The following is an 87,182-nucleotide window of genomic DNA, read 5'->3' as shown; positions in this document are numbered from 1 at the left end:
GGCATTCACATTGCCGTCATCACTCAGTGCACTACCGACTAACGCATTACAGTCATTTTGCAGCTGAGTTTCAGCAACACCCTGTGGACAGATCGTCGCAATACTCTGTGCGACGGCCTCTCGCTGAGGATCACCATTAGCAATCCCTTTCATCGCTTCCTCAATCGGATTCAAGCCAGAATCATCATCCTGTATGGTCAGGGTTGAACTGCTGATAGCCCCCACTGACAAGCCATCACTGGGATTCGACAGGTTTAGGGTTAGGGTTTCATTCTCTTCAGCGCTGTCATCATTCGTCAGTGAAACCGTAAAGCTCTTACTACCCGACTCACCATTAGCCCAGCTTAGCGTTGTACCGGAAAAATCATAATCCTCTCCGCCAGCCGCAGAACCTCCCGTGACAGAAACGTCTACCGAAGCAGCCCCCGAAGAGCCGGTGCGATTCACTGATAGAGTCGCAGTCCCATCGCTCTCATTGACGCTTACAGCAGCCGCGTCAAACTGAACGGAACCCAGATCAATTTCATTATCCAGAATGGAGATAGTACCCGATGCTGGAGATCCGAGATCGGCTCCTTGAACATTACTGAGTTGAATCTCCAGGGTTTCATCTCCTTCGAGTTCAGAGTCATCAACCAGTGTAATAACCAGATTTTTAACACCGGATTCACCGTCAGCCCAGCTAAGTAAGGTTGTATCAGTACTGTAATCCGATCCGGCTACTGCGCTACCGGCAGTGGTAATCGAAACCTGTGCAGCTCCTTCACTGCCACCCTCACGACTAACGGAAACAGTGAAGGAACCATCACCCTCAGCAACATTATCAGGGATACTGCTGATCTGCAGAGTACTGACTTCATCATCATCGCTAATGGTCACTGTGGCTGTTGTGGGGGTTCCAAGGCTTGCTCCGGTAACGTCACTCAACTCCAAGTTGATAGTTTCACTGCCTTCGATCAGCAAATCATCAAGAACAGAAATCTCCACCGTTTTTTCACCAGACTCACCGTCTGCCCAGGAAAGCAGAGAACTCACGGATGTATAGTCGACATCAGCAGTGGCGCTACCCGCTACTGACGATACATTAACAGTAGCAGCCCCTGTACTTCCATCACTACGAGAGACCTGAATTGAAACGGTTCCAGCAGCTTCATTCACTGATGCTTCACTACTGACAAACTGTATGGTCCCGGGAACGGAATCATTGTCGACGATGGTCATAGTGACATTGCTATCAGAGATCTGGAATTCAGCAACATCAAACAGCAGCGGGATGGTTTCGTCGGCTTCCACCTGATTATCATCAACTATTCCAATAGTAATGCTCTTGGAGCCCTCTTCTCCATCAGCCCACTGTAATACTCCACTTGAGAACAGGTAATCAACACTATTTGTTGCCGTTCCTCCGCTCACAGCGGTGATAGTCAGGGATACTGTTCCAGCAGAGCCGTTAACACGACTAACCGTTAGCGTTGCATTACCAATATCTTCATTTACCGTCAATTGGCTATTTTCTACTCTTATTTCTCCTGGAGGGGCATCATTATCCTCAACAGTAATTATCGCTTGAGCAGGGCTACCGAGGGTGGCTCCCTGAGCATTGCTAAGATTGACCTCTAATCCTTCATCGGACTCACTGATACTGTCGTCAATAAGGTTCACCTGTACACTTTTTGAACCAGATTCTCCATCATTCCAAGTCAGGGTTGTACTTGTCGCTGAATAATCACTACCGTCAACTGCCGTTCCATCAGCTGTCGCAATATCAATCGAGGCTGAACCAGCATCTCCGCCGCTACGAGTCACTGTAACTGAAAACGAACCATTACCTTCATTCACAGTAAGCGACTGACTACTAAGGGCAAGAACTCCAGGTGAAGGATCAACGGCTTGAGTGGAAGTTGAAGTGGTACCACCAGTACAATCGGACTCATCAGTGTGTTCACAGAAAGCTTCGAACTCTATATTTGAAGTACCGACGGGAGCATCCCAGCTAAATCGATAAACTTCATTACTAAAAGGGGAAAGACTTTGGCAAGTAAAGAACGGGGAAGTGAATGTACAGTTCGGATTCTCACTGGCAAAGGAAGCAGTCTGGTTACTGCCATCGACATTTATAAAAATATCAACCTTAGTAACACCGTTGCCATCGGCCACTCCCTGTAGGGTATAAATTACTTTGGTTCCGGTCTCTACTGGATTAGCAGGACTCTGTGAAGGTGAAGCCGTATAAGAGAAACTAGCCTGAGCAGTACCAGCAAATGCAAATAATGCTGCAACTGCTGCAACTGCTGCAAAGAGAGAGAATAAGGACAGAAAGCGATATTGAGGAGTAACCAAACTTTCCGATAGATTTTCTGTTGATGATTCAATCTGAACTAAATTCCGTTTACGAGAAAAACGACTAACAAACGCAGCCCGCAGCCGACGAACCGCGGTGAAACTCCGTGGAAATGACATTTTATTCCCCTTCAATATTTTTCTGTAGAAATTCTATTTCAGAGAAATTTGGTGCCTGTGCCCTTCCATGAAATAGCCCACAGCGTACAGTGACTAAATATCGCAAACACTCTCCAGATAAGCAAGGAGATCTTGAAACATAGGAGATTGGAGAGCATAGTCCAAGCATCAAGGAAATCACCATCCCTAAGTATTGAACACCCAGAAAATGGCTAAAAAACACAACACACATAGGGTTTTCACCCATTTTAAAACTTTAGTGAAATTAGCATCATTATTCGAAATAGCATTAATATTGGGAGCTTGCTCGACGCCGAGCGAGTCCCTGAAGCAGCTAGCTTGGACATTAGGCAGCAACGAAGTCCTACTAACCGGAAAAAACTATCAACTTCGTAGCTACACACAGAGAGGGAACAAAGAGCGCCTGCATGTCTATTTAGAAGGTGATGGAATGCCTTGGCTAACCCCCACCCTTAAAGCCTCAGATCCTACGTCTTTGGACCCGATAATGCTAAGAATGATGATGAAGGATTCTTATTCGTCTCTCTATCTGGGTCGTCCCTGCTATAACGGAATCCAGCCTGCCAAAAGCTGCTCAAAACAACTCTGGACTCATAAGCGCTATTCAGAAGTTGTTGTCAGCAGTATGACAGCAGCCATCGAAAATTACTTAGAACACAACCCCCACTCTGGAGTTGTTCTTATTGGTCATAGTGGCGGAGGGACTTTAGCAATGCTAATCGCCATGAAGTTAAGCACCTCAAAAACGGTCCCTGTCATTGCCGTTGCCACACTCGCAGGCAACCTGGATATTGAGCTTTGGGCAAAGCATCATAACTATACACCGCTTGCTGGCTCCATGAACCCAATGACCAAACCAGCTCTTGATCCCAAAATCGCCCAGATTCACTTTGCAGGAATAAAAGATAGCAATATTCCAATATCATTAATTGAAGGTTTTGTCGAAAAACAACACCAGGCTACTCTGATCAGCATCAGTGATTTTGACCATCATTGCTGTTGGGAATCACAATGGCCAAGCCTGTTAAAAAAAATAGACCAACAGATTAAACTCCATTTAAATAACCAATAAGCGGAAGTCAGCCATTTTTTTCAAAGGTCTGATTTATCCGCTCCAAGGCCGGATGATTTGGAAAATACTTGAGTCCCTCAGTAATCAAGTCCTGTGCTTTATCCTTTTTGCCATCTTTTATTAATTGCTCTATCTGCTGCTCAAGTTTTACTGAAATTGTGCGGATACCGTTGGCAGCCTCCTGATTTCGCGGATCAATCTGCTGAACCAAATTAAACGCATAGTAAGCATTGCTTCCCATTGGAGAAACCAATCGACCAACAAGTATATGAGTCTTAGCCACTCGTAACAGGCGAGTGACTTTCTTTTCCTGCTCTGGGCTTAAAGGCTCAACTTGCTTACTGGTATCGATAATAGCGGCTGGCGGTACATACTCCCCAGTCCCCTGCTCCATCCAAAACCAACCCGACAAACCAGCCACCAGTAGCACAGCAGCACCCGCAGCCCAACGCCAAGGTACATTGGCACCAGAAGGCCGCCGACCTGGGGCGGCAAAGGATCTCAAAGCATCAACAAACGCCTCCGCGCTCTGATAGCGGTCGTCAGGCTCTTTGGCCAAAGCCTTCTTTAGTACTCGGTTGTAAAGATTAAGGACCTTGGGATCGTCTGTTTTAGGCGCAGGAGGAATCGGGTTTTGCAGACGTTCTGCCAGATTGTGGGCACTGCGCCCGGAAAATGCTTTAGTGCCGGTAACCAGTTCGTAAAGCACCAGGGCTGTGGAGTACAGATCAGACCGAGGATCGACTTCCCGCCCTAAGCACTGTTCAGGAGACATATAACGAGGACTGCCTAACACCATTCCGGCCTGAGTCAAATCAGGATTTTTTAAACGAGTCTTGCCCAGCTGTGTTGCATCAAGATCCTGTACCCGAGCAATACCAAAATCTGCTATTTTTACCCGGTCATTCTCCAGCAGGATAATATTCGCAGGTTTAATATCCCGATGAATAACCCCCAATGAGTGTGCATAACCTAAGGCTGACAATACCTGCTCAATAATCCCGATTGCCCGCTCTAGACTAAAAGACTCACCTTCCCTAATGCAGTCGTTAATCTCTCGGCCTTCAACAAACTCCATGACGAAATAAGGAGTTCCATCTACCTTCTCTTCGTCATATTCATAAATGGCAATGATATTTTGATGAGTCAGACGACCAACAGCTCGAGCTTCACGCCGAAAACGATTTCTTAATTCATTCCCTAGCGTACCTTCCAGCAGATTATTATGGATAGTCTTGATTGCAACAACACGAGCGATTAGAGGATCATAGCCTTTATAGACAACCCCCATACCCCCTTCACCCAGAATGCTGTCAATTCGATACTTGCCAAACTCACTGCGGCGATCTTCCATAAAGCTCCTCTAAATGCCTGAATAGCTATAGTCACGGATATCTAATGATATCTATGTTACTGATACCTAAGGAGCTTCTCGCATTCAAAACTGATCTGCCTGTTTGAATTCTGGCCTTGTCACAGCTGCTATTTCAAACTCCATCATCCATAACTTAGATTATAAAACCGGACGGAAGAAAAACTCTCCAGCTTCATGTCCGGCCAGGTGAATAGGAGCATACTGTGGAATTTGTGATTCGCCAAGCTGAGCCGCTTGTCCGGGAACATTATCAAGAATTTGAGAATAAAGATTAAACCCTTCCATAATTTGGTCGTTAGACTGCAGCGCCTTAATAAACGCTTTAGCGAAAACTGAGTTTTTACCTCCACCGCCATCCAGTACCGGCTGCACTCCTCCGGAAGTTAGCATAACCCTTGCTCGAGTATCCGCCATCGCCTGCATCCATTCCTTGCGGATTTCAGGAGGCAGTTCCTCCTCGACACGCGCAACGGAGGTCTGAGTCATACTACCCGCATAGCAGGAGTCAGCCACTACGATTACGTGCTTTGCTGCCATTGCATTTAGCATATCTGTAATGGAAGAACTGGATATCCAATTGGCGCTGTTATCGGTTTCTGCCTCCACCGGCAACCAATAACTACGGTTATTAGCATTATCAAGCTTTCCATGGCCGGCATAGTAGATTAATAAATTGTCATTTTCTTTCAAGGTTGTTCTAAGTTCATTCATTGCAGATAAAATCTGATAACGATCAGCATCAATCAAAAGCTTAGTGCGAAAACCATATTTTGTGCGTAAAACCCGCTCAGTATCCTTGGCATCAGTGATTGCTGTTTTCAGCGTGGAAAGGTTGGCGTAGTTGTTATTTCCAATCACCAGTGCAAAGTAGCGCCCAAGATTCAAACCACTTGTGTCAGCCACAGGGGCGACACTGGACTTGGCAACAGAGTTACCCGGTTGCGGGTTTATAATCGAGAAATTAAGCGCGACTCGACGACCAGCCTGGTCAATTGCAACAATATCCACCGGATTCTTGTCTTGCCCCAGAGGCACACTGACCCGAAATAGATTATTACCTGCGAGGTTATATTTTTTTCCATTGACGCTAAAGGAGAGCACTCCAGCCGGTGCTGTGACCTTGCCGATAACTTCACGTTCAGGCAACTTTGTCCGCAACTGTACAGTGGGTACACTCCGGGTTAACACAACAGGGGGGTCAATTATTTCAATTGAAGGCACTTCACCAAGTGCTGCTGGTTGCTCAGCCGCACCGGTCGATGCCAGAACCGGCTCCTGATCTTTAAATGATTCAATCTCCCATTTCAATTGATTGATCTGTTGCTCCTGAGCAAGGCGTTGACTTCGACTGGATTCTAATGATTCAGCCAATTGCTCAATCTCACGCTGGCTTTCTTCAAACCGTTTTTCTCCTTCCTCAGTTAACTGCTCTACACTCTTGAGATAGGCAAGATGAGCCACTTCCAGAGTGGCCTGGTTGACCAAAAGCTTTTCTTCCACAGCCTTTAGCTGGCTTTCCTTGTTATCCAGAAGAAACTGGAGCTTTGCGGTTTCCCCTAATGAAGCGTCTGCCTGTTGCTGAGCCAAGGCCTGTTGTTGCTGTATCCGCAAATTGGTTTCTGCCAATTCACGTGAAAGCTCCTTATTAATCCGCTGAAGATCGTTGAAGTCATCAATCTTTTGTTGATGCGCCAGCTGACGCTTATCCAGCTCTGCCAGCAGCCGATCAACTTTTTGCTGTTGTTCAGCTGAGCGGTTAAGACTTTTTTGTAACGCTATTTCCGCCTGAAGTTTCTCTATCTCTCGCTTAGAGTTTGTCAGCAATTCCCTGTTTTTATCCACCTCCCGTTGTGCTTCAGCCAACTGTATTTTATTCTCTTTAGCCTCTTTTCGACTGGCCTGAAGGGATCTGTTTATTTCTTCCTTGTCCTGTCGAGTCAGTTTTGATTGTGTACCCAGGCTCTTCAGCTGGTTTTTAAGGTTGGCACGTTCAGCCAACAGATTATCCAACTGCTGCTGCAACGCCTTCTCCCTGCGACTCACCCGATTATCAGTTGGTGCCGCAGCGGGGCTAGCCGCGACACTTGCACCAAGCGCCTTAACTTTTGCCAACTGTTGTCGCAGTCGTTGTTCATTACTTTGTTGCCGTTTTGCATTGGCAGCAAACTGTTTACGATTTTTATTAAGCTCGTTTTGCAACTCAGCATTTTTTTGACGATGTAGTTCCAGGTCTCTTTCCAGTGCCTGATAATCAGAACGGGGCACATAAGAAGCACTCAGAGTTGAAGCGTAAAGCAACTTGTCGTTCTTTAAGCCTGACGCCAGGCGATATAAATCCAGTGCTCGCTTTTTATCCTGCTTTACACCCAGTCCTTTTTCATAAAGATGGCCTAAATTAATCTGTGCCCGGGAATAGCCCTGTTTTGCTGCTTTACTATACCAATTAACAGCCATTTGATAATCAGCATGCTGTCCCAGCCCTTTCTCAAAAATTTGCCCAACATGAGTCTGTGCCTCAGCATTACCCTCTTGCGCCAAGGGCAACCAGATTTTAAGAGCTGTCGCATAATTCGCCCGATCGAAGGCAACATACTCACCACCACGAATTTCACAATCAGAACCGGAAGTACGAACAGCACGACGAGCTGTTAAAAATGTCAGCTGAGAACCCATTTTTCTAATTTGTCCCGGTAAGAGACAATCAACGATAAGAAAATCATCGGCATTTGCAGACACAGCTGCCAGCCTGGTGTCACCCGCAGGTAATGTTGTCGCTTCCCGACAACCGGTAAGAATAATGCTGATAAAAAGCAATATGGTTAACGGAGATAAGCGAAATCTACGGTATCCCATAGACTTTACATTTAGCAATTTAAAATCTCGCATAGACCATACTCCATATTGTCCTGAGTTCTATACTCCATCTTAGCGCAAGATGTTGCAGATTCCATCACCTAAACTTTCACTGGCAACCAATCATTTGTACTTCCTATAACGAGTTAGACTACGTATAAGCAAATTAGCAGGCACCGAGTGCAAAAACAGAGCAACAACTATTAATATCAAGAAATAATATCAAGAGACTCTTCTTCTGCCTGTAATTTAAGATACCGATAACTTCTGATGATTAGGCTTGCAATATTAATAGAACTTCTGCCAAGAGGGTCGCCACAACCTAGTTAAGGGATATATACTAGTTGTCTATCAACACTTTCTAATCAGTCTTGCCCATTGCCATTCTGGAAATAAACAGGCAAGGTCAGCTGTGACGTAGACCTTTCAATGCACATAGGATTAAAGGAATTTAGTAGTGAATTCAGCATGGATTTTGGTGGTATCGATTGTTGCGGTTCTATCCCTGACAGCTTGTGTCAGCAACGAAAGCAAACCGCAACCAGTGGCTGTTGAACCAGAACCCACTCCAGAACCTGTCATACCAAGCTATTACGCCAAACCAGGACTGAGCCCTGGTAAACGCTTCGTACTTGCCGTCGGGTACCTTGAAAAAGGAATGGCAATGGAAGCCAAGGTAGAGCTGGAAGCCTATCTGGAGGAGAAACCGAAGAGCAAGAGGGCAAAAGACTTAATTCAACAGATAGACACCCCGGTAGAAGATTATTTTCCACAATCCTTTTTTGAAGTCACATTAAAACGTGGAGAGACTCTTTCCACCCTGGCCCGGGATTATCTCGGTGACCTCTACAAGTTTTATGCTTTAGCCAAATTTAACGGTATTGCAGACTCCTCGAAACTGCAACAAGGTCAGTTGATCCGAATTCCTGAAACAAAAGAAACACGGGACTTCCAATCAAAAGCAGCACTTTCCCAAAGCAGCAAGACTGAAGAAAACAAGTCAACAGTTGAAGAAGAGTCCATTGAGATTTCAGCAGATCTCTCAGATGAACAAAAAACTGATTTAGAAGAACAAGCGCTGTCAAAACCACTTTCTGCTGACACTGCAAGCTCTAATGAGGGGATAGTCGACGACACTACCACTGAAGAAATAACCGCCGACAATGCCGAAGAGTCGACGGAGATTTCAGTCAAATCTACAGCGCCTGATGATGAAGAGGCAGTGATAGCCGCAGAACAGGAAGATACCGAAGTTGCCATGGTCAACGAGATGACTCCCGAGGAGTCACCGCAAAACAGCCGGGGCGATGCGCTGTTTAATTTCTATTCAGACCTGGAAGCGAATAACTTTTCTTCTGCAGCAGACAACCTCGACCAACTGCGTGAAATGAACGCAATGACTGCTGACACCAACGCTAAAGCTATAGACGTTTATCAGCGCGCTGCCCGGGAGCTGGAAAATAGCGATCCGACACTGGCTGCCCGATATTATTTCTCTTCTGCTGAGCTGCAAATTAAGCAAAACAATGAAGAAGAAGCTCTTCCTGCTTTAAAGCGCAGTGTCGATCTAAATCCAGCCAACAGCTCCGCCGCTGAACTCTACACTCTTCTACAGCGAGACATAGCCGATCGCTACCACCGTCAGGCATCAGTGGCATACAGACAACAAGAACTGGATAAAGCTATTTCCTTATGGCGGAGGGTATTGAAGGTAGATCCCAATCATAGCGCGGCTCAAGCCTTACTCGTCCAGGCAGAGGAACTAAAGGCAAAACTATCAAAACTACAGGAATAAAGATTAGTTAACCCAGAGGCATAACGATACCATTCGTTATGCCTTGGAATTCCAGCCCAATTTTTCAACCTTAAACTAACTGCCTTCCTTACCAATCCGCTTTAAGTTTGTCCGAATGCGGTACGCTTTCTCCAGTTCAAAACGAAGCTCAGAGGCCTCGGCATCATAGCTCAATCCCTGCTCCCAGAGTTCTATAGCATGATCCAGATCCCGATGAAGTATTGCCTTACCTTCAACATATAATTCCTGCGCCAGTTGTTTACGTGCCTGAGACTTAATTCTGGTAAGCCTTCCCAACGGATCTGGGTAGTGGCTCGCCCGCTTCAATAGCCGCAAAGCACCTCGATACTGCCCTGCGGCGTTCAAATCCTGAGATAAGTACGCAAATGAGTTTAATAACCAGACTTGCAACTTGAGGGGTATGGGGCCGTTCCAGTCTTCAGCCTCGACCTTATCAATCAGGTTCAAATAGCGCTTCTGACGATAAAGCGCATGATAACTTTCCAGATCTTTTACTTCTGCATCACCCAGATTGGTTGTTTTCTCAGCGCTTAAAGTCTCTGTTGAAGGTGATCCAGCATCGCCTCCTGATCCAACATTTTCCCTTACATTACCGCTGATCCTGGAATCGTAAACATTCTCGGAACGACTAAGCTTCACAGAGCCACCTTCAGACTCTTTGATACCCGCCTTGACTGATTTCTTTGTCCCGGAATTAATCACTCTGTTCGCTGAGGGCGAGGGTAGAGCCAGTCTAGTAGCGGTGTCTAGCGAACCTCGATTCTTTGTCAGCTGCTCATTGTTAACCTGAATACCTGAAAGCTCTCTTAGTAATTCAATAGCCTGCACATTTTGTGGATTTGCTTTTAAAACAAGCAACAACTCCCGCTGAGCTTTTTTGAATTGCTTTTTGCCTAAAGCCAGCCTTGCTCTTTTAAGCAATGGTTTAGTCTGCCTGGCAATCAGCTTATCTAGCAGCGCTATCTCCTTATCAACCATTCCTTCCCTGAAATTCATGGCAGCCAGAATTTGCCAATGCGTACGGGCCTCATATAAACGCCCGGCTTCAACATGGGCCACAGCCATCGAATGGTGGTAGGTGATAAATGCCTGAGTCGCCTGCCGCTGTCCATCGCTCGATGGAAAAGATCCACAGCCCGTCAACAGAAGCAACAAACATGCTGCCAGAAAAAACCGAATTCTCATCAGAGTTTTGTATCCACAAAAACTTGTAGCTTCTTCTTGAAACGAGGCAAATCATCATCAGAAAATATCATTGTCCGCCGCAACCGAAGAGGATCCGCAAACGCTGGATTTCCCCCCTTTTGAACGGTTACTGCTAATTTAACCTTCTCCTTGGCAAGCAGCTCGACCATCTGATTAGAGCTATCGCCGTAAGGATAGGAAAATAAATCTACAGGATGCCCTAGTTGCTCTCGTAACAGCTTTCGTGGAACTCTGATCTCCTCAGTAGCCCATGCATTAAAGTCTTCTTGATTATCAGTTACCGACTCATCAGCCATTGCGACAAATGAAGCATGACTTTTTGAATGCGATTGAATATCGATCAATCCAGATGCATGCATTTCCTTCATCTGTGACCAACTCAGCGCAGCAGAACCGCCCAAGAAGTCCGTGTAGACAAAAACAGTAGCAGGATAGCCAAATTCTTTTAATAGCGGGAAAGCCACCTTATAAACAGAACGATAACCATCATCAATGGTAAGCACTACTGATTTCGGTGGGATTTCTTCTTTCCCTTGTAGATAGGCTTCCAGCTCTGACAGCCGCAACACCTGAAACCCGTTATCTTTAAGGTACTGAAGCTGGTTTCTGAATTGATGACGAGCAAGATCAAGCCGATGCCGGGCAACCGGTTTATCAGTAAACTGGTGATAACACAGAATAGGAATGGTTCTGAACCCCTGCGAATACACAGAAGATTGGTTCATTACCTGAGTAGGAACAGCCACCAGATCTCCTCCACCAGCAGAAAGCGGAGGGTTTAACCGTTCAATACGATGCCCGTAGTCAGCACTACCTAAATAACGCTCAGCGAGACTGGAAAAATCATCTCCAGGCCTTGCCGTAACAATCTTGAACTGGCGACTACTGTACAGAAGTGTGCTTGAATCCTGCCCAGTATTGTCAGATAGCGAAAGTTTGGGCTGATACCCCGAAGCGCATGCACTAAGAAACAGACACAGGGAGACAACTCCCCCTTTCAAATTCTTCCCGTTGAGCATACGCCACCAAGAACAACAGCTCTGTTGCTCGCAGCCAGAACGCCCTTCGCCAGACCCCATCGACCTACCGCCAGGGAGCCTGTGCGTCAATTGCTTCATAACGCCTACATCTCTTTCATGAGCTTCCAACGCAAAGGAACCCTCATTTAGTGCTTGTTTTTTTACATCATAACCCTCCGTGGCTAAATTTATCTCAATCTTTGAAGTTTTCCTCTGAAACAGATGAAGCAACCGCTCCCCCAGCGTTAACGCGTCTGGCGGCAACTGAGCTCAACAGGACCGTTTTATCAGGATCCGGCGCCGGTTTTGAGCTATCAGCCATAAACCTCGTCGACTCAATCAATTGAAACTCTGGCTTGTCTGCTTCAGCAGAGGCTGTATCAGGGCTGTCAGCAGCTGAATCCTTTTCATCAGAGTATTCCTTCTCAGCACAATCTAACTCCGCACAATCCAACTCAGCATTTGCCACCTTTAACTCATTGACATTACCGCTGCAAATTTCCGTAATATCTGCATCGACTCCCTTTAACCTGACCTCCTCTAGCTTGGCCTTAATCAGCTTAGATCCTCTAGAATGCTCTTCACGGGCATGAGTATCCTTTTGCTCAGTATCCAAGCCAGAAACCTGCTGTTCCTTTTGAGAGTCATTCACTTGTAGAGAATCGTTAACTTGTTTTACGGCATCAGGTGCGACTGTGCCAGCCTGGGCTTCCCCAGCAAGATCTTCAGAATTATTATGTAAACGTTCCTGTATTTGATCTGCCATATTATTGTACATATGGAACAGCTCTCCAATTTCATCTCTGCGAGTATTGGAGATACGACGATCTACGCTACCCTCTTTGAAATCCTTCATAGCATTCTGCAGGATTCTAAGCTGCCCGGCGAACAACCGACCAATAAAAAACAGCAGCACTAAAACAGATGCAAGTATCACTAATCCGACCAGAAAAACCATACCCAAGGTAAGGCTCTTTATTTCTTCCAAAGCACTTTGTTGCAAGCCCAATCGAATGTGTCCGACTGCCGTGTCGTTAAACAGGATAGGCGTAGTAAAATTAAATACCGTGGCTCCACTTTCAAGGGTTTCCTTTGTAACCTCAAGCTGCTTCTGTCGCTGCACAACTTCGACCATTTCAGGAACCGCCAGCGGAAGTCCAATCATATTCAGATCGGTAGCCACTCGCACAATTCCCTTGTGATCAGCTACCGCCAAGGATTCAAATGTATTTCTCTCACCAGCCTCAGCAATCAGGGTTTCCAGGGTAATCCAATCTTCACCCAATACCGGAATGGAACTTTCAGTTGCAATAAACTTGGCCAGTGAAACACCAGAATCGACAGCATATTCTGTCAGAGCATCACTTTGAATACGCAGCACAGCATAAAGACTGACAGCCATGATCACACTGAGAATGGCGCTAATCATCAACGTCCATTTGACGTAAAGAGGAACATACTTGTGCTGCTCTCGTGCCCTCTGGGCCACAAGAGCTTCGGTTTCCCAGCGGAGCACATCAACCACTTCCCTGCCACTGGAAGGCCTTTTAGCAGGGTCCTTCTCTAACAAGCGCCGCAAAATATGCCTGACTCCACGAGGAACATCAGATGACAGCTTGTCGATCAGTTCCGGCGGATGACTGGTAACCTGGACAATAAGGCCGGTAATTGTGGGTGACTTAAATGCCTTCTCGCCCGTTAACAGCTCGTAAAGGATAACTCCGAGGGAAAACAGGTCTGAACGCCCGTCCAGCTGTTCACCTGCAGCCTGTTCTGGAGACATGTAACGTGGAGTCCCAAGCAGCATCCCGAACTGAGTTTTCTCTGAGTAATGATTATCCTCACAATGGGCGATACCGAAGTCTGTCAACTTGACAGTCTCCCCATCCGGGCTGAAAAGAATATTGTCAGGCTTTATATCGCGATGAACGATACCATTTTGATGTGCATACTCTAAGGCAGCAGTCAGCTGCATAAAGATATCGAGGATATGCTCAATGGTGAAGTTCCGCCCTTTACCAAGCATCTGCCCCAGAGTCTCCCCTTCCATCAGTTCCATAACGATATAGGGCCTGTCCTGATGAACACCTACATCATAGACAGTAACAATATTAGGGTGTGAGAGTATTCCGGCGGCATTCGCTTCTTTCAAAAAACGATGATAGTACTCACTATCATTACAATTCGCTTCCTGAAGAATTTTGATCGCCACGACTCGGTGAATTTTGGTGTCGTAAGCCCGATAGACATCAGCCATCGCACCTGAACCCAATAAACACTCAACCCGATAGCGACCAATATCTTTTGATGTAAAATCCATTTCTCCTTCCCTGTACCCACTCCAAGCCAGCTCTTTTATCCAAGAGACATCCAATCCCGAACCCCAAGAGCAGCGCCGTAGCTAATTGATTAATATCACCCGTTGATTAATGCTGGGTTCACTCGAAAATGGCACCTACTATAGCATTCCTCTTCACGAGGGTCCAAACCTTCGCTATAACTAATTTAGTGAACTGCTCTAAGCAGGCTATCTGCCAAAAATCCCTAAGGCTATTCCAGTCAAGCAATGAAAAACCGGATATTAACAGCCAACCGATCTTCATAGAGCATCAACAAACAGGCTTAATAAAAAAGGAAAGCTTACCCCTTACTACCTTCTTCTTTCTTCGATTCGGGATCTTCTGGAGGAACTTGCCATAAACGAGTTGCGTCATCATCATCGTCTTCAACCATCTTATCTGGTATCAGAGCTTCTCCTTTATTCGCTTGTTCATCCGAATCACTGTTCTCTGCTACTGAAGCCTCGGTTTTTTTCTGTGGCTGGTGCTGGTCTACAGCGACTTCTTCTGGAGCAGCAGCGACCTGATCCGAAACATCAATACCGGTAAACAACGCCGTCCGATCGGCATCTTCATCAGCCTCTCCACTCCAGACCTGAGTTGAGTCATCTTCTACTCTTTCAACTTCATCCGCCGATTCAGCTTCATTGGAGTTGATGGCATTGAAATGATCTGTATCGCTTTCAGGCACGGCATTCTGTCTGCTGGTCGCCTCTCCCTGCCTGCCATCTGAGCCCAGATGCAGTCGTTCCTGAATCAGATCTGCCATCCCATTGTATAGCTGGAATAGCTCCCCGATTTCGTCCTTACGGCGGCTTGAAATTCGTCGATCCAAGCTGCCTGATTTAAAATCCTGCATCGCGCGACGTAGAACCCGCAACTGTCCAACATATACACGTCCAAAAATAAACAATAGAACAACAACTGACACGACGATCACTAGACCAACCATCAATACCAATCCAGCGGTCACCTGCTTTATCTGCTCAAGCGCTGCCTGATGCAGACCAAGACTGATGCTCCCGACCTCTGTATTTTTAAATAGGATAGGAGTGCTGAAGTTGAAAACAATATCACCATCAGCCAATAACTCACTACTGACTTCCAGTTGCTGTTGCCGTCGCACTATTTGAGCAGATTCAGAGATTGGCTGTGGCTGACCAATCATCTTGGGATCAGTAGCAGCTCGAACAACACCTTCATGATCCATCACCAGAAGTGACTGGAAAGTGTTCCGTTTACTCGCGTCATTAACTAAAGACTCCAGTGTAATCCAGTCCTCTCCCAAGACAGGAATCGCACTCTCAGTGGCAATAAACTTTGCCAGAGAACTTCCTGAATCAACGGCATATTCAGTAAGGGCATCAGTCTGAAGACTCAGCACAACAGTAAGACAGAGCGCCAAAATCACTGTGATTATGGTGCCGATCATCAGTGTCCATTTGACATAGAGCGGCAGGAACTTTTGTTGCTTTCTATCCTGCTCAGCGATTAACGCCTCCAATTCCCAGTTAAGAACATCAATCACTTCTTTGCCGCTGGGAGGCCGCTTTGCAGGATCTTTTTCCAGCAAACGACTTAGAAGGTGCTTGACGCCCCGGGGAACCTCTGCGGGTAATTTATTCAACAATTCAGGTTGTTCACTGGTTATCTGTACAATTAGAGTCGCAACGGTTGGGGACTTGAAGGCTTTTTCACCTGTCAGTAATTCGTAAAGCACGACACCGAGAGAAAACAGATCAGAACGACCATCCAGACGCTCACCAGCAGCCTGTTCAGGTGACATATAACGAGGCGTGCCCAACAACATCCCAATCTGGGTTTTTTCTGCATCCTGTCCACCTTCACGATGAGCCGTACCAAAATCAGCAAGCTTCACCGCTCCACCATCAGAGCTGAACAGTATATTATCTGGCTTAATATCCCGGTGAACGATGCCATTTTGATGGGCATAATAAAGCGCGTCTGTCAGCTGACGGAAAATATCGATAATCTCACGGATGCTGAATTTCTCTCCTTTTTCCAGTCTCTTGCTTAGAGTCTCTCCTTCCACTAACTCCATAACTATATAAGGCTTGTCCTCGAAAACCCCCACATCGTAAACCGTAACAATATGTGGATGAGTGAGAATACCTGCAGCCTTGGCTTCTGTCAGAAATCGACTGTAATATTCATCATCCTGACGGTTGGCTTCCTTCAATACCTTAATCGCCACAACCCGGTGAATTTCAGTATCGTATGCCCGATAGACATCGGCCATTGCCCCTGAGCCCAATTCACCTTCTATGCGGTAGCGACCGATATCGCTCAGTTTAGAATCCATGGCCTAGTCCTAGTCATTCGGTTTATCAACGCCAAGTATCAGCGATATATTTATAGCAAGTGTACCGAAATCAGCACTTTTATCGTAACAAGATCATAAATGTAAAGCACCGGTATCAATATTAACAATCACTGGAAACTGATTTATCAAGAAATTTCTCAATACTGTTATTAAATCACTGCCAATATTAAACCACTGTCAAAACACCAACATTTAGCTCAATTTGAAGTTAATACAAGAGTTCGTATCTGTATCCGGTAAAAAACCAACACCGATGTCACCCGCCCCATCAAGCACAACCGCATCGCGATGAACAAACACTGCTGGCGATCCTTGCTTAACGATATAGGTCCCATTGGTACTCTGATCCGTAAGCATAAACTTACCATTCAAAAGCTTTATGAAAGCGTGGCGACGGGACGTCGATGCATGAATGACTCGCAGATGAACGCCAAGCTTACGCCCAATCTCACATGTGGGGTGCGTCTCATTAACCGTAAAAACCTGATCACCAAGGCTCAAAAACATTTCATTGGCCCTTGCAGGCAAGATACCATTCGCCCCCGCTGCAATAGAAAACAAAGTTGTCGAGTCCAGCTCATCAGCCCAATCCAACCGATATAATGTTATCGGCTCATCAATTCCCTTTAATCGAATAGGCTTCAATTGGATTGCCCGACTTCGGTAAACGGTCGCTAAGCGCTCTACAGTGGGCCCGGTTGTCATGATTTCTTCTGTTGCAGCTAATGCAGCAACCCGCGAAGCAATATTGACAGCACTCCCATAAAGGTCACCTTTATCGGAAATAACTGAACCGAAATGAAACCCTACCCGAATAGAAAGCTGAGAACTAATCTGTGCCTCCTGCATATCCCTGGCCGATTGAAAAGCATCATCACAACAGTTAAAACTGGCAAGCACGGCATCCCCAACTGTTCGTAATAATTTACCGCCGTTACGCTGGATAACCTGTTCCATCGACCCTAAACATTCAATAATCAGCCGATAAGCCTGATCATCCCCTACTTTTTCGTAAAGGGGCGTACTGTCACCAATATCAGCAAACAGTACGGCCAGATGTTCACTCGATTGATCGCTCATAAAAAGCGCCTCACTATGATAACGGCTGGAACGGCAAGCACGGTCATATCTCGTCAGCACGTATATTGGTCGGGTAAAAGCACGACCTAATAGCATATGATAGTAGATCCAGGTAAATAAGGGGTAAATAGAATCGCGGCGATACGGCAGTCATCAGGGAACCTTCGAATAAGTTCATTATGTTCTCAGCGACTTCGAAACAGCATTCATATCACGTACAATGCGATGCTCATTTTATTTAATTCATTAGAAAACAGACCGGATTATCCATGGCAAAGGCCGAGAAAAAACAAGGCAGTACTCTAACTCCGATGATGCAGCAATATTTCCGTATTAAAGCGGAGCATCCCAATGAGCTGGTGTTCTACCGCATGGGTGATTTTTATGAGCTGTTCTATGATGATGCAAAACAAGCTTCTGAACTGCTGGATATTTCACTGACCAGCAGAGGCCACTCGGGAGGTGAACCAATCCCGATGGCCGGGATACCCTATCACTCTGCCGATGGGTACATCGCTAAGATAGTCCGCGCCGGTCGCTCCGTCGCAATTTGCGAGCAAGTGGGTGATCCTGCAACAAGCAAGGGGCCGGTCGAGCGCAAAGTCATGCGCGTCGTTACCCCAGGCACGATTACTGACGAAGCTTTTTTAGACGAAACCAGAGATAACCTGCTGGTTGCGGTAACGACCCTGGATCAAATTTATGGTATCGCTTGCCTGGATATCAGCTGCGGACGCTTTGTGGTAACAGAAGTGAAAGGGGAGGAAGCGTTTCACAGTGAACTGGCCCGATTAAAGCCAGCAGAGCTACTGTTTAACGATGAAGAAAACCTAGAGAACTCTTTGGAGGAATATCAAGGCCTTAGACGCCAACCACCTTGGAATTTTGAACTGGACACCTCATTGCGATTGCTAACTCAGCAATTTCAGGTTCGAGATCTCAGTGGATTTGGTTGTGACCACCTGGAAATCGCCTTGAGAGCCGCAGGCTGCCTGCTTCAATATGCCAAGGAAACACAGCGCACAGCGCTTCCTCATATCAGATCCATACAGGTTGAGCGCAGAGATGACTGCGTAGCTCTGGATGCAGCAACACGCCGTAATCTGGAGCTGGATCAAAATCTAATGGGCGGCGTGGAAAATACATTAGCATCAGTGCTGGATCGTACCGCAACACCAATGGGTGGGCGACTTCTGAGGCGGTGGTTACACCGGCCGTTAAGGGATCTAACCACCATTAAGCAACGACAGTTTTCTGTTCAGTGTCTTATTGAAGACTATCGCTACGATCCATTGACTCCCTTATTGAAACAGATTGGCGATGTCGAAAGAATTCTGGCACGGGTCGCATTACGCTCTGCCCGCCCCCGGGATTTGGAACGACTCTGCAGAGCACTGACGGCGCTACCCCTTATTCAACAAGAACTGAAAGAGATTGACTCTCCTTTACTGGCTGCATTGAGTGACTCCATTAGCGATTTCCCCGATCTGCAACAACTACTTTCCAAAGCCATTATCAACAACCCGCCTGTAGTCATTCGTGACGGTGGTGTCATCGCCACTGGCTATGACAGCGAACTGGACGAGCTTAGAGCCCTCAGTGAAAACGCCGGGGACTACCTCATTGATCTGGAAAAGCGAGAACGCGAACGAACAGGAATCACAACATTAAAAGTCGGTTATAACCGGGTTCATGGCTATTATATAGAAATCAGCCGGTTACAATCAGATCAGGCACCAACTGAGTATATTCGTCGGCAAACCCTTAAAAATGCTGAACGCTTTATCACTCCCGAACTAAAGGAATTCGAAGACAAGGCTCTCAGTGCAAAAAGCCGCGCCTTAGCCAGAGAAAAAGCACTCTATGAGGCACTACTGGAAACCTTAGCCGAATCACTATACCCGTTGCAGGAATCTGCCGCAGCCCTTGCCGAACTTGATGTCTTGCACAATCTGGCTGAACGCGCAGAGCAACTGAATTACTGTGCCCCCAAACTCTCTGAAGAGTCGGGAATAGAGATTACAGGGGGGCGACACTCCGTCGTCGAACAAGTCACCGACACTCCATTTGTCGCCAATGATCTGCAAATGCACGCTGAACGCAGAATGCTGATAGTGACAGGTCCTAACATGGGTGGTAAATCCACCTACATGAGACAAACCGCATTAATAGTCCTCCTGGCACATATCGGCAGCTATATTCCAGCCAGCTCAGCCAACATAGGCTTGGTTGATCGTATTTTTACCCGTATGGGCTCCTCAGATGATCTTGCTGGCGGCCGCTCTACCTTTATGGTTGAAATGACGGAAACAGCCAACATTCTTAATAACGCAACATCTCGCAGCCTGGTGCTGATGGATGAAGTCGGCCGTGGAACAAGCACCTTTGATGGCCTTTCACTGGCTTGGGCCTGTGCAAACTACCTGGCATCAAAAACGCAAGCGTTTACTTTATTTGCTACTCACTACTTTGAACTGACCGGGCTGGCAGACAATAGCAGTGGTGTCGCTAACATACACCTCACAGCCACCGAACATAATGATCATATTATATTCATGCATAGCGTTCATGAGGGGCCTGCCAGTCAAAGCTACGGCTTGCAGGTGGCCCAACTGGCAGGCGTTCCCCAATCGGTCATCAGTGATGCTAAGCAAAAGCTTCATCAGTTGGAACAAGCGCCGATCACGACTCAATCTTCCCAACCGGATTCAGCCTATCCAATGCAGGGAGATATGTTCAGTCAACAGCCCAGCCAACTGGAAGAAGAGTTAAAGCAGGTTGACCCTGACAGCTTAACACCCCGTCAGGCCCTGGAGGCACTTTACCAATTAAAGCAGCTGCTGGACTGATAAACAGGGACTTTTATTGAGGGTTCGACCTTAACTCAGGAACCTGAAGTGAACCCTGTCTATACTAAACCCATATGAGCTGCTGGCAGTTTCAGACAAGGGGAATGTAATGGCTTTTGTAGTTACTGAGAACTGTATTAAGTGCAAATACACTGACTGTGTCGACGTCTGTCCGGTCGACTGTTTCTATGAAGGACCAAATTTTCTGGTAATTCATCCCGAGGAGTGCATTGATTGCGCTCTTTGCGAGCCGGAATGCCCGGCGGAAGCCATATTCGAGGAGGACGATGTACCTCCAGATCAAAAACAGTTTATCGCCTTGAATGCTGAGCTGGCGGCTCTGTGGCCTAATATCTCAGAAATGAAAGCGGCTCCAGAGGATGCTAAAGACTGGGATGGGAAGCCCGATAAAATTAAGCTTCTGGAGCGCTAGCAACCAAGAGCTTTATACAAAGGAGACTATAAACAAGTCTATTCGGCTTCTGGCTTTCAGAGCAATTAGATATTCAGGCAACAGTTACGGCATACTGGTCGTCTGTCGAAAATCGTTGACGCTGATATTTGTGTGCTCTGAAAGCCCTTAAGAGTCGGTTCCAGAACGGTCTTTACTCTAATAGATCAGGTCCTGACAAACCGTTATTTTCAACGATTTCCCGCAGACGCTTCAGTGCTTCAACTTGTATTTGGCGCACACGCTCACGAGTTAAACCAATCTCACGCCCGACTTCTTCCAAAGTACTCATTTCGTACCCTCTCAGACCAAAACGACGGGCAAGCACTTCACTGTATTTCTCGGGCAAGGTATCGAGCCACTCATCGAGTCGCCCAATCAAATTGGTATTTTGTAGCCAAGACTCTGGATCAGCCGCATCAGTGTCCGGAATAGTTTCCAGCAGTGACTTATCAGAATCCTGCCCCATGGGGGTATCCACCGAACTCACTCGTTCGTTAAGCCCGAGCATTCTCTTGACATTATCCACCGGCTTGTCGAGCATCTCTGCAATTTCTTCACAGGTAGGCTCATGATCCAGCTTCTGCGCTAATGCACGAGCAGCACGGAGATAAACATTAAGTTCCTTTACCACATGAATAGGTAGACGAATAGTCCGGGTCTGATTCATGATCGCCCGTTCAATCGTCTGACGAATCCACCAAGTGGCATAAGTTGAGAAGCGAAAGCCGCGCTCTGGATCAAATTTCTCGACTGCTCGAATCAACCCCAGGTTACCTTCTTCGATAAGATCCAAGAGAGTAAGACCACGATTGATATAACGACGAGCAATCTTCACTACCAAACGCAGGTTACTTTCAATCATGCGCTTACGAGATGCTTCATCCCCGCGCAACGCACGACGAGAGAAATAAACCTCTTCTTCAGCAGAGAGAAGTGGAGAGAATCCTATTTCATTGAGATAGAGTTGAGTCGCATCCAGGTGTTTTGCGTGCAATAAGTCTTCATGAACTTCGCTGCGTGCGCGATCCATAACAGCCTTATCCCGGCTACTTTCCTTAGACGAGCCTGATGCCTTACTTCTTTTAGTGCCGCTCATAATTCTCGCTTTCGATTCCAAAAGTTCGAGTGTTCCCATATGGCTGTCACTTCCAATTACCGCCCCGGGGCCTGATGTTTCTATCCACTTGCATGTGGCCTTTTTAACTTAGGCCTACGTCAGTCCGGCTGATTATGTTTTGTTATTTTCTTTTTGGTAAATAGTGCAACGGATTTACCGGCTTACCATCCTTGCGAATCTCGAAATGTAACATGCTCCGAGTCGCTCCGCTATTACCAGCTAGCGCTATTTTTTCCCCTTTGCTTACCTTATCTTTCTCTTTTACAAAGATTTTGCTGTTATGTGCGTAAGCACTTAAGTACTGCTGGTTGTGGTTAATAATTATCAGATTTCCGTAGCCTAGTAAACCACTTCCGGCATATACCACACTTCCAGTAGCCGCTGCATAGACCGGATCTCCCTTTCGGGCTGCGATGTTAAGCCCTTTATTTAGATCGCCTTTCGATTGGTAATATTGAATGATTTTCCCCTTCGCAGGCCATTGCCAGATAATCTTTTGACGATTTTGAGTGGTAGATGTTTCACTCTTTTTTGAAACAATTTTTTTAGCGGGGCTCACTGCTACCTGACTGGATGCGGAATTTTCCCGGTTAGCCGCTTGTGCAGACTTAGCAGTATTACTGGATTTTACAGAGCTGTCAGGCTTTTTCGGTTTACCCTTTGAAAGAGATTTGTTTGATGAGGTATTTTTTGAAGACACTCTATTGGATGCATTGGAGCTTGGAGCTTCAACCAAGCGAATTTTTTGTCCAGGATAAATCCGGTAGTGGCGGCCAATGCCGTTGGCACGGGCAAGCGCTTGCAGATCTTTGCCATATCTGAAAGCGATTGAATACAGCGTATCCCCCTTACGAACAATATAAGTGCCGGAAGAGCGAATCGGCTGACGAGAGGAATACTGGGCAGATTGTGAAACAGTACGCCCCAGAGAACGATCACTCACAGGGGCATAACTACCGCTGCTACAACCGGCGATAAGCAGCGCCGACAGGCAACAGTAAAGTATCGGTATTCGAAGCAGTCCAGGATAAGCATTAAGTTGCTTCCCTGGTGAACAAAATAAATATCTATCTGGACTAGACAGTCTGAACCCCGCTAACCACTTACCTTTAACAGATGACTTGCAGTAAACCGAACCCTTTCATTTATCTCTCGGTTAGCATGCGAGACAAGAAACTGTTATTTCGAATTCATCTTCAGCTCCAGAAGATATACCAGTGCAGCGCCAACCAGCATCAGTACGATGGCCAACACCAAATAAGGCTCATTTCCGGTTAACGCCTGGTAACTGGCAGGCAACACATTGTCCTGCACCAGGGGCACCTGTTCACCGTGGCGATCGATACGATACGAGCTGGTATATTTCCAAGGCCATACCTTATTCAAAGACCCGAGCATAAACCCGGTCAATAAAGCTACAGTCATGTCATGATAATTGCGAAACATCCAGGATAACAAATGGGAAAAACTGAGCAGCCCTAGCACACAGCCCGCGAAGAAAAGGCCGATGATATCCCATTCAAGCCCCTTAACAGCCCCCATAATAGGCCCGTACATTCCCATTAACAGCAGTATAAAACTTCCTGAGATACCCGGTAGAATCATTGCACAAATCGCAATAAAGCCCGCTAAAAACACTGATAAAAAGGTGATTTCTGACTGAGCAGGAGTAATGACCGTCAGCACCAGAGCCACGGCCCCCCCAAGAACCAACAGGGAGATGTTCTTAGAATCCCATTCCCTGACCTGCCCCAGCATCCATACCGCTGAGCTTAAAATAAGTCCGAAAAAAAATGCCCATAACATTTCAGGGTAGTTTTGCAGTAAATAGATAGCGACACGTGCCAGAGTAAACAAGCTACCCAAAATTCCCACGACTAATACCAGCAGGAATGTACCGTTGATATGCTTCCAAAAAGCCAGCGGCCCTTGCTTAAGCAACAGCATAAATGCAGCAGGAGTAATCATCCGTATTGATTCAATCAACTCCTCATATATACCTGTAATAAATGCTACCGTGCCCCCAGACACACCAGGAACAGCATCAGCCGCCCCCATAGCAACACCTTTTAACCACAATGAAATCCAGTCCTTTAACTGCCTCACGTCATAAAATCCCTGATTATTTACTTGATAGAACCACTTAACATGGGAACAAACTTCGCTTCTTCCAGCACACTTTGAGTATATTCGGTTTCACTCTGGCGAATAACCAATCGTAACTCCTGTGCCTTACCACCCACAGGTATGATAAGACGTCCGCCCACAGCCATCTGCTCAAATAGCTCCGGCGGAATTTCTTCAGGTGCAGCGGCACATATAATTCCATCAAACGGACCTTTTTCCGGCCATCCAAATCCACCATCAGCATGCTTGAACTGCACATTATGCATTTTAAGTCGCTTAATACGAGCCCGCGCTTTTTCTTGCAATGGCTGAATACGCTCAACACTGAAGATTTTTTTTACCAGGCAAGAAAGAACAGCAGTCTGATAGCCAGAACCGGTACCTATTTCCAGTACTCGATTCAGCTCCCCCCCATCCAACAAGGTTTCTGTCATTTTAGCAACGGTATAGGGTTGAGATATGGTCTGGTTATACCCAATAGGCAGCGCGGTGTCTTCGTAGGCCTTATGTGAGAGAGCCTCATCAATAAACAGGTGGCGAGGCATCTGCCTTATCACTTCCAGCACTCTTTGATCCTCAATGCCAGAATCGACTAATCTGTTTATCAAACGATCTCGAGTACGCCGGGAAGTCATCCCGATACCTTCTAAAGAAATAGAATTCACTCTAATCCCTCAAGCCAGGCTCCCAAATTATCGAAACCTGAATATTGTGTCATATCCGCCTGCAGAGGAGTGATTGAAACATAACCATCAGCTACAGCGTAAAAATCAGTACCAGGGCCAGCATCTTCGGGTTCTCCGGCACCCGCAATCCAAAACCGTTCTTTTCCCCTCGGATCGACAGAACTCACAGGTTGATCCGCCAGATTCCGATGTCCCAGGCGAGTAATATGAGTGCCCTTGATCTGCTCGACAGGAAGATCAGGGACATTAATGTTTAACACTGTTCGAGGTGCCAGATTAAGCTGTGAAACCTGTTGAATCAGCTGCAGGGCGATCTCCGCCGCTGATTCAAAATGCAGGCTGCCCGCCAAAGAGACCGCAATCGCCGGACGGCGAAGATAGCGCCCTTCCATTGCAGCAGCCACAGTTCCCGAATAAAGTACATCATCACCCAAATTAGCACCGTGATTGATTCCTGCGACAACCATTTCCGGCGCTGTCTCAAACAAGCCGGAAATGCCGAGATGAACACAATCAGTCGGAGTGCCATTAATACTAATGAAGCCATTACTCAGGTGCTGAGGCTCCAGGGGGCGATCCAAGGTTAGGGAATTACTGGCGCCACTGCGGTTCCTGTCCGGCGCGACGACATGAACTTCGGCTATTCTGGACAGGCTTTCAGCCAACACCGCTAAACCTTTCGCATGCACGCCATCATCATTAGATATTAAAATACTCATCTGATTTTTAAGGATCTCTCCAGCTTAACTCAAATAACGTTATTTAATCGAGCCCTGTTTAGACAGGCATGGATTCTGCTACCCTGTAGCGACAGCACTCCCTCAATACACTGGTAGCAAAACAACCGGAAGGTAGTTCAAAACTTAGCTGTAAACACCGATCATCCAACATCTCCCACTGCAAAGATGGTAACGCCAAGCGCACAGCACGGCGCTCCCGACGAAGCCCGGCCCGCTCCAGCCCCTTACACCAAGCGCTGTTGGTAGTCAGTATACCAGCTTCAAGATCCAGGCTGTCAGCTTCAACCAGAGCCCTCCCCTGTCCGTAAAGCGGTGCTGTGGGGTGCAGCTGCAAGGAATCTAATTGTTCTGTAACGATTGAAAGCTCCTCTTCCCGGGAGAGATTGGAGGTTCCTTCAATCATCAATCGATCCCCCTTCAGGTAGCGACCCAGAATACTTCGCCTGACCCGCTCGGCTACAACCTCATTAAACAAAAATGAACGGGCAGCCGACAGATAAATACCTCGACGCTGGCGGTCTTTAATTCGCACTTTCCCTGACAACAGCGCATCCGCCTGCTGCAAATTACCGCCGTCGTGGCCAAAGCGTTGCTCACCGTAGTAATTTGGAACCCCTTTAGAGCGCAGTTTCTGCAGTCGGCTCTCCAATTCACCAGACACCTCCAATTCCCTGATTTTCAGCAGAAAACGATTAGCTTTATGGATACCGCGCTTAAGCTTTCGGCTGTGTCGAGTTGTAACGAGAATATTTACCGACGGGGACTGCAACTGATTCCAGTCAGGTTCAGTATTACCAGGAAGCCAAACACTGAACCACTGAGTGGTCACAGCATTACGGTCTTTTAACCCGGCATAACCAACATCGGAAACGTTAACTCCAGCCAGACAAGCCAGTTGCTTTGTCAACCATAGGGTATTTTCCCCTTTTTTGCGGATCTTCAGGTATACATGCTCCCCGTTACCACTGGGTTCAAACCCCAGCAGCTCATCAACCTGAAAATCTTCAGGCTGTTGGCGAATCACGCCACTACAAGGAGGTTCACCATGGTATCGCGGAAAATCCAAAGAATGGTCTACAGATTGATTCATCAATTATCTTCTGGAAGCAAAAAGAATGTTTCACCTTTGCGAATCATGCCAAGCTCACTGCGAGCTCTTTCTTCAATCGCAGAAAGCCCCTGTTTCAGATCTTTCACTTCTGCCTTCAAGGCCTGATTTCGAGCATTAAGAGCTTTCAACTCAAGCTGCTGAGATTTGATCGTGCGCTCCAAGGCCCAAACGGAAGGCAGATTCCCTTCACCAAACCAGAGTCGATACTGTAGCCCCGCAAGTAAAACAACTAACAGAGCCAGCAATCCACGCATCACCTATATCCTCAAGTAACTCGCACCTAAACGATCTATATAATAGCGTTGTAACAATGATCGTTAAATGCAGGAAATCAAAACAGTGATTGTTAAAACAACGAGGGGGAGCCTTCCTTGCTCCCCCTCCATTGCTATTCTCTTACCGGACCCACATGAGGTGGCGTTCGAAGAAAGCAGTTAGCCCTGCCCCTTAATTTCAGACAAGCCCTTATATGGAGCCTTGCCTAACAACTCTTCCTCAATACGCAGCAGACGGTTGTACTTAGAGACACGATCAGAACGACACAAAGATCCTGTCTTAATCTGACCAGCCTTAGTCGCTACAGCCAAATCTGCAATAGTGGTGTCTTCAGTTTCCCCTGAACGATGGGAAATAACAGCTGTATATCCTGCATCCTGAGCCATCTTGATTGCGTCCAGAGTTTCACTCAGACTACCAATTTGATTGAATTTAATCAGAATGGAATTGGCGATACTCTTCTCAATACCTTCACCAAGAATCCTGGTATTCGTCACAAAGAGGTCATCACCAACCAATTGAACCTTGTCACCAATCTTATTGGTTAAATCAGCCCAACCATCCCAATCGCTTTCATCCATGCCATCTTCAATGGATACAATAGGATAACTGCCAGACAAAGTAGCCAGATAATCTGCAAACCCTGCAGAATCATACTGCTTGCCTTCACCTGATAAATCATATTGCCCGTCTTTATAAAATTCAGAAGCAGCGCAGTCTAGCGCCAAAGTAATATCTTTACCAAGCTGATAGCCAGCCTTGTCAATTGCTTCTTTGATAACTATCAGCGCTTCTTCATTTGAGGCCAGGTTTGGAGCAAAACCGCCCTCATCACCAACAGCTGTATTCAAACCACGACCAGATAATACCGCTTTCAGTGCGTGGAAGATTTCTGCACCAACCCGCAACGCTTCAGCAAAGTTAGGCGCACCCACGGGCTGAATCATAAACTCTTGAATATCAACATTATTATCTGCGTGCTCACCACCATTAATGATATTCATCATGGGCACGGGCATAGAATACTCACCCGCGTTACCATTTATTTCTGCAATATGAGCATATAGAGGCATACCCTTTTCAACAGCAGCAGCTTTGGCTACCGCCAGGGAAACAGCAAGAATTGCATTAGCTCCCAGGTTCGCCTTGTTATCAGTACCGTCCAGCTCAATCATAGCCTGGTCAATTCCGCGCTGATCCAATGCATCTTTTCCCAGAAGCAGATCGCGAATCTGATTGTTAACAGCACCAACGGCCTTTAACACCCCCTTACCCAAATATCGTGACGAATCGCCATCGCGCAATTCAAGCGCTTCGCGAGAACCGGTAGATGCACCAGAAGGTGCACAAGCAGTACCAAAGGCTCCAGATGCCAGAATTACGTCTGCTTCGACGGTAGGGTTTCCGCGCGAATCCAAAACCTCACGCGCTTTGATATCTACAATTTCAGCCATCTCGACAATCACTCCAAAAGTTAACACTAAAAATTCAAAATAATGTAAGGAGAACGCACTCTAACTACGTTTTAAAGAATGCAGGAGCAGCTTCCTGCTCATTCAACCCTGGATATAAAAACAGCCAGAATTACTGGCTGTTTTTTTACAAAATTACTTGCCCAATTTCTCAAGCGCGGCCTTAACAAAGCCTGAGAACAGTCCATGGCCATCCCGTGGAGTAGAGGTGAACTCCGGATGGAACTGACAAGCCACAAACCAAGGATGATCAGGAACTTCAACCACTTCCACTAAAGCGCCGTCCATTGAGCGTCCGGCAATCACCAAACCAGCCCCTTCAAGAGCTTCGAGGTAGTTATTGTTCACCTCATAACGGTGGCGATGACGCTCAAGTACCACTTCTTTCTGGTAGCAGTTAAAAGAAGTGGTATCCGGCTTCAAACGGCATTCTTGCGCACCTAAACGCATCGTTCCACCCAGGTCAGTGTCTTCATCACGAGTCTCAGTATCACCTTCTGCGGTGGTCCACTCTGTGATCAAACCGACAACCGGATGCTCCGTATCAGGCTTAAACTCGCTGCTGTTAGCCCCTTCTATCCCAGCAACATTTCTGGCATATTCAATAACAGCAACCTGCATACCCAGACAAATTCCCAGGTAGGGTACCTTATTTTCACGAGCGTACTGTGCGGTTAAGATTTTGCCCTCAACGCCCCGCTCTCCGAAACCACCAGGCACCAGAATAGCATCAACATCTTCCAGTCGAGCAGTGCCGTGGCGCTCAATGTCCTCGGAATCAATGTAACGAAGGTTAACCTTCGTTCGGTGTTGTATTCCCGCATGAGTCATCGCTTCAATAAGTGATTTGTATGCGTCCAACAGCTCCATGTATTTACCGACCATGGCGATAGTGACTTCGCGGTGAGGGTTGAGCTTGGCATCTGCAACACGATCCCACTCATCCAGCTCAGCTGGACCACACTCTAAACGGAAACGGTCGACAACAATATCATCCAGGCCTTGCTCATGAAGCATACGCGGGATTTTGTAGATAGTATCAGCATCTTCTAACGCAATAACGGCTCGCTCTTCAACGTTGGTGAACAGCGATAGCTTACGACGAGAGGAAGCCGGTATTTCATGATCAGAACGGCATACCAGGATATCGGGCTGTATACCGATGGAACGAAGCTCTTTTACTGAATGCTGGGTAGGCTTGGTTTTGGTTTCACCCGCTGTAGCAATATAGGGAACCAGCGTCAAATGCATAAACATTGCCCGGTTACCACCCAGCTCTACTTTAAGCTGACGGATCGCTTCAAGAAATGGCAGGGACTCAATATCACCAACCGTACCGCCAATTTCAACCAGTGCGATATCAGCATCACCAGCCCCTTCAATCACACGACGCTTGATTTCGTCTGTAATGTGAGGAATAACCTGGACCGTCCCCCCAAGGTAATCCCCCCGGCGTTCTTTACGCAAAACCTCTTCATAAATACGACCGGTGGTAAAGTTATTACGACTGGTCATGGTGGTGCGGATAAAACGCTCGTAGTGACCAAGATCAAGGTCAGTTTCCGCACCATCTTCGGTAACGTAGACCTCACCATGTTGGAACGGGCTCATCGTGCCTGGATCCACATTGATATAAGGATCGAGCTTAAGCATGGTGACCTTGAGCCCTCGGGCTTCAAGAATAGCGGCCAATGAAGCGGAAGCAATGCCCTTACCCAATGAGGACACAACACCGCCCGTGACGAAAATAAAGTGCGTCATTCGGAACCTGTTAGCAAGATATAAAACTGTGGCTGTACGGAGAGGCGCGAGCACCTCAGGATGGGGCTACAGGGTAGCAGAAAACGACTACCTCGACAATTAGCTTTAGCAAGGTATTTAAGATTCATTCCATCAACCAAATGAGTGCTCGGAAACCTGTAAATAATCCCATTACCTTCTTAATGATGGATACTGAAGTGGTCAGGTACACAAAAAGCAGCGTAGCGAAATAACGAATGCTTTCCAAGCGATCTGACAAAGCAGTTATGTTATAACTCAGGCTTCCATGAGAAGCCCAATGCCTCCTGATTCTGGTCGGCCTGAAACCCCTCGACAATCCAGAAACCCGCAACAGCCGCCAGAACACCATCAACAAAGATCAAGGGTATAAACGAACGCTGCCAGGGAGGAACCCCCGCCTCCTGCAGCAATTTTTTCAGCGACCGGCTACCTTGTCGCCCTGCAATGACTAGACGCTCTCCTCCTTGACGAAAGCCTATCTCAACAGATCCCAGCATTTTCAAAGGAATACCACGACCATCATCTCTCTGCGCAGATAAAGTCCCGAAAGGGAACTCAAAATCTAAACCGCTATTCAAAGCATTGTTCTGGTCACCCTTTCCTATCCGAAATCCGGTTAAATCCCAGTCAACCTTGCCTTTGGGTAGCTGCCAACGATTATCAGTCAGGTAGAGCTGTCCCTGATATCGACGGATCTGATAATGCCCCCAGCAAACCATTGGCTGTGCATCTTCACGCGCAGTAATAACCTCATCCAGAATGCGCAGGAGTTGGGGTTCTTCAGGTAATGATTCAGCTTGATCAGAAATCCAGAATCGCAACAGGTTACATTGCCGATCACGACTCAGGGATAACATGCCGTTATAGTCCAGCCCCCGGCCTGCGTGATCTGTATTAGACTTAACTGCAGAACAGCGCTGCAGATCTTCTGCCGCAAGCTGCTGATTCAAAGACTGTGCTTCTGCACAAAAGCGGACCGAGCGCCCTAATGCCTGAACCGCATGAGGCCAGCGCTGGAGAAGTTCAGGCAATACCTGATGTCGAACATAGTTCCGATCAAAATCGAGGGAGCTATTGGATGGATCTTCTATCCAATTAAGCTGATTTTGTTCTGCATATTGCTCCAATTCCCACCGGGGTAACGATAACAGCGGGCGAAACAAGCGCCCCTTACCTAACGGTCTTTGCTCAGGAATTGACGACAACCCTCGTACACCACTCCCTCTCATCAGGCGCAGTAAAATTGTTTCTGCCTGATCATCCGCATGGTGGGCTAACAGTAATCCATCACCGTCAGACATTAAGTGTTCAAACGCCTGGTAACGAGCCTGCCTTGCCTGGGCTTCCAAACTGGCGCCCTCATCAACAGCGACCTTTAAAACCTGCAGAGGTACACCAAGATTTTCACAAACAGCAGAACAATGCTCCACCCAGACCCCGGCCTCAGGCTGGAGGTTATGGTCGACATGTATAGCTGTTAAATTATGGGTTTGGTTAAGTTTCGCAGCGACAGCCAAATGCAGCAGCACGTGTGAATCAAGCCCACCACTGAAACCAAGCCACCAGCGTCTCACAACGCCTGCCTCTTTACGACAATCCGGGGTTAAAAACTCAAACAGTTGCCGATCTTGGAGGGTCATAATATCAGGGAGCTAAATCAAATAATTTGCAATAAGTGGGAGACAGAGAAGCGGAAGCATCGCCATCCGTTAAAACGATTATAGTAGCAGCTCATGCAAGCGCAGCGAAAAAGATCAAAACACCAATCAGTGCACGCAATACGGAAGCATAATTTCAGACTTGCGGTAAGTACAGGCTCCGGCATAAACCGAAGCCTGGCAATCAGTTTATCCCGTAAGACATTAAGCGCTTATAGCGCTTTTGTACCAACTCATCAATAGATAGGCTCTCCAACCGATCCAATGTTTCGAGAAGGTGCTTTTTCAGGGTACTGGCCAATAGTTCCGCGTCTCGATGTGCCCCCCCCAGTGGCTCCTGGATAATTTGGTCAACCAAACCTAACTCGTGAAGACGATCAGAGGTGATACCCATCGCCTTCGCCGCATCAGGTGCTTTATCAGAACTCTTCCATAGGATAGAGGCACAGCCTTCTGGGGAAATAACGGCATAAGTCGCGTACTGAAGCATCAGCATCTCATCACAGACACCAATGGCCAAGGCTCCACCGGAGCCTCCTTCACCAACAACAGTTGAAATAATAGGAGTTTTCAATCGCGACATAACCGCCAGATTATAGGCGATGGCTTCACTCTGCCCCCGCTCCTCTGCATCGATCCCAGGATAGGCTCCCGGTGTATCGATAAAGGTCATAATTGGCATCTTGAAACGTTCAGCCATCTCCATCAGACGCAACGCCTTGCGGTACCCCTCTGGTCGCGGCATACCAAAGTTACGCTTTACTTTCTCTCGGGTTTCACGACCCTTTTGATGCCCGATTATCATTACAGGCTTGCCCTCTAAACGGGCAATGCCACCAACAATAGCTTTATCATCTGCAAAGTGACGATCACCACTCAGTTCATCAAAGTCTTCAAAAATAAGCTCAGCGTAATCCAAAGTGTACGGCCGCTGAGGATGACGAGCGACCTGGGCAACCTGCCATGCGCTGAGATCACTGAATACCTGCTCAGTCAGAACTACATTTTTCTCTTGCAGACGCTCAATTTCATCACTGATGTTGATCTCGCTGTCTTCACCTACCAGTCGAAGTTCTTCGATCTTGGCTTCCAGTTCAGCAATGGGCTGTTCAAAATCCAGATAATTGGGGTTCATTTCTCTTCGCATCCGCGGTGTTCAGCTCGGTATATCCCGAAGCCCGGCAAAATTAATGGCGAAGTTTAACCCGTCCGGAAAAGTGTTTCCAGATAAACAACCAGTCGAAAGGTGCAATGCAGTTTTGAAGAGCAGGCATAACAGCCTGACAAAGCGACAATTGGCGATCAAACTTTGTCAGGGAGCTTGATAGCTATCCATTAAAAACGGGAAAAACTTCCTTTCCCGTAAATAAGGATGGTAGTCCAGCGCTGCCTTGATATTTTGAATAGCCAGTGCCGAATCCCCCTGCTGAAGCCGGATTATGCCCCGACCTGCCATTGCAGCAAAATGACGAGGCTCCAGCTCCAGCGTTTTGGCTATATCTTCCAACGAACTCTCAAAGTCACCTCGTTGGAAATGTACGGTTGCTCGCTGGTTCCACGCCTCTGAATAGTCAGGCACGATGCTGATCACTTGATCAAGTAACGCCAATGCCCGATCAAAATTATACCAACGCCGAGCTTCAATCGCCTCCTGCAACAGTTGGTCAGCCTTACCGTTGCCAGACTGAAGCCAAAGAAGCCAAATGGCTTTTTCAATGCGAAGTGCTTCTATTTGGTCCTTGGCAAGACTCAATTGCAGAAATCGATATTCCAGTGTTTGCTGTCGAATTGATTCAGGTTCAGCAGCGTAACTGGTGGAGACTGAGCAGGACACGAACGATAACAAGCATATGGTAAGCAAGATAATGCAGTACTTCATTGTAAGACCCTCCCTCGCGCTTCGTTCAAAACAGAGCTGCGACTTCAAGCCTGCTTTGACTTCGAGGATTCTTTCAGTATAGACAAGGGTCGTACAAATTATCTTTCAGCAATGATCTGAAACCCAGTATCGGAAAACGACTGATGATCACATTATCTAGTACAGAAGCCGAACCTGCTGCTTACCATATAACCGTTGAAGACTCAGCATCAACTCATCGGAGACCAGCACCTTCCAGTCAGTCCCAAGATTGATATCAGCAACGGCATCGGTGCGTTTATACCTTATCCTGACAGGCACTCCTTCCCCACGACTGCTTTCCAGCCAGGTACTCAGATCAAACAACAACTTTCCTTGAGAATCCTCGTATCCTCCCGCTCCTATCTCAACTTCAAGACAATTGGCAAAACAGCGCCGAGCACCAACGATGTCAAAAATCCGACTGGCACGGACTTTAACCATGCCGGAATAGTCATCATGAGCGACCTCTCCTTCAACGATCAGGACAGTGTCCTTAGCGACCAACTCACGATACTGCTCGTAAATATCTCCGAACAGAGTTACTTCCATGCGTGCACTGCGATCATCAAGGGTAACAAAGGCGAGCGTATCTCCGCGTTTTGTCTTACGCAGGCGCACATCAATGACCAAGCCTGCCATTTTTTGTGTTTGCCGGGGAGCAGGTTTAAGATCAACCAGACGATTGGGAACGAACTTTCTCAGCTCCTTCTCATATTCTTCAATAGGGTGCCCCGTAACGTAGAGCCCCAACGTGTCCTTTTCACCATTAAGACGCTCCTTGTCACTCCATTCAGGAACTCCAAGATAGGCTTCGTAGACATTAGAAGTATCCTCTTCAACAGAATCGACAATACCGCCAAACAGGTCAACTATGCCGCTGTCCTGATTGCGGGCATTCTGGTCCGCAGCCTTAACAGCATCAGGAATGGCAGCCATCAGAACCGCACGGCTCTCCCCCAACCGATCCAAAGCCCCACAACGAACCAATGCTTCCAGAACTCTTTTATTGATATTTTTGACGCCAACACGGTCACAAAAATCAAACAGATCCTTAAACTCAGGTCCGTTTGCCCGCGCAGCAACAATGGCGTCGATAGGACCTTCTCCCACCCCTTTTACCGCACCCAGCCCATAAACAATTTCACCGGCATCGTTAACGGTGAACATATACTCACCATAATTAACATCCGGCAATACCAGAGGTAATTTCATGGTGCGGCATTCTTCAATAAAGATCACCACTTTATCGGTGTTCTGCATATCCGATGACATAACTGCCGCCATAAAAGGCGCTGGATAATGCCATTTCAACCATGCTGTCTGATAGGAAACCAAAGCATAGGCAGCAGAGTGGGATTTGTTAAATCCGTAACCGGCAAACTTTTCTACCAGATCAAAAATATTCCCGGCCAGGTCCGGATCAATTCCATTGCCTTTACAGCCTTCTAAAAAGCCAACCCGCTGCTTTGCCATCTCCTCGGGCTTTTTCTTACCCATGGCTCGACGCAACATATCAGCACCGCCCAGGCTGAACCCCGCCATAACCTGAGCAATTTGCATGACTTGCTCCTGATAGAGCACGACCCCATAAGTGGGCTCCAGAACCGACTGTAGCGGCATATACTCATAATCGGGATGTGGATAAGAGAGTTTGGCTCGACCATGCTTACGGTTGATAAAATCATCTACCATCCCGGATTGCAGCGGTCCAGGGCGAAACAAGGCTACCAGTGCGACAATATCCTCGAAACGGCTGGGCAGTAGCCGTTTCATAAGGTCTTTCATACCACTGGATTCCAACTGGAATACCGCCGTTGTATCTCCACGCTTGAGCATCTCGTAAACAGCAGTATCTTCGAGATAGATCGTCGTGATATCTAATAGATCTTCACCTCGCTTAGCCTGCTGTCGATGAATAGTCTTCAGCGCCCAGTCAATAATCGTAAGCGTGCGTAATCCGAGAAAGTCAAATTTAACCAGGCCAGCTGCTTCAACATCATTTTTATCAAATTGGGTAACCAGTCCATGACCGGCCTCATCACAGTACAGCGGTGCGAAGTCTGTCAGCCTGGTTGGCGCGATCACCACTCCACCGGCATGCTTACCCACCCCCCGAGTGACCCCTTCCAGCTTGTAGGCCATCTCCATAATTTCCTGAACTTCTTCACTGCCGTCAATAAATTCCCGTAACGCGGGCTCTTGCTCAACGGCCTTTTTCAGGGTTATACCAATTTCAAAAGGGATCAGCTTGGACAGTTTATCAGCCAGGCCAAAGGCTTTACCCTGCACCCTGGCCACATCTCGCACCACCGCTTTTGCAGCCATTGTGCCAAATGTAATAATCTGAGATACGGCATCTCGACCATAGGTTTCTGCAACGTAATCAATGACTTTATCACGATTATCCATACAGAAATCGATATCAAAGTCAGGCATGGATACTCGTTCAGGATTCAAGAATCGCTCAAATAGCAAGTCATATTCAAGTGGATCAAGGTCAGTGATTTTCTGACAATAGGCCACCAGAGAACCTGCACCGGATCCTCGTCCAGGCCCGACTGGAACCCCGTTGTCCTTACCCCACTGGATAAAGTCCATAACGATAAGGAAGTAACCCGGAAAACCCATCTCTATGATAATTTTCAGCTCAAAATCCAACCGCTCATCATAAGGTTTACGCTTTTCCGCATAATCCGGGTCGTTTTTGTCCAGAATAACGTCGAGCCGTTCTTCCAGGCCTTTTTTCGAAACATCGATAAAGAACTCATCCATTGTCATCCCATCTGGGATGGGATACGCAGGTAGATAATACTTACCCAGTTCAATTTCAATATTGCAGCGCTTGGCTATTTCCAGGGTGTTCGCAAGGGCTTCTGGAATGTCTTCGAAAAGCTCGACCATTTCCGCTTGGCTGCGAAAGTACTGCTGGTCGCTATAATCTTTCGGCCTTCGGGGATCAATCAGTACCCGCCCCTGATTGATACAGACCCGCGCTTCATGGGCAGCAAAATCTTCCGGATTCATAAACACAACATCATTGGTTGCCACAACCGGAATCTGCAACCTGCTCGCCAGCTCTAAGGAGCCATGCAGACATTCTTCATCATTAGCGCGGCCTGTTCGTTGAAGTTCGAGATAAAAGCGTCCAGGGAAAAGCGCCTCCCATTCTTTAAGAACCGTCTCAGCCAATTCAGGCTTATTTCCCAGCAATGCCCGACCAACTTCACCTTCCTTAGCACCCGACAGAGCAATCAGCCCGTCCGATTGACGTGCAACCCACTCCATTTTTACAACAGCCTTCTCTGGCATCATTCCCTGACCGTCCTGATAAGCGCGGGCAATCAATTCCGTCAGGTTGCGATATCCCTCGGAATTCATCACAAGCAAAGTCAGCCGAGTAGGGGCTTCGTCTATATCCTGTCGATTCTGAATCCATAAATCAGCACCGCAAATTGGCTTCAGACCAGCTCCCATAGCGGCTTGGTAGAACTTGATCAAGGCATAAAAGTTCACCTGATCTGTCAACGCAACGGCTGGCATCTGATCCTCAGCGGCGGCTTTAACCAATCCCTTTATTCGTACCAGACCATCAACAATGGAGTACTCTGAGTGGGTTTTAAGGTGCACGAACCTGGGTTCTGATGATGTTGTCATCTGTTAGACCTGTTGATACTTATGGTTCAAGAACTATTTGACCAGTAAATCATTCACTGTTGGGTCAAAGACAGAAAATCTGCGCAAAACGGATTGGTAATGCAAAGTGGTATAGAACATTACCAGCCAGGATCTTCAGAACCTTCTAACAGAGTTCTGACTGGCCCAAAGGAGCGACGATGTAAGGGTGTAGGCCCTAAGCTCCGCAGCGCTTCAAGATGCCCAGCAGTAGGATAACCTTTGTGCTGTGCCAACCCGTAGCCTGGGTACTGCAAATCAAAGTTCTGCATTTCTCGATCACGGGTCACTTTGGCTAGAATGGAAGCCGCGCTGATAGCAGCGACGCGACTATCTCCCTTAACAACAGGCTCTGAGGGGCAGCTTAGCTCTGGACAGCGGTTGCCATCAATTAAAGCAAATTCTGGTTGGACAGAAAGACCCTCAACTGCACGCTGCATCGCCAGCATCGTCGCATGTAAGATATTAAGCTGATCAATCTCACTGACCGAAGCTCTGGCAACAAAGCATGAAAGCGCTTTATCCATTATCTCATCATACAAAGCATTTCGGCGCTTCTCGGTCAGTTTCTTGGAGTCAGCTAAACCAGCAATTGGATTCTCAGGATCAAGAATGACCGCCGCGGTAACAACATCTCCGAATAAAGGCCCACGCCCGACCTCATCGACTCCTGCCAGCAGATATCCCTGATAACTACAAAACTCTTCATTCATGTTCCGATACTCATAATCTGATGGCTGCTAATTGTCCAAAAGCGATCAAGATCTATCAATTACCTGCAACAGAGCCCCAGCTAACAAGAGTTACTTTTGCTGGTAATCAGTTCAAGTACTGCTTTTGCTGCCTGCTGACTGGCATTCAACCGCATCTGCTCATGCAACTGGGTAAACCGCTGCAACAAATAGTCTCTATGCTCTTTGTCATCAAGTTGTTTTAACAAAGCCCGACCGAGAGATTCAGCAGTTGCATCATTCTGGAGCAACTCTGGAACCAGCGGCTCATCAGCAAGCAGGTTTGGCAACGAAACATAGGGGACCTTGAGCATGCGGGAAATAATTGCAAATGTCAGAGGAGCCATACGATAAGCCACGACTAACGGCTTTTTCAATAGCATACCTTCCAAAGCAGCAGTACCAGAAGCCATCAACACAGCATCACTCGCCTGCATAACCTCACGAGAACGCCCTTCAATCAACTGCACCGGAAGATCCTGGCCACTCAACAGCTCCCGTAACTGTTCAAATCGTGCTCGGTTTGCTGCCGGCAAAATAAATTTCAGTGTTGGTTTTTGTTTGAGCAACCAGCGTGCAGCATCCAGAAAAAGAGGTGTGAGCTTCTCAACTTCTCCTGCCCGGCTTCCTGGTAATAGCGCGACCCACGTTTGCTTGTCATCTAAAGCTAATGCTTTCCTGGCTGCTGGAGTATCAACTTCGACGGGCAATTCATCAGCCAGCGTATGGCCTACAAACCGAGCGTCAACCCCGTGTTTGTCATAAAACCGCTTTTCGAATGGAAGCAAGCAGAGCATCAGATCTGTAGACCTGGCAATTTTAAGGACACGCTTCTCACGCCATGCCCAGACTGAAGGACTCACATAGTGAACGGTTGGAATACCGGCATTACGAAGTTTAGCCTCCAAGGGCAAATTGAAGTCCGGGGCATCGATACCAATAAAAAGGTCTGGTGGGTTTTCCAGCCAACGCTGGCGGAGCTGCTTACGAATTGACAGCAGCTCCCTCAATCGCCCCAGCACCTCAACAAGCCCCATCACAGAAAGCCGGTCCATAGAGAACAGGCTTTCCATTCCTTCTGCCATCATCAAAGGTCCGGCAATACCTTCCAACTGGATTTTCACAGTCCCTGCTACGATAGTGTCAGAACCTTGTCGGCCATCAGGATTATGCCCAGAAGTTTCTATCTCAGAGTTTAATGCCACGGCGGTCTTGTCGATGGCAACAGAAGACAGCTGTTCCTTGAGAGCCCTTATCAACCCGGCACCAAGGATATCCCCCGATGCCTCACCGGCAACGATAGCAATACGAATCGGACGCACCGCATCAGCCTTAACCGTTGCTGCATTATTTTTCATCATAATTAACTATAAAATAACCGGGACCGTCGAACTGTTAGCACTACAGGCTATGGCTGCCGTCGAAATGTAGCCATTGCGAACTGTTAGTATTGTCAAACCATAGCAACTATCGAACCACTGCTGTCAAGCTACGGCTACTATCAAGCAATGACCAATAACAAACAGCTCTATGGCAGATATCTACCTGACCAATACGTACGTGACAAACCGGTTCATAACAAACAAGAACGGCTATCGAATGATACCGCGGTTAGAAGATTTCAGAGCATTAATCATGAGCTGAACAGCAGGCTGCTGTTGCGTCAATAACTGCAGTTGCTCAATGGCCTCGTCAACCTTAAGACCTTGACGATAGATGATCTTATAGGCTCGTTTAATTGCTTGTATACTATCGGCAGAAAAGCCGCGACGACGCAACCCTTCTGCATTTATGCCATGGGGTTTAGCAGTATTACCATTTGCCATGACGTAGTCGGGTATATCCTGTAGCAGTACCGTACCGGTCCCGCACATGACATGGCTTCCCACCTGGCAAAACTGATGGACAGCCGTAAAGCCACCAAGAATACTATGGTCACCAACCCGTACATGCCCAGCCAAAGCTACATTATTAGCCAGCACCGCATGATCACCAACAATGCAGTCATGGGCCACGTGGACATAAGCCATCAGCAAATTATCATTACCAATTTTGGTGATTCCTTTATCCTGGATTGTACCGCGATGAATGGTACAGCCCTCCCGGATAACGTTGTTATCACCAATTTCAAGCCGCGTAGGCTCACCTCTATATTTTTTATCCTGACACTCATCACCGACAGTCGCAAACTGAAAAATGCGATTGTTGCGCCCAATGTGGGTTGGTCCCTTTAACACCACATGAGAAGCAATCCGACACCCTGATTCAATAACTACATCAGGACCAATCAGCGTCCAGGGGCCGACCTCTACATCATCAGCCAATTGGGCGCTAGGGTCGATATCGGCACGACTATCAATCAAAATCAGACTTTCCTATCGGCACAAAGAATAGTAGCGGAAGCAGCTAACTCACCATCAACAGATGCTTTGCACTCAAACTTCCAGATACCACGCTTTTCAGAAACAACCCTGGCTTCCAGCTGCACTCTATCACCGGGCACGACAGGTCGCTTAAAGCGCAACTTATCAGACCCGACAAAATAATAAATTGACCCGTCCTGCGGTTTTTTATCCATGGTTTTAAAACCAAGAATACCCGCAGCCTGGGCCATTGCCTCGATAATCAGAACACCAGGCATTACCGGATGATCTGGGAAGTGACCGTCAAAAAAAGGTTCATTAATCGTGACATTTTTATAAGCAACTATTGAATCCCCCTTTTCAAGCTCAACCACACGATCCACCAATAAAAACGGGTAGCGGTGGGGTAGATATTCCCGAATTTCCTTAACATCCATCATTTAACACTGACCTTTGAGCTTTTCTGGAGCTGTTAATCTGCAGAATTTTTTGTTTTTGCCATTTCAATTGATTTCTCCAGTTTGGAGACTCGAGTCGCCAACTGGTCTAACTGTCTGAAACGTACCACGTTTCTCTTCCATTGCTGATGAGGAGAAATACCTGTACCAGAGGAATAGACACCCGGTTTTTTCAAGGATTTTGTAACCAGTCCCATAGCCGTGATATGGACATCATCCGCCATTTCGAGGTGACCCGCTACAACAACCCCACCGGCAATAGTGCACCGACGGCCAATCTTTGAGCTGCCGGCAACTCCGACACAACCAGCAAACGCCGAATCTTCGCCAATTTCAACGTTGTGAGCTATCTGAATCTGGTTATCAAGCTTCACTCCGTTACCAATTAGAGTATCGTCAAGCGCCCCTCGATCAATCGTCGTTCCGGCTCCAATTTCTACATCATCGCCGATAACCACCCGTCCCAACTGAGATATTTTGTTCCACCGGCCTTTATCGATAGCAAACCCAAAGCCATCGGAGCCAATGACCGCACTACTGTGGACCAGTACTCGCTGCCCTATCGTAACACCATGATAAACAGTTACATTGGCAGCTATCAGACTATCTTTCCCGATAAAACTTCCACAACCAATAACAGAATGCGCCCCAATGGCAACTCCTGCTTCGATCTCCACATCCGCTTCAATAACAGCAAAAGGACCAATTCGGGCAGAATCAGAAATCTTAGCCGTTGCATCGACAACAGCTGAAGAGTGAACTCCGACCGGTAGCATAGGGCGATTTTCAAACCAGCCACTGATACGGGCATAACCTAGATACGGATCATCCAGTATCAACGCATCAACGGGACACAATGCCAGATCAGTTTCAGTAACAATCACGGCTGCAGCTTTAGTTTTCTCCAGATCGGCCCGAAAGGCTGGACTGGACAGAAAAGAAATCTGATTACCCACCGCACTGCGAAGCGACTGGATGCCGCAAATTTTCTTGTCTGCATCTCCAACAAGTCGCGCGCCAAGCGTTGCCGCAATCTCGCCAAGTGTCAATTCAGTTACCATAAGGCTACTTTTTATTTAGCGCTTCAATAACCTCGGTGGTCAAATTTCTCACTGTTTTAGTATTGATGTAGGCAACCCCTTGTTTTTTCATAATCAGATCCAAATCATATTTCTCGGACAGCTCCTGAAGAACGGCATCTACTTTTGGACCTAGTTGCTGCAGAAGTTGTTTTAGCTGCTGCTGCTCGGCAAGTGCAAGGTTTTGCTGAAGCTGGTTAAAAGCCCCGCCTTTTTTCTGGACTTCAATAATCAACGATTTTCTTTCAGCTTCACTTAAAAAATCTGCTTCCTTTTTTAAACGCTCTTTCAACGCCCGGCCTTCATCCCGGATTTTCTTCAAACGTTCAAATTCAGCCTGGAACTGCTCTCTAAACTGCTGCTTTACTTCCAATACTTGTCTGGAGCCTTTAATTATTGCTTCTTCATTAATGACAGCAAGCTTCTCCGACGCGGCGAAAGCCAGTGCTGGAACCAAACAAAGTACTGCCAGCAGCGTTTTTACCAATTTCATATGTAACTCCTTTCCCTATAATTAGAACGTACGACCAAGCGCAAACTGGAAGGACTCCGTCTCATCGCCACTCTCTTCAATGATTGGCGCTGCGATAGAGAATGACAAAGGCCCGATAAAGGTAATCCAGGAAACCCCAAGCCCCACCGAAGCACGAAATTCATCCAGCTCAATACCGCTGGTACAGTTGGGGTTACTGTCAAGACAGCTCGTATCAAAGACGTTACCAACATCCAAAAAGACTAACGAGCGTAATTTACTGTCGTCTTCTACAAATGGGAACGGGAAAATCACCTCAGCCGAGCCTTCGATCAATACGTTCCCGCCCAACGGGTCCGTATCGGCATTATTTGCTCGAGGACCTAAGCTATTATTCTTGAAGCCACGCACCGAGTTAAAACCACCAGAGAAGAAATGCTTGAAGAAAGGTAGCTCAGCCGTTCCACCATAACTATCCCCATACCCAAGCTCTGCCTCAAGTTTTAATATCCAGTCATCCGTTATCGGGAAATAACGCTGCCCGCGATACCTTAACTTGTAATAGCCCAGATCACTGCCGGGAGCCGATGCTTCCAACGACAAAGACTGGGAATAACCATCTGTGGCTAAAAAGCCCTTGTTGAGATGATTGTCACTCCAAGAAGCGGTTATCGGTAAAAGATTATACTGACTGCCTTCTTCTGCAATAAAATCAGTAATTTCCGTAGGCACATCATTACCCAGATTGACTTCCAGGTTTTCATATCCAATACCAAACTTCAGTCGCTGGAAGCTGTCGATCGGATAGCCAAAGTTGACGCCACCACCAAATGCATCAGTGGAGTAATTACTGGTGTCATCTTCGTCAAAGTTTTGCTGTCGATAAAACAGGTTAAAGCCGCGACTGACGCCATCAACGGTGTAGTACGGGTCAGTGAAGCTAAAACTGTATTCGGTGTCTGTATCACTATTGTTGGCAGTGAAGGACACGTGCTTACCTGTACCAAGGAAGTTTTTCTGAGAAACCTGCACAGCGAGCAAAATACCGGAACTTTGCGAGAAACCAATACTGGCGCTCAGGTTACCTGATAGCTGTTCCACCACACTGTATTCCAGGTCGATTTGATCATCAACGCCTGGCACCGGTGTTGTTTCTACATTGACGGAGGTAAAGTATCCGAGTCTCTCAAGCTGGCTTTTGGACTTCTCAATATTTTTACTGGATGCATAGCCGCCTTCCATTTGCCACATTTCCCGCCGCAGCACCTCATCAGCACTGGTTGTATTCCCTCTGAAGTTGATTCTGCGAACATAAAGCCGACGTCCAGGATCAACGAAGAACTTCAGGTTTACGCGCTTATTTTCCTCATCAATGTCAGGGACTGGATTTACATTAGCCTGTAAGTATCCATCAGCACCCAAGTGACTGACGATTTGCTCGGTGGCATTAACCATCACTTTTCGCGAGAAAACATCTCCATTGCTCAACGGTATCAATTGATGCAATTCCTCAGGGTCAACCGCCAGGTTGCCAGCAAATTCATAATCACCGAAGTAGTAGAGATCACCCTCGCTTACATTGATGGTGATATAGACGTGCTTGCGATCCGGGGTTAGGGAAACCTGGGTCGATTCAATATTAAAGTTAATATAGCCTCGGTTCAGGTAATAGGAGCGCAGCCGCTCAAGATCACCACTGAGTTTTTCCCGTGCATAACGGTCATCCTTAAAGAAGAATGACCAGAAAGTTGGGGTTTTCAAATCAAACTGCTTCTGCAACTCTTCGTCGTCAAAGACTTCATTACCAACAATATTGATATGCTGGATGGAAGCGGCCTCGCCTTCCTTGATATTAATCGTAAGGCCCACTCGGTTCTCCGGAAGGTTTTCTACGGTTGCATCAATCCATGCCCCGTAACGCCCTTGTGCTGCATAAACACGAGCAAGATCAAGCCTGATTTGTTCAAGGGTCGCTCTTTGGAATACCTCACCTTCACGCAGACCGATACCAGCCAACCCTTCGGTTAGTGCTTCGGTCTCAATGACGTCGTTCCCCTTGATCTCGATCTTACTAAGGGCCGGGCGCTCCTGCACTCGAACAACAAGGACAGCATTGTCGTCACGAACCAGTTGGATATCGTTAAAGTAACCCGACTTAAACAATTCCCGGGCCGCATCGGCCAAACGATACTCGTCGACTTCATCACCGATTTCTACGGGAAAAGCTCGAAACACAGTACCAAGATCCAGGCGCCGAAGCCCTTCTACTCGAATATCAGAAACAGTGAAGCCTTCAGCCCAAACAGTCACAGGAAGTGCCAGTGTCAGCGGGAATAGAAGGCTGATCAATAGGTGTATCAGTCTACGTCTCATTCAGCGTTACAAATCCGTTCCAGAACAAAGTTTATAGCGTCACGCTTAAATTAGAGACGCGCTAGGTCATTATAAAAAGCCAAGAACATTAACGCCATCAAAAGCGCCATGCCGATCTTCAGCCCCACGAGTTGTGTTTTCTCAGAGACAGGCCGACCACGAATAGCCTCGATGACATAATAAAGAATATGTCCTCCATCCAACATAGGAATTGGCAATAAGTTAAGAATACCCAAGCTGATGCTTAAGTAAGCGAGAAAGTTCAAAAAACTCTCAAGTCCCGACTCTGCCGAAGCCCCCGCCACTTTAGCAATCGTTATTGGCCCACTCAAGTTTTTTACTGAAATCTCTCCTTGAATCATCTTCCCGATAGACTCAATAATCAGTACGACAAGCTGCTGTGTTTTGTTTAGAGCCGCAGGTATAGCTTCCAGAGGCGAATAACTAATTTCGCGTAACAGCCAATCAGGCCAGACAGGCGGCTCAACGCCAGCCCCGATGTAGCCGTACTCTCGACCATCACCCGCAGACTGCTTGGCAGGAGTAATATTCAGCTCGACTGGTTGCCCGTCACGAACCAGAGTTAATACAACCTGGTTTTCCGGATTCGCCTGAATCTGGGACACCAGTTCATACCAGTCATTTACCGGTTGATTATCCAGTTGCTGCACCAGATCGCCAACACGAAGCCCAGCTGCCTCAGCTCGCCCCCCTTCAACTAGCTGGCCGATAATGGCGGGGACAGGCGGCCGAAATGGTGCAATCCCCAAGCTGTAAAGCGGACCTTTTTCCTCATCCACCTTCCAGGAATTAATGACAACGCGATAGCGCTGCTCACCACCAAGATCGACTGATCGTGTCGTAATCTGTAACTGTCCTGTCTCACCAATACGTGCCGCCAGCCTTAACCCAACCTCTTCCCAGCTACGAGTCGGATATCCGTCAACCGAAACAATTTCTTCTTTCGATACCAAACCAGCTATTTCTGCCGGAGACCCCCCGGTAATGTCTCCTATAACTGGCGCAACGGTGCTGACACCGTAAATAAACAGAAACCAGTATGCCAAGACAGCAAAAGCCAGATTAACCACAGGCCCGGCAGCAACAATAGCGATTCGCTGCCAAACGGTTTTACGATTAAAAGCCTGGTCAAGCAAGGAGTCAGGAACCTCTCCCTCCCTTTCGTCCAGCATCTTTACGTAACCACCCAACGGGATAGCAGCAATCACATACTCTGTTCCCATTTTGTCACGCCAACTGAAGAGCCCCTTGCCAAAGCCAACGGAAAAACGAAGCACTTTGACACCGCAACGTCGGGCCACCCAGAAATGACCATATTCATGAATGGTAACCAAAATACCAAGCGTGACGATCGCAGCGAGAATGATCTGCAAAATACCCATCAAAAAAACCTGTGTTTAAGCCTTATATCGCTTAATGTACAACCGACTCAGCATTAAACATCTAGCGCAAGATCGCTATAGTTTTTCTGAGAACCACTCTATTGAGCCAAACCAACCAGGGAAATACCAAGAGCAAAAACGGGAGCCGCAGCAGTCAGGCTATCGATTCGATCCATTATTCCACCATGACCTGGTAGAAGCTGGCTGCTGTCTTTGATTCCGCGGTGACGTTTAACCATGCTTTCCAGCAAATCACCCAAAACTGAGGCCAGCGCCGTAACCAAACAGACAAGCAATAGCGACAATAGTGCCAAAGGTTTTAACTGCCAATAAAGACCAATCACTAATGCAATGACCAGACTGGTAACCAGCCCGCCATAGAAACCTGCCATGGTTTTTCCTGGACTGACTGCGGGAGCCAGCTTCGAACGCCCCCAGGTACGACCGGCAAAATAAGCGCCAATATCAGCTCCCCAGACCAATAGCATCAGCAGTAAAAGAAGCCCCCCCGCAGGAGCCACTGCCTTTAGGAAAACCAATGCATGCCAAGTGGGAATTAGTACCGCCACGCCCATCAGGGTCCGCTGAAGAACTCCACCCCATTGATCACTGGAGCCAGGATATCCTCTTACCCAAATGAGTCCCAGGAGCCAAAACAAACAGGCAATAAACAACAGCACGCCACTTGGTAAGGGAAACAACACCAGAACAGGCAAAAACGCCGTCAACGCCGCAGCATACAGCCAGCGCTGAATCATATCCTCAAGACCAGAAAGGTTTGCCCACTCCCAAGCCCCAAGACACATAACCAAGGCCACAAACCACTGAAAATATTCAAGAGGAAACCAAAAAACACAAATGAGTACTATTGGCGCCAATACTGATGCGGTAAGGATTCGCTTTTTAAGCATCCGAGCCCTCGCCTTGCACCTCGGACTCGACCTGTTCACTCGTTTTACCGAATCGACGCTGCCGGCCTACAAATACCTCAAAGGCAGCTTCCAATTCGTTACAATCAAAGTCAGGCCAGTATTTAGGGGTAAAATAAAATTCTGCATAAGCAAAATGCCAGAGAAGGAAGTTACTGATTCGCTGCTCGCCACCCGTACGTATGCATAAATCGACCGGAGCTTGCCCTGCCAGAGTCATATGATCTTCAAAACAGTCCACAGTAATCTGACTTGACTGGAGCGCACCATCTCTAACCTTTTCAGCCAGCTTCTGCGCTGCCTGAACAATATCCCATTGACCGCCATAATTAGCAGCAACATTCAGTGTCAGCCCCGTATTTGCGGCGGTCAAAGCCTCAGCCTCGACAATTTTTCGTTGCAACCCGTCGCTGAATCGACTCTTATCGCCAACCACTTTCAGGCGGATATTATTCTTATGGAGTTTTTTAACCTCCCGCTTGAGCGCGAGCATAAAAAGCTCCATTAAACCACGTACTTCTAATTCTGGACGTCGCCAGTTTTCACTACTGAAAGCAAATAGAGTAAGCGATTCAACACCATAACGGGCACAACCATCCACAGTTGCACGGACCGCATCCACGCCAGCCTTATGACCAGCCAGGCTAGGCAGTCTTCGCGACTTTGCCCAACGGTTGTTGCCATCCATAACGATAGCCACATGACGCGGCACCTTAGGAAAGGATTTCAGTTCGACCATATCATCCTTCGGTTCAGCCGGAGCCCAGAAGACAGCCGGGTTCAACACTAGTCATCAGTCAATTGAACCCGACAAAGCCTGGCTCAGATTTCCATCAAATCAGCTTCTTTCTTCTGTAGATGCACTTCGACTTCAGCAATACACTTGTCGGTTAACTTCTGAATGGCATCCTGACTACGACGTTCGTCATCCTCAGTAATTTCCTTTTCTTTCAGAAGCTCCTTAACATCATTATTGGCATCCCGGCGGATATTCCGAATAGCGATTCTGGCAGCTTCAGCCTCCTGACGGGCCTGACGGATGAATCCCTTACGAGTCTCTTCTGTCAATGCAGGCATCGGCACCCGAATAACAGTACCCGCTGTCGAAGGGTTCAGGCCAAGATCGGATTTCATAATCGCTTTTTCGATATCAGGCACCATAGGTCGCTCCCATGGAGTGATAGATAGGGTACGAGCATCCTCAACACTAATGTTGGCAACCTGACTCAAGGGTACATCACCACCATAATAAGAAACTCTTATGGAATCTAAAATGCTGGGGTGGGCACGACCTGTTCGAATTTTTTTAAAATTACCAACCAATGACTGTACACTCTTGAGCATTCGCTCTTCAGCATCTTCTCTTATTTCATTGATCACTGTTATCTCCTTCTGACTCACCACTATGGATCAGCGTACCTTCGTCACCGCCTCTGACGACTGTTACCAAGGCGCCAGGCTTGTTCATATTAAAGACCCGAACTGGCATATCATGGTCACGAGTAAGACACATTGCAGTCAAATCCATAACGCCAAGCTGCTTTTCAAGCACCTCATCATAACTCAGACGATCATATTTAGTCGCTGTTGGATCTTTGACTGGATCTGCTGAGTAGACACCGTCTACTTTTGTCGCTTTGAGCACCACATCCACTTCTACTTCAATTCCCCGCAGACAAGCGGCCGAGTCAGTTGTAAAGAAGGGATTTCCGGTACCTGCTGAGAAGATTACCACGTCACCTTGATTGAGGTAACGCATGGCTTGGCGACGGTCATAATCATCAACCACACCAACCATGGAAATTGCAGACATGACGCGGGTGGTAATATTACTTCGTTCCAGAGCATCACGCATCGCCAGAGCATTCATTACCGTCGCCAGCATTCCCATGTGGTCACCGGTAACTCGATCCATCCCGGCCTTACTCAAGGCCTCTCCCCGGAACAGGTTACCACCACCTATAACGATACCAACTTGAACACCAATACCGACCAGCTGGCCAATTTCTAACGCCATTCTATCCAGAACCTTCGGATCAATACCGAAGTTTTCTGAGCCCATCAGGGCCTCGCCACTAAGCTTTAACAAAATGCGCTTATAACGCGCCTTGTTTTTATCAGTCACTGATTATATCCCCGGAAAATTTTGGTTGGCAGTTTAGCATCTGACCCAGGGGGTTGCACGAGCTGACTCTGATCGATATACAGCCAACCCATGCAGAGAGAAACACTTACTTAAGTGCAGCAGCAACTTCGTCAGCGAAGTCAACCTTCTCAACTTCGATACCTTCACCCACTTCAAAGCGAACAAATGAAGCGACTTCAGCACCAGCATCTTTAACCAGCTTACCAATCTTGATTTCAGGATTTTTAACAAAGTCCTGCTCAACAAGAGAGTTTTCTGCCAAGAACTTCTTGATACGACCGCCGACCATTTTCTCTGCAATTTCAGCAGGCTTTCCAGCCATATCAGGCTGTGCAAGAATGATTTCTTTCTCTTTAACCAAAACTTCTTCTGGCATATCTTCCGGCTTGGCAACACGAGGGTTAACAGCAGCAGTATGCATAGCAACATCTTTTGCCACAGAGTTCTCACCACCAGTCAAGGCAACCAGAACAGCAATCCGATTGTTACTGTGGGTGTAGGCACCTACATTAGCGCTTTCAAGCATTTCGATGCGACGAACACCGATATTTTCACCGATCTTTTGGACCAGCGCTTGACGCCTCTCTTCCAGGTCACCTTCCATCAACGCAGCAACATCGGTTTGCTTTGCTTCAAATGCAGCGTCCAGAACAGTGTTTACAAACCCCAGGAAGCCTTCGTCACGAGCAACAAAGTCAGTCTCAGAATTAACCTCTACGATGATACCGTAGCTGTTATCGTCAGCCACTTTGGTAGCAACAACACCATCTGCAGCAGTACGACCAGCTTTTTTGGCTGCCTTCATACCACTTGATTTACGCAGATTTTCAATCGCCAGCTCAATATCACCATCAGCTTCTGCAAGTGCTTTCTTACATTCCAGCATACCCAAGCTAGTGCGCTCGCGTAGCTCTTTAACCATAGAAGCAGAGATTTTTGCCGCCATGATAAATCCTCTTAAAAATCAAAATTATACGTTTAAAAAAGGGGAGCAACGCTCCCCTTACTGAAGCCTTCAAGAGGCCAGGAGAAGCGCTTATTCAGCAGTTTCAGCCTGCTCTTCAACTTCTACAAATTCGCTCTGGTCAGCACTGCTTCCTTCCAGGCACGCATCAGCAACGGCTTTTACGTAAATCTGGATAGCGCGCAATGCGTCATCATTACCTGGAATGATGTAGTCAACACCGTCAGGGTTGCTGTTGGTATCTACGATACCAATTACAGGAATACCTAGCTTGTTAGCTTCGTTGATAGCAATACGCTCATGATCAACATCAACAACAAACAGTGCGTCAGGCAGACCGCCCATATCTTTGATACCACCAATAGAGCGCTCTAGCTTAGCCATCTCACGGGTGTTCATCAGCGCTTCTTTCTTGGTCAGCTTGTCAAAGGTACCGTCCTGAGACTGCTTTTCCAGATCACGGAATCGCTTAATAGAAGCACGAATGGTTTTGTAGTTAGTCAACATACCACCCAACCAGCGGTGGTTGACGTAAGGCATGTTAGAACGAACGCCTTCATCACGAATAACCTTGCTGGCAGCACGCTTGGTACCAACGAACAAGATTTTGTTCTTGTTGGAAGCCAGACGCTGAACCACGCCCAAAGCCTCGTTCATGGCTGGAACAGTGTGCTCAAGGTTGATGATATGAATCTTGTTACGTGCGCCGAAAATGTACTTACCCATTTTCGGATTCCAGTAACGGGTCTGATGACCGAAGTGCGCACCGGCTTTCAGCAACTCACGCATAGATACTTTAGACATATGTATTCCTTAATATCGGGTTAGGCCTCCACACACCCCATCGCTCACCCCAAAGGGGCACCCAGAGCGGATGTGACGGTGTATGTGCGACGTTAATAATTTAATTTCTCTACTTTGAAAACCGAGCTGACTTCCAAAGAGCGCGACTTTATACCACAACAAGGCGATATTTTAAAGAAGAACTGACAACAGCCGTGTGATTTCACCTGCTTTCAATCAGGATCAGCCTACCCACAGACTCTTGCCTTAAAACAGCCAAAAACAACCTCTGTTAATTCTTATATTCTACAGGGATTTTAAACACAGGGACGACTGAATTCATGCACCATCTTAGGTCACAGCTGAGGATAATTTACGCCTTCAAATCTCATTGCTTCCAACTTGCCGACAGGCGTGTACAATGGCGGTTTGTGGTTGATGCCGTTTGTGCCTGGACGTATTGTTAGCGCGAATACTGCTTTACAACTATTAATGGGGGTCTCAGGCGGCATGTTAACGGGGCTCCAAGTAATATATTAATAGTGCTTCAAGCAATAAAGCCTCAACTCCCAACTTTTAACCATTCGCTTTTATCATTAGTTCTAGCCCTATGACTGTTACTATAAAAACCCCTGAAGAAATCGAAAAAATGCGCGTTGCGGGCCGCCTGGCGGCAGAGGTGCTGGAAATGATAGAGCCTCATATCGCCGTTGGCGTAACCACTAACGAGCTTGATCAGATATGTCATGACTATATTGTCAATGAGCAACAATCCATTCCGGCACCGTTAAACTATCACGGTTTTCCAAAATCTATCTGTACATCAATCAACCATGTTGTCTGTCATGGTATTCCCAATGACAAGCCGTTAAAAAATGGCGATATCATTAATGTCGACATTACCGTTATCAAGGATGGGTATCACGGCGACACCAGCAAAATGTTCTACGTTGGCAAAACGCTCCCCCATGCGAAACGGTTAGCTGAAGTCGCTCAAGAGTGCCTCTATCTGGGTATTAAAATGGTCAAGCCCGGCGTAAGACTGGGGGATATTGGTCATGCAATCCAAAAACATGCTGAAGGTAACTACTATTCAGTTGTTAGAGAGTATTGCGGACACGGAATAGGCAAAGAATTCCACGAAGATCCCCAAGTGCTCCATTACGGAAAAAGGAACACCGGCGTCGTACTTCAGCCCGGCATGTGCTTTACCATTGAACCAATGATCAATGCAGGTAAGCGCCACACCAAACTTTCCAAACGCGATGGCTGGACGGTGGAAACCACGGACAAACGCCTGTCTGCCCAGTGGGAACACACCCTGTTGGTTACTGACGAAGGCGTTGAAGTGCTGACACTTCGCAATGAAGAAAAGGGCAAGCTCTAGGAGACCCATCTGATCGTTTCCGCCTTGTTGGAATACGGCCAACCATTGCTGATGGATGCCTTATCGCAACAACCGGCGCCTAACCACTCAATCAGTCGCGCATGTGGAGAACCTATGACCGATATCCTGAGCCATTTCAAAGCAGACAACGGCTTGTTTGATCCCACCAGTTTTGAGAAGGAACTGGAGAATTCAAGCTCGTTTCTGGCAGTATTCAAGAAAGCGCTTAAGGAAGGTCAGGAAGAGCTGGACAGACGCTTTCGCGAAGGCGTTGATATCCGTACACTGATCTACGGCCGGGCCTGGATGCTGGATCAGCTTTTACGTAGAGCCTGGCAACAATACGATTGGCCCGAGGGGGATCGCTTAAGTCTGATCGCGGTAGGAGGTTATGGACGAGGTGAACTGCACCCTCACTCTGATATCGACCTGCTAATCCTGCTAAAAGATGAAGACCCGGAAAACTTCCGGGACAGTATCGAAGGGTTCATTACCTTCCTCTGGGATATTACCCTTGATGTCGGCAGCAGCGTCCGCACCATCAGTCAATGTGTTGAAGAAGCGAGCAAAGACATCACGATTGCCACCAACCTGATCGAATCACGTACCCTGGTTGGGGACGACAATCTTCGCAATGCAATGTACGCTCAAGTCACTGAAGATGATGTCTGGTCCAGTAAAGAATTCTATAAAGCCAAGGTTGAAGAACAGCGGCAGCGTCATCACCGCACCAACGATACCGAGTACAACCTTGAGCCCAATATCAAAGATTCGGCGGGGGGTCTTCGGGATATCCAAACTGTCGGCTGGGTAGCAAAACGGCACTTCGGTGCCACCTACGTGCACGACTTGGTAGATCATGGCTTTCTTACCGACAGCGAGCTGATTGCTTTGGATAAAGGCGAACTTTATCTCTGGAGCATCCGCTATGCACTCCACATGCTCACCAACCGCTGTGAGAATCGCCTGTTGTTTGATCATCAGCGCACCTTGGCCGAGTTTTTCGGTTACCAGGACACTGACGGTGCTCTGGCTGTCGAACAGTTTATGAGCAAGTACTATCGCATTGCGATGTCCCTGGCCGAATTCAACGATATGCTGCTACAGCATTTTGAAGAAGCAATTCTGGATAACGACACATCTGAAGAAGTCAGGCCGCTGAACAACCGCTTCCAGGTGCGTGCTAACCATATTGAAATCACCAGCGATGATGTCTTCGAAAAGTCCCCCTTCGCAATGATGGAAATGTTTGTACTGCTAGCCCAGAACCCAGGACTCGAAGGGGTTCGATCTTCAACCATGCGCCTGCTGAGAATCCATCGCCACCTTATAGATGACAGCTTTCGCGAAGATATTCGCAACACTTCATTGTTTATGGAGCTACTGCGCTCTCCTGAAGGAATCACCACAGAACTCAAGCGTATGAATCGCTATGGTATTCTGGGTCGCTATCTACCGGAGTTCGGCAGAATCGTAGGACAGATGCAGCACGATTTATTTCATATATATACGGTTGATGCCCATACCCTCAAGGTAATCACCAATATGCGCCGCTTCCGTCATGGGGATCAGCAAGAGAAATTCCCGATTGCCAACCGTGTTGTCCGCAAAATCCCAAAAATGGCACTGCTTTACATCGCCGGCCTTTATCACGATATCGCCAAAGGTCGCGGCGGCGATCATTCTGCACTCGGCGGAGAAGATGCCCGCGATTTCTGCCGACGCCATCACCTGGGTAAATGGGATACCCTGCTGGTGGGCTGGCTGGTTGAGAATCACTTATTAATGTCTATGACGGCTCAACGCAAGGACATCACGGATCCGGAAGTCATTCATGAATTTGCCTTAAAGATCAGAGATATTACCCATCTGGACTACCTCTATGCATTAACGGTGGCAGATATCTGCGCCACCAACAACACCCTCTGGAATAACTGGCGGGCCTCGTTAATGCGCCAACTCTATAATCAGACCCAGCAGGTCCTGCGCCGGGGTCTCGAAAACCCCAAAAACAGAGAAGACAAAATTGAGCAGGTTCAAAAAGAAGCACTGAACATGCTTAAGCACAACGGCATCAGCGATTACAGCGCTGAATGCCTGTGGGCGACTCTGGGTGATGACTACTTCCTGCGGGAAGAAGCGGACGATATCGCCTGGCATACCGAAGCTATTCTCAATCACAGCGACAGAGAGCAGCCACTGGTTCTGGTCAAAGGAACCAGTGCACAACTACACGAAGGTGCAACCCAGATATTTATCTTCATGCGCGACCATGAAGGTCTGTTTGCAGCCTCTGTAGCGGCACTGGATCAGCTAAATCTAAGCATTCAGGATGCTCGCATCATTACCAATGACGATGGTTTCAGCTACAACACCTATATCGTACTGGACGAAAATAACCAGCCTATCGGTGATAACCCCGATTACATAATGAAGATCAAAAACACCCTGGTAGATGAGCTGGACGATCCTGCTGACTATAAGGATATCGTACAACGGCGTATGCCCAGGCAACTGAAACTGTTCGCCATGCAGACAGATGTTGTGCTCAGCACGGACCCCGAACGCAATGTGACCACCATGGAAGTTACAACTTCTGATCGCCCTGGCTTGCTGGCACGTATTGGCCAGGTATTGCTGGAATGCCAAATCCACCTGACGAAAGCCACCATTGTGAATGTCGGGGAGCGGGTTGAAGACGTATTCTTTATTTGCGACCACAACGGCCAGCCAATAACCGATCCGGCGCTGGCTGAACGACTTCAACGTCGCATTATCGAAGAGCTTGATCGGCAGATGGAAAGTGCCCTGGGGTAATACATAACCGATGCAACGGGCCCTATTTGATGCACCAGGGCCGATATCACTGGCCTCATATCGCTGAAGCCAGCTACCTGATCCATTAAGGTGAAAGACAGCGTTCGGCCAGACTTCAAAATAACAATCGAACAAACCGCAAGATTACCTGCGAGGAACACCCATGAATCCGGATTTGAACAAGTTACAACCCTATCCTTTTGAACGGCTAAACCAGTTAAAGTCCGGTATTACGCCACCTGCGGAGCTGAACCACATAGCATTGTCAATTGGTGAACCTAAACACCCGGCACCTGCTTTTGTTCGTCAGGAAATAACCGATCAATTGGACAGTTTATCGGGTTACCCCAATACCAAAGGGATTACTGAACTTCGTAGTGCAATTGCTCAATGGGCAGAAAAACGCTTCAACCTAAAAGCGGAGAGCCTCAACCCTGAAAGTAATGTTCTTCCCTGTAACGGCACCCGAGAGGCCTTGTTTGCTATAACCCAGGCCATTATCGATAGAACCGCCAAAACCCAGCCGAAGGTAATCTGCCCCAACCCTTTTTACCAGATTTACGAAGGAGCAGCCTACTTAGCCGGCGCCAAGCCCTATTTTCTCAATTGCATGGCTGACAACAATTTTTTGCCAGATTATGACTCAGTGCCTGAGCACGTATGGCAACAGTGCCAACTGCTATTTGTTTGCTCTCCGGGCAACCCTACCGGCGCTGTAACATCCCTTGAGCAATTCCAGAAGTTGATAGCGCTTGCCGATAAATATGACTTCACCATTGCTGCCGACGAATGCTATTCAGAAATATACTTTGATGAAGCCCGACCGCCTGTCGGGCTTTTAGAAGCCTGTGCAGAATTGGGGCGCCACGACTACCGTCGATGCCTGGTTTTTCATAGCCTTTCAAAGCGCTCGAATCTACCAGGGCTTCGTTCTGGATTCATCGCAGGAGATGCTGAAATTCTGTCTCGCTTCCTGCTCTATCGAACCTATCACGGCTGCGCTATGCCGCTGTATTCCCAACATGCCAGCATCAAAGCCTGGGCAGACGAAGAACATGTTGTAGCCAACCGTGATTTATACCGGGAGAAGTTTGATGCGGTGCTGCAACGCCTAAATGGAGTGCTGGAAGTAAGCCGCCCTGACGCAGGATTCTACCTCTGGGCAAAGACGCCAGTGGACGATGAAACCTTCGCCCGCGAACTCTTCGCCCAGCAGAATATTACTGTCCTGGCAGGTTCATATCTATCCAGAGAACAGCAAGGAAAAAACCCTGGGGACAATCGAATACGAATGGCATTGGTTGCCCCCCTGGAAGAATGCATTGAAGCAGCAGAGCGAATCAGCAGATTTGTCGCAACCCTCTAACAGCATGAATTTCTGAAAAGACAAAGACACTGAACCGAACAACACTGAGGCACTCACACATTATGATCACGCTATATGGTATCAATAACTGCGACACCATACGTAAAGCCCGTAAATGGCTCCAGGAAGAAGGCATCGACTACAGGTTTCACGATTATCGTAAAGATGGCCTGAACGCTGCACAATTGAATGGCTGGGCCGACGAACTGGGCTGGGAAGCACTACTGAATCGCCGTGGAACCACTTGGCGCCAGCTTCCTCAGGAACAAAAAGATGCTGTTACCCGTGACAGGGCTATCGACCTGATGCTGGCACAACCGGCAATGATCAAACGTCCACTGCTTGACTTGGGAGAGCAACGCAAACTTGGCTTTTCAGTAGCAGACTATAGCCTTCTGTTTGAAAAACAGGCAGATTAACCCCATAGTCTGATATCCATAGGATTCTAACTAAACACGAACCAGTAAAAGCACGACTTTCAGCTAATTCCAGTCCAGGGCTAAACAGCATTTTGGGCTAACGACTGTATTGAATAACAGATAAGCGTCTATCGGAGAATGATTCCATGAGTGGTAATAATTTCAGCCTCGGGCTAGGTATCGGTACAAAATCCTCCAAGGGTGACTGGTTAGAGGTGTTTTACGCAAAACCAGTTTTCGAGCCTTGCAACAGTCTGATCAAAGCACTTGCGGATGCTATTGGTTATGAAGGCGGCAACCAGGCTATAGATATCAATGCCAACCAGCTGGAGGCATTATCATCAGCTTTCTCTTCGGTTAATGCGCAAGACCAGATCGCTATCGTTGAAACACTTAAGGGTACAGAGCAACCTCTGGTTCTCTGTATTTTGCAGGATGATGACAAACCAGCTTCGACTCCTGAGGTTTACCTGAAGTTACAACTCATCTCTCAGCGTATTATCAAGCCTCATGGAACCTGCCTGGACGGGATGTTCGGTCTGCTGCCAAATGTTGCCTGGACCAACGAAGGAGCAGTAGCACTGGAAGACTTACCACAGCGTCAACTTGCCAGTCGGGCAGCCGGCAAGGTTCTGGACGTACAGTCAGTGGATAAATTTCCGAAAATGGCTAACTATGTTGTACCAGCCGGGACTCGCATCGCCGCAACTTCACGTGTTCGCCTTGGTGCCCACCTGGGAGAAGGCACTACGATCATGCACGAAGGCTTCGTTAACTTTAACGCCGGTACTCTCGGCACCAGCATGGTTGAAGGTCGCATTTCAGCGGGTGTTGTAGTAGGAGAAGGCTCTGATCTTGGCGGTGGCTGCTCTACCATGGGTACTCTTTCCGGAGGTAACAACGTAGTAATTTCTGTCGGAGAAGGTTGCCTGATTGGTGCAAATGCAGGTCTTGGTATCCCGCTGGGTGACCGCTGCACAGTAGAAGCAGGTCTTTATGTGACCGGTGGCTCTAAAGTGGTTGTCCTGGATGATCAAAATCAGGAGGTCGAAGTCGTTAAAGCGGGCCAGCTGGCAGGCCAAACGGATCTGCTTTTCCGTCGTAACTCTCAAAATGGCCGAATTGAAGTCAAAACCAACAAATCAGCCATCCAGCTCAACGAGGAACTGCACTCCAATAACTGATCACAGATGATCAGAAAACTAACAGAACCCGCCGCTTGGCGGGTTTTTTATGCGCCCCTTGAGCACCGATAGAAAAGCTTGAGATAAAAACCAGTATTGCCACTTATACCGGGCGTCTTTCTAACGCTTTGGTGCCAGCCCCATATCATCCAGCTTCATCAATATTTCCGTCTTCCGGGTCCTGGAAACGTCCTGCCAATGTATATTTTCCTGAGCACCAATGATTGCGTAGATCGAATTCATCCCTGTACCTTTTACCGTCTTTTTCAGTTTGGCATAGAGTTCATACGGATCGATAGCCATAAACTCCTCAACGGAATTAACATCAACCCTGGCCAGAATCTCTTCACTTTTAGGGCCGAAACCTTTTAAATCACGAAGCCTCATCAGGGTACTTCTCTGCCTCCATAGAATTTATCATCGTTGAAATAAACCAGATGTCATATAACACACTGACGGTATCTATCCGAGAACCATTTCGATCCACGTTGCCATATTCAACACGCTTAGCGGCTCTCACTCATCAGCGTTATAACATTCCCGCTGGTATCTTTTAGATGTGCCAGAACGCCTCCCCAGGGTTGTTTTTCTGGAGTTGCCGTAAACTCAACACCCTTTGCGATCAGCTGCTCATAGGTAACCTGAACATCATCAACTTGTAGGGAAACCCCGACAAAACGACCCACTAATGACTTGTCCTCATTACTGGCATCAGAATCAACTCTCTCTATTCCAAATTTTGCCCCACCAACATCGAATTCAGCCCATCCGAATGACTCATCCTTAAACTCAAGGACAAGTCCCAGCTTATTTTCGTAGAAATCACAGGCTGACAGCCAATCATCGACCAGAATTCTCACAGCATAAAGTCTCATTATCATTCCCTTTATTGTTACGACAGGCTATAGAAAAGATCAATCGCGATACTACTGTCTCAGCGTAAACACTTCTATCTCAGTCAATAAAGCAGCCCTTGTCGGTCTCAACACCTGCTCTGCAAATAGGACAGAAGCGGTATCCCGTAGGGCAGCAGTCATTGCAGGAATAAAGCACCAATGCGCTCATCTGTGCGCATTGGGCACACTTTATGACGGTTTCACCCGGCGCTACTAAAAAAATATTACCATTACAGTTAAGGCAGCTGTATTTCATTTTTCGACGTTCAATATCTGGGTGCGCTTGAGTTCCTGTCTCCGTTTCTGTAGTCATAATAAAACCTCATAGATCTAATTCATTAAACAACAGAACCGCCCATACCAGGAATCCAACTTTAAACGACAGTAAAACCCAAAAATCAATATAAGTATGCTTGAAATAAAACTTTAAAAGATCACCAGCCCCCTGGCTGAGAACCGCCGCCGTCCACGCCCAGTATGGAATGATATACGCCCAAAATGACAAATCGGCAACACCCTTGGCAGCGCTGATCAAATAGAGAAGACTCACACCAATCAAATGAATGCCGACCCATAGGGTTAATGTGGTTGGGATAAGTAGAAACAACACACCAGCGGTAAAAGACAACCAGGTTGAAATGGTGAAAAAGGCTTGATATTCGGGAAATTTCTCCAAAACACCGGAGAAGTTTTCAAGCAAATAGTCCTGTAGCCCTAATATAGAGACTGAGCCTGATGTGGCAAAGCTCGCACCAGAGAAACCAATCAAGAGGGGCTGCCCTTTTCTGGGCCGCTCATCACCCAACATCGACACGCGCTTTTTATGGTTCATCGGATATCCTTAAGAGTAAACGCGACTCCATCAATATGTAGACCAAAATTCCACTCGGCGCCACATTGATCGGTTAAGAACCATGCCAGAATAAACTGAAACCAGTGCAAACCCTATCTTGCAGATCTCACCCTGTTATTTGCTTCTGCTATAAATTTCTACGCTGCTGTTCTTTGGGTTCCAATATTGAAGACATATCAACATACTTTTCAAATGCTTTGGTCGCTGTAGAAACAGTTATTGCGACAATAATTCCCGTAAACATTATTCCTATAAATGCTATGGCAATTGAGACAACTTTCGATATTTTCCTCAATGGCCTGATATCACCATAACCAACCGTCAACGCCGTAATAAATGACCAATAGAATGCATCGAACTTAGTCCAGCCTTCTATACGACCAACGACTTGCCCTAAGATGAGTACCTGAAAAAACAGAAACAACAATAGCGGCATGGCAAAGTAAACACCGATGATAAAAAACTTAATAAAAGCAATTGTAAAATCCATAAATAACCGCCCTGATAAGAACTGAAAATTCAGGAACCGATCTTCCCGTATCGACTATGTTGCGAGAGATGTATTACAACTGTTCCATTATCTGTTGTTACCGGGTAATAAACTTCATACCTTCCATCATTAGAGGAAAAGTGATAATCAGTGACATCACCGTCAAATACTGAGTGCAAATATTTCCGCTCTTCACTTGAAGTACTCAGTATATAGTTTTCTTTTAAAGCTTCTTCATTCTTACCTAAGCCAGAGTAGTTGCTAAACCCTAACAGCAGTGGTTTTCCATCCAGTCTATCCCTTGCAATTACAGTTACTCTCGGAAACTTTTCTTCTACTCTACTGAGTACCTTAATGTCCTGACTGGTTTTTTGGATATACTCTCGAGAAAACGAAAATGCGCTTAACCTGGAAATTATTTCTGACTGTTCTTCTAACAAGTCTGCAGCAGAAGAAACAAGATACTTTTCTTTTTGCTTCGATGTTAAAAAATCACCTGTATACAAAAGAGTAAAGATAACAAGCAAGGAACCTAAAAAACAGGAAGTAACAATTTTATAGTGAGTCTTAGATTGTATTTCAGCCGTGCCACCTTTCTCTGCAATAGCTGTAAGATTGAACATAATATTCAATACAATCGCACCAGCCAGAATAGAAAATATACCAAAAATACTTAACAAAAACATTTCTGTCATATTTTCTCTAAAAACTTTGAATCCAAAAACAGTAGAGCAAATAAATATAAAGACCCAATACATTAATAAAAAAACTGTAACCAAAGCAATTTTGTTAGTTATTTTTACAATATTCAAAGTTTAGCCCCCACATCTAACTCCGCTGACATCAACAAATACTTTTCCCGCGCTTTAAACCCGGCCTTTTCATAAAACTTTTTCGCTGCGACATTGCTCCGGGCCACTTCCAAGTGCAATGCGTTGATTTCAAGATTTTTGGCTTCCTTCCTGATAGCCTCCAAGACCTGAGTGCCCACTCCTTTTCCACGGAACTCAGTGCTCAGATAAAATTCATCGACAAAGGCATCAAAACCATTGAATTCAATACTGTACCCTCGACAAATAGCAATATATCCCGCTATTGTGTTGTCGCAATAGATCAGCCAGATACCACCAAATTCAGGATTCATTATCAGCTTGCGTACCGCTGATTCACGCTCTATTTGAGTACTCTCCAGTTGCTCAAACTCATGATATGCACTCACAAATGGAAGAAGAAGCGTTACCTCCTTTAACGACGCCTGATGTAGTTGTATATTCATAGGGTTTGCATCCAATGTGTTAACCTGAATTTTTCACGAAACTATAAAAAAGTAAATTTTTTATTATCAGCACCAAAAACCCAAGCAACCTAGACCCGGAGATGCTGTAGCGGTTACAGCACTCTGGTTGTTTTATTTTCTAAGCTGTTAATGACCCATAATTTTTAGAGCAATATAGGGTGCGACGATAAAAACTAAAGTCATGATTTTATAGTTACTTAAAAATTTAAAATACAGAGAGCCCAATTCTTTTTCGTCGACACCCAGTAACTTGCTATGGATTGAAGAGATAGCCCCTCTCATAAAAATCATGGTTAAGGTCGCTAGAAGAAGGTATGCAATATTGACTACAGCAGCCCAGCCCAATAATTCAGTTAATTGTGAAAGAGTGATCATAACTTTTCCTCCCTGTTATCAGCGCATTTCCATAGGCTCGCTTTACTCAGCAGATAAGCGTCAATCTCCTTGTACAGATGGAGATTCAATGCATCTATTGTATAAGTAAATAGGTAGTTTGCTGTTTGTAGATCTCGCAGACAATCGTAGTGTTTTTCTGTTACAAAGGTGTGTGAACAATGCCCCCAGTGAACGTAAGTACCTTCACGGTTTTCCGCGACTTGCCAGGCAATAGTGCCAGCTTCGGCTTTATATAGATTAGCAGCTGAAGGGAGAGTGGCTAATGTAGCAGTTGACTCCAAAATTCTAACTGCAGGTTGGCCAATCATCACATAGAGGGCCTGCTGATGGCTTTGTTCTCCGATAAGGGTTTCAGCCAGGTATCCAGGCACAGCATCAGCGAGTTCTTTAGGCGGTAAGTAAATACTTACATCAGCACTATCGCTGTCGGGGTCTAATTGTGTTGACGGCAAAGCACTATTTCGCGTTGTTACTGCATAATTTATTGGTATGCAGAGGGAGGGGGCAACTCTTATATAGTCTTCGTTTGCACCGCATGATGCAGCCATTAGCGACAGGGTAACAACATACGTCAATGTCTTTAAATTATAATAACGCATTATGCCAGATCACAGTCATGACAATACAGATGTCCATATGCTTCTAACTCTAGGCTATCCGGTATAATAAACAGCCAAGTGCCTCCGTAGAAATTTGAGGGAATACCAAATTTAGCAAACGCAATGTGATGATATTTGGCAACTTGACTCAAACTGAGCAATCCAGCGACCGAACCAATCTTCTGTTTTCTGTCTATTTCAACGAAAATAGCATGCTGACGAGCGACTTCAAGACCTACCTTTTTTATTTTGGCCCTCATTTCCGTAAAGCTACCGTGAAATCCTGATTTCTCAAGTCCTGCAGCAAGGTTAACTACAGTTGATCTTGCCATGCCTTCCCAATACAAAAAACCTTTATGATCCCAGTAAGCGCTATTTCCTTGTGCTATCTCCCTTTTAAGGTCTCCGCACTCTTACACCACAGCGCATAGCCTATTCTGGCGATAGGATCTTGAACTTTAAGGCGAATTAACCAAAATTGTGTAAGGTTTTTTTGAGCTAGATATGTTTGCTCCATTTGGGTTATAGCAAGGTTTCGCATAAGCACATCCGTGTTTAATAAGGATTAATTTTTAAAGAAAGAAAAGAATTTTATAGAAATATAAGTGGTAAATAAACCCACCTACATCCAAAACTTACTCTCTGTCAAAATTTAATTTTAATTTGTTAATTTTTTTCGTAAAATTGTATTTTATTTAGTTTATAAACTTTAATTATTAAAAAACTAAATATCAAACTTGGCACCCAACCAAACATTAAGACGAATAAGCTTGATGCCCCATCCTCAGGTTCGTGGTTTCGCACTCCTTCTGAAAATTCAAGCCAAGCTAGTTCATTATAAAATTCCACCCTTATTACTTGAATATGCCACCCTATCAGCACTGAAGTAATCATAAGAATAATTAGGAAAATCCGCTTGCTTTGGTTTATCCCAATTACTGTCATGATTATTGACACAGCAATAGTTGTTACCAGATACGAATCCATATTCTAAAGATTAAGCATTATATTATACTCAACGTTTCCCAAGCGAAATAAATCACATCAACAAGACGCATACCAAAAAATACAACACACGTCCTTCATTATCAATTCCTTACCCACGATCAATCACTACTGAGGCGTTAAGTCACATCAAACCTTGACTCACAATCAATAATGATTATCATTTGCCTTTCATTAACCATTCGGTAGATGCTGTTATGTGCCAATCCTCTGACTCCGTCAATAGCATTCCGGTCAAGCCCTTATCACGACGCCTCAAGTTGTGGGAGATCCATCACCATTTCCATTGTTCTATTCTGGGGACCTGCTTAACGATGGCTGAGCTTCGTAAAGTCGCTCGGCAAAGTAACTACACTGTTGATGCCAGTACGGATGATTTTCTGCTGCATTCTCATATGGTCGCTGAATCAGCGAAAAGAAAGCGCACTGCCCGTAATCTTCAGCGGATGTTGGATCGTAAATATCATCGCTGGATACAGCAGTTGAAGGGGGCTGACAGTAAATCCTTTGTGCCGATGTGGGAACAGGCGCTGCAAGGTGGGGATATGGCTGGACTGTTATGGGCTCTAATGACGCACCCTGAAACAGATGGAAATCTGATTACCCGGGTACATCAGCAGGTTCACATGCTGTCTCATATTCAGGGTTCTGAAAATCGTGCTGATTTGCATACCAGGCAACAGCTTCAAAGCCAGGTAACAGAACTGCAACAGAAACTGGATGAAAGCCAAATTGCTCAGCGACAGTATCAAACACAGCAGGAGCAATTATTTCAAGCTCAGGAAAAAGCCCTTTCGGCATTACGTCAGCAACAAGAGAAGCAGGCCGAGGAGCCTTCTGACAATATCAGCCATCTAAAACAGCAGATGCGGGAAAAAGATAAGGATTACCGACAATTACTAAAGCGATTGGAATGGACAGAAAATCGCCTTACTCAACGGGAAATGCGCTTAACAGAACTCGAGCAGGGCTTAGAAGGACTAAAGGATCAGCTGCAGGAGGCTCATTTGGAGCGCCAAGCTCTGGAGCTCAACATGATCGCTCTATTACCAGCAGCTAATAATCATTCAGATATAGAAGAGCCTATAGCCAGCCTGGACGGTCAACAACTTATCTATGTAGGTGGTCGCAGCAAGATGTTGCCTCACCTGCGAGCATTAACGGAAGCCCATAATGGCCAGCTAATTCATCATGATGGTGGCTTGGAAGACAGCCGAGCCGGTTTACAGAACAGCCTGGTATCTGCTGATCTGGTTTTCTGTGCCATAGACTGTGTCAGTCACGATGCCTGTCTTAAGGTAAAACGCTACTGTAAAAAGCACAATAAACCGTTCATCCCGCTACGCAGCTCAAGCTTATCCGCTTTTTCCGGTGGATTACGGACGGTGCTAGAACAAAACAACAACTCATAAAAACAATCGGGTGAAACTTTACGAGTCCGTATGAGTCAATAAGGATTCCAGCTGCGGCCATATATTGTCCAGCAGTTGGTCTTGGGCTTTATCATTGGGGTGGATTCCGTCGGCTTGCATCAGTTCTGGTATACCGCCAACCCCTTCTAGAAAGAAAGGATAGTAGGAGACCTGGTGACGCTGAGCAACTCGAGCATAGGTTTGGAAGAATCCTTCGGCATAGCGACGCCCATAGTTGGGAGGTATCCGCATTCCCAACAGCAGGACCTCAGCACCAGCTTCCTGAGCTTTAGTTATCAATCGTTCAATATTGGACTCCATCGCCTTCAAGGGCGTACCCCGCAGTCCATCATTCCCACCCAGTTCTATAATCACCCAACGAGGTTGATACCGCTCCAGCAACGTTGGAAGACGTGTCAAGCCGCCACTGGTTGTTTCTCCACTGATGCTGGCGTTGATCACATTAATCGATGCATGTTGTCGTTTCAACCGCTGCTCAAGCAACTGCACCCAGCCGGACTTGTCTTCCAGACCGTAGCCAGCACTGATACTATCCCCAAGAACCAACAGCTCCATAGCCGTTGCTCGCACAGGCATAGCCACTATCAAGATTGCGACAAAGGCGACTAACAGCCACCATGACAGGTTTGAATAACGTGACAATTTTGACACCACAGACTTCCTCAGATCAGACCACCAGCATTTTGGCTGCTCGTAACCTCGGTAAAGAGGTCCAGGCGCAGCAGGGAATTATCTCCATTCTCAGCGGCCTTGACCTCGACGTCAACCGGGGGGAGAGTGTGGCAATCCTTGGCGCATCAGGAGCAGGCAAATCAACATTGTTAGGGTTACTGGCTGGTTTGGACACTATCACCAGTGGAGAAGTTCTACTGAATGGCCAGGCTCTGAGTCATTTGGATGAAGACAAGCGCGCCCAGGTCCGTAGTGACAGCGTCGGTTTTGTGTTTCAGAATTTCCAGCTGTTACCAGCCTTAACGGCCTTAGAGAACGCCATGCTGCCCCTGGAGCTGAAGGGAATCAACAACGCCGAAGCTGAAGCACTTCAGATTCTGGAACGCGTCGGCCTAGCGAGCCGAGTGGAGCATTACCCTCGCCAGCTTTCCGGCGGAGAACAGCAGCGAGTTGCTATCGCAAGAGCCTTTGCCAGCCGCCCCCAGTTGCTTTTTGCCGATGAACCCACCGGCAATCTCGACCAGCATACCGGCGAAAAAATTATCGATTTGCTGTTCCAGTTAAACGAAGAACAGCACACAACCTTAATCCTGGTTACTCATGATATCCGCTTGGCAGAACGCTGCCAGCGCCGACTTGAACTGACTGACGGTCGTCTGGAGCCGATGTTATGAGCACGATAACGACAACCCGCTCACCCACCGTTTCTCTTGCCCTGAAGCTACTTTGGCGAGAGTGGAGAGGCGGAGAACTCAGATTATTACTGATCGCCTTGATGATTGCGGTTACTGCCAGTTGCGCCGTAGGTTTTTTTACCGATCGGGTGGAACGAGCCCTGGTTCGCCAGGCAACAGAGTTTCTCGGCGCAGACCTGGTGTTAAGAACATCCCGAGCATTTCCAGAAAACCTGCGAGCTGAAGCGACACAACGAAATCTGCAATACAGTGAACAACTGGTATTCCCCAGCATGCTGATCAACGGTGAAAAAATGTTGCTTAGCAGCGTCAAGGTTGTTGACGACCATTATCCGCTTAAAGGTGAAGTTAAGGTCAGCACTGGTCGCGATCAGGTAGCTAAAGTGATTAAACAAGGCCCCAGCAGCGGCGAACTCTGGCTGGAACCTCGGGTACTGGAATCCCTGAATATGGAGGTTGGAGACTCCGTCGAACTCGGTGCATCGGTTTTTACCGTCAGCCAGATGCTGATACAGGAGCCAGATCGGGGAGGCGGCCTGTTCAGTTTACAGCCACGAGCAATGATGCATCAAAGCGACATCGCGGCCACTGAAGTGATTCAACCCGGTAGCCGGATACGCTACCGCTACCTGTTTAATGGCTCTGAAGCAGACCTGGAGCCTTTTCGCGATTGGCTGGAAGAGCGACTAAAACCAGGTGAACGGATATTGGATATTCAGCGGGAAAGCCCCAGCCTCGGTACAACTTTGACTCGAGCCCAGAGCTATTTGAACCTGTCCGGCCTTATGGCAGTAATCATGGCAGGTATTGCCATCGCCATGGCAGCTCGTCGCTACAGCGAACGTCATTATGACACGGCAGCATTACTGCGTTGTTTTGGGCAACCCCAGCGCCATATTCTAAAACTCTACAGCTTGCAGCTGATGATGGCTGGGACGTTAGCTTCGGCCGCCGGTGTTGGTTTAGGCTGGATGGCCCAGTACATTCTGGTAGAGCTACTGTCAGGATTGGTACCCGGTACTTTACCGGGTCCCGGCTTAGTACCTGCCTTAGTTGGATTTTGCACCGGTATGCTGGTTTTGGCAGGCTTTGCCCTGCCCCCACTGCTACGACTCAGTGATGTCACGCCGTTACGGGTTCTACGCCGTGATCTAAGCCCCTTACCCAGAAGTGCCTGGCTGGTTTATGGGCTCTCGGCTTTGCTGATTTTAATGTTGCTCTGGGCTTATAGCCGGGATTTGAAACTGACACTGGTAATCGCCGGTATCGGCAGTATTGGCGCCTTGATTTTAGGGGTTCTGGCCTGGATTCTGCTCCGGTCTCTGGTAAGAATACCAGGCCCTCTGGCCTGGCGCCTGGCCAGTAAAAACCTCCTGCGTCACCCGCGGGACAGTCTTAGCCAACTGTTTGCTTTTGGAATCACCCTGGCGGCGATGGCGTTAATACTGATAGTACGCAGCGACCTGCTCCAGAGCTGGCAGGAACAACTTCCCGACCAAGCACCGAATAATTTTCTTATCAATATACAGCCCTGGCAGGTTGAAGAACTGGAAGGCTACCTGGATAACAAACAAATCCCCCATAGCGGTGTATACCCAATGGTCCGAGGTCGGTTAAGCCATATAAACGGCCAAGAGGCCGCTAAGACTATTCCAGAGCAATCTCCAGGTCGCAGGGCAATTAGTCGTGAGTTAAACCTGACCTGGAGCGATACACTGGCTGCTGATAATCGGATTCTCGAAGGCCGTTGGTGGCAACCCGAAGATCAGGGGAAACCCTATATATCCCTTGAAAGAGACTTGGCGAGAGATCTCGGTGTCGGAATTGGTGACAAACTAAGATTCAGTTTTGGTGATCGCAGTGTCGAGAGTGAGATCATCAGCCTGCGGAGCTTGGATTGGGGCTCCTTACGACCAAATTTCTACGTAATTTACCCTCCTGGAGCGCTTGAAGGACTACCCGCTAATTTTATTACCAGTTTCTATCTGCCCAACGATCGCAGCGCTGAACTGAATCAACTCATACAGCAGTTTCCAACCCTGACCCTTCTGGAAGTGGACCGTTTACTGGCACAGATCCGTAGTATTATCGAACAGGTTAGCATTGCCGTGGAATATGTGCTGATGTTTGTTCTCGCCGCTGGAATCACCGTGCTGTTCGCAGCGCTTGCCACCAGCATTGATGAGCGGCTGCAAGAAGGAGCCCTGCTGCGTACTCTCGGAGGCAACAGCAAAACACTGCGGCGCATGTTAGGCCTTGAGTTTCTGCTTATGGGGGCACTTGCGGGCATACTGGCAGCACTGTTGGACGAAGCTGTATCTTTCTGGCTGTATCAGCAATTGTTCAAATTGGAGTACAACCCCAACCTGGCGCTATGGCTTTGGTCCCCTCTGGCAGGAGCGGCATTGGTGGGCTGTTCCGGCCTGCTCGGCACTCGCAAAGTCATCAAACAAAGTCCATTAAAGGTGTTACGAGAGCTGTAACTCCAAATTCATGGGCATTCCCATAAAAAGGACAGGGATATACTGATCTGGATCAAGTGCATTTATCAAACAATCGTTCAAAATCCACCTTGAAAGATTGGCATTCGTATTCTCCAGGTAGCCGTCTGTTTGTCCCTGAATGTCATACCTAATGTTATTAATAGTCTTCTTGAGATCCCTTGCCGCAAACATTCACTGCGGGAGGATTACATTAACTTGAGGTTAATTCGATGTCCGAACAAACAATAAGCAAGAGCAAAGGCTCTATCAGCCTGAAGATTGATATTGCGCTGATACTGTTGTTTGTCACAATGCTGGTAGTCTCAGCCGTTTATCAGTTTTCCAGCCAACGGGCGATGGTCGAGGAAATGGTCGTTGATCAAGCCAATGGATTAGCTGAGTCCTATTTTGATAACGTAAATACTCTGATGTTAACCGGTAAGATGGCACAAAAGGAGATTGCACGCAGCAAACTCACCTCTCGTGAAGAAGTGATTGACGCCCGAGTATTGCGTAGCGAAGCCGTCTCGAAAATTTATGGACCGGCAAAGGGTTCCGCCATAGCTGCTGATCAGTTCGATAAACAGGCACTCGCTGGGGAAATGATCAAGAGTATTTACCAAGGAGATGAAGGACGCCGTCTGACCATCGCCTTTCCCCTGGTCGCATCTGATAATTTTCGCGGAACCAATTGCCTGACCTGCCATGCCACCACCGAAGGGACAATTCTGGGTGCCGTTCGTCTGGACTATTCGTTGCAAAAGCTTGACGCCCATGTCGAACGCCAGATATGGACTAATATCGGCCTTAATACTTTAATGCTTGTCATCGGTCTTATTGTTATCAGTTGGATTCTTCGCAAACTGGTAGCTCGCCCACTCGCTTCAGTTATTCGTACCCTCAGGGATGTAGAGAGCAGCGCCAATCTTAATCACCGTATTAATATTCGTAGCAATGATGAGCTGGGGGAAGTGGCTGAAGGTTTCAATAAAATGATGGAAAAATTCAGTCATATCATTCATCAGGTTCTTGGCTCTACAAAACATCTCAACGAAGAATCAAAACAACTGGAACTGGCCGCCGACGCCAATATTGAAGGCACTCGCAGACAACACCAAGAAACAGATCAGGTGGCTACAGCTTTTACGGAGATGGAACAGACTTCTCATGAGGTGGCAAGTAATGCCACAACCGCTGCACAAAGCACAGAGGAAACCAGTCGTCGAGCGTCAGAGGGACGCATCAAAGTCAAAGAGTCCATCGACAGCATAAACTCCTTATCTAAAGATCTGGAAGATTCTGCCCGGGTAATAAAGCAACTGGAGGAACATAGCGACAGCATCGGCCAAGTGGTCGAAGTCATTTCAACCATTGCCGGTCAGACGAACCTTCTCGCCCTGAATGCCGCTATCGAAGCCGCTCGGGCTGGTGAGCAAGGCCGCGGGTTTGCCGTGGTTGCGGATGAAGTTCGGGCTCTGGCAACTCGAACTCATGAGTCCACAAATGAAATACAAACCATGATAGAAGAGCTACAGAGTAATGCCCGTGAAGCAGCTGAAGTGATGAATCTGAGCTGCAAGCGAGCTGAAAACAGTGTTCAGCATGCTGCTGACACGGGACAGTTCCTCAGTGATATTACCGATGCGGTTGATACCCTGAATTCTCTTAATATACAGAATGCGGCGGCAGCCGAAGAGCAACAGGCAACAGCCAGTGAAATTAACCGCAATATTCTCAGTATCAATCATATTGCCGATCAGACAATGCAAAACTCCAATCAGGTCGCACATGCCACTCATAATCTGCTGGAATTGTCAGAACACCTGCAAAAAGTGGTAGGGCAGTTTAATCTGGAGGAGTTACCAGAGAGAGGCAATCGCAAAGAAGCTAGCCCTCAGAATTAGAGGGCACGCTGACAGCAAAGCGGGCACGCTGCAATTAAAAACAGTCTGCTTTAATCAAACAGTCTAAAGGGTCTGACATGCAAAAAACCAGAAGTTTGCCAGTCGGACTCAGGACGCCCTACGGCTAAAAATCCTGGTTGTAGGGCTCATCAGCAATCAGTTGCTGAAGATCCTTGAGGATTAGCTCCACCTGTTGACGACCAGCACGATTAAAGATGTAGCGACCAATACCCGAAGGGTAAGGAGGATGTTCTTCATCCCCTTCACTCAGCAATGCGCAGCGACGCCGAATCTCGTCCAGTTCTGGATCATGCAGGATCGGATAACCCACATACAGGTCCCAGGTTTGACTCTGAGCCTCACCATCAATAACTTTTTTTAAGAGGTCTTCCACTTTACGGCGATCTGGTCGGTAACGGGATTTTTCAGAACGCATTAATGCCCAAAACAAACCACTGAGCACAAGGGTAGTCAGGAGAATGGTCACCAGTAATTCCACGCCTACAGCCCTACCTCTATCACTTGTATATGATTATTGTAGCGCCTGAAAACGCTTATGCTCATACCCCTACTGCTCAAAGCGATAGCTGACCAGTTTCTTTGCGGCCGCCAGAATGGGCTGTCGATACTCTCGCTCTAAAGCCTCGCGCTCTTTAGTGAACTCAAATCGCTGCTTGATCTTCAGCTTCTTCCATTCATCCAGAATGGGCATGTGCTTAGTGCCCTCATACATCTGATTGATAACACTGAAATCCTGGTGTTCATGCAAATAAGGAGCTAAGTGATCCAAAAGCATTTTTAAGCGGATACAGCCTTCAGCCAGCTCACATTGCTCATCTTGCATCGCCATAGAGATGACCCGGACACTTTCAACCAGATGATCACGCTGTTGCTGAGCTTTGGCTTCAATTTCAGCTATTCTCTCTTGCTCGGCCTGCTTTCTCTGCTGCTGAGCTTTCAGCTGGCTGCGAATAATATATAGCAGTCCGGCAATTACACAGAGGCCAAACAGGATCAGTGCTATTTGCAACTCCTGATTCATCTAATACTCCTGATTCAAATAGTGCCTCTGGGTCCCTGGCGCTGGTAAAGAGAGGTCATTGTACAGCGACAACAGCAAAATCGCAGCAGTTTGTCTATCTGCTAGCTGGCTTAAAATTACTCTCCTGACAGCTGTCAGTATACAACCCGTCACTGAAAATCGTGGGCTCCGCATCCTGGCATCCCCCTCATCCTGACTCATTTCGACATACAACCCGTCCCCGGCGCCGAACCGCCATCCATGGCTCATTTCGACATACAACCCGTCCCCGGCGCCGAACCGCCATCCATGGCTCATTTCGACATACAACCCGTCCCTGGCGCCGAACTGCCATCCATGGCTCATTTCGGCATACAATCCGTCCCTGGATATAAAATAGGAGTTTTTCCTATATCCAATATTTGTGCTGTAGACAATAATGTAAACCATACCAAGGAGGACAGAGGGATCTGGCAATTACAGGGAATGAGTTGAATCTCGGGAAGAGAGTCAGGACGAAAAAGAGGGCTTAAGGTCGGATACCTTCAAGCCCTTTGTTTTTATCTGGGGTCTATGAATAAACTGCAATAGACCTTTCTAACTGCTATATGCCTTACTTCAAAAAAGCTATTTCGACTGCAGCCATAAACGACTCAATCAGTCCTGTCCAGCACCAGGCTTTTACTTTCGCTATTCCAGCCAGCCGCCAACGACCTGCAATGGTTTCGAATTTCCTGCTTCACTGACCCAAAGTGCCATCGCCTTGCGACGATTTTTGTCCTCACCAGAAAACAGAACTTCCGGCATATCAAATTTCCATTGTTTTTTATTGTCTGAATCAGTGCTTTCCAGAGAATCTTCTTTCATTTCTTGTTTATTCAACACCACAAACTGGTGCGATAAATCCAGGCCACGGTTTTCTCCTCGCTTAACCTCAGTTATATAGTCGAACCCCATCACCGTCATATAAGCGACTAAAGGTTTATCAGTGCCCGCTGGCGGCAGATAGTCAACAGTTAGTCGCCTGCCCTGGCGCTCAACGCTTAGCTGACCACCGTCTCTAGCGACAGCATCCGGGATAGCTCTGCCTCGAAAAAAGCCTCGCCACTCATTGCCATCAACAACCCAGCCCGGTGTATAAACAGCCCGCAACTGACCATCTCTTTTCAATTGCCGCTGTCTGGCACTGAAAGCAGGTTGAGCAAATTGATCTTTCCAACCCAGGTAATCCCAATAATCAACATGGAATACAACAGGAACAATACCGGTCCACAGATCCTTTCGACTTAACAATTGGCCTGCCTTCTGGTCAGCAGGAGGACAACTCGAGCAGCCTTCCGACGTATAGAGCTCTACTAAGAGAGGCGGTTGCCCCTTAGACTCAAACAATTGCTCCGCCTGCACCCAAGAGGCTTGAGTGGCCAGTAATACTGATATCAGAGCCGCTAATATTCGTGCCATCGTTCTCATACTCTCTTAGATACTAAATCTATTTATCAAACGCTGTTGGTTAGAGGCCTATTTGCTTCGAAGGTTGCGCGTAAGATCAAATTATTTTTTTGCATACCGACTGCACCCTGCCGGTCATCATAACAGAGCCGTATTTGTCCGTATCTTTCTAATCGATATTTTGACCATCCTGAAAAGGGATACCAAATAGGTGCACCGCAACAGATTTCAATCCATTTACGCACCAGCACATGGCACCAGCAATACTTTTAAAACCTCGTTTTAGCACAATCTCTCGCCAGAAAGACCGCTGCATCCAATTGATTCGAATCAATTTTAACTTACTACAAACAGACTGGCATAGCTTGTGCTACAGGCTGATTACACTATTTTGGATATGAGGTTCTACCCCATGAATGTTCAACCGGATAAGTTCAGTTTGCTTTCCTTTAGCGGGAAGATGAAAACCCTGCACCTGAGCTGGATGGCTTTTTTTATTACCTTTTTTGTATGGTTTAACCACGCCCCATTAATGGGTGCAATTGCCGAAACTGTCGGCTTGACTGTAGCGGAAATGAAAACCCTGCTTATTTTAAACGTCGCATTAACCATCCCCGCACGGGTGCTGATCGGCATGCTGACTGATAAATACGGCCCACGGATCGTCTACTCGGCAATTCTTTTTGTATCCGCATTTCCCTGTTTTATGTTCGCGATGGCTGACAGCTTCGAACAGCTGGCCCTGTCCCGCTTCTTGCTGGGTTTTGTTGGTGCTGGTTTCGTGGTTGGTATACGTATAGTCAGCGAATGGTTCCCGGCAAATGAACTGGGTACTGCCGAAGGAATTTACGGCGGATGGGGGAACTTCGGTTCAGCAGCGGGTGCCATGTCCCTTCCCGCTCTGGCCTTAGTGTTTGGTGGCGATGAAGGCTGGCGTTACGCGGTTGCACTCACCGGTGCCATCAGTTTGGTATTCAGTTTTATCTGGTACCGTAACGTAAGAGATACTCCTCAGGGCTCTACCTACTTCAAGCCTAAGAAAATTGGTGGACTGGAAGTTACCAGTAAAAGTGATTTTGTCTTTTTACTGATTATGAAAATACCAATGTATGCAGCCCTTGCATTGTTAACCTGGAAGCTTTCTCCTGCGGGAGTTTCAATGCTTAGTGAAATGATTGCCTTTGCTCTTTATCTAGGATTATTCGTACTTTATATCTATGACTGCTACAAAGCCTACAGCGTCAACAAAGAAATCTTCGTCAAGGAAGTCCCGGAAATTCACCGTTACAAATTCAAACAAGTGGCGGTTCTAAACATTCTCTATTTCGCAACTTTTGGTTCTGAGCTCGCAGTTGTTTCGATGCTTCCGCTCTTCTTTGCCGAAGTGTTTGAACTGGATATGGTCTACGCAGGACTTCTGGCTTCTGCTTACGCCTTTATGAATCTGGTATCACGCCCAGGAGGCGGCTGGTTAAGCGATAATTTTGGCCGTAGAATCACCTTGCTGGTGTTGACTGCAGGTTTAGCGGGAGGCTATCTGATGATGTCAATGATCGATAGTTCCTGGCCACTATTCCTGGCTGTTCTCGGTGCGATGGCTTGTTCGTTCTTCGTTCAAGCCGGTGAAGGTGCTGTATTTGCCGCTGTGCCCTTGATCAAACGTCGCCTAACCGGACAGATTGCAGGAATGACAGGAGCCTACGGCAATGTCGGTGCGGTAGTCTACCTGACCGTTCTATCGATGGTTGATTATTCCACTTTCTTTCTGGTCATTGCAGCCACTGCGGTTGTCGGCTTCATCACACTACTGATGATGGAAGAACCTCGCGGGCAAATGGCAGAAGTCATGGAAGATGGCAGTGTCCAGATGATCGATGTGACCTGAGCATCGTTTGTTTGATTGCAACAAGGGCAGTCAGTTCGGTGAAGCTGACTGCTCATTGACAATCCCCTTAAAGACAGCCTCCCTTCAAGAGCCGGAAACAGCTATGGCACAGCAATTAAAAGTCCGTATTGGCGGCCATTCTATCGCTGGCATCAAGGAAGAGAACCAGGATGCCTTTGCTGCCCATATACCCGATGGCCCACAACAACAGATGAAGGGCATTGCTTGTGCGTTGGCGGATGGAGTCAGCTCCAGTAGCGACTCCCAGATCGCCAGTCAAACAGCAGTCACCCACTTTCTTAACGACTACTACAGCACCCCCGACTCCTGGACCGTTAAAACGGCAGCAGCCAAAGTGCTAACAGGGCTTAATGGCTGGTTATATCAGCATGGAAATCGGGGCAACAGAGCAAAGGACTCTCTGGTCACCACCTTTGCCAGCCTGATTGTCAAATCCACCACAGCCCATCTTTTTCACGTGGGTGATTCACGTATTTATCGCTACAGAGACAACTCACTGGAACAGCTAACCCGTGACCACAGTAGCACCTATGATAATCGCTCGGTATTGACCCGTGCATTAGGTATTGATCCCCACCTTGATGTGGATTATCGCAAGGAGACTGTTGAGCAAGGTGATATTTTTCTGTTCAGTACCGACGGACTACACGAATTCCTCAGTAACAAACACCTAAAGCATCGCCTGTCTGGGATAGAGCGTTCTACCCTAGACAAGTCTAACAATAAGAATCTGGAAGCCGAAGCCAAACAGTTGGTCAACGATGCATTGGAAGCTGGCAGTGACGACAATATCAGCTGTGTTCTGGCCAGGATCGACCAGCTACCCGCAGAGGAGCTGGAGGAGGCACACCGAAAACTAACAGAACTGCCCGTGCCCCCGGTGATGAAAGTTGGTAACTCTATCGACGGATACCAAGTTCTGGAAGTCATTTTTAGTGGTACCCGCAGCCATCTTTACTTGGTAAAGGACGAAGAAACCAGTCAACTTTATGCGCTGAAAACGCCTTCACTGAATTACGCCGATGACCCACTGTATCTAGATGGATTCATTAAGGAAGAATGGGTCGGTAAGCGAATTAATCACCCTAGTGTGATGAAGATATTTAATCCAATCAGACGAAAGAAATTTCTGTATTACCTATCAGAATACATCCCGGGACAGACTCTGCGACAATGGATGTTAGATAATCCGAAACCCAGTCTGGATAAAGTTCGTGAGCTGATAAAACAGATCGCTGTCGCTGTGCGTGCATTTGGCCGTATGGATATGGTGCATCAAGATCTGAAACCAGAGAATATCCTGATCGCTCACAATGGTCGCATCAAAATCCTCGATTTTGGTACTGTGCGGATAGCAGGAATCGATGAAATCAGTAGCCCGCTCAACAACCCACGACAAGACAATGGCTGCGCGCGTCAGGGCAATAACAATACGCCTCAAGGCTCGGTGAACTATGTCGCTCCAGAGTATCTGCTGGGAGAAAAAGGCACGCCTCGCTCAGATCTCTATTCACTGGCGGTAATCTGTTACGAACTGTTAACAGGAAGCCTTCCTTACAAACCCAGAAGTACCAACGAGTATCAGATCAAGGGATATGGAGAGCTAAGCTATATCCCAGCTCGCTTGCAACGCCCGGACCTGCCCGAATGGATTGAAGGTACGCTGCGAAAAGCCTGTGCTGCAGATCCTGAGCGCCGATACCCAGTGCTATCCGAATTTCTGTTCGATCTTAATAATCCGAATAGAGCCTTTCAGATTAGTGAGCGCAATAAACCTCTTATCGAAAGAAACCCTCTGCTATTTTGGAAAGGTCTCTGTGGGGTCCTATTAGCCGCGCAATTAGTACAGCTTATCTTCCTGCTTTAGAATAAGCTGTTAAGAAGATAAGTACGAGACACTGCGCCACTGATGATGCAACGCACCAATAGGAGCCTTATAAGTGCACCATCAATTAACACAGTCCAATATTTTGCCCCATGACAACACTCTATAAATTTGTAGAAAAGTTATAAAACGCACTAAAAACGATCATAAAAGCACGAATACATACTTTAATTTCAAACAGTTACCATAAAATTATCACTCCTGGCACGGACTCTGCATTACTTAAATCATCAGGCAATACCACTGCCAAAAGAATTATGACTTTATCCAGGAGTTCTTAATGAGTAAGCAAAAAATTGTCATTGTTGGTAATGGCATGGTTGGCCATAAATACATCGAAGCTCTTTTGGCCAGTGAGCAACGCAATCAATTCGAAATAGTGACTTTTAGTGAAGAGCCCCGCGTTGTTTATGACCGCGTCCATTTAACGGAGTTTTTCAGTAATAGCGACGCTGCCGACCTGGCAATGACGACCTTGGAATACTATGAATCAAAGGGCATTCAGGTCTATCTGGGTGAAAAAGTAATCGGCCTAAACACCAGTGACAAATCAGTGACGACCGATAAGGGCACTGAACTGGCCTACGATAAATTGATTCTGGCAACGGGATCCTACCCTTTTGTACCACCCATTGAAGGCAACGATCGCAAAAACTGTTTTGTCTATCGCACTATCGAAGATTTGGAAGCAATAGCGAAGGCTGCGAAATCGTCTCGTATTGGTGCCGTGGTAGGTGGCGGTTTACTAGGACTGGAAGCAGCCAAAGCGGTGGTCGACCTGGGGTTGGAAGCCCATGTTGTCGAATTTGCCCCTCGCCTGATGAGCGTGCAGGTGGACGAAGGGGGCGGCAAACTCTTGCGCAAGAAGATCGAAAACCTGGGGGTCGGCGTACACTGCTCCACCGCAACCAATCGCATCGTAAAAGGGAAGAAACACTTGCATCGCATGGAGTTCGCCGACGGTGAGCACCTGGAAACCGATATAATTATCTTCTCAGCCGGTATTCGCCCTCAGGATGAGTTAGCGCGACAATCCGGACTGGAAATCGGTGAACGCGGCGGTATTGTTATTAACAATCAGTGTCAGACTTCTGACCCTGACATCTATGCCATTGGTGAATGCGCCCTGTGGAACAACCGCATTTTTGGTCTTGTAGCCCCCGGCTACCAAATGGCCAAAGTTGCCAGCGGTCATCTGATTGAACAGCATGCTAATACCGGAGAGCTGTTTTCATTTACCGGTGCTGACATGAGTACCAAATTGAAGCTGATGGGTATTGATGTGGCGAGTATCGGTGACGCTCAGGGCACAATGCAAGGCAGTCAGTGTTACACCTATTCCGATGAACCAAACCAAATCTATAAGAAAATCGTTGTCAGCGAAGATCACAAAAAGCTGATCGGCGCCGTGCTTGTCGGTGATGCCAGTGAATATGGACAGTTGCTACAGCTTGCCTTGAATGGCATCGACTTACCATCCAATCCAGAAAATTTAATCCTTCCTGCCAACGATGGAGCGGATACCGGCCTGGGTGTGGATGCATTACCAGACAGCGCACAAATCTGCTCTTGCTATGACGTCAGTAAAGGTCAACTTGCGGATGCAGTCGCTGCCGGATCTATCGACCTGGGCAGCCTTAAGGCCGAGACCGGAGCAGCCAGCGGTTGTGGCGGTTGTAGTGCTCTTGTAGGACAGGTCTTAAACTCTGAACTCAGTAAATTAGGTATGGAAGTAAACACAGACCTCTGTGAACACTTTCCCTATACCCGTCACGAACTTTTTGATTTGATTCGCGTTGAAAAGATCAGAACTTTTAATGAATTGCTAGAAAGGCATGGCACCGGTTACGGCTGTGAAATCTGTAAGCCAGCGGTGGGCTCCATGCTTGCAAGCCACTGGAATGACTATGTTCTGAAAGATGAGCATATCGGACTTCAGGATACCAACGACATCTTCCTGGCGAATATGCAAAAAGACGGAACCTACTCCGTGGTTCCTCGTATTCCCGGGGGTGAAATCACCCCCGACAAATTGATTACCTTAGGAGAAGTGGCCAAAGAGTTTAACCTCTACACCAAAATAACCGGTGGGCAACGAGTAGACCTTTTTGGCGCACAACTACACGAATTGCCTCCTATCTGGGAACGCCTGGTGGATGCAGGCTTTGAAACAGGTCATGCCTACGGTAAATCTGTCCGTACAGTAAAATCCTGCGTCGGCAGCACCTGGTGTCGCTACGGTGTAGATGACAGTGCGGGCTTAGCTATTGAACTGGAAAATCGCTACAAGGGTCTACGCTCGCCTCACAAACTAAAATTCGCTGTATCCGGCTGTACCCGCGAATGTGCTGAAGCTCAGAGCAAAGACGTTGGGGTCATTGCTACCGAAAAAGGCTGGAACCTCTACGTTTGTGGTAACGGTGGTATGAAGCCTCGCCATGCCGATTTAATCGCCACAGAGCTGGACAAAAAATCTTTGATTCGTCTGATCGACCGCTTCCTGATGTATTACGTACGCACCGCTGATCGCCTGCAGCGCACCTCAGTCTGGCTCGATAATATGGAAGGCGGACTTGATTATCTGAAACAGGTTCTGGTCAAAGACAGCCTGGAAATTGGCGATGAGTTGGAAGCCGAGATGACCAAAGTACTGGAAGCCTATGAATGTGAGTGGGCAGCGACTCTGAAAGACAAGAAAAAACTAAAACGTTTCCAACACTTTATCAACACCAGGGAAGTGGATAGCGACATTCAGTTTGTCAAAGAGCGTGACCAGATTCGCCCGGCTACCGTTGAAGAAAAGTCTCAATTAATCGCCAAGGCCAGCTAAGAAAACGAATGGATCTGTACCTGGGCCGTTAGCGCTTGGTGCTAACAAAACTGTTGATCAGTAGATTGAAGTCGACTCGTTAACCACGTAACCCCGTGGAAACTGAGTCGCTAACAAGAACATCGTTTTGAGGATTAGACAATGAATTGGACTCCTGTTTGCGCTCTGGAAGATATCGCTCCAAACACCGGTGTTTGCGCACTGGTAGAAGGTAAACAAGTAGCCATTTTCCGTATTGATAAAGAAGAGCGGCTCTACGCCATTGGCAACTACGACCCTGCCGGCAAGGCCAACGTCCTGTCACGGGGATTGATTGCCCAGCTCGGTGGCAGTGTTAACGTCACCTCCCCCCTGTATAAACACCACTACGACCTGGATAGTGGTGTGTGTCAGGAAGATCAAACACTGAAAGTCCCCACCTATAATGTTCGCCAACATGGAGGTATGGTTGAGGTAGCGGCTTAACTTCTGGAAATAGGCCACAAGCCTAGACGGTGTGGGCTGAGCTGCAATGAACTCAGCCCATACTGTAAGACAGCCATAACCCCATCGGTGGCAAGCTATCCCTCTCGAGCGACAACCTCTTTCTTCCAGCGGCGGACCTTAGTCCTTGCTGATTGGTAGGGCGCGATTGTATTGACCTGAATCCATTTAACCATTGCCCATTTTTCCCCCGTCCAACAACGCTGCTTCGGCACAAATAATTCTTCTTCTGTTAAAGCACAAATCCACTCGACCAGTTGTAAGTACAAATATTGAAACTCAGTTCGTAATTGTTTCAGCGACTGCTGTGAATACTGTTGATAAAAGCTATCCGCCAACTCTCCCAGCTGATTCCATTTAAAATCCGCAGATGGCATATGAACAGCTTGGCCGGCCAATTCGCTGTTATCCCAGCTCATAAGCAATTTGCCCCAGCCAAGCTGATAAGCAACAATGTCACAGCAAGCGAGGCCTCCTTCAATGCCTTTATCCCTTTCCAATCCGGAATCAACCTCATCAAACTCAGCATCAAGTTTTTCATAAGCCTTTTTTAGGTTAGCGAGTAACTCATCCCGAGTCGTTGGTAAAGGCATAGGGTTGTCCCACAAAAAAGTATTGTTGATTAGCGTTAGGGCTCAAGAAACCTGTGATGGAACAATCCGTTCAGGAATCCAGGACACATAAAAGAACGACTCTAAAGATTACAAGCCGACATCGGACCATACTGCAAATTCGTTTCCACTGGGGTCTTTAAAATGAAAACGACGACCTCCCGGGAAAGAATAGACAGGCTTAACAATAGTCCCCCCGGCCGACTCTACTTTTGCCTGAGTCTGCTCAAGCTTGTCACTGTAAAAAACGATGAGGGCACTGCCATTATCCGTAGATGCAGATAACTCCGATTGGAAAAAACCACCATCAAGACCTTCATTTGAAAACGCTGTGTATTCAGGCCCGTAGTCAACAAAAACCCACCCAAAGGCATCAGCAAAAAATGCCTTTGTCGCTCCTATGTCCGTAGCTGGAAATTCCACATAATTAATTTTCTCATGCTGATTCATTTCCTTTTCCCTTTAATTTTCAGCTTTTATTAATGATCGACTTCTGGCCATCTTAATCCAGCTTCTTACGAGCAACAATTCGGTAAGTATGCCAATGTTTCTTTTGCCCTATCGCTGTTTCGCCTTCCCCGTCATACTCATCCCAGTGAAGAATATCAAAGCCTGTAAACATTTGAGCTAAGTCGGACTCTCGATGCCAGGTTAACGGTGGGCGCTTACTGTTGATCCAGGAGTCATTGGCGCCCATCAAATGCCCTGAAAAGATGCCACCTGGTAACAAACTCTTAACCAGACGAGACCAAAACTGATCAAAAGCCGAAGGAGAACAAAAATACAGGCAGGCACTGGCATTAATCAGTCCTGCCCGGGGGAACTCAAACTGCTCAAAGCTCTGCTGACTGCTTATCAAAGACGTTTGTCCAGCTGATGCTGTTGAATGCCTTAACTGCTCCAAAGCCTTAGAGTTTCGATCAAAGGCATGTACGACAAAACCTTCTCCCAGCAGATACAAAGTATCTCTGCCTGTCCCACAACCACAATCAACAGCAACTTTTTCGAGACTATCATCTAACAACCCAAGCGCTAATCGCAGATGCTCGTTGACACCAAGCTTGGCTACCGCTTCATAATATCTCTCTGCGGGGTCTTGCTTAACGCCCCCTTTCCTTGATGCATTGTCAGTCAATGACTTCACTAACACCTCCTATGTGCGAATAAAATGTTCGACAGGCAACCACTGTTTTTGACCTTCAAACCCAGCTCCCAGGAGCTTAGGTTAGGGAACCACTGAACGTCAATTGACAGAGCAAGACAAAGACCGGCTGAAGTAGACCGCTAAGATCCATTTTACTGATTGAATATTATTAAGAAAGACGGATAATGCTTTATCAACGACAGTATGGAAACTCGGTGAAATTTGGCATCAAATGACGTATTCAGATTGGTTAACAAGGATTCCCCTGAAAGTATTGTTTTTATCTACGGTACTGAACTTCTTTTCGATATCGGCACAGGCTCAGAATATTCAAAATAATCTGAACAATATTGAGCTGGTGGAAGCGGCACAATTAGTTATCGACAACCAAACGAAAAAAAGTGAGATTACATCTTTAGTCCCTGCCAAGGATAAGCCCTCAAAGTTTTATTTTCCAAGTAAAGACGGCCGTATATTCGTTCTAAGTAAATCGGGGCAAAGCAATCTATTTTTAGACATGTCCACTTTATTTCCAGATCAGTTTATTTACGGCAATGGTCTGGGGTTATACGGGTTGAGCTTTCACCCCAATTTCACAAAAACAGGACAACTGGGTTTTCGAAAATTTTATACAGCCCACGCCGAACAAGCGAATACTGATGAGGCAATTGCTGATGATAGTATTCTTGGCGATAGTCTCGCCGCTCATCACTTTGATGTGATATATGAATGGTCTGTTGATCCCTATAACCAGGTTCTGACCGGGTCCGCCAGAGAAGTGCTTAGAATTGCCAGGTACAGTGCTCAACAAATCATCGTATCGATGGGCTACGATCCCAATCTAAAACCCTGGAATAGCGATTTTGGTAACCTCTATATTGGCTTGGGTGGAGCAAAAGAAGAATCCACTCCCGCTGATCCGTCGAACGCCAGGACAGCAGACTTATCCGGTACGGTACTACGTATCAATCCACTGCAGGAGGGAATGAACTCCTATAAACCTGCGGATAACAATCCCTATTCCAGCGGAGGGAAATACCCGCCAGAAGTATGGGCCTTTGGCTTCGAAAAACTTCAGGGATTCAGTTGGGACAGTTCCGGAAAAAGATCAATGTATGTGGTTGACTTGGCTGAAGGAGTGATGAAGCTTTATGAAGGGGCACCAGGTATCAACTATGGAGCAGATCAGCAAACACCAGAAAGCCCGCTTTATGGGACAGAGACTACTGATAATTTGAACCGTCGCTCCCCCAGAACCCCTTTAGCCATTTATAACCTGAAAACCGGAGATAATTCCTCTGTCGGGGCTGTGTATCGAGGAAAGCTGGTGCGATCGCTGGTGGGTTCTTATATTTTTGCCGATTTAAACTCTGAAACGTTGCTCTCAGTTCCTTCTTTTTATCTGACTCCACAAGAACACACAAAAGTACTGCCGGTAGAGGTGTCTAACTTTTATGAAGTAGCTGAGAAGAATTCCGGTAACGGTATATTGATGTCTACAGATAAGAAAGGCGATTTATATCTATTCAGTACAAAAAACCAGCGCTTATATACACTGGCCCCTACTCATAACGCACTTATAGACAACCGAGACATTAATGAAGAAAAAGAATCGGAAGAAGATAACACAAGCTATTTTTGGACATACTTTTTTCTAATATGTGCTTTATTAATACTCGCAGCAGTAATAGTACTAAAATTAAGAAAAATTCGTAATCTGGAGAAGCTAAATAACAAATATGTAAAAATAAGACTCTGTGCTGAAAAAAATACTCTGGCCCTCTTCAAAAAGGGTGAGAAAGAAAGCGACTACGAAATAAGCCTGTCTGATATCACCGCCTGCCAGCTACTGCTGAATGGAGAAACAGTTCTCATACTAAATGATCAACCAGGAAACGGCCTCAATCAACAAAAAGAAAAACAGCTAAGAAAAATACTGAACAGTGAGACGATTGGTAAAATGGGGAGTGATCGAACTCTTCATCTTGAGTTCGCTATAATCACAAGAGAAAACAATGAAGCAACTCATGTCAGCGTTTATTACCGTAAGGGGAATCGTCGCCTGACTCGACATTCCTATCAGAACAGTGCAGAAGAATCCCTGAATTTATGCTGGTTATTTTCACAACAAATAAACCCCCAGGCAACCGGTGAGCGAACTGTTGCCGAACCTGTTAATAGAGACCAACAGCCAGGCCCGGATCAGCCAGAGAGCAAACAAGCCATGGGTGAGCAACGCAATCCAGCTAAAAGTAGCGAAGAAGCAATCGAGCAGAGCTTCTCGACAATTCAGAATACGGGCCCGTTAAAGACTCCTTCAAACGCCGCTAATAAATCAGAAGCGGCATCCGCCACCAAGCTACCGGAAAACAACAATTCCCGATCGTCGACTGCCATAACAAGCCCTAAGGAATCAGCATCCATCGTATCCGAGCTTGAAAAGTTGGTAGAACTCAAACAACAGGAATTACTAACAGAGCAAGAATTCACCCAGGCCAAAAAAAGATTGCTTGGTAACTAAGGAACCTGACTTTTGAATGGTTATATTCTGTGTTCGAGTTTTTTTATACACTATAAAAAATCGACGAAGCCTAAATTCTTATAGTTATCAGCTTCAGGGATAACACCGATCACTTCATAACTTGACCCCAAAATACTTGCTTACCCGCGGAAGTCGGTTGAATAGAAGATCTGCTTCTGCCCTTTGCTCATGCTGAATAAAATTTTAATCCGGCTGTAACAACGATGCCGTCTGTTTATACAGCTCATCAACACCATACTGAAGCTCCAAGTGTTGCCTTTCCACTTTTTTCAGTCCTTTTACGACCAAGCAGTAAGAGCAATCAATCATTCTGAGTATTTCATTCGGAGGAATAGAGCTATCTAAAATAACCGTATTCCAATGCTTTTTATTCATGTGATAGCCAGGGATGACCGCTTGAAACATATCTCTGAGAGCAAATGCTTCCTGCGGATCACACTTAAGGTTCATTTGGGCAATGCCCTTCTCCACCCCAAGCGTAGCGAACATCTTACTTTTTACTTTATAAACAGCCACATCGGGCCCGAAAGGAAAGTCTTCAAAGGCTTCTGGCTTGCTTAGCAGGTAGGTTTTTGCGCCGTTATAATCCATGGCATCTCCGCAACACTTGACTATATATCAGGGCTCTTAATTATACGTCAGGGCAATAAACAATACCCCAATCAATAGCTAGAATAAATCGTTGCCGTCAGATCCCTGGAATGTCCATATGTTTTGTCAGACAGCTTGGAAAGGCCCGGTCATTCCACTGCGCTGCCTTTGGCGCACCGAGCCATTCCAGGACTCGCTGAGAACATAAGGGACTTATTCGTGTTCCCTAACCTGAGGAGCTGATGTCCGAGGGATCCACTGCCACCATTGATGCTGACCTTCATCTGCGGATTCCCTGGTCTGATGAATATCCCAGGTCACCAAAAAATCGGGATTAATACTACTGATCTCGTTATCAGACCCTCGATAAGTGCCAGCCGGTGCATTAAACCAAGGCGATAAATCTGCTGGAATGATAAATACAGGAGGTTCGTCAGCAAGCCCACTTTCAGCCACTCTGGATGAGTTTGGAGTTTTAAGCCGAACGGATATCCCAACCTCTGCATCCGCGCTCAGCACAGTGCCACAAAGCTGTGATTGTTTGAGCACCCGTCCGCTGCTATCGAAGTAGGTCAGACCGATTAGACAGGTTTTGTTGATCAGATCATTTAAAGTCATAACAGCGCTGCATTGGATTTATTGACCAAAAAGAATAGTGCCTTCTTTCAAAACAGAGGGGCAAACAATGACCTCTGCCCAGAGCGCGCCGCCAGCCTGACACCGCTCCCTGAGTATCCCCATAAACAATCATCTAGTGACCATCTGGAACAACCCCGACTTGTGGCATATCAGCCAATCCTATATCCCGGGCATGGGCCTCAAAGCCTTTGTTCTTCCAGAAAAATGCTCCCGGCATCGTGGTCGGAATGACAAGGACATAAAACAGGGCACGTCCGATGGTACTGCTGAGCAGTTGAGTCAACCCGATCAAACACCACGCCAGCAAAACAAGGACACTGTCAACACCAGTCAAGAGTAAACTACTCGCAACAATCAGGTTCAGGCCAAGCAGACAATTGCGCAAGTAATAAGTCTTACCGAAGGTGGTACACTGAATATAGTGTGATGCCGCTCCTTCATGACTCTCCCGATTCATTGCCCGGTTATGAAAAAACAGACCAATTGCTTCGACAGCCATTCCTGATACCAATATTGATCCTGCCACAACGACTACCGACAGGTACTCTTCTCCACTGAGTGCCAGGGTAATTGCGATAACCAGACCGCCAATAAAAGCCCCCAAAGACAACATATTACCGAAGAACGAAGCAGCCACCTGCCAATGATTCCAAAACGGACGCGCTTTAATACGGTAACAGCGATTCATGTAATAAAGACCTATCAGGCCGGCTGGAATCGCCAGATAACCAAAGAACGCAGCAGTAGCACCAAAGCTTCCCAGCCCCGCTCCGAATACTGTTGTAAACAGACGGTTATCCGGTAACGAAAAAACAATGTGCAAGCCCAAAGCCCCCATAAATACAGCGATTCCCAAACCTTCCCGACAGACAGGAGAATGTCGTAAGTTGTTAAAGCCCCGATAAAAGCGATGAGGCTTGCCAAGGTGCATCGTGGACATAAACAAACCAAACCCGACGAGACCAAAGCACAGCATCATCAAAGGAACGTACATAACACTGGCCTGAAACCTAAGCAGGCTGTCAATGCCCATTTCTGCTCCCAGGAAGGCTAAG

Annotated in this window: 73 protein-coding genes (1 of these 73 only partly in view); 18 read left to right on the top strand and 55 right to left on the bottom strand. The window is 47.0% G+C overall.

The genetic code is table 11. The features are described 5' to 3' along the window. Positions 1-2,460: Calx-beta domain-containing protein (locus BGP75_RS04625; RefSeq protein WP_198939267.1), on the bottom strand; the 2,460-nt coding region annotated here is incomplete at its 3' end. Between the two features lie 451 nt (positions 2,461-2,911). On the opposite strand from BGP75_RS04625, the gene BGP75_RS04620 reads away from it, so the two are divergent. Further along, the gene (locus tag BGP75_RS04620; protein ID WP_158070062.1) at positions 2,912-3,553 is read left to right on the top strand and encodes an alpha/beta fold hydrolase; all 642 of its coding nucleotides are present in this window, start codon (positions 2,912-2,914) and stop codon (positions 3,551-3,553) included. A gap of 7 nt (positions 3,554-3,560) precedes the next feature. Here BGP75_RS04620 and BGP75_RS04615 read toward each other — a convergent pair whose 3' ends face one another. Together BGP75_RS04615 and BGP75_RS04610 are read right to left on the bottom strand one after the other, a co-directional pair. Beyond that, positions 3,561-4,907 carry a serine/threonine-protein kinase gene (locus BGP75_RS04615; RefSeq protein ID WP_076715706.1) on the bottom strand — a complete coding sequence of 449 codons (1,347 nt, stop codon included), beginning with the start codon at positions 4,905-4,907 and terminating at the stop codon, positions 3,561-3,563. Between the two features lie 159 nt (positions 4,908-5,066). Next, on the bottom strand, positions 5,067-7,814 hold the full coding sequence (locus tag BGP75_RS04610; RefSeq protein WP_076715703.1) for a caspase family protein: 2,748 nt from the start codon (positions 7,812-7,814) through the stop codon (positions 5,067-5,069). Positions 7,815-8,238: 424 nt separating this feature from the next. Between BGP75_RS04610 and BGP75_RS04605 the strand changes: the two genes are divergently transcribed. Further along, complete coding sequence (locus BGP75_RS04605; protein WP_076715700.1) at positions 8,239-9,576, top strand: LysM domain-containing protein; 1,338 nt, start codon at positions 8,239-8,241, stop codon at positions 9,574-9,576. 75 nt (positions 9,577-9,651) lie between these two features. Here the strand turns inward: BGP75_RS04605 and BGP75_RS04600 are convergent, their stop codons facing one another. The 5 genes from BGP75_RS04600 to BGP75_RS04580 form a co-directional block, all read right to left on the bottom strand. Next, entirely contained in the window at positions 9,652-10,782 is a 1,131-nt protein-coding gene (locus BGP75_RS04600) for a lipopolysaccharide assembly protein LapB (protein WP_076715697.1), read from the bottom strand. Then, the gene (locus BGP75_RS04595) at positions 10,782-11,921 is read right to left on the bottom strand and encodes a polysaccharide deacetylase family protein (RefSeq protein ID WP_143820975.1); all 1,140 of its coding nucleotides are present in this window, start codon (positions 11,919-11,921) and stop codon (positions 10,782-10,784) included. Before BGP75_RS04595 ends, BGP75_RS04600 begins: the two co-directional genes overlap by 1 nt. Positions 11,922-12,015: 94 nt before the next feature. Next, positions 12,016-14,142: a serine/threonine-protein kinase gene (locus BGP75_RS04590; RefSeq protein WP_076715691.1), complete on the bottom strand. Its 2,127-nt coding sequence runs from the start codon at positions 14,140-14,142 to the stop codon at positions 12,016-12,018. A gap of 320 nt (positions 14,143-14,462) precedes the next feature. After that, complete coding sequence (locus tag BGP75_RS04585) at positions 14,463-16,484, bottom strand: serine/threonine-protein kinase (RefSeq protein ID WP_076715688.1); 2,022 nt, start codon at positions 16,482-16,484, stop codon at positions 14,463-14,465. 213 nt (positions 16,485-16,697) lie between these two features. Then, the gene (locus BGP75_RS04580; RefSeq protein ID WP_076715685.1) at positions 16,698-17,585 is read right to left on the bottom strand and encodes an adenylate/guanylate cyclase domain-containing protein; all 888 of its coding nucleotides are present in this window, start codon (positions 17,583-17,585) and stop codon (positions 16,698-16,700) included. A gap of 269 nt (positions 17,586-17,854) precedes the next feature. Between BGP75_RS04580 and mutS the strand changes: the two genes are divergently transcribed. Together mutS and fdxA are read left to right on the top strand one after the other, a co-directional pair. Next, the gene (gene mutS, locus BGP75_RS04575; RefSeq protein ID WP_076715683.1) at positions 17,855-20,434 is read left to right on the top strand and encodes a DNA mismatch repair protein MutS; all 2,580 of its coding nucleotides are present in this window, start codon (positions 17,855-17,857) and stop codon (positions 20,432-20,434) included. A gap of 109 nt (positions 20,435-20,543) precedes the next feature. After that, on the top strand, positions 20,544-20,867 hold the full coding sequence (fdxA, locus tag BGP75_RS04570) for a ferredoxin FdxA (protein WP_076715680.1): 324 nt from the start codon (positions 20,544-20,546) through the stop codon (positions 20,865-20,867). Between the two features lie 172 nt (positions 20,868-21,039). Here fdxA and rpoS read toward each other — a convergent pair whose 3' ends face one another. The 27 genes from rpoS to rpsB form a co-directional block, all read right to left on the bottom strand. Beyond that, positions 21,040-22,023 carry an RNA polymerase sigma factor RpoS gene (gene rpoS, locus BGP75_RS04565; RefSeq protein WP_083704618.1) on the bottom strand — a complete coding sequence of 328 codons (984 nt, stop codon included), beginning with the start codon at positions 22,021-22,023 and terminating at the stop codon, positions 21,040-21,042. A gap of 103 nt (positions 22,024-22,126) precedes the next feature. Beyond that, on the bottom strand, positions 22,127-22,948 hold the full coding sequence (locus tag BGP75_RS04560) for a peptidoglycan DD-metalloendopeptidase family protein (RefSeq protein ID WP_233152838.1): 822 nt from the start codon (positions 22,946-22,948) through the stop codon (positions 22,127-22,129). 236 nt (positions 22,949-23,184) lie between these two features. Then, positions 23,185-24,111, bottom strand: a complete 927-nt coding sequence (locus tag BGP75_RS04555) for a DUF368 domain-containing protein (protein ID WP_233152837.1) — start codon at positions 24,109-24,111, stop codon at positions 23,185-23,187. Positions 24,112-24,131: 20 nt separating this feature from the next. Continuing rightward, positions 24,132-24,767, bottom strand: a complete 636-nt coding sequence (locus tag BGP75_RS04550; protein WP_076715785.1) for a protein-L-isoaspartate(D-aspartate) O-methyltransferase — start codon at positions 24,765-24,767, stop codon at positions 24,132-24,134. A gap of 26 nt (positions 24,768-24,793) precedes the next feature. Continuing rightward, positions 24,794-25,537: a 5'/3'-nucleotidase SurE gene (surE, locus tag BGP75_RS04545; RefSeq protein WP_076715675.1), complete on the bottom strand. Its 744-nt coding sequence runs from the start codon at positions 25,535-25,537 to the stop codon at positions 24,794-24,796. A 58-nt stretch (positions 25,538-25,595) separates the two neighbouring features. Beyond that, positions 25,596-26,648, bottom strand: coding sequence for a tRNA pseudouridine(13) synthase TruD (gene truD, locus BGP75_RS04540; RefSeq protein WP_076715673.1), 1,053 nt, complete (start codon positions 26,646-26,648; stop codon positions 25,596-25,598). Then, the gene (gene ftsB / locus BGP75_RS04535) at positions 26,648-26,923 is read right to left on the bottom strand and encodes a cell division protein FtsB (protein ID WP_076715670.1); all 276 of its coding nucleotides are present in this window, start codon (positions 26,921-26,923) and stop codon (positions 26,648-26,650) included. Before ftsB ends, truD begins: the two co-directional genes overlap by 1 nt. Before the next feature lie 180 nt (positions 26,924-27,103). Continuing rightward, on the bottom strand, positions 27,104-28,399 hold the full coding sequence (eno, locus tag BGP75_RS04530) for a phosphopyruvate hydratase (RefSeq protein ID WP_076715667.1): 1,296 nt from the start codon (positions 28,397-28,399) through the stop codon (positions 27,104-27,106). A 153-nt stretch (positions 28,400-28,552) separates the two neighbouring features. Next, entirely contained in the window at positions 28,553-30,178 is a 1,626-nt protein-coding gene (locus BGP75_RS04525; RefSeq protein WP_076715664.1) for a CTP synthase, read from the bottom strand. Positions 30,179-30,447: 269 nt separating this feature from the next. After that, positions 30,448-31,839, bottom strand: coding sequence for a tRNA lysidine(34) synthetase TilS (tilS, locus tag BGP75_RS04520; protein WP_083704616.1), 1,392 nt, complete (start codon positions 31,837-31,839; stop codon positions 30,448-30,450). A gap of 202 nt (positions 31,840-32,041) precedes the next feature. Beyond that, positions 32,042-32,992, bottom strand: a complete 951-nt coding sequence (gene accA, locus BGP75_RS04515; RefSeq protein ID WP_076715661.1) for an acetyl-CoA carboxylase carboxyl transferase subunit alpha — start codon at positions 32,990-32,992, stop codon at positions 32,042-32,044. Positions 32,993-33,169: 177 nt separating this feature from the next. Continuing rightward, positions 33,170-33,736, bottom strand: a complete 567-nt coding sequence (locus BGP75_RS04510) for a tetratricopeptide repeat protein (RefSeq protein ID WP_076715658.1) — start codon at positions 33,734-33,736, stop codon at positions 33,170-33,172. A 156-nt stretch (positions 33,737-33,892) separates the two neighbouring features. Beyond that, positions 33,893-37,411, bottom strand: coding sequence for a DNA polymerase III subunit alpha (dnaE, locus tag BGP75_RS04505; protein WP_076715655.1), 3,519 nt, complete (start codon positions 37,409-37,411; stop codon positions 33,893-33,895). Positions 37,412-37,530: 119 nt separating this feature from the next. Further along, the gene (gene rnhB / locus BGP75_RS04500; RefSeq protein ID WP_076715652.1) at positions 37,531-38,142 is read right to left on the bottom strand and encodes a ribonuclease HII; all 612 of its coding nucleotides are present in this window, start codon (positions 38,140-38,142) and stop codon (positions 37,531-37,533) included. A gap of 80 nt (positions 38,143-38,222) precedes the next feature. Further along, the gene (gene lpxB, locus BGP75_RS04495) at positions 38,223-39,482 is read right to left on the bottom strand and encodes a lipid-A-disaccharide synthase (RefSeq protein ID WP_369832102.1); all 1,260 of its coding nucleotides are present in this window, start codon (positions 39,480-39,482) and stop codon (positions 38,223-38,225) included. 270 nt (positions 39,483-39,752) lie between these two features. After that, positions 39,753-40,523 (bottom strand): acyl-ACP--UDP-N-acetylglucosamine O-acyltransferase, encoded by a 771-nt coding sequence (gene lpxA, locus BGP75_RS04490; RefSeq protein ID WP_076715646.1) that lies wholly within the window; start codon positions 40,521-40,523, stop codon positions 39,753-39,755. A 2-nt stretch (positions 40,524-40,525) separates the two neighbouring features. Then, positions 40,526-40,963, bottom strand: a complete 438-nt coding sequence (gene fabZ / locus BGP75_RS04485) for a 3-hydroxyacyl-ACP dehydratase FabZ (RefSeq protein ID WP_076715643.1) — start codon at positions 40,961-40,963, stop codon at positions 40,526-40,528. Positions 40,964-40,995: 32 nt separating this feature from the next. Next, positions 40,996-42,042: a UDP-3-O-(3-hydroxymyristoyl)glucosamine N-acyltransferase gene (lpxD, locus tag BGP75_RS04480; RefSeq protein ID WP_076715640.1), complete on the bottom strand. Its 1,047-nt coding sequence runs from the start codon at positions 42,040-42,042 to the stop codon at positions 40,996-40,998. Between the two features lie 4 nt (positions 42,043-42,046). Further along, entirely contained in the window at positions 42,047-42,553 is a 507-nt protein-coding gene (locus BGP75_RS04475) for an OmpH family outer membrane protein (protein ID WP_076715637.1), read from the bottom strand. A 21-nt stretch (positions 42,554-42,574) separates the two neighbouring features. Next, entirely contained in the window at positions 42,575-44,905 is a 2,331-nt protein-coding gene (bamA, locus tag BGP75_RS04470) for an outer membrane protein assembly factor BamA (RefSeq protein WP_076715634.1), read from the bottom strand. A 50-nt stretch (positions 44,906-44,955) separates the two neighbouring features. Next, entirely contained in the window at positions 44,956-46,308 is a 1,353-nt protein-coding gene (gene rseP, locus BGP75_RS04465) for an RIP metalloprotease RseP (RefSeq protein ID WP_076715631.1), read from the bottom strand. Positions 46,309-46,406: 98 nt separating this feature from the next. Then, positions 46,407-47,219, bottom strand: coding sequence for a phosphatidate cytidylyltransferase (locus BGP75_RS04460; protein WP_076715628.1), 813 nt, complete (start codon positions 47,217-47,219; stop codon positions 46,407-46,409). Beyond that, the gene (gene uppS, locus BGP75_RS04455) at positions 47,212-47,976 is read right to left on the bottom strand and encodes a polyprenyl diphosphate synthase (RefSeq protein ID WP_076715779.1); all 765 of its coding nucleotides are present in this window, start codon (positions 47,974-47,976) and stop codon (positions 47,212-47,214) included. The genes BGP75_RS04460 and uppS overlap by 8 nt, the downstream gene beginning before the upstream one ends. A gap of 83 nt (positions 47,977-48,059) precedes the next feature. Further along, the gene (frr, locus tag BGP75_RS04450; protein WP_076715625.1) at positions 48,060-48,617 is read right to left on the bottom strand and encodes a ribosome recycling factor; all 558 of its coding nucleotides are present in this window, start codon (positions 48,615-48,617) and stop codon (positions 48,060-48,062) included. Then, the gene (gene pyrH, locus BGP75_RS04445; protein WP_076715622.1) at positions 48,607-49,362 is read right to left on the bottom strand and encodes a UMP kinase; all 756 of its coding nucleotides are present in this window, start codon (positions 49,360-49,362) and stop codon (positions 48,607-48,609) included. The genes frr and pyrH overlap by 11 nt, the downstream gene beginning before the upstream one ends. 106 nt (positions 49,363-49,468) lie before the next feature. Further along, complete coding sequence (gene tsf / locus BGP75_RS04440) at positions 49,469-50,329, bottom strand: translation elongation factor Ts (RefSeq protein WP_076715619.1); 861 nt, start codon at positions 50,327-50,329, stop codon at positions 49,469-49,471. 90 nt (positions 50,330-50,419) lie between these two features. Further along, positions 50,420-51,151, bottom strand: a complete 732-nt coding sequence (rpsB, locus tag BGP75_RS04435; RefSeq protein ID WP_076715617.1) for a 30S ribosomal protein S2 — start codon at positions 51,149-51,151, stop codon at positions 50,420-50,422. 589 nt (positions 51,152-51,740) lie between these two features. Here rpsB and map point away from each other — a divergent pair. The 5 genes from map (at position 51,741) to dapD (ending at position 58,303) form a co-directional block, all read left to right on the top strand. After that, the gene (map, locus tag BGP75_RS04430) at positions 51,741-52,517 is read left to right on the top strand and encodes a type I methionyl aminopeptidase (protein WP_076715614.1); all 777 of its coding nucleotides are present in this window, start codon (positions 51,741-51,743) and stop codon (positions 52,515-52,517) included. Positions 52,518-52,631: 114 nt separating this feature from the next. Beyond that, positions 52,632-55,334 (top strand): [protein-PII] uridylyltransferase, encoded by a 2,703-nt coding sequence (locus tag BGP75_RS04425; protein ID WP_076715611.1) that lies wholly within the window; start codon positions 52,632-52,634, stop codon positions 55,332-55,334. Between the two features lie 163 nt (positions 55,335-55,497). Next, positions 55,498-56,700, top strand: a complete 1,203-nt coding sequence (gene dapC / locus BGP75_RS04420) for a succinyldiaminopimelate transaminase (RefSeq protein WP_076715608.1) — start codon at positions 55,498-55,500, stop codon at positions 56,698-56,700. A gap of 62 nt (positions 56,701-56,762) precedes the next feature. Next, positions 56,763-57,119, top strand: coding sequence for an ArsC family reductase (locus BGP75_RS04415; RefSeq protein WP_076715605.1), 357 nt, complete (start codon positions 56,763-56,765; stop codon positions 57,117-57,119). Positions 57,120-57,265: 146 nt separating this feature from the next. Next, complete coding sequence (gene dapD / locus BGP75_RS04410) at positions 57,266-58,303, top strand: 2,3,4,5-tetrahydropyridine-2,6-dicarboxylate N-succinyltransferase (RefSeq protein WP_076715602.1); 1,038 nt, start codon at positions 57,266-57,268, stop codon at positions 58,301-58,303. Between the two features lie 120 nt (positions 58,304-58,423). Here dapD and BGP75_RS04405 read toward each other — a convergent pair whose 3' ends face one another. The 10 genes from BGP75_RS04405 to BGP75_RS04365 form a co-directional block, all read right to left on the bottom strand. After that, complete coding sequence (locus BGP75_RS04405; protein WP_076715600.1) at positions 58,424-58,690, bottom strand: TfoX/Sxy family DNA transformation protein; 267 nt, start codon at positions 58,688-58,690, stop codon at positions 58,424-58,426. 119 nt (positions 58,691-58,809) lie between these two features. Further along, positions 58,810-59,178, bottom strand: coding sequence for a VOC family protein (locus tag BGP75_RS04400; protein WP_076715597.1), 369 nt, complete (start codon positions 59,176-59,178; stop codon positions 58,810-58,812). Positions 59,179-59,257: 79 nt separating this feature from the next. Then, on the bottom strand, positions 59,258-59,512 hold the full coding sequence (locus BGP75_RS26735) for a hypothetical protein (RefSeq protein WP_143820974.1): 255 nt from the start codon (positions 59,510-59,512) through the stop codon (positions 59,258-59,260). Positions 59,513-59,521: 9 nt separating this feature from the next. Then, the gene (locus tag BGP75_RS04395; protein WP_076715594.1) at positions 59,522-60,031 is read right to left on the bottom strand and encodes a hypothetical protein; all 510 of its coding nucleotides are present in this window, start codon (positions 60,029-60,031) and stop codon (positions 59,522-59,524) included. Between the two features lie 148 nt (positions 60,032-60,179). After that, the gene (locus BGP75_RS04390) at positions 60,180-60,542 is read right to left on the bottom strand and encodes a potassium channel family protein (protein ID WP_076715591.1); all 363 of its coding nucleotides are present in this window, start codon (positions 60,540-60,542) and stop codon (positions 60,180-60,182) included. A gap of 29 nt (positions 60,543-60,571) precedes the next feature. Further along, a complete protein-coding gene (locus BGP75_RS04385) occupies positions 60,572-61,354 on the bottom strand; it encodes a hypothetical protein (RefSeq protein ID WP_076715588.1) in 783 nt (260 codons plus the stop codon). Beyond that, entirely contained in the window at positions 61,351-61,818 is a 468-nt protein-coding gene (locus BGP75_RS04380) for a GNAT family N-acetyltransferase (protein ID WP_076715585.1), read from the bottom strand. Before BGP75_RS04380 ends, BGP75_RS04385 begins: the two co-directional genes overlap by 4 nt. Before the next feature lie 147 nt (positions 61,819-61,965). Beyond that, positions 61,966-62,214, bottom strand: coding sequence for a DUF6868 family protein (locus BGP75_RS04375; RefSeq protein ID WP_076715582.1), 249 nt, complete (start codon positions 62,212-62,214; stop codon positions 61,966-61,968). Further along, the gene (locus BGP75_RS04370) at positions 62,211-62,834 is read right to left on the bottom strand and encodes a hypothetical protein (RefSeq protein WP_076715579.1); all 624 of its coding nucleotides are present in this window, start codon (positions 62,832-62,834) and stop codon (positions 62,211-62,213) included. The genes BGP75_RS04375 and BGP75_RS04370 overlap by 4 nt, the downstream gene beginning before the upstream one ends. Continuing rightward, positions 62,834-63,166: a hypothetical protein gene (locus BGP75_RS04365; RefSeq protein WP_198939265.1), complete on the bottom strand. Its 333-nt coding sequence runs from the start codon at positions 63,164-63,166 to the stop codon at positions 62,834-62,836. Before BGP75_RS04365 ends, BGP75_RS04370 begins: the two co-directional genes overlap by 1 nt. A 987-nt stretch (positions 63,167-64,153) precedes the next feature. On the opposite strand from BGP75_RS04365, the gene BGP75_RS04355 reads away from it, so the two are divergent. Further along, the gene (locus BGP75_RS04355; protein WP_076715573.1) at positions 64,154-65,251 is read left to right on the top strand and encodes a DUF2325 domain-containing protein; all 1,098 of its coding nucleotides are present in this window, start codon (positions 64,154-64,156) and stop codon (positions 65,249-65,251) included. An 18-nt stretch (positions 65,252-65,269) separates the two neighbouring features. Here BGP75_RS04355 and BGP75_RS04350 read toward each other — a convergent pair whose 3' ends face one another. Next, the gene (locus tag BGP75_RS04350; protein ID WP_304441968.1) at positions 65,270-65,923 is read right to left on the bottom strand and encodes an arylesterase; all 654 of its coding nucleotides are present in this window, start codon (positions 65,921-65,923) and stop codon (positions 65,270-65,272) included. Between BGP75_RS04350 and BGP75_RS04345 the strand changes: the two genes are divergently transcribed. From BGP75_RS04345 to BGP75_RS26995, 3 genes are all read left to right on the top strand, one after another. Beyond that, entirely contained in the window at positions 65,917-66,618 is a 702-nt protein-coding gene (locus BGP75_RS04345; protein ID WP_233152840.1) for an ABC transporter ATP-binding protein, read from the top strand. The genes BGP75_RS04350 and BGP75_RS04345 overlap by 7 nt on opposite strands. Then, on the top strand, positions 66,615-69,122 hold the full coding sequence (locus BGP75_RS04340; RefSeq protein ID WP_076715568.1) for an ABC transporter permease: 2,508 nt from the start codon (positions 66,615-66,617) through the stop codon (positions 69,120-69,122). Before BGP75_RS04345 ends, BGP75_RS04340 begins: the two co-directional genes overlap by 4 nt. Positions 69,123-69,352: 230 nt before the next feature. Further along, a complete protein-coding gene (locus BGP75_RS26995) occupies positions 69,353-71,026 on the top strand; it encodes a methyl-accepting chemotaxis protein (protein WP_076715562.1) in 1,674 nt (557 codons plus the stop codon). A 124-nt stretch (positions 71,027-71,150) separates the two neighbouring features. On the opposite strand, the gene BGP75_RS04325 is transcribed toward BGP75_RS26995, so the two are convergent. The 3 genes from BGP75_RS04325 to BGP75_RS04310 all read right to left on the bottom strand — a co-directional run bounded on the left by BGP75_RS04325 (position 71,151) and on the right by BGP75_RS04310 (position 73,508). Beyond that, positions 71,151-71,513: a hypothetical protein gene (locus tag BGP75_RS04325; protein WP_143820973.1), complete on the bottom strand. Its 363-nt coding sequence runs from the start codon at positions 71,511-71,513 to the stop codon at positions 71,151-71,153. Between the two features lie 81 nt (positions 71,514-71,594). Further along, complete coding sequence (locus BGP75_RS04320; protein ID WP_076715556.1) at positions 71,595-72,068, bottom strand: DUF2489 domain-containing protein; 474 nt, start codon at positions 72,066-72,068, stop codon at positions 71,595-71,597. Positions 72,069-72,737: 669 nt separating this feature from the next. Further along, on the bottom strand, positions 72,738-73,508 hold the full coding sequence (locus BGP75_RS04310; protein WP_076715550.1) for a DUF1223 domain-containing protein: 771 nt from the start codon (positions 73,506-73,508) through the stop codon (positions 72,738-72,740). 400 nt (positions 73,509-73,908) lie between these two features. Between BGP75_RS04310 and BGP75_RS04305 the strand changes: the two genes are divergently transcribed. The 4 genes from BGP75_RS04305 to nirD all read left to right on the top strand — a co-directional run bounded on the left by BGP75_RS04305 (position 73,909) and on the right by nirD (position 80,582). Next, complete coding sequence (locus tag BGP75_RS04305; protein ID WP_076715547.1) at positions 73,909-75,381, top strand: NarK family nitrate/nitrite MFS transporter; 1,473 nt, start codon at positions 73,909-73,911, stop codon at positions 75,379-75,381. A gap of 103 nt (positions 75,382-75,484) precedes the next feature. Next, the gene (locus BGP75_RS04300) at positions 75,485-77,269 is read left to right on the top strand and encodes a bifunctional protein-serine/threonine kinase/phosphatase (protein WP_076715544.1); all 1,785 of its coding nucleotides are present in this window, start codon (positions 75,485-75,487) and stop codon (positions 77,267-77,269) included. Positions 77,270-77,567: 298 nt separating this feature from the next. After that, positions 77,568-80,117: a nitrite reductase large subunit NirB gene (gene nirB / locus BGP75_RS04295; RefSeq protein WP_076715541.1), complete on the top strand. Its 2,550-nt coding sequence runs from the start codon at positions 77,568-77,570 to the stop codon at positions 80,115-80,117. Between the two features lie 141 nt (positions 80,118-80,258). Then, positions 80,259-80,582, top strand: coding sequence for a nitrite reductase small subunit NirD (gene nirD / locus BGP75_RS04290; RefSeq protein WP_076715538.1), 324 nt, complete (start codon positions 80,259-80,261; stop codon positions 80,580-80,582). Between the two features lie 95 nt (positions 80,583-80,677). Here nirD and BGP75_RS04285 read toward each other — a convergent pair whose 3' ends face one another. The 3 genes from BGP75_RS04285 to BGP75_RS04275 form a co-directional block, all read right to left on the bottom strand. Next, entirely contained in the window at positions 80,678-81,193 is a 516-nt protein-coding gene (locus tag BGP75_RS04285; protein ID WP_076715535.1) for a ClbS/DfsB family four-helix bundle protein, read from the bottom strand. A 108-nt stretch (positions 81,194-81,301) separates the two neighbouring features. Then, on the bottom strand, positions 81,302-81,661 hold the full coding sequence (locus BGP75_RS04280) for a VOC family protein (protein WP_076715532.1): 360 nt from the start codon (positions 81,659-81,661) through the stop codon (positions 81,302-81,304). Between the two features lie 52 nt (positions 81,662-81,713). Beyond that, entirely contained in the window at positions 81,714-82,355 is a 642-nt protein-coding gene (locus tag BGP75_RS04275; protein ID WP_158070061.1) for a class I SAM-dependent methyltransferase, read from the bottom strand. Between the two features lie 232 nt (positions 82,356-82,587). Here BGP75_RS04275 and BGP75_RS04270 point away from each other — a divergent pair, with 232 nt between their 5' ends. Further along, positions 82,588-84,876 carry a PQQ-dependent sugar dehydrogenase gene (locus BGP75_RS04270; RefSeq protein ID WP_076715529.1) on the top strand — a complete coding sequence of 763 codons (2,289 nt, stop codon included), beginning with the start codon at positions 82,588-82,590 and terminating at the stop codon, positions 84,874-84,876. 204 nt (positions 84,877-85,080) lie between these two features. Here BGP75_RS04270 and BGP75_RS04265 read toward each other — a convergent pair whose 3' ends face one another. The 3 genes from BGP75_RS04265 to BGP75_RS04255 all read right to left on the bottom strand — a co-directional run. Continuing rightward, positions 85,081-85,488, bottom strand: a complete 408-nt coding sequence (locus BGP75_RS04265; protein ID WP_076715526.1) for an MmcQ/YjbR family DNA-binding protein — start codon at positions 85,486-85,488, stop codon at positions 85,081-85,083. A 213-nt stretch (positions 85,489-85,701) separates the two neighbouring features. Beyond that, entirely contained in the window at positions 85,702-86,106 is a 405-nt protein-coding gene (locus tag BGP75_RS04260) for a hypothetical protein (RefSeq protein WP_076715523.1), read from the bottom strand. A 133-nt stretch (positions 86,107-86,239) separates the two neighbouring features. Further along, positions 86,240-87,182 carry the 3' end of a DmsC/YnfH family molybdoenzyme membrane anchor subunit gene (locus tag BGP75_RS04255; protein ID WP_083704612.1) on the bottom strand. The gene runs 1,046 nt beyond the window's last position, so the window shows 943 of its 1,989 coding nt (coding positions 1,047-1,989); its start codon lies off the right edge, out of view; the stop codon is at positions 86,240-86,242.

The sequence above is a fragment of the Motiliproteus sp. MSK22-1 genome, from assembly GCF_001968815.1.
Classification (GTDB): Bacteria; Pseudomonadota; Gammaproteobacteria; order Pseudomonadales; family Balneatricaceae; genus Motiliproteus.
Note: the sequence above shows the minus strand (reverse complement) of the source record. Positions and strands in the feature narration are given on the sequence as shown.

Excerpts from the sequence above, each read along its gene's own strand:
- BGP75_RS04620 (WP_158070062.1), top strand. The coding sequence starts at position 2,912 with ATGCCTTGGCTAACCCCCACCCTTAAAGCCTCAGATCCTACGTCTTTG.
- BGP75_RS04615 (WP_076715706.1), bottom strand. The coding sequence starts at position 4,907 with ATGGAAGATCGCCGCAGTGAGTTTGGCAAGTATCGAATTGACAGCATT.
- BGP75_RS04610 (WP_076715703.1), bottom strand. The coding sequence starts at position 7,814 with ATGCGAGATTTTAAATTGCTAAATGTAAAGTCTATGGGATACCGTAGA.
- BGP75_RS04600 (WP_076715697.1), bottom strand. The coding sequence starts at position 10,782 with ATGAGAATTCGGTTTTTTCTGGCAGCATGTTTGTTGCTTCTGTTGACG.
- BGP75_RS04595 (WP_143820975.1), bottom strand. The coding sequence starts at position 11,921 with ATGAAGCAATTGACGCACAGGCTCCCTGGCGGTAGGTCGATGGGGTCT.
- BGP75_RS04590 (WP_076715691.1), bottom strand. The coding sequence starts at position 14,142 with ATGGATTTTACATCAAAAGATATTGGTCGCTATCGGGTTGAGTGTTTA.
- BGP75_RS04585 (WP_076715688.1), bottom strand. The coding sequence starts at position 16,484 with ATGGATTCTAAACTGAGCGATATCGGTCGCTACCGCATAGAAGGTGAA.
- BGP75_RS04580 (WP_076715685.1), bottom strand. The coding sequence starts at position 17,585 with ATGAGCGATCAATCGAGTGAACATCTGGCCGTACTGTTTGCTGATATT.
- mutS (WP_076715683.1), top strand. The coding sequence starts at position 17,855 with ATGGCAAAGGCCGAGAAAAAACAAGGCAGTACTCTAACTCCGATGATG.
- fdxA (WP_076715680.1), top strand. The coding sequence starts at position 20,544 with ATGGCTTTTGTAGTTACTGAGAACTGTATTAAGTGCAAATACACTGAC.
- rpoS (WP_083704618.1), bottom strand. The coding sequence starts at position 22,023 with ATGGGAACACTCGAACTTTTGGAATCGAAAGCGAGAATTATGAGCGGC.
- BGP75_RS04550 (WP_076715785.1), bottom strand. The coding sequence starts at position 24,767 with ATGACTTCCCGGCGTACTCGAGATCGTTTGATAAACAGATTAGTCGAT.
- surE (WP_076715675.1), bottom strand. The coding sequence starts at position 25,537 with ATGAGTATTTTAATATCTAATGATGATGGCGTGCATGCGAAAGGTTTA.
- truD (WP_076715673.1), bottom strand. The coding sequence starts at position 26,648 with ATGAATCAATCTGTAGACCATTCTTTGGATTTTCCGCGATACCATGGT.
- ftsB (WP_076715670.1), bottom strand. The coding sequence starts at position 26,923 with ATGCGTGGATTGCTGGCTCTGTTAGTTGTTTTACTTGCGGGGCTACAG.
- eno (WP_076715667.1), bottom strand. The coding sequence starts at position 28,399 with ATGGCTGAAATTGTAGATATCAAAGCGCGTGAGGTTTTGGATTCGCGC.
- BGP75_RS04525 (WP_076715664.1), bottom strand. The coding sequence starts at position 30,178 with ATGACGCACTTTATTTTCGTCACGGGCGGTGTTGTGTCCTCATTGGGT.
- tilS (WP_083704616.1), bottom strand. The coding sequence starts at position 31,839 with ATGACCCTCCAAGATCGGCAACTGTTTGAGTTTTTAACCCCGGATTGT.
- accA (WP_076715661.1), bottom strand. The coding sequence starts at position 32,992 with ATGAACCCCAATTATCTGGATTTTGAACAGCCCATTGCTGAACTGGAA.
- BGP75_RS04510 (WP_076715658.1), bottom strand. The coding sequence starts at position 33,736 with ATGAAGTACTGCATTATCTTGCTTACCATATGCTTGTTATCGTTCGTG.
- dnaE (WP_076715655.1), bottom strand. The coding sequence starts at position 37,411 with ATGACAACATCATCAGAACCCAGGTTCGTGCACCTTAAAACCCACTCA.
- rnhB (WP_076715652.1), bottom strand. The coding sequence starts at position 38,142 with ATGAATGAAGAGTTTTGTAGTTATCAGGGATATCTGCTGGCAGGAGTC.
- fabZ (WP_076715643.1), bottom strand. The coding sequence starts at position 40,963 with ATGATGGATGTTAAGGAAATTCGGGAATATCTACCCCACCGCTACCCG.
- lpxD (WP_076715640.1), bottom strand. The coding sequence starts at position 42,042 with ATGGTAACTGAATTGACACTTGGCGAGATTGCGGCAACGCTTGGCGCG.
- BGP75_RS04475 (WP_076715637.1), bottom strand. The coding sequence starts at position 42,553 with ATGAAATTGGTAAAAACGCTGCTGGCAGTACTTTGTTTGGTTCCAGCA.
- bamA (WP_076715634.1), bottom strand. The coding sequence starts at position 44,905 with ATGAGACGTAGACTGATACACCTATTGATCAGCCTTCTATTCCCGCTG.
- rseP (WP_076715631.1), bottom strand. The coding sequence starts at position 46,308 with ATGGGTATTTTGCAGATCATTCTCGCTGCGATCGTCACGCTTGGTATT.
- BGP75_RS04460 (WP_076715628.1), bottom strand. The coding sequence starts at position 47,219 with ATGCTTAAAAAGCGAATCCTTACCGCATCAGTATTGGCGCCAATAGTA.
- uppS (WP_076715779.1), bottom strand. The coding sequence starts at position 47,976 with ATGGTCGAACTGAAATCCTTTCCTAAGGTGCCGCGTCATGTGGCTATC.
- tsf (WP_076715619.1), bottom strand. The coding sequence starts at position 50,329 with ATGGCGGCAAAAATCTCTGCTTCTATGGTTAAAGAGCTACGCGAGCGC.
- rpsB (WP_076715617.1), bottom strand. The coding sequence starts at position 51,151 with ATGTCTAAAGTATCTATGCGTGAGTTGCTGAAAGCCGGTGCGCACTTC.
- map (WP_076715614.1), top strand. The coding sequence starts at position 51,741 with ATGACTGTTACTATAAAAACCCCTGAAGAAATCGAAAAAATGCGCGTT.
- BGP75_RS04425 (WP_076715611.1), top strand. The coding sequence starts at position 52,632 with ATGACCGATATCCTGAGCCATTTCAAAGCAGACAACGGCTTGTTTGAT.
- dapC (WP_076715608.1), top strand. The coding sequence starts at position 55,498 with ATGAATCCGGATTTGAACAAGTTACAACCCTATCCTTTTGAACGGCTA.
- BGP75_RS04415 (WP_076715605.1), top strand. The coding sequence starts at position 56,763 with ATGATCACGCTATATGGTATCAATAACTGCGACACCATACGTAAAGCC.
- dapD (WP_076715602.1), top strand. The coding sequence starts at position 57,266 with ATGAGTGGTAATAATTTCAGCCTCGGGCTAGGTATCGGTACAAAATCC.
- BGP75_RS04405 (WP_076715600.1), bottom strand. The coding sequence starts at position 58,690 with ATGAGGCTTCGTGATTTAAAAGGTTTCGGCCCTAAAAGTGAAGAGATT.
- BGP75_RS04400 (WP_076715597.1), bottom strand. The coding sequence starts at position 59,178 with ATGAGACTTTATGCTGTGAGAATTCTGGTCGATGATTGGCTGTCAGCC.
- BGP75_RS26735 (WP_143820974.1), bottom strand. The coding sequence starts at position 59,512 with ATGACTACAGAAACGGAGACAGGAACTCAAGCGCACCCAGATATTGAA.
- BGP75_RS04395 (WP_076715594.1), bottom strand. The coding sequence starts at position 60,031 with ATGAACCATAAAAAGCGCGTGTCGATGTTGGGTGATGAGCGGCCCAGA.
- BGP75_RS04390 (WP_076715591.1), bottom strand. The coding sequence starts at position 60,542 with ATGGATTTTACAATTGCTTTTATTAAGTTTTTTATCATCGGTGTTTAC.
- BGP75_RS04380 (WP_076715585.1), bottom strand. The coding sequence starts at position 61,818 with ATGAATATACAACTACATCAGGCGTCGTTAAAGGAGGTAACGCTTCTT.
- BGP75_RS04375 (WP_076715582.1), bottom strand. The coding sequence starts at position 62,214 with ATGATCACTCTTTCACAATTAACTGAATTATTGGGCTGGGCTGCTGTA.
- BGP75_RS04370 (WP_076715579.1), bottom strand. The coding sequence starts at position 62,834 with ATGCGTTATTATAATTTAAAGACATTGACGTATGTTGTTACCCTGTCG.
- BGP75_RS04365 (WP_198939265.1), bottom strand. The coding sequence starts at position 63,166 with ATGGCAAGATCAACTGTAGTTAACCTTGCTGCAGGACTTGAGAAATCA.
- BGP75_RS04355 (WP_076715573.1), top strand. The coding sequence starts at position 64,154 with ATGGCTGAGCTTCGTAAAGTCGCTCGGCAAAGTAACTACACTGTTGAT.
- BGP75_RS04340 (WP_076715568.1), top strand. The coding sequence starts at position 66,615 with ATGAGCACGATAACGACAACCCGCTCACCCACCGTTTCTCTTGCCCTG.
- BGP75_RS26995 (WP_076715562.1), top strand. The coding sequence starts at position 69,353 with ATGTCCGAACAAACAATAAGCAAGAGCAAAGGCTCTATCAGCCTGAAG.
- BGP75_RS04320 (WP_076715556.1), bottom strand. The coding sequence starts at position 72,068 with ATGAATCAGGAGTTGCAAATAGCACTGATCCTGTTTGGCCTCTGTGTA.
- BGP75_RS04310 (WP_076715550.1), bottom strand. The coding sequence starts at position 73,508 with ATGGCACGAATATTAGCGGCTCTGATATCAGTATTACTGGCCACTCAA.
- BGP75_RS04305 (WP_076715547.1), top strand. The coding sequence starts at position 73,909 with ATGAATGTTCAACCGGATAAGTTCAGTTTGCTTTCCTTTAGCGGGAAG.
- BGP75_RS04300 (WP_076715544.1), top strand. The coding sequence starts at position 75,485 with ATGGCACAGCAATTAAAAGTCCGTATTGGCGGCCATTCTATCGCTGGC.
- nirB (WP_076715541.1), top strand. The coding sequence starts at position 77,568 with ATGAGTAAGCAAAAAATTGTCATTGTTGGTAATGGCATGGTTGGCCAT.
- nirD (WP_076715538.1), top strand. The coding sequence starts at position 80,259 with ATGAATTGGACTCCTGTTTGCGCTCTGGAAGATATCGCTCCAAACACC.
- BGP75_RS04285 (WP_076715535.1), bottom strand. The coding sequence starts at position 81,193 with ATGCCTTTACCAACGACTCGGGATGAGTTACTCGCTAACCTAAAAAAG.
- BGP75_RS04280 (WP_076715532.1), bottom strand. The coding sequence starts at position 81,661 with ATGAATCAGCATGAGAAAATTAATTATGTGGAATTTCCAGCTACGGAC.
- BGP75_RS04270 (WP_076715529.1), top strand. The coding sequence starts at position 82,588 with ATGACGTATTCAGATTGGTTAACAAGGATTCCCCTGAAAGTATTGTTT.
- BGP75_RS04265 (WP_076715526.1), bottom strand. The coding sequence starts at position 85,488 with ATGGATTATAACGGCGCAAAAACCTACCTGCTAAGCAAGCCAGAAGCC.
- BGP75_RS04260 (WP_076715523.1), bottom strand. The coding sequence starts at position 86,106 with ATGACTTTAAATGATCTGATCAACAAAACCTGTCTAATCGGTCTGACC.